94 protein-coding genes, 17 tRNA genes, 1 other RNA gene and 7 pseudogenes (2 of these 119 cut by a window edge) are annotated in these 115,343 nt (G+C 42.5%); 48 read left to right on the forward strand and 71 right to left on the reverse strand.

The window, feature by feature from the left end; all coding sequences use genetic code 11:
• From OCU56_RS10440 to OCU56_RS10520, 17 genes and pseudogenes are all read right to left on the reverse strand, one after another.
• On the reverse strand, nt 1-664 hold the 5' portion of the coding sequence (locus tag OCU56_RS10440) for a sodium ion-translocating decarboxylase subunit beta (RefSeq protein ID WP_261873172.1). 467 nt of this gene lie to the left of the window's left edge; the window shows 664 of its 1,131 coding nt (coding positions 1-664); its start codon is at nt 662-664; its stop codon lies beyond the left edge, outside the window.
• Between the two features lie 9 nt (nt 665-673).
• Nucleotides 674-2,446, reverse strand: a complete 1,773-nt coding sequence (oadA, locus tag OCU56_RS10445) for a sodium-extruding oxaloacetate decarboxylase subunit alpha (RefSeq protein ID WP_261873173.1) — start codon at nt 2,444-2,446, stop codon at nt 674-676.
• 15 nt (nt 2,447-2,461) lie between these two features.
• Complete coding sequence (locus OCU56_RS10450) at nt 2,462-2,731, reverse strand: oxaloacetate decarboxylase subunit gamma (protein WP_261873174.1); 270 nt, start codon at nt 2,729-2,731, stop codon at nt 2,462-2,464.
• Nucleotides 2,732-3,138: 407 nt separating this feature from the next.
• Nucleotides 3,139-3,215: transfer RNA gene (locus tag OCU56_RS10455), tRNA-Arg, on the reverse strand.
• A gap of 63 nt (nt 3,216-3,278) precedes the next feature.
• A tRNA-Arg gene (locus OCU56_RS10460) sits at nt 3,279-3,355 on the reverse strand.
• A gap of 63 nt (nt 3,356-3,418) precedes the next feature.
• A tRNA-Arg gene (locus tag OCU56_RS10465) sits at nt 3,419-3,495 on the reverse strand.
• Between the two features lie 63 nt (nt 3,496-3,558).
• Nucleotides 3,559-3,635 (reverse strand) — tRNA-Arg (locus OCU56_RS10470).
• Between the two features lie 65 nt (nt 3,636-3,700).
• A tRNA-Arg gene (locus tag OCU56_RS10475) sits at nt 3,701-3,777 on the reverse strand.
• An 87-nt stretch (nt 3,778-3,864) separates the two neighbouring features.
• A tRNA-Ser gene (locus OCU56_RS10480) sits at nt 3,865-3,957 on the reverse strand.
• A 42-nt stretch (nt 3,958-3,999) separates the two neighbouring features.
• Nucleotides 4,000-4,076 (reverse strand) — tRNA-Arg (locus OCU56_RS10485).
• Nucleotides 4,077-4,119: 43 nt separating this feature from the next.
• A tRNA-Ser gene (locus OCU56_RS10490) sits at nt 4,120-4,212 on the reverse strand.
• A gap of 181 nt (nt 4,213-4,393) precedes the next feature.
• On the reverse strand, nt 4,394-4,591 hold the full coding sequence (gene csrA / locus OCU56_RS10495; RefSeq protein ID WP_009847619.1) for a carbon storage regulator CsrA: 198 nt from the start codon (nt 4,589-4,591) through the stop codon (nt 4,394-4,396).
• 685 nt (nt 4,592-5,276) lie between these two features.
• Nucleotides 5,277-5,657 (reverse strand): annotated as a pseudogene (locus OCU56_RS10500) (transposase); the annotation flags it as partial.
• A gap of 90 nt (nt 5,658-5,747) precedes the next feature.
• Nucleotides 5,748-6,005 (reverse strand): annotated as a pseudogene (locus OCU56_RS10505) (integrase core domain-containing protein); the annotation flags it as partial.
• Between the two features lie 69 nt (nt 6,006-6,074).
• Nucleotides 6,075-6,487: pseudogene (tnpA, locus tag OCU56_RS10510) on the reverse strand (IS200/IS605 family transposase).
• A gap of 104 nt (nt 6,488-6,591) precedes the next feature.
• Nucleotides 6,592-7,374 (reverse strand): annotated as a pseudogene (locus OCU56_RS10515) (IS3 family transposase); the annotation flags it as partial.
• A 50-nt stretch (nt 7,375-7,424) separates the two neighbouring features.
• Nucleotides 7,425-7,700 carry a hypothetical protein gene (locus tag OCU56_RS10520; RefSeq protein WP_261873175.1) on the reverse strand — a complete coding sequence of 92 codons (276 nt, stop codon included), beginning with the start codon at nt 7,698-7,700 and terminating at the stop codon, nt 7,425-7,427.
• Nucleotides 7,701-8,183: 483 nt separating this feature from the next.
• Here OCU56_RS10520 and OCU56_RS10525 point away from each other — a divergent pair, with 483 nt between their 5' ends.
• A complete protein-coding gene (locus OCU56_RS10525; RefSeq protein ID WP_261873176.1) occupies nt 8,184-10,970 on the forward strand; it encodes a YadA-like family protein in 2,787 nt (928 codons plus the stop codon).
• A gap of 198 nt (nt 10,971-11,168) precedes the next feature.
• Here the strand turns inward: OCU56_RS10525 and OCU56_RS10530 are convergent, their stop codons facing one another.
• From OCU56_RS10530 to OCU56_RS10555, 6 genes and pseudogenes are all read right to left on the reverse strand, one after another.
• Nucleotides 11,169-12,371 carry an IS256 family transposase gene (locus OCU56_RS10530; RefSeq protein ID WP_261873177.1) on the reverse strand — a complete coding sequence of 401 codons (1,203 nt, stop codon included), beginning with the start codon at nt 12,369-12,371 and terminating at the stop codon, nt 11,169-11,171.
• 99 nt (nt 12,372-12,470) lie between these two features.
• Nucleotides 12,471-12,812, reverse strand: coding sequence for a hypothetical protein (locus OCU56_RS10535; protein WP_261873178.1), 342 nt, complete (start codon nt 12,810-12,812; stop codon nt 12,471-12,473).
• Between the two features lie 121 nt (nt 12,813-12,933).
• Nucleotides 12,934-13,371 (reverse strand): annotated as a pseudogene (locus OCU56_RS10540) (IS30 family transposase); the annotation flags it as partial.
• Between the two features lie 27 nt (nt 13,372-13,398).
• Nucleotides 13,399-13,528 (reverse strand): annotated as a pseudogene (locus OCU56_RS10545) (transposase domain-containing protein); the annotation flags it as partial.
• 22 nt (nt 13,529-13,550) lie between these two features.
• A complete protein-coding gene (locus OCU56_RS10550; protein ID WP_261873179.1) occupies nt 13,551-14,672 on the reverse strand; it encodes an ISAs1 family transposase in 1,122 nt (373 codons plus the stop codon).
• A gap of 436 nt (nt 14,673-15,108) precedes the next feature.
• The gene (locus OCU56_RS10555; protein ID WP_261873180.1) at nt 15,109-20,814 is read right to left on the reverse strand and encodes an SslE/AcfD family lipoprotein zinc metalloprotease; all 5,706 of its coding nucleotides are present in this window, start codon (nt 20,812-20,814) and stop codon (nt 15,109-15,111) included.
• 445 nt (nt 20,815-21,259) lie between these two features.
• Between OCU56_RS10555 and OCU56_RS10560 the strand changes: the two are divergent.
• Nucleotides 21,260-21,644 (forward strand): annotated as a pseudogene (locus tag OCU56_RS10560) (helix-turn-helix domain-containing protein); the annotation flags it as partial.
• 147 nt (nt 21,645-21,791) lie between these two features.
• Here the strand turns inward: OCU56_RS10560 and alaS are convergent.
• The 4 genes from alaS to pncC all read right to left on the reverse strand — a co-directional run bounded on the left by alaS (nt 21,792) and on the right by pncC (nt 26,749).
• The gene (gene alaS, locus OCU56_RS10565; RefSeq protein WP_261873181.1) at nt 21,792-24,383 is read right to left on the reverse strand and encodes an alanine--tRNA ligase; all 2,592 of its coding nucleotides are present in this window, start codon (nt 24,381-24,383) and stop codon (nt 21,792-21,794) included.
• Nucleotides 24,384-24,543: 160 nt separating this feature from the next.
• Nucleotides 24,544-25,014: a recombination regulator RecX gene (gene recX / locus OCU56_RS10570; protein WP_261873182.1), complete on the reverse strand. Its 471-nt coding sequence runs from the start codon at nt 25,012-25,014 to the stop codon at nt 24,544-24,546.
• A gap of 109 nt (nt 25,015-25,123) precedes the next feature.
• A complete protein-coding gene (gene recA, locus OCU56_RS10575; protein WP_390904838.1) occupies nt 25,124-26,161 on the reverse strand; it encodes a recombinase RecA in 1,038 nt (345 codons plus the stop codon).
• Between the two features lie 93 nt (nt 26,162-26,254).
• Entirely contained in the window at nt 26,255-26,749 is a 495-nt protein-coding gene (gene pncC, locus OCU56_RS10580) for a nicotinamide-nucleotide amidase (RefSeq protein ID WP_261873184.1), read from the reverse strand.
• An 82-nt stretch (nt 26,750-26,831) separates the two neighbouring features.
• Here pncC and mutS point away from each other — a divergent pair, with 82 nt between their 5' ends.
• Nucleotides 26,832-29,399: a DNA mismatch repair protein MutS gene (mutS, locus tag OCU56_RS10585; RefSeq protein ID WP_261873185.1), complete on the forward strand. Its 2,568-nt coding sequence runs from the start codon at nt 26,832-26,834 to the stop codon at nt 29,397-29,399.
• Nucleotides 29,400-29,458: 59 nt separating this feature from the next.
• Here the strand turns inward: mutS and rpoS are convergent, their stop codons facing one another.
• From rpoS to rlmD, 13 genes are all read right to left on the reverse strand, one after another.
• The gene (gene rpoS, locus OCU56_RS10590) at nt 29,459-30,436 is read right to left on the reverse strand and encodes an RNA polymerase sigma factor RpoS (RefSeq protein WP_261873186.1); all 978 of its coding nucleotides are present in this window, start codon (nt 30,434-30,436) and stop codon (nt 29,459-29,461) included.
• A gap of 50 nt (nt 30,437-30,486) precedes the next feature.
• Nucleotides 30,487-31,332: a peptidoglycan DD-metalloendopeptidase family protein gene (locus OCU56_RS10595; protein WP_261873187.1), complete on the reverse strand. Its 846-nt coding sequence runs from the start codon at nt 31,330-31,332 to the stop codon at nt 30,487-30,489.
• A gap of 4 nt (nt 31,333-31,336) precedes the next feature.
• A complete protein-coding gene (locus tag OCU56_RS10600; protein ID WP_261873188.1) occupies nt 31,337-31,963 on the reverse strand; it encodes a protein-L-isoaspartate(D-aspartate) O-methyltransferase in 627 nt (208 codons plus the stop codon).
• A 3-nt stretch (nt 31,964-31,966) separates the two neighbouring features.
• Nucleotides 31,967-32,707, reverse strand: a complete 741-nt coding sequence (gene surE / locus OCU56_RS10605) for a 5'/3'-nucleotidase SurE (RefSeq protein WP_261873189.1) — start codon at nt 32,705-32,707, stop codon at nt 31,967-31,969.
• A 12-nt stretch (nt 32,708-32,719) separates the two neighbouring features.
• Nucleotides 32,720-33,751, reverse strand: coding sequence for a tRNA pseudouridine(13) synthase TruD (gene truD / locus OCU56_RS10610; protein ID WP_261873190.1), 1,032 nt, complete (start codon nt 33,749-33,751; stop codon nt 32,720-32,722).
• Between the two features lie 16 nt (nt 33,752-33,767).
• On the reverse strand, nt 33,768-34,247 hold the full coding sequence (gene ispF, locus OCU56_RS10615) for a 2-C-methyl-D-erythritol 2,4-cyclodiphosphate synthase (RefSeq protein WP_261873191.1): 480 nt from the start codon (nt 34,245-34,247) through the stop codon (nt 33,768-33,770).
• Nucleotides 34,248-34,271: 24 nt separating this feature from the next.
• Nucleotides 34,272-34,964, reverse strand: a complete 693-nt coding sequence (gene ispD, locus OCU56_RS10620) for a 2-C-methyl-D-erythritol 4-phosphate cytidylyltransferase (protein WP_261873192.1) — start codon at nt 34,962-34,964, stop codon at nt 34,272-34,274.
• Between the two features lie 20 nt (nt 34,965-34,984).
• Nucleotides 34,985-35,260 (reverse strand): cell division protein FtsB, encoded by a 276-nt coding sequence (gene ftsB, locus OCU56_RS10625; RefSeq protein WP_261873193.1) that lies wholly within the window; start codon nt 35,258-35,260, stop codon nt 34,985-34,987.
• 373 nt (nt 35,261-35,633) lie between these two features.
• Nucleotides 35,634-36,932: a phosphopyruvate hydratase gene (gene eno, locus OCU56_RS10630; protein WP_261873194.1), complete on the reverse strand. Its 1,299-nt coding sequence runs from the start codon at nt 36,930-36,932 to the stop codon at nt 35,634-35,636.
• A gap of 80 nt (nt 36,933-37,012) precedes the next feature.
• Nucleotides 37,013-38,653: a CTP synthase gene (locus OCU56_RS10635; RefSeq protein ID WP_261873195.1), complete on the reverse strand. Its 1,641-nt coding sequence runs from the start codon at nt 38,651-38,653 to the stop codon at nt 37,013-37,015.
• Nucleotides 38,654-38,800: 147 nt separating this feature from the next.
• Nucleotides 38,801-39,604 (reverse strand): nucleoside triphosphate pyrophosphohydrolase, encoded by an 804-nt coding sequence (mazG, locus tag OCU56_RS10640; protein ID WP_261873196.1) that lies wholly within the window; start codon nt 39,602-39,604, stop codon nt 38,801-38,803.
• Between the two features lie 59 nt (nt 39,605-39,663).
• Entirely contained in the window at nt 39,664-41,886 is a 2,223-nt protein-coding gene (gene relA / locus OCU56_RS10645; RefSeq protein WP_261873197.1) for a GTP diphosphokinase, read from the reverse strand.
• A 98-nt stretch (nt 41,887-41,984) separates the two neighbouring features.
• A complete protein-coding gene (rlmD, locus tag OCU56_RS10650) occupies nt 41,985-43,298 on the reverse strand; it encodes a 23S rRNA (uracil(1939)-C(5))-methyltransferase RlmD (RefSeq protein ID WP_261873198.1) in 1,314 nt (437 codons plus the stop codon).
• A gap of 175 nt (nt 43,299-43,473) precedes the next feature.
• Between rlmD and barA the strand changes: the two genes are divergently transcribed.
• On the forward strand, nt 43,474-46,251 hold the full coding sequence (barA, locus tag OCU56_RS10655; RefSeq protein WP_261873199.1) for a two-component sensor histidine kinase BarA: 2,778 nt from the start codon (nt 43,474-43,476) through the stop codon (nt 46,249-46,251).
• Nucleotides 46,252-46,304: 53 nt separating this feature from the next.
• On the opposite strand, the gene acpS is transcribed toward barA, so the two are convergent.
• The 11 genes from acpS to rpoE all read right to left on the reverse strand — a co-directional run bounded on the left by acpS (nt 46,305) and on the right by rpoE (nt 55,410).
• Nucleotides 46,305-46,685 (reverse strand): holo-ACP synthase, encoded by a 381-nt coding sequence (gene acpS / locus OCU56_RS10660; protein ID WP_261873200.1) that lies wholly within the window; start codon nt 46,683-46,685, stop codon nt 46,305-46,307.
• Nucleotides 46,685-47,416: a pyridoxine 5'-phosphate synthase gene (gene pdxJ / locus OCU56_RS10665; protein ID WP_261873201.1), complete on the reverse strand. Its 732-nt coding sequence runs from the start codon at nt 47,414-47,416 to the stop codon at nt 46,685-46,687. Before pdxJ ends, acpS begins: the two co-directional genes overlap by 1 nt.
• The gene (gene recO, locus OCU56_RS10670; protein ID WP_261873202.1) at nt 47,413-48,132 is read right to left on the reverse strand and encodes a DNA repair protein RecO; all 720 of its coding nucleotides are present in this window, start codon (nt 48,130-48,132) and stop codon (nt 47,413-47,415) included. The genes pdxJ and recO overlap by 4 nt, the downstream gene beginning before the upstream one ends.
• Before the next feature lie 53 nt (nt 48,133-48,185).
• Complete coding sequence (gene era / locus OCU56_RS10675; RefSeq protein ID WP_261873203.1) at nt 48,186-49,172, reverse strand: GTPase Era; 987 nt, start codon at nt 49,170-49,172, stop codon at nt 48,186-48,188.
• Entirely contained in the window at nt 49,165-49,842 is a 678-nt protein-coding gene (gene rnc, locus OCU56_RS10680; RefSeq protein ID WP_261873204.1) for a ribonuclease III, read from the reverse strand. The genes era and rnc overlap by 8 nt, the downstream gene beginning before the upstream one ends.
• Nucleotides 49,843-49,851: 9 nt before the next feature.
• Nucleotides 49,852-50,748: a signal peptidase I gene (gene lepB, locus OCU56_RS10685; RefSeq protein WP_261873205.1), complete on the reverse strand. Its 897-nt coding sequence runs from the start codon at nt 50,746-50,748 to the stop codon at nt 49,852-49,854.
• Between the two features lie 95 nt (nt 50,749-50,843).
• Nucleotides 50,844-52,637, reverse strand: a complete 1,794-nt coding sequence (lepA, locus tag OCU56_RS10690) for a translation elongation factor 4 (protein WP_261873206.1) — start codon at nt 52,635-52,637, stop codon at nt 50,844-50,846.
• Between the two features lie 109 nt (nt 52,638-52,746).
• A complete protein-coding gene (locus OCU56_RS10695; protein ID WP_261873207.1) occupies nt 52,747-53,241 on the reverse strand; it encodes a SoxR reducing system RseC family protein in 495 nt (164 codons plus the stop codon).
• Nucleotides 53,238-54,200 carry a sigma-E factor regulatory protein RseB gene (rseB, locus tag OCU56_RS10700; RefSeq protein ID WP_261873208.1) on the reverse strand — a complete coding sequence of 321 codons (963 nt, stop codon included), beginning with the start codon at nt 54,198-54,200 and terminating at the stop codon, nt 53,238-53,240. Before rseB ends, OCU56_RS10695 begins: the two co-directional genes overlap by 4 nt.
• Nucleotides 54,197-54,808: an RseA family anti-sigma factor gene (locus tag OCU56_RS10705; protein WP_261873209.1), complete on the reverse strand. Its 612-nt coding sequence runs from the start codon at nt 54,806-54,808 to the stop codon at nt 54,197-54,199. Before OCU56_RS10705 ends, rseB begins: the two co-directional genes overlap by 4 nt.
• 23 nt (nt 54,809-54,831) lie before the next feature.
• Nucleotides 54,832-55,410: an RNA polymerase sigma factor RpoE gene (gene rpoE / locus OCU56_RS10710; RefSeq protein ID WP_261873210.1), complete on the reverse strand. Its 579-nt coding sequence runs from the start codon at nt 55,408-55,410 to the stop codon at nt 54,832-54,834.
• Nucleotides 55,411-55,830: 420 nt separating this feature from the next.
• Between rpoE and nadB the strand changes: the two genes are divergently transcribed.
• The gene (nadB, locus tag OCU56_RS10715; protein ID WP_261873211.1) at nt 55,831-57,459 is read left to right on the forward strand and encodes an L-aspartate oxidase; all 1,629 of its coding nucleotides are present in this window, start codon (nt 55,831-55,833) and stop codon (nt 57,457-57,459) included.
• Between the two features lie 53 nt (nt 57,460-57,512).
• Here nadB and OCU56_RS10720 read toward each other — a convergent pair whose 3' ends face one another.
• The gene (locus tag OCU56_RS10720) at nt 57,513-57,776 is read right to left on the reverse strand and encodes an FAD assembly factor SdhE (RefSeq protein ID WP_261874811.1); all 264 of its coding nucleotides are present in this window, start codon (nt 57,774-57,776) and stop codon (nt 57,513-57,515) included.
• 188 nt (nt 57,777-57,964) lie between these two features.
• On the opposite strand from OCU56_RS10720, the gene ygfZ reads away from it, so the two are divergent.
• The 3 genes from ygfZ to OCU56_RS10735 all read left to right on the forward strand — a co-directional run bounded on the left by ygfZ (nt 57,965) and on the right by OCU56_RS10735 (nt 60,914).
• Nucleotides 57,965-58,906, forward strand: a complete 942-nt coding sequence (ygfZ, locus tag OCU56_RS10725) for a tRNA-modifying protein YgfZ (RefSeq protein ID WP_261873212.1) — start codon at nt 57,965-57,967, stop codon at nt 58,904-58,906.
• Nucleotides 58,907-59,490: 584 nt separating this feature from the next.
• Nucleotides 59,491-59,697, forward strand: coding sequence for a DUF1107 domain-containing protein (locus OCU56_RS10730; RefSeq protein ID WP_261873213.1), 207 nt, complete (start codon nt 59,491-59,493; stop codon nt 59,695-59,697).
• 239 nt (nt 59,698-59,936) lie between these two features.
• Complete coding sequence (locus OCU56_RS10735) at nt 59,937-60,914, forward strand: transposase (protein ID WP_261873214.1); 978 nt, start codon at nt 59,937-59,939, stop codon at nt 60,912-60,914.
• Nucleotides 60,915-61,264: 350 nt separating this feature from the next.
• Here OCU56_RS10735 and OCU56_RS10740 read toward each other — a convergent pair whose 3' ends face one another.
• The 3 genes from OCU56_RS10740 to OCU56_RS10750 are packed head-to-tail and all read right to left on the reverse strand — an operon-like array spanning nt 61,265 to nt 64,267.
• Entirely contained in the window at nt 61,265-62,467 is a 1,203-nt protein-coding gene (locus tag OCU56_RS10740; RefSeq protein ID WP_261873215.1) for an FAD-dependent monooxygenase, read from the reverse strand.
• A 9-nt stretch (nt 62,468-62,476) separates the two neighbouring features.
• Complete coding sequence (ubiH, locus tag OCU56_RS10745; RefSeq protein WP_261874812.1) at nt 62,477-63,676, reverse strand: 2-octaprenyl-6-methoxyphenyl hydroxylase; 1,200 nt, start codon at nt 63,674-63,676, stop codon at nt 62,477-62,479.
• A gap of 24 nt (nt 63,677-63,700) precedes the next feature.
• The gene (locus tag OCU56_RS10750; RefSeq protein ID WP_261873216.1) at nt 63,701-64,267 is read right to left on the reverse strand and encodes a UPF0149 family protein; all 567 of its coding nucleotides are present in this window, start codon (nt 64,265-64,267) and stop codon (nt 63,701-63,703) included.
• Between the two features lie 279 nt (nt 64,268-64,546).
• Here OCU56_RS10750 and zapA point away from each other — a divergent pair, with 279 nt between their 5' ends.
• The 5 genes from zapA (at nt 64,547) to serA (ending at nt 67,832) form a co-directional block, all read left to right on the forward strand.
• On the forward strand, nt 64,547-64,837 hold the full coding sequence (zapA, locus tag OCU56_RS10755) for a cell division protein ZapA (protein ID WP_261873217.1): 291 nt from the start codon (nt 64,547-64,549) through the stop codon (nt 64,835-64,837).
• A gap of 29 nt (nt 64,838-64,866) precedes the next feature.
• A non-coding RNA gene (gene ssrS, locus OCU56_RS10760) (6S RNA) lies at nt 64,867-65,051 on the forward strand.
• Nucleotide 65,052: 1 nt separating this feature from the next.
• Nucleotides 65,053-65,643: a 5-formyltetrahydrofolate cyclo-ligase gene (locus OCU56_RS10765; protein ID WP_261873218.1), complete on the forward strand. Its 591-nt coding sequence runs from the start codon at nt 65,053-65,055 to the stop codon at nt 65,641-65,643.
• Between the two features lie 93 nt (nt 65,644-65,736).
• On the forward strand, nt 65,737-66,393 hold the full coding sequence (rpiA, locus tag OCU56_RS10770) for a ribose-5-phosphate isomerase RpiA (protein WP_261873219.1): 657 nt from the start codon (nt 65,737-65,739) through the stop codon (nt 66,391-66,393).
• A 206-nt stretch (nt 66,394-66,599) separates the two neighbouring features.
• Complete coding sequence (serA, locus tag OCU56_RS10775) at nt 66,600-67,832, forward strand: phosphoglycerate dehydrogenase (RefSeq protein WP_261873220.1); 1,233 nt, start codon at nt 66,600-66,602, stop codon at nt 67,830-67,832.
• A gap of 132 nt (nt 67,833-67,964) precedes the next feature.
• Here the strand turns inward: serA and OCU56_RS10780 are convergent, their stop codons facing one another.
• From OCU56_RS10780 to tkt, 6 genes are all read right to left on the reverse strand, one after another.
• On the reverse strand, nt 67,965-68,657 hold the full coding sequence (locus OCU56_RS10780) for an SIMPL domain-containing protein (protein ID WP_261873221.1): 693 nt from the start codon (nt 68,655-68,657) through the stop codon (nt 67,965-67,967).
• A 160-nt stretch (nt 68,658-68,817) separates the two neighbouring features.
• Nucleotides 68,818-69,639 carry a small-conductance mechanosensitive channel MscS gene (gene mscS / locus OCU56_RS10785; protein ID WP_261874813.1) on the reverse strand — a complete coding sequence of 274 codons (822 nt, stop codon included), beginning with the start codon at nt 69,637-69,639 and terminating at the stop codon, nt 68,818-68,820.
• Nucleotides 69,640-69,910: 271 nt separating this feature from the next.
• The gene (fbaA, locus tag OCU56_RS10790; protein WP_261873222.1) at nt 69,911-70,987 is read right to left on the reverse strand and encodes a class II fructose-bisphosphate aldolase; all 1,077 of its coding nucleotides are present in this window, start codon (nt 70,985-70,987) and stop codon (nt 69,911-69,913) included.
• A 127-nt stretch (nt 70,988-71,114) separates the two neighbouring features.
• Nucleotides 71,115-72,278, reverse strand: a complete 1,164-nt coding sequence (locus OCU56_RS10795; RefSeq protein ID WP_261873223.1) for a phosphoglycerate kinase — start codon at nt 72,276-72,278, stop codon at nt 71,115-71,117.
• Between the two features lie 160 nt (nt 72,279-72,438).
• The gene (epd, locus tag OCU56_RS10800; protein ID WP_261873224.1) at nt 72,439-73,464 is read right to left on the reverse strand and encodes an erythrose-4-phosphate dehydrogenase; all 1,026 of its coding nucleotides are present in this window, start codon (nt 73,462-73,464) and stop codon (nt 72,439-72,441) included.
• Nucleotides 73,465-73,598: 134 nt separating this feature from the next.
• Nucleotides 73,599-75,593 carry a transketolase gene (gene tkt / locus OCU56_RS10805; RefSeq protein ID WP_261873225.1) on the reverse strand — a complete coding sequence of 665 codons (1,995 nt, stop codon included), beginning with the start codon at nt 75,591-75,593 and terminating at the stop codon, nt 73,599-73,601.
• Between the two features lie 337 nt (nt 75,594-75,930).
• On the opposite strand from tkt, the gene metK reads away from it, so the two are divergent.
• From metK to ruvX, 8 genes are all read left to right on the forward strand, one after another.
• A complete protein-coding gene (gene metK / locus OCU56_RS10810) occupies nt 75,931-77,085 on the forward strand; it encodes a methionine adenosyltransferase (protein WP_261873226.1) in 1,155 nt (384 codons plus the stop codon).
• A 281-nt stretch (nt 77,086-77,366) separates the two neighbouring features.
• Nucleotides 77,367-78,161 carry a DUF2189 domain-containing protein gene (locus tag OCU56_RS10815; RefSeq protein WP_261873227.1) on the forward strand — a complete coding sequence of 265 codons (795 nt, stop codon included), beginning with the start codon at nt 77,367-77,369 and terminating at the stop codon, nt 78,159-78,161.
• A 108-nt stretch (nt 78,162-78,269) separates the two neighbouring features.
• Nucleotides 78,270-78,764, forward strand: coding sequence for a SprT family zinc-dependent metalloprotease (locus tag OCU56_RS10820; protein WP_261873228.1), 495 nt, complete (start codon nt 78,270-78,272; stop codon nt 78,762-78,764).
• Nucleotides 78,765-78,886: 122 nt separating this feature from the next.
• Entirely contained in the window at nt 78,887-79,582 is a 696-nt protein-coding gene (locus OCU56_RS10825; protein ID WP_261873229.1) for an endonuclease, read from the forward strand.
• A 94-nt stretch (nt 79,583-79,676) separates the two neighbouring features.
• Nucleotides 79,677-80,408, forward strand: coding sequence for a 16S rRNA (uracil(1498)-N(3))-methyltransferase (rsmE, locus tag OCU56_RS10830; RefSeq protein ID WP_261873230.1), 732 nt, complete (start codon nt 79,677-79,679; stop codon nt 80,406-80,408).
• Nucleotides 80,409-80,417: 9 nt separating this feature from the next.
• Nucleotides 80,418-81,386: a glutathione synthase gene (gene gshB, locus OCU56_RS10835; RefSeq protein ID WP_261873231.1), complete on the forward strand. Its 969-nt coding sequence runs from the start codon at nt 80,418-80,420 to the stop codon at nt 81,384-81,386.
• Nucleotides 81,387-81,526: 140 nt separating this feature from the next.
• A complete protein-coding gene (locus tag OCU56_RS10840) occupies nt 81,527-82,087 on the forward strand; it encodes a YqgE/AlgH family protein (protein ID WP_261873232.1) in 561 nt (186 codons plus the stop codon).
• The gene (gene ruvX / locus OCU56_RS10845; RefSeq protein ID WP_261873233.1) at nt 82,084-82,509 is read left to right on the forward strand and encodes a Holliday junction resolvase RuvX; all 426 of its coding nucleotides are present in this window, start codon (nt 82,084-82,086) and stop codon (nt 82,507-82,509) included. Before OCU56_RS10840 ends, ruvX begins: the two co-directional genes overlap by 4 nt.
• 8 nt (nt 82,510-82,517) lie before the next feature.
• Here ruvX and OCU56_RS10850 read toward each other — a convergent pair whose 3' ends face one another.
• Nucleotides 82,518-83,621, reverse strand: a complete 1,104-nt coding sequence (locus tag OCU56_RS10850) for a PilT/PilU family type 4a pilus ATPase (protein ID WP_261873234.1) — start codon at nt 83,619-83,621, stop codon at nt 82,518-82,520.
• A 246-nt stretch (nt 83,622-83,867) separates the two neighbouring features.
• Entirely contained in the window at nt 83,868-84,914 is a 1,047-nt protein-coding gene (locus OCU56_RS10855; protein WP_261873235.1) for a type IV pilus twitching motility protein PilT, read from the reverse strand.
• A 24-nt stretch (nt 84,915-84,938) separates the two neighbouring features.
• Here OCU56_RS10855 and OCU56_RS10860 point away from each other — a divergent pair, with 24 nt between their 5' ends.
• The 6 genes from OCU56_RS10860 to hemW are packed head-to-tail and all read left to right on the forward strand — an operon-like array spanning nt 84,939 to nt 89,350.
• The gene (locus tag OCU56_RS10860) at nt 84,939-85,649 is read left to right on the forward strand and encodes a YggS family pyridoxal phosphate-dependent enzyme (RefSeq protein WP_261873236.1); all 711 of its coding nucleotides are present in this window, start codon (nt 84,939-84,941) and stop codon (nt 85,647-85,649) included.
• Between the two features lie 23 nt (nt 85,650-85,672).
• Nucleotides 85,673-86,497, forward strand: a complete 825-nt coding sequence (gene proC / locus OCU56_RS10865; RefSeq protein WP_261873237.1) for a pyrroline-5-carboxylate reductase — start codon at nt 85,673-85,675, stop codon at nt 86,495-86,497.
• An 18-nt stretch (nt 86,498-86,515) separates the two neighbouring features.
• A complete protein-coding gene (locus OCU56_RS10870) occupies nt 86,516-87,085 on the forward strand; it encodes a YggT family protein (RefSeq protein ID WP_261873238.1) in 570 nt (189 codons plus the stop codon).
• Nucleotides 87,086-87,116: 31 nt separating this feature from the next.
• Nucleotides 87,117-87,560: a DUF4426 domain-containing protein gene (locus tag OCU56_RS10875; protein ID WP_261873239.1), complete on the forward strand. Its 444-nt coding sequence runs from the start codon at nt 87,117-87,119 to the stop codon at nt 87,558-87,560.
• Nucleotides 87,561-87,566: 6 nt separating this feature from the next.
• Entirely contained in the window at nt 87,567-88,181 is a 615-nt protein-coding gene (locus OCU56_RS10880; RefSeq protein WP_261873240.1) for an XTP/dITP diphosphatase, read from the forward strand.
• Nucleotides 88,178-89,350, forward strand: a complete 1,173-nt coding sequence (hemW, locus tag OCU56_RS10885; RefSeq protein WP_261873241.1) for a radical SAM family heme chaperone HemW — start codon at nt 88,178-88,180, stop codon at nt 89,348-89,350. The genes OCU56_RS10880 and hemW overlap by 4 nt, the downstream gene beginning before the upstream one ends.
• 135 nt (nt 89,351-89,485) lie before the next feature.
• Here hemW and OCU56_RS10890 read toward each other — a convergent pair whose 3' ends face one another.
• Complete coding sequence (locus tag OCU56_RS10890) at nt 89,486-90,517, reverse strand: TRM11 family SAM-dependent methyltransferase (RefSeq protein WP_261873242.1); 1,032 nt, start codon at nt 90,515-90,517, stop codon at nt 89,486-89,488.
• Between the two features lie 72 nt (nt 90,518-90,589).
• The gene (gene trmB, locus OCU56_RS10895; protein WP_261873243.1) at nt 90,590-91,309 is read right to left on the reverse strand and encodes a tRNA (guanosine(46)-N7)-methyltransferase TrmB; all 720 of its coding nucleotides are present in this window, start codon (nt 91,307-91,309) and stop codon (nt 90,590-90,592) included.
• 207 nt (nt 91,310-91,516) lie between these two features.
• Between trmB and mutY the strand changes: the two genes are divergently transcribed.
• The 15 genes from mutY (at nt 91,517) to OCU56_RS10970 (ending at nt 100,085) form a co-directional block, all read left to right on the forward strand.
• A complete protein-coding gene (gene mutY, locus OCU56_RS10900) occupies nt 91,517-92,569 on the forward strand; it encodes an A/G-specific adenine glycosylase (RefSeq protein WP_261873244.1) in 1,053 nt (350 codons plus the stop codon).
• A gap of 9 nt (nt 92,570-92,578) precedes the next feature.
• A complete protein-coding gene (locus OCU56_RS10905; RefSeq protein ID WP_261873245.1) occupies nt 92,579-92,851 on the forward strand; it encodes an oxidative damage protection protein in 273 nt (90 codons plus the stop codon).
• Nucleotides 92,852-92,898: 47 nt separating this feature from the next.
• Nucleotides 92,899-94,038 (forward strand): membrane-bound lytic murein transglycosylase MltC, encoded by a 1,140-nt coding sequence (gene mltC, locus OCU56_RS10910; protein WP_261873246.1) that lies wholly within the window; start codon nt 92,899-92,901, stop codon nt 94,036-94,038.
• Between the two features lie 104 nt (nt 94,039-94,142).
• Nucleotides 94,143-94,218, forward strand: a tRNA-Phe gene (locus tag OCU56_RS10915).
• A gap of 53 nt (nt 94,219-94,271) precedes the next feature.
• Nucleotides 94,272-94,347: transfer RNA gene (locus tag OCU56_RS10920), tRNA-Thr, on the forward strand.
• A 7-nt stretch (nt 94,348-94,354) separates the two neighbouring features.
• Nucleotides 94,355-94,430: transfer RNA gene (locus tag OCU56_RS10925), tRNA-Phe, on the forward strand.
• Nucleotides 94,431-94,469: 39 nt separating this feature from the next.
• Nucleotides 94,470-94,545: transfer RNA gene (locus tag OCU56_RS10930), tRNA-Asn, on the forward strand.
• Nucleotides 94,546-95,097: 552 nt separating this feature from the next.
• A tRNA-Phe gene (locus OCU56_RS10935) sits at nt 95,098-95,173 on the forward strand.
• Between the two features lie 45 nt (nt 95,174-95,218).
• Nucleotides 95,219-95,294: transfer RNA gene (locus OCU56_RS10940), tRNA-Thr, on the forward strand.
• 21 nt (nt 95,295-95,315) lie between these two features.
• Nucleotides 95,316-95,391 (forward strand) — tRNA-Asn (locus OCU56_RS10945).
• 80 nt (nt 95,392-95,471) lie between these two features.
• A tRNA-Thr gene (locus OCU56_RS10950) sits at nt 95,472-95,547 on the forward strand.
• Nucleotides 95,548-95,565: 18 nt separating this feature from the next.
• A tRNA-Asn gene (locus OCU56_RS10955) sits at nt 95,566-95,641 on the forward strand.
• Between the two features lie 711 nt (nt 95,642-96,352).
• Nucleotides 96,353-98,233, forward strand: coding sequence for a PTS mannitol transporter subunit IICBA (locus OCU56_RS10960; protein WP_261873247.1), 1,881 nt, complete (start codon nt 96,353-96,355; stop codon nt 98,231-98,233).
• Nucleotides 98,234-98,336: 103 nt separating this feature from the next.
• Nucleotides 98,337-99,485, forward strand: a complete 1,149-nt coding sequence (locus tag OCU56_RS10965) for a mannitol-1-phosphate 5-dehydrogenase (protein ID WP_261873248.1) — start codon at nt 98,337-98,339, stop codon at nt 99,483-99,485.
• Between the two features lie 63 nt (nt 99,486-99,548).
• Nucleotides 99,549-100,085: an MltR family transcriptional regulator gene (locus OCU56_RS10970; protein WP_261873249.1), complete on the forward strand. Its 537-nt coding sequence runs from the start codon at nt 99,549-99,551 to the stop codon at nt 100,083-100,085.
• 95 nt (nt 100,086-100,180) lie between these two features.
• On the opposite strand, the gene nagB is transcribed toward OCU56_RS10970, so the two are convergent.
• Nucleotides 100,181-100,981: a glucosamine-6-phosphate deaminase gene (gene nagB / locus OCU56_RS10975; RefSeq protein WP_261873250.1), complete on the reverse strand. Its 801-nt coding sequence runs from the start codon at nt 100,979-100,981 to the stop codon at nt 100,181-100,183.
• Nucleotides 100,982-101,313: 332 nt separating this feature from the next.
• Between nagB and OCU56_RS10980 the strand changes: the two genes are divergently transcribed.
• The 4 genes from OCU56_RS10980 (at nt 101,314) to OCU56_RS10995 (ending at nt 106,256) form a co-directional block, all read left to right on the forward strand.
• A complete protein-coding gene (locus OCU56_RS10980; RefSeq protein ID WP_261873251.1) occupies nt 101,314-102,081 on the forward strand; it encodes a DeoR/GlpR family DNA-binding transcription regulator in 768 nt (255 codons plus the stop codon).
• A gap of 52 nt (nt 102,082-102,133) precedes the next feature.
• A complete protein-coding gene (gene glmS, locus OCU56_RS10985; protein WP_261873252.1) occupies nt 102,134-103,966 on the forward strand; it encodes a glutamine--fructose-6-phosphate transaminase (isomerizing) in 1,833 nt (610 codons plus the stop codon).
• A gap of 463 nt (nt 103,967-104,429) precedes the next feature.
• On the forward strand, nt 104,430-105,272 hold the full coding sequence (locus OCU56_RS10990) for an alpha/beta fold hydrolase (RefSeq protein ID WP_261873253.1): 843 nt from the start codon (nt 104,430-104,432) through the stop codon (nt 105,270-105,272).
• Between the two features lie 438 nt (nt 105,273-105,710).
• Nucleotides 105,711-106,256, forward strand: coding sequence for a type II secretion system protein (locus OCU56_RS10995; protein WP_261873254.1), 546 nt, complete (start codon nt 105,711-105,713; stop codon nt 106,254-106,256).
• 33 nt (nt 106,257-106,289) lie between these two features.
• On the opposite strand, the gene OCU56_RS11000 is transcribed toward OCU56_RS10995, so the two are convergent.
• The 3 genes from OCU56_RS11000 to OCU56_RS11010 form a co-directional block, all read right to left on the reverse strand.
• The gene (locus OCU56_RS11000) at nt 106,290-106,790 is read right to left on the reverse strand and encodes a hypothetical protein (protein ID WP_261873255.1); all 501 of its coding nucleotides are present in this window, start codon (nt 106,788-106,790) and stop codon (nt 106,290-106,292) included.
• Between the two features lie 492 nt (nt 106,791-107,282).
• Entirely contained in the window at nt 107,283-108,035 is a 753-nt protein-coding gene (locus OCU56_RS11005) for an ion transporter (RefSeq protein WP_261873256.1), read from the reverse strand.
• A 33-nt stretch (nt 108,036-108,068) separates the two neighbouring features.
• Entirely contained in the window at nt 108,069-109,157 is a 1,089-nt protein-coding gene (locus OCU56_RS11010) for a type I restriction endonuclease (RefSeq protein ID WP_261873257.1), read from the reverse strand.
• 628 nt (nt 109,158-109,785) lie between these two features.
• On the opposite strand from OCU56_RS11010, the gene OCU56_RS11015 reads away from it, so the two are divergent.
• Nucleotides 109,786-110,493, forward strand: coding sequence for a DUF6933 domain-containing protein (locus OCU56_RS11015; protein ID WP_261873258.1), 708 nt, complete (start codon nt 109,786-109,788; stop codon nt 110,491-110,493).
• 70 nt (nt 110,494-110,563) lie between these two features.
• On the opposite strand, the gene OCU56_RS11020 is transcribed toward OCU56_RS11015, so the two are convergent.
• Nucleotides 110,564-111,121, reverse strand: coding sequence for a hypothetical protein (locus OCU56_RS11020; RefSeq protein ID WP_261873259.1), 558 nt, complete (start codon nt 111,119-111,121; stop codon nt 110,564-110,566).
• Between the two features lie 446 nt (nt 111,122-111,567).
• Here OCU56_RS11020 and OCU56_RS11025 point away from each other — a divergent pair, with 446 nt between their 5' ends.
• On the forward strand, nt 111,568-112,905 hold the full coding sequence (locus OCU56_RS11025) for a site-specific integrase (protein WP_261873260.1): 1,338 nt from the start codon (nt 111,568-111,570) through the stop codon (nt 112,903-112,905).
• Between the two features lie 107 nt (nt 112,906-113,012).
• Here OCU56_RS11025 and OCU56_RS11030 read toward each other — a convergent pair whose 3' ends face one another.
• On the reverse strand, nt 113,013-115,343 hold the 3' portion of the coding sequence (locus tag OCU56_RS11030) for a type III restriction-modification system endonuclease (RefSeq protein WP_261873261.1). The gene runs 849 nt beyond the window's last position; the window shows 2,331 of its 3,180 coding nt (coding positions 850-3,180); its start codon lies beyond the right edge, outside the window; it ends in the stop codon at nt 113,013-113,015.

Below are 115,343 nucleotides of genomic sequence, written 5' to 3' on the forward strand. Positions count from 1 at the left end.
TGGTCATCAGTAATACACCTAAAGGGAAAAACACCTTCTCAGCTTTACCTACATGACGCAATTGCCCCATTTTTATCTGCCGCTCCTCCGGTGTGGTTAACGCCTTCATAATAGGTGGCTGAATAATAGGAACCAGTGCCATATAGCTATAGGCCGATACCGCTATAGCGCCTAAAAGCTCAGGGGATAGTCTGCTGGCTAAAAAGATCGCCGTTGGTCCATCGGCACCACCAATGATGGCAATGGAAGACGCATCAGCCAAACTGAACTCCATCCCCGGCACATAGTTAAGTAAAATAGCGCCAAATAAGGTGGCAAAAATACCAAACTGAGCCGCCGCACCTAGCCACAGTGTTTTAGGGTTGGCAATCAAAGCACCAAAATCGGTCATTGCCCCTACACCCATAAAGATAAGCAACGGGAACACCCCTGTTGAAATCCCTATTTCATACACGTAGTACAACAGTCCGCCAGGATCGGTAAAGCCTGCATTAGGAATATTGGCTAACACAGCACCAAAGCCAATGGGCAGCAGTAGTAAAGGCTCAAATCCCTTACGAATAGCAAGAAAGAGGAGGCCACAACCGACTAAGATCATGCAGATCTGACCAAACTCAAAGTTAGCGATACCCGTCTCTTTCCAGAGAATCAATAAACCGTCCATGAGATTCCCTTACGCTAGGCTAAGTAGCGGTGAGCCAACTGAAACTGAATCACCCTCTTTTACATGCATACCTTGTATCACACCACCTCGTGCAGCGCGGACTTCGGTTTCCATTTTCATCGCTTCAAGAATGAGTAATACATCCCCTTCTTCAACGACTTCGCCACTGGCCACATTCACTTTAAAAATATTACCCGCTAATGGCGCAGGTACATCTTCACCACTGTTGCTAGCAACTGGAGTCGACTGTACCGCAGAAGAGGAGGCGACTGAGGTAAGTTGTCCTTGAGGGCCTACTTCTACGTCATACACTTGCCCATCCACTTTAACGCTATAAGACTCTATATGGTTATTCGACGTCGTACTAACCACTGCTGGAGTCGCTTCAAGTGTCGAACCAGGAACAGGCTCAAACATCTCCGGGTTATGACGATGTTTTAAGAATTTAAGACCCACTTGAGGGAAAAGCGCATAAGTGAGTACATCGTCTTCAATCTCTTCAGACAAAGAGATGTTATCGGCCTTAGCTTTCTTTTGTAACTCTAACGTCAGAGAGTCGAACTCATCTTCAATCAGATCGGCTGGGCGACACACAACAGGCTCAGCACCATCCAAAACCTGCTGTTGTAATTGACTATTCACGGAAGCCGGGGCTTTACCGTACTCCCCTTTCAATACACCCGCAGTTTCTTTAGTGATGCTCTTATAGCGTTCACCCGTCAACACATTAATGACCGCTTGTGTACCCACTATTTGCGAGGTCGGCGTCACTAAAGGAATATACCCCAGATCTTCACGTACACGAGGGATCTCTTGTAACACTTCATCTAGGCGATCCGCCGCCCCTTGCTCTTTAAGTTGCCCTTCCATATTGGTCAACATACCACCGGGGACTTGAGCAATTAAGATACGAGAGTCGACCCCTTTTAACTGACCTTCAAATTGAGCGTACTTTTTGCGAACTTCACGGAAGTAAGCAGCAATAGGTTCTATGTGGCTTAATTTCAGCTTGGTATCGCGCTCGGTGCCTTCTAACATAGCAACCACGGTTTCCGTTGGTGTATGCCCGTAAGTACAACTCATTGAAGAAATAGCCGTATCTAAGATATCGACCCCCGCTTCCACCGCTTTCACCGCGGTGGCTGTGCTCAATCCAGTGGTCGCATGACAATGCAGGGCCAATGGCACATCACATGACGCTTTAATTCGACTAATTAACTGTTCTGCTTCATATGGCTTAAGTAAACCAGACATGTCTTTAATACAAAGAGAGTGGCAACCTAAATCCTCTAGTCGCTTGGCGAGATCTACCCAAGTGTCTAAATTGTGCACCGGACTGGTGGTGTAAGAGAGCGTCCCTTGCGCGTGAGCGCCAACATCCACCACAGACTTAACCGCTTTTTCGAAATTACGAACATCATTCATCGCATCAAAAATACGGAATACATCCATACCATTCACATGGGAACGTTCGATAAATTTTTCTACAACGTCATCGGCATAATGGCGATAGCCCAGTAGGTTTTGCCCACGCAACAACATCTGCATAGGGGTATTTGGCATGGCTTTTTTAAGTTCACGCAAACGTTCCCACGGATCTTCACCCAAGAAACGAATGCATGAATCGAAAGTGGCTCCGCCCCAAGTTTCCAAAGACCAATAGCCAACTTTATCCAGTTCAGCGGCAATGGGTAACATATCTTCGGTACGCATACGAGTTGCGAACAAAGATTGATGTGCATCTCTTAGTACGACATCAGTAATTGCAAGAGGTTTAGACATGCTCATTAATTCCTTTTAAATTTTCTGTGGGGTTGCAACAGAACGGTGTCGCTGTATAGCGGCCGAAATAGCGGCCACAATTTTAGGGTCAACTTGGTCAGTTGATTTTGCTTGAGTTGGCTTTTTTATATTCTGCGAGTGTGTCTGTGCTGGCTGTTCAATGGGAAGCAACTTCGACATCAAACGAACAACAAAGACCAATAAGGTTAAAAAAAGAAAAACCATGGCCATACCAATAGCCATTATTGAAGCAGCTTCAGAGAGCAGAGCGGGGATGTTATCCATATTAATAAATTCCTTAGTTGTCATACCAATCGTAGTAATTAACTGATCATTCTAGCTTGTTAAAACACATGATAACGGCGTTGCAATTTTTGAATGTAGAACAACTACTTATCAAAAATAGCGCCTTGTTCTCAAGTGTTTTTCCTGCGCTATTTCTGACCACTTAATTACTGTGATTGGTATCATCCTGACAATTTGATGTTTTGACATCAAGCAACTGATTATCAATATCGCAAAGAACTTGTCAATTTTTTTACACAGATAAGTGCACATAAACACATTGCACACAAATACACTACATATACTGTGCGTAATGAAGGGAAAATACTGAGATCTTACTGAGGTTATAGAAATTTAAGTGGCCATAGATGTGAAAAAACCCCGCTAAAAAGCGAGGTTTTTAAAAGTGGCGCGTCCTGGAGGATTCGAACCTCCGACCGCCTGGTTCGTAGCCAGGTACTCTATCCAGCTGAGCTAAGGACGCGCGATGCTTCTTTGCAGAAGACTTTATAGAAATGTCGATAGTGAAATCAACACTTCGTTGTAGTGGCGCGTCCTGGAGGATTCGAACCTCCGACCGCCTGGTTCGTAGCCAGGTACTCTATCCAGCTGAGCTAAGGACGCGCAATGCTTCTTTGCAGAAGACTTTATAGAAACGTCGATAGTAAAATCAACACTTCGTTGTAGTGGCGCGTCCTGGAGGATTCGAACCTCCGACCGCCTGGTTCGTAGCCAGGTACTCTATCCAGCTGAGCTAAGGACGCGCAATGCTTCTTTGCAGAAGACTTTATAGAAATGTCGATAGTAAAATCAACACTTCGTTGTAGTGGCGCGTCCTGGAGGATTCGAACCTCCGACCGCCTGGTTCGTAGCCAGGTACTCTATCCAGCTGAGCTAAGGACGCGCAATGCTTCTTCACAGAAGACTTGTATAGAACCGTTAAATTATATTTAACCATTCATTGTAAAGTGGCGCGTCCTGGAGGATTCGAACCTCCGACCGCCTGGTTCGTAGCCAGGTACTCTATCCAGCTGAGCTAAGGACGCACAGGTATTCTCAATTTGAGAAGGGTGCGAAGTCTATCACACTTTTCAAATTAGGAAACAAAAAAATTGACCATTAAGGTCAATAAATGGCGGTGAGGGAGGGATTCGAACCCTCGATGCGGCTACAAACCACATACTCCCTTAGCAGGGGAGCGCCTTCGGCCACTCGGCCACCTCACCGCATTATTACTAACAAGTTAGTATTTATATCGTAAAACGATATGGCGCGTCCTGGAGGATTCGAACCTCCGACCGCCTGGTTCGTAGCCAGGTACTCTATCCAGCTGAGCTAAGGACGCACATTTATTCTAGAAGATAACTCTAAAAGAACGTTCGCAAGAATGGCGGTGAGGGAGGGATTCGAACCCTCGATGCGGCTACAAACCACATACTCCCTTAGCAGGGGAGCGCCTTCGGCCACTCGGCCACCTCACCGTCTTGCGGAGGCACATATTACGATTTACCAAAAATATGTCAAATACTTTATTGGCAAAATGATAGAAAAATCAGTTAACAGCACAACTTTCAACCAAACTGCTCAAAATTGCAGTTATTTATGTTTGCACTGAGCATAAAAACAAAAAGGCTAACCCATTTGGTTAGCCTTCATAGAAACTTAATAGTTGCCTGGTGCAACGTTCCCGTTACCCTTTTCAGCCTGAATACGCATGTAAATTTCTTCACGGTGTACAGAAACTTCTTTAGGTGCGTTAACACCGATACGTACTTGGTTTCCTTTAACACCTAGTACTGTAACGGTTACTTCATCCCCTATCATCAGGGTTTCACCAACTCGGCGAGTCAAAATTAGCATTCGATAGCTCCTTGCTGTCACTCAAATTCAATTTGAGATCTATTATTCAATAAAAATAACAATTTGGTAAAGAACTTATTACTGAATAAGTGCTTTTTTGTTTTTAGCAACATTATAAGGCTGCTCAATGTACTTAGAGTGTATCAAATTAGCAGCACGATCTAGATGTTCTGGTCATAGTAACAATTTCACTACCCTATCACACCTAAAACAATCAAGAACTATGATACCCCCCACTAACAATTGACTTTGAGCCCTAAAAAACAACTCATTTCATTCAGTGTGATGTAAGGTATGGCTAGAGCATCAATAGATTCCACAACATAAATTCTCATGATAAAAATGCGGTAATTTAGAGAGATCATTGTTTTCAATGACGATAAACGCTCAGAACATCAAAATATTGCTTGCGTAAATAATACCATATATGGCCCCTCTCTTATTGCAAGAGACAACTATGATAACCTCTAATACTCGATTGATCCCATATATTCGGCTTTGGGTATCAGGTTCACCCGCCATGATGGATATCCGAACCTAGTTATCATATCAATCGGCACGGCTTCAAAGAGCCTTTGGTATTAACTGATTTGAACTAGGTGGTTATGAGCCTTCAATCATCATATTGTTTCTTTAGCAATTTGTTGAAAAGGTTCTTCTAGTTTTTGTTACTACGCTACTATAACTAGGCTGCTTGAATTTTGTAGTCTTCTTGTTTTACGATCATTGCCCAAGCCATTCTGGCCATCTTATTCGCGAGCGCCACACAAGCTTTATTGAATCCGGCTCGAGATTCTAAATTCACCGCCCAAACACTGAGTTTGTCATCTTTATTTTTGGCATGCTTCAAAGCGCTTCTCGCTCCATTGATAAGTTGAGTTCGTAAGTAGGTATTTCCTCGCTTACTTATTCCCAATAAACGAACTTTATCACCTGTAGAGTGCTGTTTTGGCACCAGACCACACCAGGCAGAAAAATGGCGACCATTTTTGAAATTCTTACCGTCACCAAGAGCCACCCAGAGAATGCTCGAAATTAATGGCTCAACTCCTGTCATAGTTTGAAGGGTAATCCTCCCATTAATAATTGCATTTAATCGTAGAATCTATGCTGCAACTTGTAGTGGTGGGTACCCTCCATTAGCTAAATGTGGACGCTAGTGATTGTAGAACCATAACCACTGAGTTGCTTTATCTTGAACCTCTTCTAAGCTGTCGAACAGGTACTTACTCACCAAGCTAAACCTTACGGTTCGATTAAATCTTTCGATATACGCATTTTGTTGTGGATTCCCTGGCTGAATATAGTCTATTCGGATGCCATGCTTGTCTGCCCACTTTGTAAATAAGTGACTAATAAACTCGGGGCCATTATCACAACGTATCGCTATCGGCTTCTGCCGTTGTTCAGTTAAATGACCTCCGGCAAAGCCGGAGGCTTATTGGGTGACGCCCTCTAAGGGCTTAAGTAAGCGCCCTGGGCGCTAGATTCCAAACTTCAATTGAACTCTGTGCTCATCTTCTTGCTCTTGATTCCGTATATACTCAAGAACTGTTGCTTCATCTAAGCCAACCGTTGAAACAAAGTAACCTCTTGCCCAAAAATGTTCTCCATTGAAATTTCTCTGCCTGCCTCGAAACTTTTTGGCTATCGAAATTGCACTTTTTCCTTTGAGATAACCAACAACATTAAACACTGAATATTTTGGTGGGACACTGATACACATATGAACATGGTCTTTCATCAAGTGCCCCTCTTCAATCGTGATGCCTTTACGTTTAGCCAACTCCTGAAATGTAGAGCCTAGATGCTTCCTAATTGCACCATAGATCAATTTTTGTCTTTTTTTTTGGATAAATCCCATCGTGTATGAGACAGACTCTTATAGTCTCGCATAGGTTGTTTCCTCTTTACTTTTGGTCGAGCAAAGAAGTTACATATACCGTTGTCACGGTCAAACCTATGCGAGTCACCCCAGCATAGCTGGGGGTTTATCAATGTTTAATTAGGTTATCTAAAATCCTCGTGACGCGCTCTGCTGGCATCGAAAAATCGAGCTCTGCAGCTAAATCCTCACGTTTGTAGTCATCTATCACATTGAATAAGCGATATTTCCGCCCATCCGATAGCTGGTCATGCATAAAATCGACTGACCACACTTGGTTCGCTTTGATGGGCTCCTTGAGTGGCTCTGGTGCATGACGATTTAGGCGACGTTTAGGCTTGATACGTAAATTCAAGACAACTCACAGTAGATCCGATAAACCCGCTTGTGGTTCCATTTATACCCTTCCAAATGGCGAAGATGATGGAAGCACATGCCAATCCCCAGTCGGATCTTTCCTCGCTATTGCACAGTTCTAGGAGCAAGTTAGCAATGTGCTCATTCTCTGATTGCAACTTAGGCTCATAGCGATAGCACGTCTCACTAATTTGAAACCAGCGACAGGCATTTCTAATACTGACATGTTGATTCGCCACTGAATTCTGAGCCATCAAGCAACGCTCACAGGGCTTCACCACTTTTTTGCCATAGCTTCGGAGATAACTTCAGCTTTGAGACGTTCCTCAGCATACATTTTCTTGAGCCGTCGGTTCTCTTCTTCAAGCTCTTTCATTCGAGTCATAAGAGATGCATCCATACCACCGTATTTAGATCGCCATTTGTAGAATGTGGCGGTGCTCATGCCATGTTATCGACAAAGCTCTTGAATATGGGCTCCAGCCTCTGCTTGCTTTAAGATCGCTAAGATCTGACTGTCCGTGTAACACGATTTTTTCATAGTGAATCTCCTGTATAAATCATACGAGAAAATTCTACTTTTTCATGCTGTTATTTTTCGGGGGGATTACCCTCCTCAATACTTGTTAAAACAAGCATTTGCTGCTTGGTTTTGTAACTAACCATTTTTAACAGCGTAATTAAATTATCTAAGCTAGACACATCACCTACATTAGCTTCTTCTAATGCACTACGATAATAATCAATATACGCAGGTTCAAAAGATTCAAACCCAAGAGACGCTAAATAACTCACTATTATCGATGAAAACTGTTTATGTTTAATCATCTGAGCAATTTTAGAATAGTAAAAGTACATATCGATCATTTGTTGAAAATACCGTTGCTTAAGAATATGACATAGAAATGGATTTTCTAGAGTACATAGAATAAATGGTAAATATATGACAGGTTAATTATTGGGAATTAATGCGCACCTTATTTCTATGCTCACTCACAAATAACCGCGACGGACATATAGCTACTTTTAGATTAAATGTGACACTGCTCACTATGCGCTTTTGTTAAACATAACTACCACAAATCTTTTATACCCTTCATATCTGTTTAGTCAATGATTTATTTGAAAGTTATTCCCTTGCATAACAAAAACTTTAGTAAGCAATTGTTTATTAAGGATATTAATATTAGCCACCAAGGAAAACTTAGTTTTCAATTAACATCAATATGAATTATTGATTTGAGTGATAGCATTCGAATTACATATTGACTTTTTATATGGTCTGGAATTTGTTCGAGTCAATTTGTGTTTAAATCAGGAGCTGTTCCAGATCAACTGTAAGGTTAGGAAATGAAAAAAATCACAATAATCGCTTCTGCTGTTTCAGTGGCATTACTTTCTGGCACAGCGTTCGCAACTACAAAATCAGATACCACTAAATATAAAAAATCTAGAGTTAGCACATCTGTTTCTACTACATCATCACCATATAAAGATAAAAAAACCAAACCATCAGCATCTACTTTAGAACAGCAACATCAAACAGAACAATTACAAGCCGCTAATATTGCTGACCTTAAAAAATTACAGTTAGCACAGAAAGATGTGACTAAAAAAAAATCATCCAAAGCAGTCAATGCGTACAAAACAACAAGTGCAAAAAATAAAGTTTTGTTAACGCCCAAAAGCACCATTGAGCAGAATAAAAAGACAGCACAGGCACTAGCAGATAACGACGCTGACCTTAAAAAATTACAGGAAACATTGAAAGATGTGTCTACAAGTAAAATAACCAAAACTAAAACCGTAAACACAAATGCAAAATTAAAATTTTTGTCAAAGCAAGAAAGAATCAAAAAATCACAGGAAACATTGAAAGATGTACCTAAAAGTAAAATAACTAAAACTAAAACTAAAACTGTAAAATCAAATGCAAAAAATAAAGTTTTGTTAACGCCCAAAAGCACCATTGAGCAGAATAAAAAGACAGCACAGGCACTAGCAGATTACAACGCTGACCTTACAAAATCACAGAAAACATTGGAAACTGCGTCTACAAGCAAAATAACTAAAAACAAAACTAAAAGCTTAAACAAAAATGCCAAATTAAAATTTTGGCCAAAGCAAAAAAACACCATTGAGCAACATAAAACGACACAACATATACAATTAGAAAATGCACAATTGAACGTTGCACAATCGAGAGCAACTAAAGCGCTAAAAAACGCACAGAATATTGAATCTAAAAAAGCTGGAATACCGACTAGCAAAGCTGTACCTCATCTAGTAAACAGTAAATATAACAAAGCATCAATTGATGCTAATAGTTCAGCTATTGCTTCTAACCGTACTGGCGTAGATGCTAATTTTGAAACTAGTTTTAATAATAAGAATGCGATTAATGCAAACCATACGGCAATTGATGCTAACCGTACGGACATCGATATTAATCATACTATAATTGATGCTAACGCTCATTTAGCGGGCGTACTTGTCTCTGAGGTTGACATTAATAGTAATCATATTAAGGCTAATGCGGAAAGTACCATAAATAATCGTAAAGATATTAAGGGTGATGAAGCATTAATTGATGCTAATAGTTCAGCTATTGCTTCTAACCGTACTGGCGTAGATGCTAATTTTGAAACTAGTTTTAATAATAAGAATGCGATTAATGCAAACCATACGGAAATGGATGATAACCGTACGGACATCGATATTAATCATACTATAATTGATGCTAACGCTCATTTAGCGGGCGTACTTGTCTCTGAGGTTGACATTAATAGTAATAATATTAAGGGTGATGAAGCATTAATTGATGCTAATAGTTCAGCTATTGCTTCTAACCGTACTGGCGTAGATGCTAATTTTGAAACTGGTTTTAATAATAAGAATGCGATTAATGCAAACCATACGGAAATTAATGCTAACCGTACGGACATCGATATTAATCATACTATAATTGATGCTAACGCTCATTTAGCGGGCGTACTTGTCTCTGAGGTTGACATTAATAGTAATCATATTAAGGCTAATGCGGAAAGTACCATAAATAATAGCAAAGATATTAAGGCTAATGCTAAAGGTGTCAATACACTGTTTAGTAATTATGCGATGAATAAGTCAGCGATTGAAGCGAATACCAATAGCATTAAGGGTGATGAAACTGCAATTGCAAGTAATGAATCGGCCATTACAGTGGCTACAACAGACATTAACGCCAACAAAACGTCTATTTCTAGCAATAAAACAGCAATTGCTAGCAATAAAACGTCCATTACAGCGGCTACAACAGACATTAACGCCAACAAAACGTCTATTTCTAGCAATAAAACCGCTATTGCAAGCAATAAAACGTCCATTACAGCGGCTACAACAGACATTAACGCCAACAAAACGTCTATTTCTAGCAATAAAACCGCTATTGCAAGCAATAAAACGTCCATTACAGCGGCTACAACAGACATTAACGCCAACAAAACGTCTATTTCTAGCAATAAAACCGCTATTGCAAGCAATAAAACGTCCATTACAGCGGCTACAACAGACATTAACGCCAACAAAACGTCTATTTCTAGCAATAAAACCGCTATTGCAAGCAATAAAACGTCCATTACAGCGGCTACAACAGACATTAACGCCAACAAAACGTCTATTTCTAGCAATAAAACCGCTATTGCAAGCAATAGCAGTAAATTAGCAACTCATGAGGCAACAATTAAAACGGCCACTACAGAAAGACATGCTAATACTGCCTCTATTGCTAGCAACACAACCTCTATTACTAGCAACAGAACTGCCATTGCAGATAACTCCCATGCTATTGGAACAAACAGTGCAAATATTGCCAGTAACAAACTAGAGATTGATGGTTTACGTGCTGATTTAGAAAAACAATCTAAAAAGATGGACGGTTCAATGGCTCAAGCGGGTGCTTTTGCCGGTCTTGTTAATCCATACGGTGTAGGTAAGATCAATATGACGGCAGCTGTTGGGCATTCAGGTGATGCAAATGCTATTGCTATTGGTTCAGGTTACCGCGTTAATGAGAACTTAACACTTAAAGTTGGTGGGGCTTACGACTCAGCTTCTGAACAAGTTACATCTTACGCTGGTATGGGTTTCGAGTGGTAATCTAATATCCTATAAAATAGTACCTAAAAGAATATCAGTAGTAGTAAATAGCTGAACAATCATGATTTTTTGAATATTTACTTACTGTGATTGGCATAAAAGCGACCATAAGAGATTATGGTCGCTTTTTACTTACCAACACAAAATACAGGGTGAGCGCTAACCGAGGGCGTTCAATATTCTGTGTCAGGCTAATTTTTAAATTTCTAGCACGCTGTCTAAACGCCCTTCAAAATAAATGGCTAACTGGGATAAACAAAGGCTCCAATTATGGATTGGCATTGTCCATTTCTCAAACGCATTCAATATGCCAGCATAAAGTAGCTTCAACAAGCTATTTTCGTTAGGGAACGCGCCCTTTGTTTTAGTCAGCTTTCTAAATTGACGGTGGACGGCCTCAACCGCATTAGTCGTGTAAATCACCTTGCGTATATGCTCTGGATATTTAAAGTAATGCGAGAGATTATTCCACTTTCTGCGCCATGAGTTGATGACCAGTGGGTATATGTCCCCCCACTTGGCTTCTAGTTCATCAAGTGCAAGCTCAGCTGCTTCTTTACTTACCGCTCGATAAACAGGCTTCAAATCCGCCATAAAGGCTTTCTGATTTTTTGAGGCGACATACTTCATGGAATTACGGATTTGGTGGATTACGCACAGCTGGGTTTCTGTTTCTGGGAAGATAGTCGCTATCGCCTCAGGGAAACCTGTTAACCCATCGACACAAGCAATTAAGATATCCTTAACACCACGATTATGCAGGTCGGTCAGCACAGATAACCAATAGTTAGCCCCTTCATTTTCTGATAAATGAAGCCCTAATATTTCTTTCTTACCTTGCATGTTCAACGCTAAAATCGTGTAAACAGCCTTGCTGATATAACGGCCATCCTCTTTGACTTTATAGTGAATAGCATCAAGCCAAACTATTGGATAATGGCTGTCTAAGGGGCGTTGCTGCCAAGCTTTAAGCTCAGGAATAAGCTTATCTGTAACACTATTTATTGTGCCACTTGAGACGTTAATGCCGTACATATCCTCAACGTGTTTATTGATATCTCGGTAGCTCATGCCCATGCTAAACATGGAGAGAATTTTACGGTCTATCTCATCAGTTAATGTTGTTTGCCCCTTTTTAATGAGCTGTGGTTCAAAAGTGCCGTTTCTATCTCTTGGAGCATCGAGTTCAAAGCTACCTGAAGGATGTTTGATTGTTTTTGATGTTTTACCATTCTTGCGGTTAGAGATGGGATCGTTCTCAAGATGCAGCTCTAACTCAGCAGTCAGAGCAGCTTCAGTAAGTTGCTTGATAAGTGGGCCAAGTACACTGTCTTTACCCGTAAGGCTTTTTCCTGCTTGAAGTGCTTTAAGCGCTTGGTCAAAATCAAATGGTTGGGTCATGTGTCACTCATGTTTTGGATATTCTACTGAAATGACACAGAACTTTGAACGCTACCTTACGATTTAATTAATAATATTAGATCTAATACATTTAAGTAATTAACGCTTTGTTTTCTCACAAATATAGGGTTTCCCTTTTGATGTATCACAATTAAGACCACACTCATAACTACCAGAATGGGTAGCACCTATCATTCGCAATGCATCCAAAGATTTCTCTCTACACTCCTCCAGCGTAGAGAGCGTACCTACATCTCTGTCATTCCATAAATTAGCTTTATCTGGATAAACAAAACCCATCCATTCGTCGCTATTAGAGTCAGACGTATCCCAATTCCATGCAATTACGCCGATAACTAAAACAATTACTACTACAAACTTAATAAGTGCAACTATACACTTAATTATAAAATTAAAAATATTTTCAATAAAATCAAGCATAGTATCAATCTCAATAGAAACAATACTTATATGTTATACCTATCAATAATTAAAACTAGTATTAAAGGGGATTAATTTATTTATACCCGAATTCAACTCCGAAGTGCGACACTCTCCAATATCAAGCAACTAAAGTTATTTCCCTAAATACAATGGCAGGCTGCTTGAAGTCTAAACATTTTCTTGGCCGATAATTTATCCGCGATAACGCAAAATCTATATCGCTGTCTGTCACCGTCGTTAAGTCAGTTCCTTACTTTATGTACTGCCTTAAAAGACCGTTCTCATTCTCATTTGCCCCACGCTCCCAAGAGCTGTAAAGATGAGCGAAGTACACTTCAGCCTCTAGTTCTTCTGCGATAACCTCATGGCCAGCAAACTCTCGTCCATTATCTTCCGTTATGGTATGAACAAACTTTTTATAGGGCTTCAGTAGCTCAATTGTGGCTCTGCTAACGTCATCCGCTGACTTAGATAGGACTTTCTTTACCACGTAAAATCGAGTTTTACGCTCTAAGATAGTAACCATTGCACCCGTAACATGCTTACATAGAACAGTGGTAAACGCTCAATAAAGCAGTGAAGCCTATTCAACTTCACCGATTTCAACGCTCCAAGGCATTAAATGCCGACATATCATCGGTTGGTGTTCGCTTTGGCAACTCTGTAAACAGGTGCTGGAAGTAATAGTATGGATTTATATCATTGGCACAGCAGGCAGGGCAACCGCATGAGTGCCTAGTATTTAGTCAGCGATCTAAATCCAGCATTAAGTACTGCCTCTAACATTGATGTATTCATCATACAGCGCTTCTGTTTTCCAACGATACTTAACTTTGTTGGCTCTGAGCGCAACATGTTTAAACTGATATGTCTCAGGCACGATAAGTTTTCAGCACCGTGCTCTTTGTATATTTGGCATTCATCTTCTTTCATCGTGACATCGAGCACCCAGTGCATAGATTCAATACCCCAGTGTTCCCGCACAGCCGAAGCGGCTTGCTCTGCACTTAATTTCTTTGAACTGATGTAATATCGATATTCAAGGCCTACTGATTTACCTTTTTCATATCGAAAGTTCTCGATCATCACTATCGATTTAAGGTTTTTCCAGCGAGTAAAGTCTCCGTTAAGTCTCTTACTATCAAGTACATAGCATTTTCTTGATTCAACTCGACCATGATTTCTCTCTAGCTCAATGCTCTCAGGTGAACTAGAACGTTGCTCTGAAAAGGCCGTTTCAACCGCTTTTCTAAGGATGCTTTGATTGCTTTTAACCGCAAGTAAGTAATCACCGCCTTGCTGAATAATGGTCTTAGCAATCTCAGTTTGACATGCCATTGCATCGATGGTAACTAAAGCCCCTTTAATATCAAGGAGCCTGATAAGTTCAGGGATCGCTGTAATTTCGTTACTTTTCTGCTCAGTTTTAAGTTGACAAAGTACTAGGTTATTTGAAGATGAATAAGCACTGATCATATGTATTGTGCTTGCTCTATCATCACGGTTGTACGAACCTCGAAGGGTTTTGCCGTCAATGGCAACCACTTGTCCATCAGTAAGAGTATGAACTGCCGCCATCCAGTTAATAAAGCATTCATGGAATGGCTCGGGCTCGATCTTAGAAATTATGCGGGCGATGGTGTCATCAGCAGGGATCCCATTGATAAACATATCATTACGTTTAAACCAGTCATGATGTCCAAGAATATATTCACGAATATCAAACCAACCTTTAGCCCCACCAATTACGGCACACAGAGAACCAAACAGTACCTCAAATAGGCAATACGTAACCTTTGCACTTTGGCATTTGTTGGTGACTGCGTGAAAGTGTTCTTGGAATTCGTCAATATGCATGGTGATTGGGTCTCTCGTTAAAAACGAGAGTATAAGATCACAGCTAAATGTGATCGTCAAATTGATCGCTTCAAGTGATTAAAAAACGTTCGCGATATTACCCTGCCATGCGTAAAGTTTCAATGCGTTGTGGATTTTCATGTTCCTGTCATTTACTTATATCGCTATGGGGCTTAAATACCAGCAACTTAGACTTTTAAGTAATACATAGAATTGCCTATACAACACCAATCTAGAGCTGATGTATGTCATTTTCTCAACTGGCGATTCATTTTAAAGCTCGCTTAGGTTATGTCTTAGATATTTATTTGAAATTAAATGAAACTGCATTCTTAACGTACTTAAAATTCTAGCAACACAGTGCAATAAAAAAAGCCGGCTTCTAAAAGACGGCTTTTTATTCAGTGAATCTTGCTATTTATAACAAAAAAGATTTTTATCCTTTCTCACTATAAGTTAAAGAGTCAACCTTAAGAGGACTATTTTTCGGCTTTTGCAGGTTCAATTTTGACACTACATTAACGGCCTTAGAACTGATCCCACCATTATAAGTTTTAGTACCGTCTGCGTTGGTCATTGATTCCTCACCTATATTCCAAGCTTGGAAAAAGTCACTAAGATTGTATCCAGATACATAAGAACTACATACCATCATTAGATCGCCTCCTGATAAACCCGTTTCTTTTGAACTACAATAGTTAGTTCCATCACGACCTTGGAGGTTATCACCTTGGACATCACCACGCGCTTTTCTATGCATCAATTTGACCATATTCCAACCAGCATCTTTACCATAAACACTAGGTTTTTGATCGCCAGCAGCGTACCAGTTATCTATAGAGAAGTGCGTTTTGGCCCACACTTTCAATTGACCAAACATAACCAAACGCATACCAGCATCGCCATTAGACCAAGCATGTCCACTATTTGCTCCTAACCATAATGGTGCTTTTTGAATCTCAAAGATAATGCGATCCATGCGAGGGTGCTCATTACGTCCTTCCAATTCTTGCATATAAAGAGCAAGGAAGTTATTGCTCACCTCTGCACTGCCTGCTGCCACAAATGGCGCTGAAGCCAAGTTATGCCCCACTTCATGCCAAATTAGCCAATCATTTACTGCATCTGTTGGTACATCGTTTTTATTTGCATCAAAGGCTGAGTCCATAACTGGGTAACCAGAGTGCGCGGAACCAATTGAAATTTCCACATCATTAACAAATCTATGTCGGAAACCTTTAAAGTGTTCGTTCTCATAGGTATATCGACGATGTTTACCTACTTCTTCTTTTTGATCGCGACCATAAAAGTCACTTGCAGCATTGGCAAATCGATTAATACCATCGGCAAATTTCTGTACATCAATAGTGCGAACATTCTTTATAGGAGCGGTATAAATAAATGTGCCAGTATCTATTTCTGCAATAGGTGCGACAGCATCCTGTGGTTTATGTATCCAATCTCCATCTTTCCAATATGCCGCTGTTTCAACGTTATTAAAGGTAAAGGTTTGTTCACCCTCATCTTTCACATTTGGTTTGATGTAGATCAGACCGCCATATGGCGCCTCGAAACTAAGGCTAGAACCATCATAGTGATAACTTGTTCGCATACGAGGTGGGCGCTTCAAGCTTAACTCATGTGTATCCTTCCCAGTTAAGTCATCAGCCAACATCACTGTAATGGTTGCCTCAACACCGCCACTGACTGTGACTGTTTGTAATTGAGGAGCCCAGAGCCCTGTTGATTGCATATTACCCGCCGAGTAAGTAACCGCCTTACCGTTACCATCCGTTTCGATGGTTGCTTCATCTGTATGGCCAATTCCCGGAGTTTGACCAGGATACTTTGTTGTATCAACTTTAATATCATGATCCCAGTATGAACGACCTAACATAATACGTGTCAACGGTTTTTCCATGAAGTTCAATGGGTAGCTAGGATTTAACTCTCCACTTAGCTTTCCTTTATCAGAGCCATACATCATGTTATGTGCGACCAATGACGCTTTAAGATCTACAGGACATTTTGCTTCGATAGCAGCAGGCTGATATTTACCTCCGGTGTAACAATTCAAAAATTGCACTACATTTTTAAAGCCAAGTTCATCTTGCTGACCTTTTACGTAGTTATATTTATTATCATTCCACATCCATACCGAAAGGTTATCGTATGCTTGGGTGAGTTCTGAATTCGACAAGCGAATGCCTTGTTTACCCCTAGTACGGTAGTAGATTTCATGGTTATACAGTGCAGTGATGTTTGTGCCTAAGTTTGCAGCCTTCACCATACTTGTCACTACATCTTTACTCATTGGATAACGGTCAAAATCGGCACGAGCGTAATTACCGCGTACTTTAATTCCATCACCTTTGCGTGTTTCGATACAGTTAAATTCGTACTCATATTTATTGGTACAAATAGGGGTCCCTTTAAATGCATCTTGCAACTCTTTAATTGCCGCTTCTCGTTCTTCTGCTGTGGTCACAAAAATGCGTGCGTATTTGTCAACTAGGACAGGTTTACCATCGTCATCTAATTTAGCCTTACCCTCTTTATCAAGAGAAAGCACTTTGTACGTAGGGATCTCAAAGTGATTCTCACTCCCCTTTTCCCATGTTACGCTACCATCAGGGTTCACTGTGTAAGGTTGTTTGCCATCGTTGTCTGAAAATCTTTCCAGCACAACCATGTCTTTCTCACTCTTTACATGTAAATTTGGCTTTAATGGTCTCCAATTACAATAGTAAGAATTTCCACAGAAAGCTTGATTGGTTAATTTATCGGTAACGTTCTCCCCACCTAAAGAGACACCAGCCGCATCGGCCAAACGACCAATTGGCTCTGGATTTATTGGATCTCTGTCATCAATAGCATCCATAAACAGTACATTACCACCGTCGTTTATGTAGCGAATCAATGCGGTTACGTCTTCTTTTGTTAGGTTTGGATTATCTACATCTGCAACGAATCTATGATTCATACCATCATAATATGCTTCTGGCGAATAAGCCTGAAGAATTAAAATAGGCGTATCTTCAACCGACAAAAGATTAAAACTGCCCTTAGTTAGCTTTTCAACATCACCAAAGCCGTATTCTTTGTTAATAAAAAATGAATATGGCTTACCCATTTCAATATTATGTTGTGCTATATATCCTGTTTCTATATTGGTAGCAACCTTCATGCCCTTTGTGGCTTGACCGTTATTGAACCATTGAAACAGGTTAGAAAAGAATGTTTTCATGTCTCCATGGTCATCATAGAGCGCTTTATCATCTTTAAAGTTAGGTGCAATACCGCACTTGTTTTCTTTACCATTATTTTCAATTTTTATTGAACGGTCAGCCCAATAGCTATGCGGACAAGACAAAATACTCGGATATAAACTGTTGCCCATAAATACGACTTTACCTTTACCAATGCCACCGGCAGCAACAAAAGGGAAGCCATAAGTGGCATTATCTTTCGACACTAATGGAATTGCTGGCATGTCATATTTCATGCCTTTTAGGTTTGTATATTCAACAAAATAAGGATGACCTTCACGGGTCCAAATTTGTGGTTGTCCAAATGGGATATTTCGGTTTTTATCAATACGAGGCATCATAATTGGGAATGCTTTGTTCGATACATTTAATGCACGCGTTCCACGAGGATACCCTGTAGCACCAAAGAAGGACTGGTTATCATGAAATACATGAAAACTACCTACATTTGTAAACAAGTCGTTTAATGTTTTGGTAACGTATTTACCTTCTGTTGCTATTTTCGCTGTTTTAGGTTCGTTTTCAGAATCATCATAAACGTCTTCGCTAGGATTAGACGGTTTCTTAAGAGCCTCGTCAATATCAGCCGTTAAACCATCATGAAACTGAGATTCAAAATCATTAGGTAGTGATAAGGTTGACCCTTCTAGTTTTTCACCGTTCGGCAAAGATAGATTAATTAATTCATTAATCACATTCGGATATTGTTCAAAAACAGTATGAATTTTATCTGTTATTGTGAGCGTGCCATTCTGCTCAGGTACGTAACGCTCTATTAATGACTGAATGTTTTGTTTGATAATTGGGTTTTCTGTTACATCAGACAGTTTGTAATCTATTTGATTTCCTTTGACTTCACCAAATTCAAATGTATCAATACCAAAAGAAATCGTATCACCCGATTTATATTCAAACTCACCGTTCTCATCTGTTGTGCCTCTAGAACTAGCAGAGAAAAAACTCATTCCCGCTATAGGAACACCGTTCTCATCAGTTAGTTTACCCTTCATCAGAACCTGATCAGCAGGCTTTGGTTTGTATTCATAGCTAGCTTCTGCATTAGCTGATACAAAACCTGCATTTAAATCGTTCTTTGTTCCTCGACTAATAGCCGGCACTATTGAATTATCAACATGAGAACTAGGCGCAATATCGACCTTATTAGTTGACTTCTCTTCAATAAATTCATTAACCGCAGCGTCATCGCTAATATTCTTATAGACTTCTTCAATATCAAAATGGTCTAATTCTTGAAGACAAATTTCATCACTGGATTGACAATGACTAATTGATTGTAAAAGCTTAGCTGCATTATCACCATGCCGATCTTTTAAATCAAATGAAGTATTTGGGTGTATAGGTTCTGCAGGTGGTGGACTTGCAGCGGCTGTAGAATCTGACGATGTACCTCCAATTATTGGCTGTTTTGGCATTGGAGGAAAAGGGGCTGTAAACTCACCTAAAATGACGTCGCCTAAATTACACTCAAAATCTCTGCCTTGCCCCACGGCAAAAGTGCCATTAGTTAGCTTTTCACCATTACACTCCACGTCACCTTTAATTTGTTTCCCTGAAGCCAAAAGATTACCCGTATAAACTGTTTGAGGAATCACAGCTATTTGAGGTATTTTTTCTGTTGAGGGTGTCAACTTACTGGCTTTAATGTGTTCTGTTGATGGCGTCAACTTAGTGGCTGCAATGTGTTCTGTTGATGGTGTCAACTTACTGGCTGCAATGTGTTCTGTTGATGGCGTCAACTTAGTGGCTGCAATGTGTTCTGTTGATGGCGTCAACTTAGTGGCTGCAATGTGTTCTGTTGATGGCGTCAACTTAGTGGCTGCAATGTGTTCTGTTGATGGCGTCAACTTAGTGGCTGCAATGCTACGTTCTTTTGCAGGTGTCAACTTATGAGCTGGAATGTGTTCTGTTGATGGCGTCAGTAACATCGGTGTACTCGAAATTGAAGGGTACATTTTTACTGGACGTATGACTTCTGTTGATGGTGTCAATTTTTCTTGTGGAGTCACCTCTGTTGCTGGAGTTAACTTCAATTGAGGTAGCAAACTTCCCCTTGGTGAGACTACTGTGGACGGTGTCAACTTGCTGGCTGGAATGCGTTCTGTTGATGGCGTCAACTTAGTGGCTGCAATGTGTTCTGTTGATGGCGTCAGTAACATCGGTGTACTCGAAATTGAAGGGTACATTTTTACTGGACGTATGACTTCTGTTGATGGTGTCAACTTACTAGCTGCAATGTGTTCTGTTGATGGCGTCAGTAACATCGGTGTACTCGAAATTGAAGGGTACATTTTTACTGGACGTATGACTTCTGTTGATGGTTTCAATTTTTCTTGTGGAGTCACCTCTGTTGCTGGAGTTAACTTCAATTGAGGTAGCAAACTTCCCCTTGGTGAGACTACTGTGGACGGTGTCAACTTGCTGGCTGGAATGCGTTCTGTTGATGGCGTCAACTTACTAGCTGGAATGTGTTCTGTTGATGGTGTCAACTTACTGGCTGGAATGCGTTCTGTTGATGGTGTCAACTTACTAGCTGGAATGTGTTCTGTTGATGGTGTCAACTTACTGGCTGCAATGTGTTCTGTTGATGGTGTCAACTTACTAGCTGTAATGTGTTCTGTTGATGGTGTCAACTTACTAGCAGTAATGTGTTCTGTTGATGGTGTCAACTTACTAGCTGTAATGTGTTCTGTTGAAGGTGTCAACTTGCTGGCTGCAATGCGTTCTGTTGAGGGTGTCAACTTACTGGCTGCAATGCGTTCTGTTGAGGGTGTCAACTTACTGGCTGCAATGCGTTCTGTTGAAGGTGTCAACTTGCTGGCTGGAATGCGTTCTGTTTGCTGCTTTTCTTTCAAATTATTATTTGCGACTCCCCCTTCATTACACCCTGTCAGAAATGTTGAAATGATAGCTATCGCTAAAACATTTTTATTTATTAAGTTAAAATGATTCATAAACCAAATATTTACATCCAAATTCATAAATAAAATATATTTATTAATTCAATTACTGTCAATATACAACAAGTAATAATGACTTAACTTATTTATCAATCATTTAAATACCAACCACTTTCAATATGAATCTAATTTCTTTATCTATATTAAATTAATATCATAACAAAGACTCTGTGTAATTTCATTGTGCCTAGCATGATCTTAATTTCATCAATAAATTAGCATTAAGCATCTTCAATTATCATAAAGTTGTTCTGTTGCATATTTTATAAAAAATGAAGTTTATACCCGTGATCATTGAAAATGCTTGGTTTTAATTAAAGTCAGAATCATGCTTCGCACTATGAAAAATACACTGACTCCTCAACAGAAAATACAACTCGACCAAATGCACGATTCTACTCGTGATGGTCGAGTGCGTGACTGTATAAAAGCGGTATTACTTGCTTCTGAAGGTTGGAGTCAGACTATGATTTCTCAAGCTCTTCGTATCCATGAATCCACTGTAGTCCGCCATCTCAGCGACTATGTTCTTTCAGAAAAGCTGAAGCCTGAAAATGGGGACAACCAAAGCAAACTTTCTGCTACCCAGACGAAACACCTTATCGAGCATTTAACTGAGAAAACCTATTCTCACACTCATCAAATTGTCGCCTACGTTAATTAAGCGTTTGGTCTTGGTTACACAATATGGGGGTATGAACAAGTGGCTTCATCACAACGGTTTTATACCATATATGGTATAAAACCATTCTAATTACATTATTCGAATATAATTTATAGACAAAAAAACCAAGCATCTTCAACGAAAGAGTGCTTGGTTTCGATTACGCAGTATTAAGTGAGTTCAATACTCTAAGGTATAGCGAATTTAATTAAAGACGCTCTTCAAGCCATCCCTGTACAGACTTAAGGGCTTCAGGTAGTGCTTCTACATCCGTACCACCAGCTTGTGCCATATCTGGACGGCCGCCACCCTTACCACCAATTTGCTGAGCCACTAGGTTAACCAACTCACCCGCTTTTACTTTGCCAGTTAAGTCTTTGGTCACGCCAGCAATTAGGCTCACCTTATTGTTCGCAATATTTGCAATAAGGATAACACCACTGCCGACACGATTTTTAGCGTCATCAACCATAGTTCGCAAGTTCTTATTGTCCGCACCTTCCAATGCAGCCACTAACACTTTTGTGCCAGCGATTTCTTGAACTTTGCCCATGATATTGGCACTTTCAGCGGTAGCGATTTTATCTTTCAGTTGCTGAATGAGTTTATCTTGTTGCTTAGCCTTGCTCACCATATCGGAGATTTTAAGTCTAAAGTCCGTTTTCTCATGTTCGATAGCATCTAATGCAGCATCACCTGTTACCGCTTCAATACGACGAATACCTGCTGCGATACCCCCTTCAGAGGTAATGCGGAATAGACCAAGGTCACCCGTTCTTGAGGCGTGAATACCACCACATAGCTCTACCGAGAAATCCCCCATAGAAAGCACGCGTACTTCATCGTCATATTTCTCACCAAACAGCGCCATAGCGCCTTTTTGCTTGGCTGATTCAATATCCGTCACTTCTGTAACAACATCATTATTGCGTCTGATCTGTTGATTGACTAGGCGTTCTACGCTACGTAGCTCTATCGGCGTCACAGCTTCTAAGTGAGAAAAGTCAAAGCGCAAACTTTCAGGTTTAACCAATGAACCTTTCTGAGCAACATGTGTACCTAGCACTTGGCGTAGTGCTGCGTGCAATAAGTGAGTCGCGGTATGGTTAAGAGAAGAAGCTAGACGACGCTCGTCATCAACAATAGCCTCAACACTGTCACCAGTACTGAGCACTCCTTCAGCAAGCACACCGTGATGGGCAATAGCATGAGAAAGTTTTTGGGTATCTTCAACTTGGAATAAACCAAGTTCAGTTTTTAGCACACCCAGATCGCCACATTGACCACCTGATTCTGCATAAAATGGCGTTTCATCAAGAATGATGATCGCTTTATCACCGGCAGATAATGATTCACTCTGCACGCCGTCAACAAAGATTTCAGCGATTTTACTCGAGCCTTTAGTGCTGCTATAGCCACAGAATTCTGACTCGGATTCTGTTTTTATGGTCGCGTTATAATCGGTACCAAAATTACCCGCTTCACGAGCGCGTTTACGCTGTGCTTCCATGGCTTTTTCAAAGCCGGCTTCATCAATATCAAATTGACGTTCACGAGCAACATCGTTAGTTAAATCTGCTGGGAAACCATAAGTGTCATACAGTTTAAATACCGTCTCACCATCTAGGGTTGACTTATCTTCAGCTTTAAGAGCATCTAATGCGTCATTAAGGATATTCATTCCGCGCTCTAGCGTGCGGCCAAAGTTCTCTTCTTCAATGCGTAGAATTTTTTCCACTAATGGTTGTTGGTTTTTAAGTTCAACACCCGCCTCTCCCATGACTTCAGCTAATACGCCGACTAATTTATGGAAGAACACCCCTTGAGCGCCAAGTTTGTTTCCGTGGCGTACCGCACGACGAATAATACGACGCAATACATAACCACGACCTTCGTTAGAAGGCATTACGCCATCAACAATTAGGTACGAACATGAACGAATATGGTCAGCAATAACACGTAACGATTGGCTAGAAAGATCATCACAACCCACAACGTCAGCGGAGGCTTTAATCAATGTTTGGAAAACATCAATCTCATAGTTAGAGTGCACACTTTGCATAATTGCAGAGATACGCTCAATACCCATGCCTGTATCTACAGAAGGTTTCGGTAAAGGTTCCATGGTACCGTCAGACTGACGGTTAAATTGCATAAATACGTTGTTCCAAATCTCAATGAAACGATCGCCATCTTCTTCAGGCGTGCCTGGACGACCACCCCAGATATGCTCACCATGATCATAGAATATTTCTGAACAAGGACCGCAAGGACCGGTATCTCCCATTGCCCAGAAGTTATCAGACTCATACGCTTTACCGCCTTTTTTATCACCGATACGGATAATACGCTCAGCAGGAATACCAATTTCTTTATTCCATATATCAAAAGCTTCATCATCGGTTTCGTACACAGTAACCAATAACTTTTCTTTTGGCAGGCATAGAACTTCGGTTAGAAACTCCCAAGCAAAACCAATCGCGTCATGCTTAAAGTAATCCCCAAAGCTAAAGTTACCTAGCATTTCAAAAAAAGTATGGTGACGTGCAGTGAAGCCAACGTTTTCTAAATCGTTATGTTTACCACCGGCACGAACACAGCGTTGTGCTGTCGTAGCACGAGTGTAACTGCGCTTGTCAGCCCCTAAAAAACAGTCTTTAAACTGATTCATACCTGCATTAGTAAATAGCAAAGTAGGATCGTTATGAGGGACAAGAGAAGAACTCTCTACAATTTGGTGCCCTTTGCTCTCAAAGAACTTTAAAAAGGCACTACGAATTTCGGCGGTGCTCATGTACATGTGGCAATTCCTGAAACGTTCAAGTTGAAATTTTGCCATATTGTAAATCAAGCAGGAGAGAACGACTAGTTTTCTATCAAATTTGACCTAAAATGCTGGCAATTTAGTCATAATAGGCAGTTTTATTAACCTATAGTCAATGAAGGTTGATAGAAAAAAATCAGTTTGAAGTGGCAAGCAATTCTGAATTTAAAGCATAACGGATCTGTTCAACACTAAATCCTTGGTACTGCAGAAAACGAACTTGCTGAGCGTATTCAGCACTGCCTTGGGTGGCAAAGTGATGAAAACTATTTTCGGCCGACAACTTGGCTAACTGAAACCAGTCTTGAGGCTCTTCATTCAACGCTTGCTCTATAATGTCATCGAGTACTTGTTTAGCTTGTAGCTCTTGACGAATTCGTCTCTCACCATGGCCTTTTTTTACATTGTGGCGCACTTGCTCCTTACTGTAGCGTAAATCATCTAAATAATGATGCTCTCTACAAAAACGGATCGCCTCATCAATATCACTCACATCAAAGCCCTTATTGAGTAATTTTTGCTGTAACTCATATTGGCCGTGTTCATGGCAACTTAGAAAATGTAAGGCCGCTTTTTTTGCTGCTATATTGGTTGGTCGAAAATACATACACACCTCGGAACATTCAGTGCGAAAGAAAAGAGAACTTGGGGAAGGATATTTGCTGAGTCCATACAATAAGACCCAGCAAATAGGAGCATAATTAAGAGGGGGGAAATTACTCTACTTCAGTTTCTTGAGCATCTTCAGCTTTAGCTGGAGTCAGTAGCATTTCACGAAGTTTGCTATCAATAGCTTGTGCGGCTTCAGGGTTTTGACGCAGGAATTTACCCGCATTAGCTTTACCTTGACCAATTTTATCGCCATTGTAGCTATACCAAGCACCCGCTTTTTCAATCAACTTATGCTTAACACCCAAGTCAATAAGCTCACCTTCACGGTTGAAGCCTTGACCGTACATGATTTGAGTTTCTGCTTGTTTAAACGGCGCGGCAATTTTGTTTTTCACTACCTTGATGCGCGTTTCGTTACCCACCACTTCATCGCCATCTTTAATCGCGCCAGTACGACGGATATCTAAACGAACCGATGCGTAGAATTTAAGAGCATTACCACCCGTAGTGGTTTCTGGGTTGCCAAACATCACGCCAATTTTCATACGAATTTGGTTAATGAAGATCGCCATACAATTCGATTGCTTCAAGTTACCTGTTAGCTTACGCATTGCTTGGCTTAGCATACGAGCTTGAAGCCCCATATGACTGTCACCCATCTCACCTTCAATTTCCGCTTTCGGTGTCAATGCTGCAACGGAGTCAACAACCAATACATCAATCGCACCAGAACGAGCTAATGCATCACAAATTTCCAACGCTTGCTCACCAGTATCTGGTTGAGAAACGAGTAGAGCATCAATGTTTACGCCCAGTTTTTGTGCGTAAATTGGGTCTAGTGCGTGTTCCGCATCGATGAAAGCACAAGTTTTACCTTCACGTTGTGCTGATGCAATCAGCTCTAGAGTCAGCGTTGTCTTACCTGATGATTCAGGACCATAGACTTCGACTATACGACCCATAGGCAAACCACCAGCACCTAGAGCGATATCTAGAGATAGCGAGCCGGTAGAAATAGTTTCTACGTCCATGGTGCGGTTATCACCAAGGCGCATGATTGAACCTTTACCGAATTGCTTTTCTATTTGACCAAGTGCCGCCGCCAGCGCTTTTTGCTTGTTATCGTCCATTTTATGCTCCATGGAATCAGGTATTTCTATTTAATGAATCAATTATTACTGTTAATTCATACAGTGTCTAGATGAAAAAGCGTTTTTTTTGCGATTAGTACGCTTTTAGATGTTTTTCATATACTTTTCAATAAGTTGAAGAGAATGATAAACAGACTGATTTCTCACTTGAGTTCGATCCCCAACAAAAAGACAGCGTTGTACCTGTATAATGCCCCCCCCTACCGCTAAAGCAAAACACACAGTGCCCACGGGCTTATCTTCACTGCCTCCACCTGGGCCTGCAATACCAGTAATAGAAACGGCAAGCTGTGCACGAGAGTTTTGTACAGCCCCTAATGCCATCTCTGTGGCGACTTCTTCACTCACGGCACCAAAGCGCAACAATGATTGGGCTTCTACCCCGAGCATTTCCATTTTGGCTTCATTGCTATAAGTCACAAAAGAGCGATCAAACCACGCAGAGCTTCCGGCAATTTCAGTAATGGCCTGAGCAACACCGCCACCGGTGCATGATTCGGCTGTTGTCATTAGGTAACCCTGCTTTTTGAGCAATTGACCCACACGATGACTTAAATTATCCAACGAAGTTTCAGACATTTGCTTAATTCACTTTACCGCCTATTTAAGATTCATTTATCCTAAGCCCCATTAGAGCCAATGAAAAGCAGCAGAATCTATTATGTCGGTAAAATCAAAGCCAAAGCACACGCCCATGATGCAGCAATATCATAAACTTAAAGCAGAGAATCCACAGATCTTGCTTTTTTACCGCATGGGGGATTTTTATGAAATGTTTTATGATGATGCAAAAAAAGCATCTCAACTCTTAGATATTTCATTAACCAAGCGTGGCGCCTCAGCGGGAGAGCCCATTCCAATGGCAGGTGTCCCCTTTCATGCCGTTGAAGGTTACCTAGCCAAACTCGTTCAGCTAGGTGAGTCTGTTGCTATCTGTGAACAAATTGGCGATCCCGCGACGTCAAAAGGGCCCGTTGAACGAAAAGTGGTACGCATTATCACTCCCGGTACCGTAACCGATGAAGCCTTGCTCACGGAACGTATTGATAATTTGATTGCCGCCATTTATCAACAAGACGGTAAATTTGGTTACGCTACGCTCGATATTACCTCAGGACGCTTTTTAATTAGTGAGCCTGAAACCGAAGAAGCCATGTTAGCGGAACTGCAACGCACAAGCCCAAAAGAGCTGTTATTCCCTGAAGATTTTGCCCCTGTACAATTGATGGAAGGGCGCCACGGCAATCGTCGTAGGCCAGTATGGGAGTTTGAACTGCAAACGGCAAAGCAGCAGCTTAACATTCAATTTGGCACCAAAGACCTTATTGGTTTTGGCGTAGAAAACGCACAGCTAGGTTTATGTGCGGCTGGCTGTTTAATCCAATACGTAAAAGACACACAGCGCACCGCACTGCCACACATTCGCTCGGTCACCGTAGAAAGACAAGATAACTCCGTCATTCTCGATGCGGCCACACGACGTAACCTTGAAATTACTACCAATCTAGCGGGTGGCACAGATAACACACTGGCAGAAGTGTTAGATCATACCGCCACCGCGATGGGCAGTCGCATGCTCAAACGTTGGTTACATCAACCTACCCGTGATGTCTCGGTATTAAATAACCGTCTTGATGCCATTACTGAGCTGAAACAACAAGGTCTGTATCCAGAGCTTAATCAAACTTTAAAGCACATTGGTGATATAGAGCGTATCATCGCTCGCCTCGCCCTACGCTCGGCGCGTCCTAGGGATCTCGCCCGCCTTCGCTCTGCTCTACAACAACTGCCAGAACTAGAAGCCACTTTAACGTCGGTGCACAATCCGCACTTACAATCTCTCGCCAATAACGCAAAACCTATTGATAGTTTGTGTGAATTGCTAGAGAAAGCCATTAAAGAGAACCCACCCGTTGTGATTCGCGATGGTGGCGTGTTAGCCGAAGGGTACAACGAAGATCTTGACCAATGGCGGGCGCTGGCTAATGGCGCAACGGAATATTTAGAAAAATTAGAAGCCGATGAACGTGATAGGCATGGTATAGACACACTAAAAGTAGGCTATAACGCTGTACATGGCTTTTACATTCAAGTGAGTCGTGGCCAGAGTCATTTAGTACCACCTCATTATATCCGTCGCCAAACGTTAAAAAATGCCGAACGCTACATTATTCCAGAATTAAAAGAGCATGAAGATAAAGTGCTTAATTCTAAGTCTAAAGCATTGGCTGCAGAAAAAGCCCTATGGGAGGAGTTGTTCGATCTCATACTGCCTCACCTTAATACCTTACAACTGCTAGCCAGTGCCACTTCAGAAATCGATGTACTGCAAAACTTAGCGGAGCGAGCTGAAACCTTAGAGTATTGTCGCCCCACCATTAACGAGCAGATTGGTCTCTCTATTAGTAATGGTCGGCACCCGGTTGTGGAACAAGTATTACAAGACCCCTTCATCGCCAACCCTGTTGAATTGCACCCTCAACGTAAGATGTTAATCATTACAGGCCCTAATATGGGGGGTAAATCCACCTATATGCGTCAAACAGCATTAATTGCACTAATGGCACATATTGGTTGTTATGTACCCGCACAGTCCGCGCAAATTGGCCTGCTCGACCGCATTTTCACCCGTATTGGTGCCTCTGATGATTTAGCGTCAGGGCGCTCGACTTTCATGGTGGAAATGACGGAAACGGCCAATATTTTACACAATGCCACTGAGCGCAGTTTAGTATTAATGGACGAAATTGGCCGTGGTACGAGTACTTACGATGGCCTTTCCTTGGCTTGGGCAAGTGCCGAGTGGTTGGCCAAACAAATTAGCGCTCTGACCTTATTTGCCACTCACTATTTTGAGTTAACCGAGTTACCTACGCAATTAGATGGACTGGCCAACGTACATTTAGATGCAGTAGAGCACGGAGAAGATATTGCCTTTATGCATGCCGTGCAAGAAGGGGCTGCTAGTAAGTCTTACGGCTTAGCCGTAGCTGGGTTAGCCGGTGTGCCTAAACCTGTCATAAAACAAGCAAGACAAAAACTCCAGTTATTGGAACAACTCAGTCAACAGACGCCACAGAATACACCATCAAGTGTTGATGTGGTTAATCAACTCAGCTTGATTCCTGAGCCCAGCGACGTCGAGGTGGCTCTCAGTGCCATAGACCCTGACGAGTTAACCCCAAGACAGGCTCTAGATGAACTGTACCGTCTTAAAAAAATGCTATAAATGCAAAAGGTCAGCCCTATAGGCTGACCTTTTTTTAAGATTGAATGATGTTGAGTGAATTAATCGTTCTCAACGTTGAACAGGGATTCCATGTTCAAGCCTTGTTTTAGGAGGATCTCTCTAAGTCGGCGTAATCCTTCCACTTGGATCTGACGAACACGCTCTCGTGTCAGGCTTATTTCTCGTCCCACTTCTTCTAACGTGGATGGCTCATAACCTAGCAAACCAAAACGACGGGCAAGGACTTCTTTTTGTTTTGGATTGAGCTCATCTAGCCAATCAATTAGTGAGTGCTTAATATCGTCGTCTTGAGTGGATACTTCTGGGTCGGAGTTATTAATATCAGGGATAATATCCAATAGTGCTTTGTCGCCATCACCGCCGATAGGGGTATCAACCGAGCTGACTCGCTCATTTAAACGAAGCATCTTACTAACATCGTCAACCGGCTTATCCAGTTGTTGGGCAATTTCTTCCGCTGTGGGTTCGTGATCCAGTTTTTGCGACAGCTCACGAGCAGTACGCAGATAAATATTCAGCTCTTTAACCACATGAATAGGCAAGCGAATGGTGCGGGTTTGGTTCATTAAGGCGCGTTCGATAGTTTGACGAATCCACCAAGTGGCGTAAGTAGAGAAACGAAAACCACGCTCAGGATCGAATTTTTCTACCGCTCGAATGAGCCCAAGGTTACCTTCCTCAATCAGATCGAGCAGAGCCAAGCCACGGTTGCTATAACGACGGGATATTTTAACCACTAGACGCAGGTTACTTTCAATCATACGTTTGCGAGCGGCCTCATCACCACGCAGAGCTCGTCTAGCATAAAGCACTTCTTCCTCTGCGGTAAGCAAAGGGGAAAAACCAATTTCACCAAGATAGAGCTGAGTCGCATCTAAGTTTTTGGCCGATGCATCAAACTCCTCTTTTGCGGATGTTTGCTCCACTGGCTCAACAATGCCTGTTGCTTCAACGTCAGCCGTTGGTTTTTCTTCTACTAAATCTTCTACTTTTACTGCTGTGTTATCCAGACTCATAGTGCCTCCAATGGCTCAACATATCGACACTATTAAGTCAGTGCCAAAAGTTAGGGTAAATATCTCTCCGGGTTAACGGATTTTCCTTGATACCTAATTTCAAAGTGCAGCTTCACACCACTTGTACCTGAACTTCCCATAGTGGCAATTTTTTGCCCAGCAGATACTTGCTGCCCTTCATGGACTAACAACTTATCATTATGAGCATATGCACTAAGGTATTCGTCATTATGTTTCACGATAATGAGTTTGCCATAACCACGTAGTGCACTACCTGAGTAAACTACGCTTCCTTTGGCGGTAGAGATCACTGGTTGACCGCGTTGACCTGCGATGTCGATCCCTTTATTACCTTTTTCTCCAAATGAGAACTTACTGATCACTCTTCCATCTGTTGGCCATTTCCATGATGAAATGACGTTAGAGGTCAAAGATGGCGATGTTACACTCTTGTTAACAGGTTGTTTAACCCCAACATACTCTTTTGTTGATGGCTGATCAACCTTTGCGCTAGCAGTTTTTTGGGTATTTGTCGAAGTTGGCGCTGTATTTTGTTTAGAAACCCGACTCTTTGCTGGCGTTGTACCCTTGCTCGACAGGTAGTTTGGGTTGCTGTAATGGTATTCAGGATGCCATAACTTAATACGTTGACCGATACGTAAAGTGTAAGGGGATTTTAGATTGTTAAAACGAATCAGCCCATTCACATCGCGGTCCGTTACATAAGCGATGTAGTAAAGAGTATCCCCTTTTCTCACGGTATAGTAACTACCACGATAACTACCGCGATCTTTTGCTTTATAGTCACCATGATTAACGGATAACCCACTTGGGGCGCAACCCGCTATGGCAGCCACAAAAAGCGAACAAATAACAAAGCGTAAAATCTTATCCATAAACCTAAGCAAGTTCTCCCTGAACCAAAGGTACAAACCTAACATTTTCAATAACTTCAGACTGAATCCCTGACGGGAGTTTTACGATTTTTAGCAGCTGTTGGTTCGTCTCTCCTATGGGAATAATTAACCGGCCATTGATGGCTAATTGTTCCACAAGAGCGAACGGGACCTCGGCGGCGGCCGCTGTTACTATAATAGCGTCAAATGGAGCATGTGCTGCCCACCCTTTCCAACCGTCACCATATTTTGATGACACATTGTACATTTCAAGTTTAGACAGGCGTCGCTTAGCATCCCATTGCAAGGTCTTGATTCGTTCAATGGTGTAGACTCTTTCCACCAGCTGCGACAACACTGCTGTTTGATACCCCGAGCCCGTTCCCACCTCTAAAACTTTTGACGTGGCCTCGAGCTGTAAAAGCTCGGTCATCCGAGCCACAATATAAGGTTGAGAGATCGTCTGACCCTGCCCTATAGGAAGGGCATTATTATCATAAGCTTGATGGCGCATCGCTTCAGAAAGAAAGAGCTCTCTAGGTAAGTTCGCCATCGCCTTCAACACTGCGGAATCACTAATGCCTAATTGCATCAGGTGTTCAGACAATCGTTGAGCTTGATAATGTCCCATTACTTATCCTTTCAACCACTGATTCATACTAGGTAGTGATTCATGTGCGGTAAGATCCACCTGCAATGGTGTGATCGACACTTTCTTTTGCTCAAGGGCATGGAAATCTGTCCCTTCGCCAGCATCTTGCTCTTTACCTGGAGGCCCTAACCAGTACAGCTGTTTACCGCGAGGATCGAGCTGTTTGATCATATTCTCTGCATGGTGTCTTGCGCCAAGTCGTGTCACTGCAAACTCCGCCAAATCTTGCCATGCAACATCGGGAACATTAACATTCAATAAGCGATTCGTCGGAATAGGATTCACTAAATGCTGCTCAACTAATTGACGTGCAATTTTAGCGGCGGTTTTAAAATGAGTATGACCCACTAAAGACAAAGCTATGGACTGCACACCAAGAAAGTGACCTTCCATAGCCGCAGCCACAGTACCAGAATACAGCACGTCATCACCTAAATTAGCCCCATGGTTAATCCCACTGAGTACTAAATCCGGGTAGTCATCCTTCATTAATTCATTTAATGCAAAATGAACACAATCGGTTGGCGTTCCCTGTACAGAATAGACATTATTGGCAATTTCATTGACTCTAAGCGGGTTTTCTAATGTCAATGAGTTGGATGCCCCACTGCGGTTTCTATCTGGCGCAACAATCACAATTTGCGCAATGTCTTGCAGCTCTTGAGCTAGGGTTTGAATGCCTTCAGCGTGCACGCCATCGTCATTACTAATCAGAATTTTCATTAACTCGACGCCTTAATCAAAGGTGCGTTCAAAAGGGATTTCTTCAATCACTTCACGCATTATTGATGTAGCGAAACAGCCAGAGTCGAGCCAAAATTTAACGAGTACTTCATCGTTAGTGCTACTCCAGCTCAGTTGTTCTGGGATCAATTTAATGATTCGGCGATCATGACGCATACGGTTACCACGGATCAGAGCCATTAAATCGGGTTCAGCATCTACGGCCACTTGCTCAAGCTGCAATGCTTTATCCAATGTAGGAAGAGCATTATCTCCTGCTAACGCTGCGGTGATTGCGGTAAACGGGGTGCTATCGTCTAGCATCTGTTGATCTACTTTCACCTCACCATGTTCAGTTAACACTACATCACCGAGTAGCGCACAATCAAAACACTGTTGCTGTAAGCGTGCAGAAACAATTTGATTGAAAATCCATGAACGCGCAGTGGATAGATATAAGCTGCGTTTGTTTTGGTTGCGAGTACGAACATTATCTCGTCCCCAACGACGCGCTTCATCAAGATTATTGCCCTTATTGCCAAAGCGTTGTGCTCCAAAGTAATTAGGCACACCTTGATTGGCGATAGCTTGCAAGCGTTCTTCTACTGCAGCCACATCGCTTACTTCACTTAAGGTCAGTTCAAAAAAGTTACCTTTTAGATCTCCAGGGCGAAGCTTTTTGCTGTGTCTAGCAATATCAAGAATCTCAACGCTAGGGTGCTTTTTGCTAAATAGAGAAAAATCAATATCATCACTTTTTGGCAGTTGCACACTTAACCACTGCTCAGTCACTGCGTGTCGATCTTTTAAGCCGGCCCAGCTGACATCTTTTGACTTCACGCCACAAAATTTAGCTAATTCATTGGCAACAAAACTGGTGTTCTCCCCAGTTTTACGTACGCGCAACATGACGTGTTCACCGTTTCCGGAAAATTCAAATCCAAGATCTTCTTTTACAACAAAGTGTTGTGCTTTTGCCTTTAACTTTGCTTTTGCTACTGGCTTGCCGTGCAAATACGCAAGGTTTGATAATATGTCACTCATAATATGGAGTGCGCCTCTAGTTAATAGGTTGGATCAGAACCACGGCTTCTGCCGCAATTCCTTCTTTGCGCCCGGTAAAACCCAGACGCTCTGTAGTGGTGGCCTTGACGTTCACGTTACTAAGCTCGGTTTGGAGATCTTGAGCTATCGCCTCACGCATGCCTTGAATATAAGGGGCCATTTTAGGAGCTTGCGCCATGATAGTCACATCCAAGTTACCTAATACATAACCCTGCTGTTGAACACGGCGATACACATCTTTCAGAAGTTCACGGCTATTCGCTCCCTTCCATTTTTCATCCGTATCTGGAAAATGATGGCCAATATCTCCAGCGGCAATCGCCCCAAGTAAGGCATCACAAACGGCATGTAAAGCCACATCACCATCAGAGTGAGCAAGTAACCCTTGTTCATAAGGGATGGCGACACCACCAATAATCACAGGCCCTTCGCCAGCAAATTTATGTACATCAAAGCCATGTCCAATGCGGATCATAGTCACTCCTAATTAGTAATAGGGTTAAATCGTCTTAGGTGTTAAATAAAATTCAGCCACCGCTAAATCTTCAGGTTGAGTCACTTTTAGGTTGTCGGCCCGCCCTTCAACCAGTAAGGGGGATAATCCCATCAGTTCCATACAGGAGGCTTCATCGGTCACGGGTTGCTGCGCTTGTAATGCGCTAAGCAGTGCATGTTGTAATTCTTGGCAACGGAACATTTGTGGTGTGAGTGCGTGCCACAGATTGACTCTATCGACCGTACCACTTATCTCATCGTTACTTGAGGCGCGCTTCATGGTATCTCGTACCTTTGCGGCTAAAATCGCCCCCACGGGATGCTGGGAGCCACACTCAATAAGTGTACTAATATTTTGATGAGTCACATTCGGTCTTGCGGCGTCATGTACCAATACCCAGTCTTGATAACCTTGTTGGGTGAGGTGGTTTAATGCGTTTAATACCGAATCACTGCGCTCTTTACCACCAGACACTCGGGTGACTAACGGGTGATTGGCCAGAGATGTGTCAGAAAAATACCCATCATTATCGCTAATTGCCACCACCACCTCGGATATTGCAGGGTGTGACAATAATTTTTCGAGCGTATGTTCTAGGATCGTTTTGCCATGCAGCATGAGGTACTGCTTGGGTCTATCTGCCTGCATTCGACTACCGACTCCAGCGGCAGGCACAATAGCAATATATTTATTCAAATTGAAAACCAATGATAGATTTAGTCAGTGTCGATTATACGATAAAATGTCTCGTCCTTTTTCACCATTCCAAGCTCATGACGCGCTCGTTCTTCAATGGCATCCAGACCTTGTTTTAGGTCATCAATTTCAGCAAACATTTCATCATTGCGTTTACGCAGTTCTGCATTCACAGAACTTTGAATGGCAACTTCATCTTTTACATGGCGATAATCATTAATACCATTTTTGCCGATCCACAACGTTGCCTGCATAAATATCAGCAAAGCCAACAGCAATATGGAAAATACACGCACGATAATATCCTTCTTTAATCACCAAGGTTTAGGTCTTAGACCTTGAAACACAACGATACCAACCCTAGTCAGTCATAAGTCATTGTAGCGGGTAACCACATTTGATAACTGCGTTGAAATTTTTGATTGTAGGATGGCTACTTATCAAAAAATCCCTCTTGTTACCACACGTTGTACTGCGCTATAGCTGATCTTTTACTTACTGTGATTGATATTACCCTTGGATAATTCATCTTTATAACATATTCAGTTAATTGACGACACGCATCTAGCTTAATGACAGCAGAAATCCAAAAAAAAACACCTCGTATAAACGAGGTGCTTTAAGCGAATCAATCATGGTCGTTGCTGCTTTACCAGCAAATACGAATGATTATTGACCTTTAACTTCTTTTAGACCGTTGAAAGGAGCACGTTCGCCTAGTGCTTCTTCGATACGGATAAGTTGGTTGTACTTAGCAACACGGTCAGAACGGCTCATAGAACCTGTTTTGATTTGACCTGCAGCAGTACCTACCGCTAGATCAGCGATAGTTGCATCTTCAGTTTCGCCAGAACGGTGAGAGATAACTGCTGTGAAACCAGCATCTTTAGCCATCTTGATTGCAGCTAGAGTCTCTGTAAGTGAACCGATTTGGTTGAACTTGATTAGGATTGAGTTAGTGATACCTTCTTTGATACCGCGCTCAAGGATCTTAGTGTTTGTAACGAATAGATCGTCACCGACTAGTTGAAGCTTGTCACCTAGTAGTTCTGTTTGGTGCTTGAAGCCAGCCCAATCAGACTCGTCAAGACCATCTTCGATAGAAACGATTGGGTATTGGTTAGCAAGATCTTGTAGGTAGAAGTTAAATTCTTCAGAAGTGAAGATTTTGCCTTCGCCTTTCATGTTGTACTTGCCAGTTTCTTTGTCGAAGAACTCAGAAGCTGCACAGTCCATCGCAAGAGTAACGTCTTTGCCTAGCTCGTAACCTGCAAGCTCTACCGCTTCTTTGATTGCAGCGAGTGCAGCAGCGTTAGACTCAAGGTTTGGAGCAAAACCACCTTCATCACCCACTGCAGTGCTCATGCCTTTAGACTTAAGAACTTTAGCTAGGTTGTGGAATACTTCAGCACCGATACGTAGTGCTTCTTTTAGGCTTTTCGCGCCAACAGGTTGAATCATGAACTCTTGGATATCAACGTTGTTATCAGCGTGCTCACCACCGTTGATGATGTTCATCATTGGTAGAGGCATAGAGAATACGCCTGGAGTGCCGTTTAGTTCAGCAATGTGCTCGAACAAAGGCATGCCTTTAGCAGCAGCTGCCGCTTTTGCGTTAGCAAGAGATACTGCAAGGATTGCGTTAGCACCAAACTTAGACTTGTTTTCAGTACCGTCTAGGTCGATCATAACTTGGTCGATAGCAGCTTGGTCTTTTGCATCTTTACCAGTAAGAGCAGCAGCGATGTCGCCGTTTACAGCAGCAAGTGCTTTAAGTACGCCTTTACCTAGGAAACGAGACTTGTCACCGTCACGTAGCTCAAGAGCTTCACGAGAACCAGTAGATGCGCCAGATGGAGCTGCCGCCATACCTACGAAACCGCCTTCTAGGTGTACTTCAGCTTCAACAGTTGGGTTACCACGTGAGTCGATGATTTCACGACCTAGAACTTTAACGATCTTAGACATTAATATTTCCTCTTATAATCAAAAAATGTCAATTTAAAGGGGTGTAGTAATAATTCTCCGCTCAACACCCCTGCATTCTTTTACTTTTCGAATTCACCGCGCTGATATTGACCAGCAGCTTTAACGAAACCTGCAAACAATGGATGCCCATCACGAGGTGTCGATGTAAATTCTGGGTGGAACTGAGCCGCAACAAACCATGGGTGTGCTGGGTTCTCGATAACTTCCACCAATTTTTTGTCTGCTGACAAGCCTGATACTTTAAGACCAGCTTTTTCAATCAACGGACGTAAATTGTTGTTCACTTCATAACGGTGACGATGACGCTCATGAATCTTCGCGCTACCGTAAAGCTCATACGCTTTAGTACCTTTCTCTAAGTGACACAGCTGTGAACCAAGACGCATGGTACCACCTAGGTTAGATGCTTCGGTACGTTCTTCAACTTTACCTTCGCTATCAACCCACTCGGTAATCAAGCCTACCACAGGATGAGTGGTGTCTTTGTTAAATTCTGTTGAATTCGCATCCGCTAGGTTAGCTACGTTTCGAGCAAACTCAATTAACGCTACTTGCATACCTAAACAAATACCAAGGTATGGGATGTTATTCTCACGAGCGTATTGTGCCGCGCGAATCTTACCTTCAACACCTCGATCACCAAAACCACCAGGAACAAGAATAGCATCTAGGCCAACTAGAGCTTCTTCACCCTTAGTCTCAACATGCTCAGAGTCTACATATTGAATGTGGACATTTAAGCGGTTTTTCAACCCTGCATGTTTTAATGCTTCGTTCACTGACTTATAAGCATCAGGCAGTTCAATGTATTTACCAACCATACCGATGGTGACTTCACCAATAGGGTTCGCTTCTTCATAAATTACCTGTTCCCACTCTGACAAGTTGGCTTCTGGAGCTTTAATGCCAAAACGAGTACAAACAAGATCATCAAGACCTTGAGACTTAATAAGTTGAGGTATCTTGTAGATTGAATCTACGTCTTTCATAGAGATAACCGCTTGTTCTTGTACATTACAGAACAGAGCAATTTTCTTACGCTCGTTTGCAGGAACCATACGGTCACTACGGCAAACAAGAATATCTGGTTGAATACCAATCGAAAGCAATTCTTTTACTGAATGCTGAGTTGGTTTGGTTTTCACTTCACCTGCCGCCGCTAGGTAAGGAACCAATGTTAAGTGCATGAACATAGCGCGTTCACGGCCTAATTCAACCGCTAACTGACGAATCGCTTCCATAAATGGTAAAGATTCGATATCACCAACAGTACCACCCACTTCAACAATAGCCACTTCATGGCCTTTAGAACCGGCAATGACGCGGTCTTTGATTGCGTTAGTGATGTGAGGGATAACCTGAATTGTTGCCCCTAAGTAGTCGCCTCGACGCTCTGCTGCTAAAACTTCTGAGTAAACACGTCCCGCTGTAAAGTTGTTACGCTTTGTCATCTTGGTACGAATAAATCTTTCGTAGTGACCAAGGTCAAGGTCAGTTTCAGCGCCATCTTCCGTGACAAACACTTCACCATGTTGAGTTGGACTCATCGTCCCAGGGTCAATGTTGATGTAAGGGTCAAGCTTCATCATGGTCACTTTAAGGCCACGAGCTTCTAAAATAGCAGCAAGTGATGCTGCTGCAATACCTTTACCGAGTGAGGAAACAACCCCGCCAGTAACAAAAATGTAGTTTGTCGTCATGTTTAACCTGAAATTGGTTGAATGAGGGAAATGGATAGCTTCTAGACGGGATGCAAATATACCAGAAGCTTTTTAACGCCACAACGTGAAACTTATCACATGTCTTTTTTTTATTTGTTGCTTTACGTCAACTCAACATATGGAATGTCACTTCCGCTCATCTTGTTTAACTAAATCCCAAAGTGAATCCAAGTAGTCAAGGTCACACTCATCCAATGATTTTCCTTGCTGTAACACCTTTTCTTCTACCGCTCTAAAGCGGCGTTCAAATTTATTATTAGCTTTAGCCAAAGCCACTTCTGGATTGCACTTTAAGTGCCTTACTAAATTCACTGTTGCAAACAACAGATCGCCAAGCTCATCTTCAACTTTATGTTGCTCAACATTCACTTGTAATGCTTCATCAAGTACTTCTTGTACCTCTTCATGAACCTTATCAACAACAGGTCCTAGGGTATCCCAATCAAAACCATGCTGAGCACAACGCTTTTGAATTTTATTGGCGCGACTCAATGCTGGTAATGACTTAGGTACAGAGTCTAGAATACTTTTTTCAACACTGCCTAAACGAGCTTTCTCTTTTGCTTTTTCCGCCTGCCAATTGTCGTCTATTTGTTGCTCATTAGCAAAAATGGCATCGGAAAAGACATGTGGGTGACGACGAGTGAGTTTTTCATTTAAAACGGCTACAACATCATCAAACTCGAATAATTGCTGTTCTTTGGCTATCTGCGAGTAGAACACAACTTGAAACAATAAATCCCCTAACTCTTCTTTTAGGTTATGCCAATCTTTGTTGTGAATGGCATCTACCACTTCATATGTTTCTTCAATGGTATGGGGCACTATGGTGTCAAAAGTCTGCTTTTTATCCCATGGACAGCCTGTTTCAGGGTCACGTAAGGTTGCCATTATGGAGAGTAATTGTTCAATAGAATTTGGCGATGACATACATTTCCCAATATTTTGTGTAAAAAAAAGCCCCTAATCAGGGGCCTTATTTGATTAAGTTAACCGAGGCGTTTCACTGATATTACATCTTTTATCTGTTCAATTCGAGATTGTACTCTGGAGCTAATTTCCACATTAGTTACCTGAATATCTAAATCCATAACCACCATTTGACGCTTGTAGTCCATGCGAGAGCGCATACTGGCTACTTTTAGTTTTTCGTTGGTGATTAAAGTAGTAATGTCTTTCAGCAGACCAGTACGTTCCAATGCTTCAACGCGCAAGGTCAAAATAAACGAACCGACAAATCCACTTCCCCAAACCGTATCAATAATACGTTCAGCGGCGTGCAGTCTTAATTCGTTCAACTGGTCACAATCACTGCGGTGCACAGAGATACCTCGCCCTTGAGTGATGTAACCGCTAATTTGATCACCAGGAATAGGCTGACAACAACGTGCTAGGTGAGTCATCAGGTTATCCACCCCTTCTACCACTACCGCATCTTTATGAGGTTTACTGGCAAGTGGGGCAACAGAGTCCGCGCTTTTCAGCTTGGCAAGAACCTGTTTATCTTCCTCTTCAGCTGTAGGTTTATTAACTAAAGCATTAATATGATTAACCACTTGGTTAATCCGTAAATCGCCACTGCCAATCCCTGCGTACAACTCATCGGCACTGTTTACATTAAAACGCTTCAATGCATAGCGATCTGCATCTTTAAGGTGAGCGCCAATTTTAGCTAACTCCCCTTCCAGAATATCTTTACCTGCATCAATATTTTTTTCGCGACTTTGTTTCCTAAACCAAGCATTGATCTTAGCTCGAGCACGACTTGAGTGAACAAAACCAAGAGACGGGTTCAACCAATCTCGTGATGGGTTAGGCTCTTTTTGCGTGATAATCTCGACCTGATCTCCCATCTCTAACTGATGGGTAAACGGAACAATACGTCCTCCGACCTTAGTTCCAATACAACGATGCCCCACTTCAGAGTGGATGTGATAGGCAAAATCTAATGGCGTAGCCCCCATAGGGAGATCAACCACATCGCCGCGAGGAGTAAAAGCATACACGCGGTCATCAAATACTTGCGAGCGCAATTCGTCGAGCATTTCGCCAGAATCTGACATCTCTTCTTGCCAATCAAGCAGTTTACGTAGCCAAGTGATTTTCTCATCATAGCCACTGCGACCACCCGAAGCGCCCTCTTTGTATTTCCAGTGCGCGGCTACACCCAACTCCGAGTCTTCATGCATCTGCTTAGTACGAATTTGGATCTCAATGGTTTTGCCTTCCGGCCCTAGTACCACTGTATGGATAGATTGATAACCATTGGGCTTAGGGTTCGCCACATAGTCATCAAATTCGCTAGGCAGGTGTTTATATTTGGTGTGTACAATACCTAAAGAGGCATAACAGTCTTGTAACTCTTCAGCGATAATGCGCACTGCGCGCACATCGAACAGTTCATCAAACGCCAGTTTTTTCTTTTGCATTTTTCGCCAAATGCTAAAGATATGCTTAGGGCGACCACTCACTTCAGCGTTGATATTAGTGAGTTTCATTTCAGCTTTTAGATCGGCTACAAACTCATCGATATAGTGCTCGCGATCGATACGGCGTTCAGCCAGTTGTTTGGCAATTTTTTTGTAGGTCGTTGGGTTTTGATAACGGAATGCATAATCTTCTATTTCCCACTTAAGCTGGCCAATACCTAAACGGTTTGCCAAAGGTGCGTATATATTAGCGCACTCTTTGGCCACCGATTGACGCACTTCATCAGGAGCATTTTTTACTTCACGCAGGTTGCAAATACGTTCCGCAAGCTTGATGACCACGCAGCGAAAGTCATCCACCATGGCCAACAACATACGTCTTACGTTATCCACCTGAGACGAGGCACTGCTATTTTCTAGGGAGGTGTTTAGCTGACCAATGGCCGCCATCTCTTCCACTCCTTCGATCAGTTTCATCATCTCTTGACCGTAACGCTCAGCGAGCACTTCAGTATCAAACAGACCACTGGAAACTACAGGAAATAATTGAGCCGCCAGTAATGTGGCTCTATCCATAGAGAGCGTGGTTAATATTTCGATCATTTCGCGACCACGCCACAACAGTAATTCTTTCTGTTCGTGGTTAGCGAGCATCTGCTCGCAATCAAGGTATAACTTGCGTAGCTTGTTCTCGGTTTTCTGTCCTTGCTGCAGGCTTTCTATCCAACCATCGAGGTTAAATTCTTCGTCCTTTTTTATATGCGCACTGCGTACCGCAACCATATTTATTCCCTAAATAACTAATTTTTCACTCTGGTACTATTCTTATCCCAGTATACCTTTGCCAAATTAGGCTGTTCAGCAAATTTTTTAAATTTGCGCTATTTTTCAAATAACACCATAGATTCTAAATGTCCTGTATGCGGAAACATGTCCAGAACCTTCATTTTGACCACTTTATACCCTTGCGCTAACAAGATTTCACTGTCTCTTGCTAAAGTGGCTGGGTTACAAGAAACGTATACAATGCCAGTGGCAGCAAACTGTGATAGTGACTCAACTATACCGGCCGCCCCAGCCCTAGCCGGATCCAGTAAGATCTTATCAAAACGTTCTGCCGCCCACTCTTCATCCCCTGTTAATTGCGCAAGGTTAGCCTGATAAAATTTAGCATGAGTAATGGCAAGTGAGCGTGCGTTTTCATTGGCTCGAGCAACCATATCATCGACCCCTTCAATACCAATAACCGCAGACGCTTTAACGCTTAATGGGAAAGTGAAGTTACCTATACCACTAAACAAGTCCAGCACTCGCTCATTGGTTTGCACATCTAGCCAGTCTAGCGCTTGTTGCACCATTTGCTGGTTTACACTGCGGTTCACTTGAACGAAATCGGACGGTAAAAAATCCAAAGAAAATCCAGACTCATTACATACAGGAGAGTCTCCACACAGTTTTTGAGCCATTTGCTGCCCTTGATGTAGGTACAAAGTGCAATTATGCTGCTGAGCAAAATCCACCAGCGCCTGACGGTCTTTATTTCTTAATTCAGCACTGGTGCGAAGCAAGATGACACTGGTGTTATCCGCTTCCACTAACTCTAAATGCCCCAATATTTGGGGTTGTGAAAAACCTTCCAGTAACCTTTTTATAGCGGGCATCATGTGCGCTAACGGTTTTGCCATGACTGGGCAAGTCTCAACCGTGACGATATTTTTACTTTGACCTTCCCTAAAACCAAACTGCAACTGACTCTTTTTGCTATCCCACAACAAGCTAATACGGGCACGACGACGATAATGGGTCGGTTCAGCGACAATTGGCGCGGCTAATTCTTGCTCAGGAGCAACCTTAGCCATAACTTTACGAAACGCTTGTTGTTTTACTTCTAGCTGTTGCTGATATGGCATGTGCTGCAAAGAGCAACCACCACACTGGGCAAATTTTTCGCAAAAAGGGGGCACGCGGTCTTCACTGGCATTCAGCAGTTTGACCATTTTTGCGCGAATGTATTTGGACTTACTCTCTATGGGTTGGCACACCACTTGCTCGCCAATGAGCGCACCGGGAACAAATACTGGCTTTCCTTGACTAAAGGCCATTCCAGCCCCCTGGTAGTCATATTTTTCAATCAAAACACTGAGATGTTTTTGACTGTGATTACTGTTTTTTTTCGGTTTATAAAAGTTAGCCATTGCAGTGTGCCTAATCGTGTTTAACTGTCATGTATCAAGATTTTGACTTAGTTTTCAGCCCAACTTGGTTCTTGAGAAGCAATTTTAATGTCAATGCTTTAAACTTAGGTTCAAGTTTAGAAAATTCGAAAGCCTATTGAGGCTTATTTTTCCACATCCGGCATATTAATTAAACATGACAAGATATGGACTTCGCGCCCGCGTAATAACACTGACTCTAGCCCCAACGCTGATCGTTGGCATGCTATTGAGTGTATTTTTCACCTCTAATCGTTATAACGACTTAGAAGCACAGTTAATTACTGCAGGGACCAACATTGTTGAGCCATTGGCTATTGCCAGTGAATTCGCTATGTTACAACAAAATCGCGAAGCCGAGAGAAGACTGATTAGCTATAGCCACAGAAAACGGTCGGATGTGGTGCGAAGTATCGCAGTATTCGATGCTAATCACGAATTATTTGTTACTTCAAACTTCCACCCTAACTTCCAAAGCTTAATGTTTCCCAAGTCGCAACCTATCCCTTTGCACAGTGTGGCGGAGTTGGTGGATACCAAGTTAATCATTAGAACGCCCATTATTGCCGAAGCGCAATTTGTTGCCCCGCAAGCGGACTCCAAAGAAAGTGACCGTGTACTGGGTTATATCGCCATCGAATTAGATCTCTCCAGCCTGAGACTGCAACAGTATCAAGAGATCGTTGTGGCTCTTATTGTGATGTTTTTAGGGGTGGGTTTATCGGCCTTTTTTGCTTATCGGCTAATGCAAGATATTACCGCGCCAATTACTCACTTAAAAAATAGCGTGGACCGCATCCGGCGGGGACAACTGGATGTGCGGATCGAAGGTAAAATGCACGGTGAGCTTAACTCATTGAAAAATGGTATTAACGCCATGGCCATGTCGTTATCTGAATACCATATAGAAATGCAACACAGCATAGATCAAGCCACTTCCGATCTCCGTGAAACCCTAGAACAGTTAGAAATTCAAAACGTTGAATTAGACATTGCCAAAAAACGTGCCCAAGAAGCGGCCAGAGTAAAATCGGAATTTTTGGCCAATATGTCCCATGAGCTAAGAACCCCGCTCAATGGTGTCATTGGCTTTACCCGTCAAATGCTCAAAACCAATTTATCCCATAGCCAAACGGATTATCTACAAACTATTGAGCGTTCTGCAAATAATTTACTCAGCATTATTAATGACATTTTAGACTTCTCGAAACTTGAAGCGGGCAAACTGCTTCTGGAAAATATTCCATTTGATTTCCAAGAATCCCTTGAAGAGGTCGTTAACTTACAAGCACCAAGTGCCCATGAGAAAGGGTTAGAGCTCACACTAAAAATTGACCCTAAAATTCCACCAGGTGTGGTGGGCGACTCATTAAGAATTCAACAAGTTCTGACTAACTTGGTAGGTAATGCGATAAAATTTACTGACCGTGGCAATATCGATGTCAGCATTGAACTGCGCACCCAAAAAGAAGACCAAATTGAGATCCAGTTTATGGTAAAAGATACCGGCATCGGTATCTCAGAGCGTCAACAAGCACAATTATTCCAAGCCTTCAGTCAAGCTGACGCCAGCATTTCCCGTCGTTATGGAGGCACAGGTCTAGGACTGGTTATCACTCAAAAATTGGTGCGCCAAATGGGGGGAGAGATCAGCTTAACCAGTCGTTTGCATCAAGGTTCTACCTTCTGGTTTACCATTCGCTTAAATACCACTGACCTGCCATTAGAACAAATTGATCTTGCCTCTATTCGCGGTAAAGAAGTGCTATTGGTGGAGCAAAATTTACAAGCGGCTAATGTTTTACAGCAGTTGTTATCTCAAGAAGGCGTGGTCACCCAATACCGCTCGGCTCTACCAGAAAACATTACCCCTCATGACTATATAATCTACAACGTTCCGGTTAATGAGATCATGGGAGAAACCGAGTTGGTGGACTTTATCTATCAAGCTAAGGTCGTCTGCCCTAATATTATTATTGGCCTACCTAGCAATCAGCTGGCACTGTCGGAAACCTTGATCGCTCAGTATGAAGTCTCTTGCATCATCAAGCCTCTGACTCGCACTAAAATCATGCAAGCCATGTTAAGAGGTCAAGAGAGTCATGAGCCTATTTATGACAAACCTGCGCCAATACTGCTGGATAAATTGCCACTGAAAGTAATGGCGGTAGATGATAATCCTGCCAACCTAAAACTGATTGCCGCCCTACTAAATGAACATGTCGATTCCGTCGTCACATGCGTCAATGGTCAAAGTGCCGTAGATGAAGCCACTCACAATAAGTTTGATCTGATACTGATGGATATTCAAATGCCAGGAATGGACGGCGTTATGGCTTGTGAAAGCATCAAACAAACAGACATCAATAAAGACACGCCTATTATCGCAGTGACAGCACACGCCATGAGTGGCGAAAGAGACCGCTTGCTAAACGCGGGGATGGATGATTACCTTACCAAGCCAATAGAAGAGCAGGTACTGCTTAAACTGCTCAACCACTGGGGAGGAGACCCTGCACAGTCATCGCTATTACTAACGACACCCGTACCAACCCAAGACACCCCCTCAACGACAGATTCCAATAATGACGTCATCATAGATTGGCGCTCAGCTTTAGCTCAGTCGGCAAATAAAGAAGATCTCGCTAAAGAGATGCTACAGATGCTGATTGATTACATACCTGAAGTTAATCACGTCGTTGAACAAGCGATAGATGAACATCCCCTATCTAGAGATGAGTTAATTCATCACATTCATAAGTTGCATGGCAGCAGTAGCTATTGTGGTGTGCCTAAATTGAAGAAAGCCTGTGCCCAGTTAGAGCAAATGCTACGTTCGGGGGAGTCTATTGAGAATATAGAGCCGGAACTTTTAGAGTTGCAAGATGAGATGGAAAAGGTACAAACCACAGCAAGGTTATACCTGCAAGGTTAATTGTACCTTTAAGGTTAATTGTACCTTTAAGGTTGAGCGTTCTCCTGCAAAGGTTAGCGCTCAACAATTACGGTGGCGACAGCGTAGTGCCTTTCATCTGAAATAGACAAGTGCACATGGGTCACACCCAGTTGGCGAGATATTTCCAAAGCTTTGCCCGCTAACAATAACTCGGGTTTCCCACGACTGTCATTAGTGACGGTAAAATCTTGAAAAGACACACCATTAGCAATGCCCGTGCCGAGCGCTTTAGAAGCGGCCTCTTTGGCAGCAAAGCGTTTAGCCAAAAACTTAGCTTTATGCTTCATTTGCTCAAAGGTGGCCATTTCTGTCTCAGTCAAGATTCGCTCAGCAAACGCAACACCACTACGATTGAGCGCTTTTTCTATGCGCTCAATCTCGGAAATATCCGTACCTAAGCCAACAATCGGCATTATTTACGCGCCTGTTCCATGATGGCTTTCATATCAGCGACCGCTTTTTCTAAACCTTCAAACGCCGCACGACCAATAATAGAGTGACCGATATTCAGCTCATAAATCTCAGGTAGTGCCGCCACTGCTGCTACGTTGTGGTATGTAAGACCGTGACCAGCGTTGACAATAATGCCCTGCTGTGAGGCATAGGTCGCCGCTTTTGCTATCACTTGCAACTCTTTTTGTTGCTCTTCTTCTGTCGTTGCATCCGCATAGTGCCCAGTATGTAACTCAACAAATGGCGCACCTGCAGCTTTAGATGCATCTATTTGTGCTTGATTAGGATCGATAAACAAAGAGACTTTAATGCCCGCTTCACTCAACGTGTGGGTAGCCGCTTTAATTTTTTCTAGTTGGCCTACAACATCAAGCCCCCCTTCAGTGGTGAGCTCTTCACGTTTTTCAGGCACTAAACACACAAACTCTGGCTTCGTTTGTAGAGCTATCTCCACCATTTCATCGGTGACCGCCATTTCTAGGTTCATGCGGGTTTGGATGGTTTCTGCCAAGATGCGCACATCTCGATCTTTGATATGACGACGATCTTCACGCAAGTGAACTGTAATGCCCGCAGCCCCTGCTCGCTCAGCGACATCAGCCGCATGCACTGGATCTGGGTACTTAGTTCCGCGAGCGTTGCGTAGGGTAGCAATGTGGTCAATATTGACCCCAAGTAAAATTGGATTCATTTTCCGATACTCCGTGTTCGGGGCATAAATAACTCCCGACTTTTTAATGGTTTTCCGCCAAGATAAGGCTTTAATGCTATACGTGTAAAGCGCTTTGCCGCGCTCAATTGTAATTTTGAGCTAAAGCGCCTTTCACTCAATGCTATGAGCTCTTCACCCTTAAAAGTTAAGTTGTCTTTTCGTACTGATGCGATAAACCCTTGCTGCTCTCGATAGCGATATGTCATCTCAGGTTCCACGGGTTTTCCGGTACCTGTACAGTGAAGAAAGTCCACCCCATAGCCTAACGCATTCAAGAGCGCCAGTTCAAATCGGCGCAAGGCAGGCTCTGGGTTATCCGCTTGCGCGAGTTCAGTTAACGCATGCAAATAATCAATGAACAACTCTGGATAAGGAATTTCATGGCCAATAACGCGGGCGAGTATTTCATTCACATACATGGCTGAATAAAGGTTTACCCCAGTAAGTGGCAACCCCAAACTGATGGGCTCTGCTTGGCGCAGTGTTTTCATTGAGCCTCCCCCCGACCATTTTAGTAATAATGGGGTGAACGACTGCAACGCCCCCTTTAAAGGGGAACGCTTACTTCGCCCTCCCTTACTAAGAATGGTCAGGCGACCAAACTCTTCAGAGAAGACATCTAAAATCAAACTCGATTCGGTATAAGGGCGGCGGTGTAATATAAAACAACGCTGGAACCCATCAATTAATGACATATATTAGATGCGATAAAAAACTCCACTAAAAGTGGAGTTTTAAGGATGCGTTTTTACAAGTCATCCATGTAGCCTAATGAACGAAGCGCTCGCTCGTCATCAGCCCAACCGGATTTAACCTTGACCCAGGTTTCTAGGTACACTTTTCGCCCAAATAGCTCTTCCATATCTAGACGAGCTTCTCGACCTATGGTTTTGATCTTCTCGCCACCTTTACCAATGACCATTTTCTTCTGACCGCTACGTTCAACCAAAATTAACGCATTGATATGAAAACCATCGTTGTCTGGGTTGTAGTCAAAACGTTCCACTTCAACGGTAACCGAGTAAGGAAGCTCGTCACCCGTAAAGCGCATCAGTTTCTCACGGACAATTTCCGAGGCCATAAAACGCTGAGAGCGATCTGTCACGTATTCTTCAGGGAAATGGTGAGTTGCTTTAGGTAAAAATTCACGTACATGCTTACGCAAAACATCGGTGTTTTTACCAAGTTTGGCTGAAATAGGCACGACGTCAACAAAGTCCATTTTCTCAGTCATTTCTTTCATGTGGCTCATCACAAGGTTACGGTCTTGAACCTTATCAACCTTATTCACACATAAAACAACTGGGAAATTAGCGGCTTTTAACTTGTTAAGCACCATTTCATCATCAGCAGTCCAATGGGTACCATCCACCAAGAAAAACACTAGGTTTACATCACTTAAAGAACTGTTGGCAGCGCGGTTCATTAAGCGGTTAATCGCGCGCTTTTCTTCAATGTGCAATCCTGGTGTATCCACAAAAATCGCCTGGTAATCACCATCAGTATCCACACCCATAATACGGTGGCGCGTCGTTTGTGGTTTACGAGACGTTATGGAAATCTTCTGTCCCAGGATATGGTTCAGTAGTGTTGATTTACCTACGTTAGGGCGACCAACAATAGCAATAAAGCCACAGTGTTGATTTTCTACTGAGGTGGTTTTCTCTTGATTGTGCGACGCAAAGTACGCATCAAGATCGATACCTTGATCTTCAGACTGGTCATGATTAGACATTTGTTAATTTCTCCAACGCGAGCTCTGCTGCTGCTTGCTCTGCCTTACGGCGGCTTGTTCCTTTACCTGTGAAAGGTTTTTCTACGCCAGCCACAATACAGTCAACAGTAAACTCTTGGTTATGAGCTTCACCCTTAATTTTAATCACTTCGTAGGCTGGTAAAGGCTTACGACGACCTTGTAAGAACTCCTGTAAACGGGTCTTAGGATCTTTTTGTGATACGCCAGGTTGAATAGCCTCAAGACGACTCATATACCATGACAGTACGATCGCTCGTACCGACTCAGTACCACTGTCTAAATAAATAGCGCCAATAATGGCTTCTACAGCATCTGCAAGAATAGAATCTCGACGGAATCCGCCACTCTTCAACTCACCTGGACCTAATTTTAAGTAGTCTCCGAGCTCAAACTCTCGCGCTAACTCGGCCAAAGTTTTACCTCTTACCAAAGTGGCGCGCATTCGACTCATGTCACCTTCGTTCTCTTTGGGAAAACGATGGTATAAATCATCAGTGATGACAAAACTTAAAATTGAATCGCCCAGAAACTCTAGTCGTTCATTATGTTTGCCATTGGCGCTGCGGTGTGTCAGCGCCAAATGTAGGTTATTTATGTCATTAAACTTATAACCAATACTTTTTTCTAATCTAGTTAATTGAGAATTCATACTCTCTGATTACTCTATACCGCCAACGCGGTTCAAACGGATACCGGTTGGAATCCAAGATGGTAAGAAGCTATCACTGCTACGGTCAAACTCAAAACTCACCCAAATACCAACTGCTTTACCAACTAAGTTGGCTTCAGGGACAAATCCCCAATAACGGCTATCTGCGCTGTTATCGCGATTGTCACCCATCATGAAATAATGCCCTTTAGGCACAATCCACTCTCGAACACCGGCTCTAGGTTGATACGCAGATACGTTATCTTGACGTAGAGGGTTCACCAATACTTGGTGATGATGTTCACCCATAGTTTCATTTAACTGAATCAGTGGGACGTTACCTTGTGTAAATTCACTTTCTGTATAATTAGTCAAAGGCACAGGCTTACACTGCCTTTCGCCACTGGCTTTAATACACAGTTTCTTATCTTCAGTATAGCGAATGGTGTCGCCAGGCAAACCAATCACTCGTTTAATATAGTCAATGCTTGGTTGAGGCGGGTATTTAAATACCGCAACATCACCACGCTTAGGCTTACCGGTTTCCACTAGTTGAGTGCGCCATACAGGGTCTTTTAAACCGTAAGAGAATTTCTCAACTACGATAAAATCACCCACCAATAGAGTTGGCATCATAGAGCCTGATGGGATCTGAAAGGGTTCATAAATAAATGAACGTAAGATCAACACAAAGGCAATAACAGGGAAGATAGAGACACTATTTTCAACCCACCAAGGCTGATTGGCTACTTTTTCTTTAGTTTTCTCATCTAAACCGGTTGTTTGAGCTTCAACTTCAGCAACCTTAGCTTCTCTTTTCTTTGCCCAAACGAGCTTTTCCAAAGCGTAGACAATACCAGTAACCAAAGTCACTAAGACTAAGATCAGCGAAAACGTATTAGCCATTGAAATCCCTTAAATTCATTTGTTTCTAAAACACGAAAGTGAAAGAGCCATTAACCCTTTCACTTTTATCATTGTTATCTAATCATTATTAATGATTAATCTTTACCTACATGCAAAATCGCTAAGAAGGCTTCTTGCGGAAGCTCAACATTACCAATTTGTTTCATGCGTTTTTTACCTTCTTTCTGTTTCTTCAACAGTTTTTTCTTACGGCTTACATCACCACCGTAACATTTCGCGATTACGTTTTTACGTAATTGCTTAACGGTAGAGCGAGCAATAATATGGTTACCGATGGCGGCTTGAATGGCAATATCGAACATTTGACGAGGGATAAACTCCTTCATCTTCTCAACCAATAAGCGACCACGATTTTGCGAGTTATCTTTATGAGTGATAATCGCCAATGCATCTACTGTATCACCATTAAGTAATACGTCTACACGTACCATGCTTGAGGCTTCATAACGGTGGAAGTTGTAATCAAGTGATGCATAACCACGAGAGGTCGATTTTAGACGGTCGAAGAAGTCTAATACCACTTCTGCCATTGGCAAGTCATAGGTTAGAGCAACTTGGTTGCCGTGATAAACCATATCCACCTGAATACCACGCTTCTCAACACAAAGGGTAATCACATTACCCAAGTAGTCTGATGGCACTAGGATATTACAACGAGCAATTGGCTCACGTATTTCTTCTAAATCGTTAACAGCAGGTAGCTTGGCAGGGCTATCCACATACAGCACGTCACCATTGGTTTTTTCGACTTCATACACCACTGTTGGCGCGGTAGTGATCAGGTCTAAGTCGTATTCACGCTCTAAACGTTCTTGGATAACTTCCATGTGAAGCATACCCAAGAAACCACAGCGGAAACCAAAGCCGAGTGCAGCTGAGCTTTCTGGCTCATAAAATAGTGAGGCATCATTTAGGCTTAGTTTACCCAATGCATCACGGAAGTTTTCATAATCATCAGAAGATACCGGGAATAAACCCGCGTATACCTGTGGTTTTACTTTTTGGAAACCCGGCAAAGCAATATCACTACCGCCTTTAGCATGAGTTAATGTATCGCCTACCGGGGCCCCTAGGATATCTTTGATACCACACACAACCCAGCCTACTTCGCCCGTATTTAGCTCAGTCGTATCAATTTGTTTAGGAGTAAAGATACCTAAACGATCCACACCCCATACTTGGCCGGTGGTCATGACTTTGATTTTGTCATTCTTCTTGATACTGCCGTTTTTAATACGTACCAGAGACACAACACCAAGGTAGTTATCAAACCATGAGTCGATGATGAGCGCTTGTAGCGGACCATCTGGATCGCCCTCTGGAGCTGGAATTTCTTTTACAATTTCTTCAAGTACTTCATCGACACCTAAGCCCGTTTTTGCCGAGCAACGAACCGCTTCCATTGCATCAATGCCAACGATCTCTTCGATTTCTTCAGATACACGCTCAGGATCCGCAGCAGGTAGGTCAATCTTATTTAAGATTGGCACAACCTCTAAGTCCATCTCGATTGCGGTATAACAGTTAGCCAGTGTTTGTGCTTCAACCCCTTGACCGGCATCGACAACCAACAATGCACCTTCACAGGCGGCTAAAGAGCGCGATACTTCATAAGAGAAATCAACGTGTCCTGGGGTATCGATAAAGTTGAGCTGATATGTTTCCCCATCCTTTGCTTTGTAGTCTAAGGTCACACTTTGAGATTTAATCGTGATACCACGCTCTCTTTCAAGATCCATAGAATCAAGGACTTGCGCTTCCATCTCGCGATCGCTCAGGCCTCCACAAACTTGTATCAAACGATCTGATAAGGTGGATTTACCGTGGTCAATATGGGCGATTATCGAAAAGTTACGAATGTTCTTCATAGTTAGGTGTGGTTAGACTCATACAAAATTGAAAGGGAAAATGATGTTTTTATCATCATTTTTGCTCAGGTTGGGCGATTCTACCGAATTTCAGCGCTTGTCGCTATCTTCATTTTACTTCTAGTGGTTGCCCTAACGTACGAATCAAGGTGACTTGCTGCTCTGCTTGATGGTTTGTGTGGTTTAATTTGGCTTTTACTAGCATGCCACTTAGCACTGCAAATCCGATACCAAACACAATACTCACCCATTCCTGGCCATTGAATATGGCGTCCGATATTTCGGCACCAACCAAGGCACCGAGGAATAAAAACAGCAGAGGAATTAAATAGACTAACGCGGCAGCGGCAAGGAGCGCTTTTTCTGGTAGACCTATCTCTATGATATCCCCTACCTGTACTTTAACCTTGCTGGTCAGTGTCCAAGCGTGCTGTTTATTACCAATGGCCTTGCTCACTTGTCCTGTAGCACAGCTGGATTTAGACGCGCACCCCTTACAGCTGGTCTGTTGCTCACAGGTTAACTCCACTTTAAATACTGTTTCGTCTGAATCTGAGGATGGCAACTCAGTTACCCTCGTCACCAGAGCCAATGCACTCATCATTGTTTAACTACCTGATGAAAAGTAACGGATTGTAAAATACGCTGTGCGGTACTGGGAGGAATATCTCCAACAACAATGATTTCATGATGATTAACCACGGCACTTTGCAAGGTCAATCTACCCTGCCTAACCAGTTGACGTTTTAAAGATAACTCGTCTTCTGGAGCAACATAAATAGAAAACTGAAATAAACCATCTGAATAAATTTGGCTCTCAACAATACGATTAGAGCCTAACAAGGGATGACTTTGCATTTTTTGACTGACAAAGCCTTGCGGCATCCAACTTGCACTCCAGGAAATTTCATCGACACTCCCATCGGGTAATGTCACCACATCGGGTAGGTGGGCTTTTTCCAGCCCTTTCATTATAGGAATGAGATGATCGGTTATGGAGTATGAAACGGTTCGGTACTGCTCTAATATTTCGCCATTACGGTCCATTAAATCGGCACGTAGCGGCAATGCGGTTTGTTCGTCAATCCATACGATATAGGAGTAGCGTTGCCCGTCTTTTGGCACCACTCTCACCACTTCAGTGGCTGAACCGGCTTCTCGCGCTCGACCTACTTTTACAAAGTCATAATAATCTTTGATTTTTTCGGGAGACACGTCCAGCATCGGCATTAACGGAGCCACCATTTTATCTGATGCAATGGTAAATGGGTCGATTCCAGGCTCAATATAGCTGATTTCATTACCGCGACGAATCACCTCTCTTACCGGGCCACTCAAATACATGAGTTGCGCAAACTGCGTGTCATTATCACTCGCTTGACGGTACACCAGAGGTTCAATACTACTCTTACGAATAAGTACATAGGACATCTCATAATTAAGCGTGTCACTGGCTACACTCATTTTATGCAGCAGAGCTTCAGCAGGGCTGGTATCAGCTAACGCTATCGGAGAGGTCGCTAAGCTGAGCAGCGTACATACGCTGGCCAGAAATTTCTTCATTTTACGTCCGTTTCTACATCAATATTGGCTTCGCTATGGTTCAAACGAAGTTGCAACTCATAATCTTGTAAGACCGTATTAATCCGTTGACGTTGCTCTGCCATCTGCTCACTTTGCGGTGAGTTAGATAGGGACTTAGCTCGTACTGAATCACGCGTTAAGCTTACAGGTTCGACGCTACCGGCCATGGGAATTGTCTGTAGTACAGGAAGCGTTTCTGTCGCAGAAGCCCCATCACCATCGGTACTGCCACCGTATTGTTGCACACTTAAAATGACCACAAAAGATACACAAGCAGCAACCGCTACTTGGCCAAACTGGGTTAGCCATTGAGGAAGCGCTTTTTTGGCTTGTTGCTGTGAAGGTTGCGCTTGTAAAATAGGTTCTACATTAGCGCGATGAACCGGCTCATCTTCAAGAGCCAAAGCCACTCGACTTGCAATATCCCAGTCAGTATTTTCTGGGGCATCACCTCGCATGACGTCACCAATTAAATGGTAGTTTTGCCATGTTTTCTGAGCATCTTTATTACCTTCAATGTCCGAAAGTACGCTCAAGTCTACCGACTCACTATCCATCAACGCTGATATTTTCTCTTTGTTAGACATTACTTTCACCATTGTAATTGCTTCTAACGCTGAAGGAGCGGTTGCATTTTTTTCTCTACCGCTTCTCGAGCTCTAAATATTCGCGAACGAACTGTGCCCACAGGACATTCCATAACCGCTGCTATTTCTTCATAACTTAAGCCATCGAGTTCTCGCAAAGTCATCGCTGTTTTTAAATCTTCAGGTAACGCTTCAATTGCATCAAACACAACCTCTTTCAATTCATTGGACAACGTTAAGTTTTCTGGGTTCGATATTTCTTTTAACGCATTCCCAGTTTCTATATATTCAGCATCTTCTGCATCAATATCGTTGGCAGGTGGTCTACGTCCTAAAGCGACGAGATGATTTTTTGCCGTATTGACCGCAATACGATAAAGCCAAGTATAAAATGCACTCTCTCCCCTAAAGTTAGGGATAGCTCGGTACGCCTTAATAAAGGTCTCTTGAGCAACATCAGCAACATCACTGTGGTTGTTCACGTATCGAGAAATCAAGTTACACACTTTATTCTGGTACTTTACTACCAAAAGGTTAAAGGCTTGCTTATCTCCATTTTGAATGCGATCAATTAGTACCTGATCGGTCAACTGCTCGTTCATTCGAGCTTTTACTCCTATATTCAGCTCCCATCTTCTCAGATATGAGTTTTATCACTGCATAATGTATATTGACACTTGCAACTACTAGAGCACTATTGTGACTCACTCGGGATAGAAAAGTTCATTTTGTTTACAATTTTTGCAAAACTTAGTCCAAAATGTGATGTACTAGAGGGGAAGTACAGTTTTGCATAGTTAGATTTTAGGTCTCTATGTTCTCAATTAAAACGAACTTCAGTCAAAGATTACAACTCTTGATATAGCGCATAGTTTTGCACGACAACTAGTAGTCGAATAGTAGCACCCAAGCTCTTCACAGAGTTAAGAATACGTCAAAAACCATAAATATAATATGTGTTCCAATTTAGGGTTAATTGTTGCTCTTAGCGAGCAACGGACAAAATAGGATATAAGGTTCCAATGAATTCAATCTCTCAACATCAATGTGATGTACTGGTCATCGGTAGCGGGGCTGCTGGACTGTCTCTAGCCCTACGTGTTGCAGAAAAATCTAAAGTTATAGTCATAAGCAAAAGCCTAAGCCGAGAAGGGGCTACTTTTTATGCTCAAGGTGGTATTGCGGCAGTATTTGACGAATCGGACACTGTTGAGTCTCATGTGGATGACACCCTCATTGCTGGTGCCGGGTTATGTGAAAAAGATAAAGTTCAGTTTATCGCTGAAAATGCAAAAAAATGCGTGCAATGGCTTATCGATGGCGGTGTGCCATTTGATCAGGAAAAGTCGGGGGATGACAATCAACCACGCTATCACCTAACGCGTGAAGGGGGCCACAGCCACCGACGCATTTTGCATGCCGCTGATGCTACAGGCATGGCAATGCAAACCTCTCTACAAGAAAACGTACTCAACCACCCTAACATCACCGTCTTAGAGCGACATAACGCCGTTGATTTGATCACTGAAGATAAAATTGCAGGGGATGCGCAAAAAGTGGTTGGTGCATACGTTTGGAATCGCGATTCTGAACATGTGGAAACGGTAGCGGCCAAATTCGTGGTGCTGGCTACCGGTGGCGCATCCAAAGTTTATCAATATACCAGTAACCCAGACGTCTCTTCTGGTGATGGTATAGCAATGGCATGGCGTGCGGGTTGCCGAGTGGCGAACCTTGAGTTCAACCAGTTTCATCCAACCTGCTTGTTTCACCCTGAAGCAAGAAACTTTTTACTAACAGAAGCTCTTCGCGGTGAAGGTGCATTCCTTCGTAGACCGGATGGCACTCGCTTTATGCCCGATTTTGATGAAAGGGAAGAGTTGGCACCTCGCGATATTGTTGCTCGTGCTATCGACTATGAAATGAAGCGTTTAGGTGCGGACTGCATGTATTTAGACATCAGTCATAAATCGGCTGAGTTCATTACTAAGCACTTCCCGACCATTCATATGCGTCTGCAAGATCTTGGTCTCGATATGACTAAAGAGCCGATTCCTATCGTTCCTGCAGCACACTACACTTGTGGTGGTGTGATGGTAAACCCTGAGGGGCAGACGGATATTAAACAGCTATACGCTATTGGTGAGGTGAGTTACACAGGCTTACACGGTGCTAACCGTATGGCGTCCAACTCTCTACTAGAGTGTGTGGTTTATGCTTGGTCCGCAGCGAAAAGCATCTTGCAGCAGCTAGAACATGCACAAATGCCTAAAGGGCTACCCTGCTGGGATGAAAGTCAGGTTAATAACTCGGACGAAGAGGTTGTGCTACAACACAACTGGCATGAACTTCGATTATTTATGTGGGATTACATGGGGATTGTACGCACCGATAAGCGATTAGAGCGTGCATTGCACCGTATTCAACTCCTACAACAAGAAGTGAACGACTACTACAGTAACTTCCGAGTTTCAAATAACTTGCTGGAATTGCGTAACCTATTGCAAGTAGCCGATCTAATGGTTCGCTGTGCGATGGAACGTAAAGAAAGCCGTGGATTGCATTACACTCTCGATTATCCTGAGATGCTGGAAGAAGCGAAACCGACTATTTTGACACCAAAGCCATCCAATAGAACCTATCCTAATTAATCTAATAAAAAAGGCGCCAATTCAGGCGCCTTTTTATGTCTGTCCGTTTGTGGCTACGAGCGAACCTTACTCAAATTATGAGCAACAACTTTATCTATCATTGCCGCATGTGCAAGATTTTCGCTACGACCGTGTCCCATAATCCAAGTAAACAAATCGGGATCATCACACTCTAATAGTGATACAAAATCCTTTTTTTCTTGTTCACTTAATCCTTCGAAACACTCTTCAAAAAAAGGCATGATAACGACATCTAATTCTAACATACCACGACGGCACGCCCATTTGATGCGCGCTTTTTGCTCTGATGTGTACATCATCCACCCCAAAATAATTTCATTTTATTAGCATGATTGTAACAGTCTCATACCTTTGTAACTATTAGTTCAATCACAGCTTAAAGCTTATTACTTTCAAAACTAAAACCAAGTTCAAAATTCCGCCCTTAGACATCAGTGTAAATAGTGATTACCATAGGCACAACCATTTAGCTCAAGGAATGACTATGAGAGCAAAACCTTCTATTTCTATTAAACCATTTTCACTGGCATGGACAGCACTTACCGACTGGCAAGCCATCACAGCAACAGGTGAAGAGAGTAAATCTTATCTTCAAGGGCAGGTGACCTGTGATGTTGTACAACTGAACCCTTTCCACTCTACTTTAGGCGCACATTGTGATGCAAAAGGAAGAATGTGGAGTCTGTTTCGTCTATTTCATCACCATGAAGGCTATGCGCTTTGGCAGCACAAATCGGCGATTGACACGGCCCTACAAGAAATAAAAAAATACTCCGTGTTTTCAAAAGTAGATTTAGCCATCAGTACTCAAGTAAGCATTGGTATTTTTGGTGAAGATGCGCAAGATTTCATCGACTCTATTACTGATGGAGGAGGCGATGTTCGCTGCTGTTATGCACATGGTAGTGCTATCAAAATAGACGCACAGCGTTGGTTGCTACTCATCGATGCTACGGAACAAAAAGAGCTAGAAAAAGAACTGCAAAACGCACAACAAATAGAACCCGAACTATGGGACTACTTTGATCTAATTCAAGGTATACCGCGCGTTACCGCACCCCACCAAAATAGCCATATCCCGCAAACATTAAATTTGCAGGCCTTATCCGGAATTAGCTTTGAAAAAGGTTGCTATACCGGTCAAGAAACCGTAGCCCGAGCCAAGTACCGAGGCACCAATAAAAAAGTGATGCGCCTCCTACAAGGTCAAGCTATGAACAACAATACCTACACTTTTGAACGTGAAGTAGGGGAAAACTGGCGCAGCGCAGGTGAAGCAATAGCTCAATACCAAGCGCCGAATGGTGATGCCCTAGCCCTTATCGTCCTCAATAAAGACATTGAATTTGAAACCCGCTTTAAACTCTCCGGCGATTCAGACAACTACTGGACACTAGTAGACCTCCCTTACAACCTAGAAGAATAGTCACCACCAAAGGGGGGTACTCCCCCTTTATCATGACACCCATCCTTTTTATTTAGACACCCATTGTTAAACACCTTATCAAGATATCCAAACTAACGAGAACTTATGGAAACTTATCGTGAACTTATCCGAAACTTATCGCGACACCCATAAGAAATTATCGAAACTTATCGCGACACCCAGAGTTCTTATCCCACGGATAAAGCATCAAGGATAAGCATGGAAGGATAACCATAGACATCCATAAAAGATAAGCATGGACATCCATCATAAATGTTTCCATCAGATGTTTTTTTACACCTAGTTACATTCCCACTTTTGATCCGTTAGAACTTTTACTACTAAGCCACGGTCTATATAAATACTGGTGATACAGAAGATTGCAATTTAGCACTAAACCCTACACTGCCATGCACAAGCATCATTAATAACTATGTCAAATTGCAAACACAGTTAAAAACATCAAAATAAATACATGTTCTGTTTATTAATCCAGTTACATCACAATTTTATGGAAAGAAATGACCTATAGTAAGCCTGCCATGGAGGCTAGATAATAATTAGAAATGAAAAAGGTATCAGAAATGAGACTGTTCAAACGTTATATTCCTAGCATGATCGCAAAGCACGTAAGTAGACTATTCAAGGGACGAATTTATATTTATGGTGTGGGTAAGTTTGAGTTTGATAACGGGAAGCTAATCCTCCCTAATCACGCTGAAGAACGTCACTACAAAGCAGTAAACGAAGTGAACGTTGAAGTGAAAAGGCTCCGAGATTGCTACATATAGTTGGCTAAAAAAAAGGAGGCTTTGCCTCCTTTTTGTTCATTTATGAATACTTATTCTAAGCGCTATTAATGACTCTTCATTACCCTTCCCCTACTATTACAACTACCGTATAAACGACCTACCAACTAGGCAGTTATCTTACTATCTAAGCTATTGCTAACTAAGCCACCCATTTATAATGAGCAAGACTCAATATCATTGACTAAACTAATATACGTTTATTGAAGTGGAGCAAAAGTATGCCTCGCCCTCGAAGAACTCAAATTAGTATCGAAGACACTCCCTACTACCACTGCTGTAGTCGCGTAGTACGACGAGCCTATCTTTGTGGGAATGACCCTTATTCAGGGAAAAATTATGACCACAGACGTGCATGGGTAGAAGCCTTGCTCATCAAACTAGCCGGCGTTTTTGCTATCGACATAGCCGCTTTTGCCGTTATGTCGAATCACTTGCATGTGGTATTAAAAGTTGACATTGATACAGCTAATAACTGGTCGGATAAGAAGGTAATTGAACAGTGGCATAAGCTGTTTAAGGGCGATGAACTTACCCACCGATTTGTAAATGGCAATATTATTGAAGCTCATGAAATTGAACAATTAAAGCACGCTATCGCTGTCTATCGAAGCCGACTTTGTGATATTAGTTGGTTTATGCGTTGCCTCAACGAGCCTATCGCAAGACAAGCAAATCAAGAAGATAAGTGCACAGGAAGATTCTGGGAAGGTCGTTTTAAATCCCAAGCATTACTTGATGATGCAGCCCTCCTCACATGTATGGCCTACGTTGATTTAAACCCGATCAGAGCTAAAATTTCCGATACTCCAGAACATTCAGACCATACCAGTATTCAACTCCGTATTCAGGGAGTTTTAAAAGGAGAACAACCAAAAACGCTTTTACCATTCATAGGTAATGAGTTGCAAAACCAAGGAAGGGGAATTGCATTTTCACTTAGTGATTATCTTGAATTGCTTGATGAAACTGGTCGCATCATTCGCAATGATAAACGAGGTGCGATAAGTGAGCACAGCGAAAAACTGCTTTCGAGAATAAGTATCCCTCCTAAAAATTGGCTCAAACTTACCACTGAATTTGGCCAACTATTTCATGGTCCAGTAGGCACGTTGGATGAATTAACCTGCTATTGTGAGCACCTAGAAAAAAGACGGCGACACTTTTCTTCATGTTGCCAGTACCTTAAAGCTAATTAACACAGCACTATTCTTTATATAAATGAGGGGTAAATGCAACATTTCCATCTCACCGAAGATGATACCTTCTTCTCTTGCTCTTGCTCTTGCTCTTGCAAAGACACTCCTACCTAAAAAATAGAAACGCATACTCAATTTTAATGATGGGGAAGCCTTATAAAATCTTTTTATAAAGAAGGTGTCCATATAACCCTTCACTATAAAAACCGATAGGTGTCTGCTTAAAAACCATTCATTAAATATGGGTGTCTACTTAAAAACCACTCTATAAAAACCGATAGGTGTCTGCTTAAAAACCATTCATTAAATATGGGTGTCTACTTAAAAACCAAAAACCAAAAACCACAAAACTACTTAGCCAATTTAGGAAGGTCACCTTTTAAACCCAGGGCATGAGCCATCACTTGTTTTTTTATGCCTGGTAATCTTCCGGCAAGGGTCATTCCTAGACCACGAAATAGCTTCTTCAGCGGGTCACTGCCTTCGAACAGTTCTTTGAACCCTTGCATACTGGTGATCATTTTAAGCGCCTCTGTCTTCCTCCAGCGTTCAAAATGCCTAAGGTTAGAATACTCACCGATATCTTTACCTAGATTCCAATGCTTTTCTATTTCTTCCGCTAAAGTAACCGCATCCAGAAGCCCCAAGTTAACACCCTGCCCCGCTAATGGGTGAATGGTATGTGCAGCATCACCGATTAGAGCGATTCTCTCTTTAGCAAAATCTCGGGCATATCGCATTTTTAAGGGGATGGCTGTTCGTTCGGTAATATGGGTGGCCTGGCCTAAGGTCATGTTGAAGTCTACAGTGAGTTGTTTGCAGAATTCTTCATCTGAGGCTTTCATTAGTAACTCTGCTCTATCTGTATCTTGAGACCACACTATGGAGCATAGGTTTGGCTCATGCAGTGGTAAAAATGCCAGTGGACCGGTTTCCGTGAACACTTGTCTTGCTACATTGTTATGTGGTTCACACGTAGTGATATTAGCAACTATCGCTGTGTGATCGTAATCCCATTCAGTAACAGGAAAACCTTGTTGCTGACGTACCCAAGAGTTAGCACCGTCAGCGGCTACAACCAACTTAGCCGTCAGGTTTTGACCGTTATCTAAAGTCAGCCATGCTTCTCGCTCTCCAACTGCCAGGTTGGTGCAACGATTCGGGTGAAATAGGCTTACATTATCTAAAAACTCCACTTGCTCACGCAAAGCCTGCAAAATAATTTGATTCTCAACAATATGCCCCAAATCATCTGCAAAGATGTCGTCGGCGCAAAACTTTATCTGAGCAAAGGTATCTTTTTCCCACACTTCCATTGCCGTATAAGGTGCATGGCGATGGGTTAATACTTTAGGCCAAGCGCCTAAGCGCTGAAGCACTTTTTCACTAGCACGGCTTAAAGCAGAGACTCGAGAGGCAGGCTGATCCGTCACGGGTTGCGCTTCAGTACTTTCAATAATAGCTATTCGAATATCGGTATCTTTTAATGCCAAAGCTAGAGTTAGCCCAACCATACCACCACCGACAATTACTAAATCTACGTTTTTTATCATTTCTGTGTTCTACACCAATCCTAAGCTACGGTTCTTGACCGCGCCTTGTATAGCAGGGGCTATATCAAAGATAGCGAGTCCTACATTTCTGGCCACCACCATTGGCAGCCAATCATTTGAAAATATTCTGACAAAAGCTGAGGTCATGGCACAAGTGGCTTCTCTATCGGCCTCTCTGCTATCACGATACTTGGCAAGACAATGATACTCACCACAATCCTCATCATTCGATACAGCATCAACTAAAGCCGCAACATCTCGAATACTAAGATTAAAGCCCTGACCAGCAATAGGGTGCAAGGTTTGCGCCGCATTCCCAACAAACACAATGCGATGATGAATCAAGCGTTCCCGCTTATGCAATTGCAACGGGTAACTGGCTAGCGCTCCAACCTTATTAAAGCGTCCTAATCGCCAACCAAATTGACCTTGTAACTCAGTCAAAAACTGCTGTTCATCCCAAGCAAGTGCCTGCTTTAGCATAGTTTCAGACATACACCAAACCAAAGACATTCGATTATCAGTCATCGGCAATAGAGCAACTGGACCATGGGCAGTAAATCGCTCATAGGCTCGATTTCTATGAGGCTGTTCTAACTCAACATTCGCAATCAAGGCATGCTGTTCAAAGTCATCAATAGATTTAGTGTTATTGATAAGTTCAGCCACTTTCGAGTTAGCCCCATCGGCCGCAACAATAAGCTTACCCGTCAGCTGAATGCCCGATTGCAATTCAACGTCAACATGATTGGCGTGTTGGACAAGTTGAGTGATCGCATCAGGGCAAAATAGGTCAATGTTAGGATCAAGCTGTAATTGCTCTTGATACACTCTACCCACATCCGCTAACTCAACCACCGCACCTAACAGCTCTTTATCCAATTGCTGTGCATCAAATCCCGTTTGTGCAAAATGCCCTCGATCAGAGACGTCAATACTGCTAATTGGCGTAGCGTTTGCTGACAAGTCAGACCAAAGGGCATACTTGCGCAATAACTGCACACTGCCCAAAGATAAAGCAATCGCTCTTGAGTCAAAACCTGGGTGTCTCGATAAATTGTCCGATAAATTACTCGTTGAGGGGTTATGCTGTACAGGCCCAGCAAAAGCCTCTACCACCGCCACTCTTTTATTCGCCACTCGACTCAATGCCAGAGCAAGGGTTCCCCCACTCATCGCACCACCAATTACAATGACATCATATTGCAACTGCACGCTTCCTTATTAGCAAGATTAATGAAGTGTTGTAGACTCAGGTTTGCTTGGCTTTTTACCCAACTCAGCATAAATAGTAAGAACACATATTTTAGCATGCTCAAGAACCTGCTCTAAAAGAGCCAATTGCTCTTCCACGTCTTCTTCAGGGTATACTTCTACTTTTGAGATCTCTAACAAATCTTGCAAAGCTTCCTTGGTTTGCTCACTGGCTTTGTTTACCTGAGCATCAATCAAGCCTAAACCCGAAACAAAATGGCTAACCCATTCGCTCATTGCCTGTGCATACACCGCAATGTCACTCTCTGTTGGCAACAAAATACTCAACTCAAAGTTATCATCACTGAGCTCACCTCGTGCCACCTGCAGACACTGCTCTGCTAATGCCAAACTCGGCATCGGCCATCCCATACCATCGTTGGTATAATCAAATAACAACGATTGCCAAGCATCACTATCATTGGCGAGTCCCCCGCCTAACATACCAATTAGAAGGCCATGCATCTCTGCCGGTGTCACGGCTATTTGTGCCGTTTTAAATTCATCAGCAACAGAAAAATAATCAGGTAAAGAGAGCTTACTCATGAGACAAGGTTCCTATAGAGAGTTATAGCGTTATCTTATCACTTGGTGGATACTCATTACAGACACAAATCGGTACTCACCACGCTTCTTATTGGAGTACTTTGTCACTTAAAAGTGCCGAGCAATTAAACAAATTGCTCTGTTTCTAGCTAATTAAACAGACAATCTGTCACTCAAGAGCGGAAAAGCTTGAATCTTGCTGGTGGTTTTTCTATAGTTTCTTGCTTATACGGTGCACAGGACGCACAGCTTTTTGGGAGCGGTAACGAGTTGTCGAGCATGAGCAATCAAGCAGTTGAAATTGAAATTTTAGGTAAGATTACTCGAGTAAATTGCCCTGCAGGCAAAGAAGATGCTCTGCGACAAGCTGCCCAGAATCTTGATCAACGAATTAAAGAGATGGCCGATAAAACCAAAGTGGCCAATACGGAAAAATTGATCACCATAGCAGCACTGAATATCTGCTATGAGCTATTAGAAAAAGAAGCCTCTAGTGAAATCCAACAAGATATCGAGCAGCGCCTTGAACTCCTTGATGGAAAACTAGACAAAGCGCTGACTAAAGAGTAACAATAGCCAACTGGACGGCAAGAATTAAAATTACCCTGGGGTGTGCGTCAGCTGGATTTATGTCCCTGAGCCGATAAGCAACCCTTAAGGGTTAGTATTTGACGACTATTGAGCAAGCTCGACTCGTATCGAGAAGCCTACGGTCTTCATTGCTGATCCGCCTTGAACCAGCTGGTTCAAGGGCCAAAATCCGCAACGGCACTCTGGGGTTCCTCATGCAATTACTATCCACTCGTAGTGATATACGAAAACACATTCGCGCAGTTCGTGGCGCTCTATCACACACCCAACAAAACCACGCATCTTCGCAACTGGTAAAACAATTCCGTCAACTCACCGAATTAACCACAGCTAAAAATGTGGCTCTATACTTAGCCAACGATGGCGAAATAGATCCCATTTTAGCCATCCAGTGGTGCTGGGAAAATGGCATTAACACCTGCATCCCCGTTCTACACCCTTTCTCTAAAGGGCAGCTACTCTTTCTCCAGTATAACGAACACAGCCAACTGCAAAAAAACAAATACGGTATTCTAGAACCTAAGTTACGTATGCAAGATATTATTCCCGCAGCCCAGCTAGATATCATTTTCACCCCTCTAGTGGCCTTCGATACCCAAGGACAGCGCCTCGGTATGGGGGGTGGCTACTACGACAGAACCTTAGCCCCATTTACCAACATAGCAACCCCTAAACCCATTGGCATCGCCCATGACTGCCAACACCTTGAACAGCTACCCAGCAAAGAGTGGGACATACCATTAGAGAAAATAGTCACGCCTAGTAAAACATGGAACTGGCCGTAAACTTAGCGTTCCTCTTCTTGTGGCGCATTCTCTTATTCTCCAATTCGGTATATAATCGCCCCGACCCCTTTATCCTCGATCTGGAGAATTCGAATGACCCAAGATGAAATGAAAAAAGAAGCTGGTTGGGCAGCGCTAAAATACGTAGAAGCTGGCGCAATTGTTGGTGTTGGTACAGGCTCTACTGTTAACCATTTTATCGACGCTTTGGGCACTATGAGCGATAAGATCAAAGGGGCAGTGTCTAGCTCTGTAGCATCAACAGAGAAGCTAGAGCAACTGGGTATCAAAGTATTTGATTGCAATGAAGTTGCTGCCCTTGACGTTTATGTTGATGGCGCAGATGAAATCAACGCCGACAAAGATATGATTAAAGGTGGCGGTGCCGCTCTTACTCGTGAAAAAATTGTCGCGGCAATTTCTGAAAAATTTGTCTGTATTGTTGATGGTACAAAAGCTGTAGACGTACTGGGTAAATTTCCGTTACCAGTAGAAGTCATTCCAATGGCTCGCTCTTACGTGGCTCGTGAACTGGTAAAACTTGGCGGTGACCCTGTTTATCGTGAAGGTGTTATCACAGATAACGGCAACGTAATCCTTGATGTACATAGCCTTAAAATCACCAACCCGAAACAACTAGAAGACCAAATTAACGCACTGGCTGGCGTAGTCACTGTGGGTTTATTTGCGCATAGAGGTGCAGATGTGGTCATTACAGGTACACCAACAGGTGCAAAAATCGAAGAGTAATGGAATTAACTTCCAAACCACGAACTTTTTAAGATATTGATTTAAAAAGACTTTAAAGAAAGTGAGTACTATTGTTAGTGCTCACTTTTTTTTTATTGTAATTTTCTTACCCAAATTGTTCATTTTTTGATAATTTAAGGGGAGTCCGATTTAGAAAGCCATTGCTTTTCGGAATTAATTTACTCAAATGTTAAGGAATAACCGCTATGACCAGAGTCTCTCTAGACAAAGACAAAATCAAAATATTACTTCTAGAAGGGCTACACCCTTCATCGGTTGAAGTACTAGAAGCGGCGGGATATTCCAACATCCAATACCATAAAGGCTCTATTTCAGAAGAAGAACTCATCGAAGAAATTAAAGATGTACACTTTATTGGTATTCGCTCTCGCTCTAACTTAAACGAACGCGTTTTAGCAGCCGCCGATAAATTGGTTGCTATTGGTTGTTTTTGTATTGGTACCAACCAAGTTGACCTTAAAGCGGCAGCAGCTAAAGGGATTCCCGTATTTAATGCACCGTTCTCAAATACACGAAGTGTTGCGGAATTAGTTTTAGGACAAATCCTGCTACTTATGCGTGGTATTCCAGAGAAAAATGCCCTTGCTCACCGCGGAATTTGGAAAAAAAGTGCCGAACTCTCTTATGAAGCAAGAGGAAAACGCTTAGGTATTATTGGTTATGGTCATATCGGTACTCAGCTTAGCATCATCGCTGAAAACTTAGGTATGCGTGTCTACTATTATGATATTGAAAGCAAATTGTCTCTTGGTAATGCCACTCAAGTACGCACTATGGCAGAGTTGCTAAACAAATGTGATGTGATCAGTTTGCATGTTCCAGAAACGCCATCCACTAAAAACATGATGGGAGCCGAAGAGTTTGCTCTAATGAAACCAGGGGCTATCTTCATCAATGCTGCACGAGGCACAGTTGTTGATATTCCAGCTCTTTGTGACTCTCTAGAATCTCGTCATCTAGGTGGTGCTGCCGTTGATGTATTCCCAGTAGAGCCAAAAACCAACGCAGATTCATTTGAAACTCCGCTAATGCAGTTTGATAACGTGATCCTTACTCCACACGTAGGGGGGTCAACTCAAGAAGCACAAGAAAACATCGGTGTTGAAGTGGCCGGTAAGCTGGCGAAATACTCAGACAACGGTTCAACGTTATCTAGTGTCAACTTCCCTCAAGTATCGCTACCGCAAAGTGGCAATGGTACATCGCGTTTATTGCATATTCACGAAAACCGCCCAGGCATACTAACCCAAATCAACACCATCTTTGCTACCGCTTCTATTAACATCGCCGGTCAGTACCTACAAACTAATAATGATATTGGTTATGTTGTGATTGATGTTGAAGCCGATCGCTCTCAAGAAGCTCTAGCCAAACTAAAAGAAATCGACGGCACGATTCGCGCCCGTCTACTGCACTAATTTATAGAGTTAATAATAAACTCAAGCTTTGCAAGCCTAAGCTAAAACAAACAGACTCAAAAGCCCTTACTGTAGCGTTAAACATAGCAATGTCGCAGTGAGGGCTTTATTTTACTATTTAATTTTATAATTCTATTTAAGCTTAAAAATCACTTCAACACGGTCTTTAATCACTATCGTCGCATCCTGATAACTCTCTCCTCGCGCCGCAGAATCCATACTCACGCTGCGTGATAACATGGGGCGAGACTGCGCAGACTGATAGCGCACCTGCCACACACTATCCACGCTCTTATTAAAGCCTTTTGCTACCGCGCTGGCTTTTAACTGAGCATCTTTAATCGCCTCGCTACGAGCAATAGCTTGATACTTAGAAGGGTCTTTAACACTTAACTGCACTCGGTCAATACGATTAATACCAGAGGCTAAAGCGATATCTAATAGCTTAGGTAACGCCGTTAACTGTTCCACCACAACCATAACCTGCCGTGAAGCCTTATAACCTCTTTGTTCTGGATCCCCTTTTTTGGGGTAATGCATTTGAGGTAGTAACTGAATATTGCCACTTTGTATGTCCTCTCTAGACACCGCAGACTGTTGTAGCTTTTGTAGCAACTTATCTACCACTAAATCGGCGGCAACCTTTGCCTGCTCTGCACTCTCCTTGATAACCACCACTTGTACGCTAAATTCCGCCATATCAGGCTCAGCACGCACCTCTCCGAAGCCAGTGGTAATAAGATGTGCAAAGTTAAGCGATTGTCCTTGTGCTCCCAAAGCGCACACTAAGATGGCTATAGAAAAAATCAGCCTCAGTATTTTCATCACACACTCCTGTTTCGTTTGTTATTGGATCCTTCCTATCAATCATAGTCAGGAATCATAGCCAGAAACTAAACACGCATATTCTTTATTAAGAAAGTGCCGGAGCTAAAACGAAAAAACGCGCCAAAAGGCGCGTTTATGAGTCAATTCGTAAGGTGTATTACGATTCCACTTTGTTTAAATGTACATCCATTTGAGGGAATGGGATTTCAATACCATTTTCATCAAGAGCAATTTTAATCGCTTTAAGAGTATCAAAATAAACATCCCAATAATCTTCGGTACGACACCAAGGACGAACCACAAAATTCACAGATGAGTCAGCCAGCGCTAACACACCAATTTGAATGCCTTTATCTTTAAGTAGACGTTCATCCGCTTCCAATGCCTGACGAATAACCTGTTCGGCTTTTCTCAAGTCTGCTCCGTAAGAGACCCCAATAACATGGTCAATACGACGGGTAGCGTGTCGTGAATAGTTCACTATTGGGCTGCCAATGACACTGCCATTAGGCACGATAACCATTTTGTTATCAGGAGAAGTCAGTACAGTTTGGAAAATTTGAATGGAATCAACTGAACCTGCAACGCCGCCAATTTCAACGTAGTCACCTGATTTAAATGGACGAAATGCAACGATAAGCACACCAGCAGCAAAGTTAGACAGTGACCCTTGCAACGCAAGACCAACCGCTAAACCAGCAGCACCGATAATGGCAACAACAGAGGCTGTTTGCACGCCAAGACGGCCAAGAGCGGCAATCAGTACGATAACAAACAATAGATAACGCACCATGGCATGTACAAAATCAATTACGGCCTTATCTAAATCACGCTTTTTAAGCACTTTAGAGACACTGTTCGCAATCATTTTGGTAATAATATTACCAATAAACAGAATGAGAACGGCGGTAATGATATTCACTGCGTACCCTATCAATAGATCGGTATTGTTAATGAACCAGTGATGGGCACCTAACATACCTTCATGAAGGGCATCTACATTTGGGATTTGTGGAGTTTCTTGTGACATTGTAAATTTCTCTTCCGTAATAAAGTGTTACAACTTATGCTGTTACCAGCATCATACGTCCATATGTACGTTATAAGTCAGACTTCTGTAAAAAACAGAGCATGTTCAAGACTTTAAAGACTGCGCTTAAAAACTGCACTTAAAAACTATAGTACAGAAGACAAAAAAAACCCGCTATAAAAGCGGGTTTTTCTAATTTAATTAGTATGTTGCGAAGTAATTACAGCACATCAATCGCATTAAGGTCAGCAAACGCTTTTTCAAGACGCGCAACCATAGACGTTTGACCTGCACGTAGCCATACGCGAGGATCGTAGTGCTTCTTGTTTGGCGCAGCTTCACCAGTAGGGTTACCAATTTGACCTTGTAGGTAATCGCGGTTTTTAGCTTCGTATGTACGCACGCCATCCCAAGTTGCCCACTGAGTATCAGTATCGATGTTCATTTTAATCACACCGTAGCCAATAGACTCTTTGATTTCAGCTTCAGAAGAACCAGAACCACCGTGGAATACAAAGTTAAGTGCATTTGGTGCAATACCAAATTTCTCAGCACAATATGCTTGAGAATCACGTAGGATAGTTGGAGTAAGTACTACGTTACCCGCTTGATAAACACCGTGCACGTTACCGAAAGAAGCGGCAATAGTGAAACGAGGGCTAATAGCGTGTAGCTTCTCATAAGCGTAAGCAACATCTTCAGGAGAAGTGTATAGCTCAGACGCATCCATATCAGAGTTATCAACGCCGTCTTCTTCGCCACCAGTACAACCCAGTTCAATTTCTAGAGTCATACCCATCTTAGCCATACGCGCTAAGTATTTAGAACAGATCTCAATATTCTCTTCTAGAGGCTCTTCTGAAAGATCAATCATGTGTGAAGAGAAAAGAGGTTTACCTGTTTTAGCAAAATGTTCTTCACCTGCATCAAGCAGACCGTCGATCCAAGGAAGGAGTTTCTTCGCCGCATGGTCAGTATGAAGAATGACTGGAATACCGTAAGCTTCAGCAACCGAATGAACGTATTGTGCGCCAACGATGCCACCAAGAATTTGTGCGCCTTGGCCTTCTAGTTTCACGCCTTTACCAGCAAAGAAACCTGCGCCACCATTAGAAAACTGAACAATAACTGGAGCTTTAACTTTCGCTGCAGCTTCTAGTACACCATTTACTGAATCCGTGTTAACAACATTTACAGCAGGAAGAGCAAAGTTATTCTCTTTCGCTACTTCAAATACCTTCTGCACGTCATCGCCTGAGATAACACCTGGTTTTACAAAATCAAAGATCTTAGACATGGAATAAGTCCTATTTTCTGTCGTTTAGTATTAAATTGCACTTTTGCAAAAATGAAAACTTGTTACGGCAGTTTATTACCGTAATCAAGCTCAATAAAAAAGGCGAGATAAAATCTCGCCTAAAAAATTACGCTTTTGCGCGTTCTTCCAACATGGCAACCGCTGGAAGCACTTTGCCTTCTACAAACTCTAGGAAAGCGCCGCCGCCTGTAGAGATGTAAGACACATCCGCTTTGATACCGAATTTATCGATAGCGGCCAATGTGTCACCGCCACCCGCTACAGAGAAACCTGCAGACTCAGCGATAGCTTTAGAAATACCTGCAGTACCCGCTTCGAAGTTTTTAAATTCGAATACGCCAACTGGGCCATTCCAAAGAATTGTTTTTGCATTAGCAATGATGTCAGCAAGAACGGCTGTTGAGTCAGGACCAAGGTCAAAAATCATGTCATCATCTTGAACGTCAGCAACGTTTTTGATTTCAGCTTCTGCGTTTTCATCGAATGCTTTTGCACAAGCAACATCAGTTGCAACAGGAATAGCACACTCTTTCATTAGCTTTTGAGCTGTTTCAACTAGGTCTGCTTCATAAAGAGACTTACCTACATTGTGGCCTTCTGCAGCGATAAATGTGTTAGCAATACCACCACCCACAACCAGTTGGTCAGCAACTTTAGATAGAGACTCAAGAACCGTCAGTTTAGTAGAAACTTTAGAACCACCAACAATAGCAACTAGTGGGCGCTCTGGGTTATCCATCGCTTTACCTAGTGCTTCAAGTTCAGCAGCAAGAAGGGGACCGGCACAAGCTACAGGAGCGTTAGTACCAACACCGTGAGTTGACGCTTGAGCACGGTGAGCTGTACCAAATGCATCCATTACAAAGATGTCACAAAGAGCGGCATACTTCTTAGATAGCTCTTCTTCGTTTTTCTTCTCGCCTTTGTTGAAGCGAACATTCTCAAGAACAACCAATTCACCCGCATTTAGCTCAAGGCCATTTAGGTAGTCTTTTGCTAGCTTAACGTCGCAATCAAGAGCATCGTTTAGGTAGTTAACTACAGGTTGTAATGAGAACTCTTCTGCGTATTCGCCTTCAGTTGGACGACCTAGGTGAGAAGTAACCATTACTTTAGCGCCCGCTTCTAAGCAACGCTTAATAGTAGGTAGAGATGCAAGGATACGAGCATCAGAAGTTACTTTACCGTCTTTTACTGGAACATTTAGGTCAGCACGGATAAATACACGCTTACCTGCTAGATCCAGGTCAGTCATCTTAATTACAGACATTGTTAGTCCTCTAGGTTCTAATTTAAAAACTTTCCACTCACCCTAAAAAGCTCAAGCATGAGTGTTCGAAATCTATATAATTTAATACCACATGGGGCCGCAAACTCTATACTTCAAGCTCTTAAAGCAAAAAGCCAAGGATTTAATTCACGCGATGTAATTAATGTGACACGTGCATCGCTAAGGCCGTATCTAACATCCTATTTGCAAAACCCCACTCATTATCACACCACACCAGCATCTTCACTAATTGGCCATCACTGACACGAGTTTGAGACCCATCCACAATCGCACTATGGGGATCATGATTAAAGTCAATGGAGACCAGCGGCGCCTCAGTGTAGTCGACTATTGATTGTAATGTACATTGAGATGCATGCAAGATGGTTTGATTTACATCATCAACACTCACATTGGCATCTAAGGTTACACTCAAGTCCATTGCCGTTACATTTACCGTAGGCACTCGAACTGAAATGGCTTCAAATTTATTCTCAAACTTAGGGAAAATTCGCTCAATCCCCTTATGTAGCTTAGTATCTACCGGAATAATCGACTGGCTGGCACTGCGAGTTCGTCGTAAATCTGAGTGGTAGGCATCAATAACCTGCTGATCATTCATTGATGAGTGAATGGTGGTAATTGTGCCTCGCTGAATACCATAAGCCTCATCCAGCACCTTAATAATAGGAACAATACAGTTAGTGGTGCATGAGCCATTAGACACCACTTTATGCTCCGCTTTTAAGCTTTGATGGTTAATGCCATAAATAATTGTATTATCAAGATCTTGAGAGCCGGGATGAGAGAATAATACTTTACCCGCTCCTGCAGCAATATGTTGTTGACCGTCCTCCTGACTACCGAAGACACCTGTACAATCGAGTACAATATCAACCCCTAGATCTCGCCAAGGCAATAGGTCTAACTCTGCCAAATGCAAAATACGAATTTCATCTATATGGTCATCACTATCATGAATATTCAGATACTCTTGAGTGTGAGTTACTTTGTGCTGAAAACGACCGTGGCTAGTATCATATTGAAGCAAATGCGCCATTGCGTCAGGTTGGGCTATCTCATTGACCGCAACCACTTTAATCTGCTGTTGCTTGCCACTTTCATAGACGGCTCTAAGTACATTCCGTCCAATGCGACCAAAGCCATTGATTGCGACTCTTAGCATACCTAACTCCAGTAAGGCTTATTATATAATGCAGCCCGAGTTTATCAGAACATATTCTGAGGGCAAAAAAAAACCAGCAGTAAACTGCTGGTTTCAATTGATTTTAAGATCTTAAACGAAATATTCTCTCGCGATTAAGCCAAAAGATCGTTTGCTGTATTCACTACATTTTCAGTAGTGAAGCCAAACATCTTGAACAATTCGCCAGCAGGTGCAGATTCACCAAATGATCTCATGCCGATGATCTTGCCACCGAAGCCAACATACTTGTACCAGAAGTCAGCGATACCCGCTTCTACAGCGATACGTTTGGTCACAGATGAAGGCAATACTGATTCGCGGTACGCTTCGTCTTGCTTATCAAATGCATCCGTTGATGGCATAGAAACAACACGTACTGCTTTGCCAGCAGCGGTCAGTTCAGCTTGCGCTGCAACAGCAAGTTCAACTTCAGAACCTGTGGCAATGATGATGAGCTCAGGAGTAGCTGCGCAATCTTTTAGCACGTAAGCGCCTTTAGCAATATCAGCAACTTGAGTTGCGTTACGCTCTTGCTGTGCAAGGTTTTGGCGAGAGAAGATAAGCGCTGTAGGCGCATCTTTACGTTCGATAGCCAATTTCCAAGCAACGGCTGACTCAACTTGGTCACATGGACGCCATGTGCTCATGTTTGGAGTCATACGTAGAGAAGCGACTTGCTCAACCGGTTGGTGCGTTGGGCCATCTTCACCTAAACCGATAGAGTCATGTGTGTAAACTTGAATGTTCTGAACTTTCATCAGAGCAGCCATACGCATTGCGTTACGCGCGTATTCCATGAACATTAGGAATGTTGCGCCGTATGGTACGAAACCACCGTGCAGAGCAATACCGTTCATGATTGCTGTCATACCAAATTCACGTACACCGTAATGGATGTAGTTACCTGAGAAGTCATTCGCTTCAAGAGACTTAGAACCAGACCACATAGTCAAGTTAGAAGGCGCAAGGTCAGCAGAACCACCCATGAATTCAGGAAGCATTTGACCAAACGCTTCTAGTGCGTTTTGTGATGCTTTACGTGATGCAATGTTAGCTGGGTTTGCTTGAAGATCAGCAATGATTTCATTTGCTTTTTCTTCCCACTGCGCTGGAAGCTCACCGTTTACACGACGTTTTAGTTCAGCAGCTTCAGCTGGGTATGCTGCCGCGTAAGCGTCAAATTTAGCATTCCAAGCGGCTTCTTTTTCAGCGCCAGATGCTTTTGCATCCCACTGTGAATAGATATCAGCCGGTACTTCGAAAGGACCGTGTTCCCAGCCAAGAGCGGCTTTAGTGGCAACGATTTCGTCAGCACCTAGTGGAGCACCGTGACAATCGTGCGTACCCGCTTTGTTTGGAGAACCAAAACCAATCACAGTTTTAGTACAAATAAGTGTTGGGCGAGGGTCTGCTTTTGCAGCAATAATAGCGGCATTGATGGCTTCGCTATCGTGACCGTCGACAGCAGGAATTACGTGCCAACCGTAAGCTTCAAAACGCTTAGGCGTATCATCAGAGAACCAGCCTTCAACTTCGCCGTCAATTGAGATGCCGTTGTCATCCCAGAAAGCAACCAGTTTGCCAAGACCTAGAGTACCCGCAAGAGAACATGCCTCGTGTGAAATACCTTCCATCAAACAGCCATCACCCATGAATACATAAGTGAAGTGGTCAACAATGTCGTGACCTTCTTTGTTAAATTGAGCTGCCAATGCTTTCTCAGCCATAGCCATACCAACAGCGTTGGTGATGCCTTGACCTAGAGGGCCGGTAGTGGTCTCAATACCCGGTGCATAACCATATTCTGGGTGACCTGGAGTTTTAGAGTGCAACTGACGGAAGTTTTTAAGGTCATCGATTGATAACTCATAACCAGTCAAATGAAGCAGAGAGTAGATCAGCATTGAGCCGTGACCATTTGACAGAATAAAACGGTCGCGATCAGCCCACTCTGGGTTTTGCGGGTTATGGTTTAAGTGACCACGCCAAAGTACTTCAGCGATGTCAGCCATACCCATTGGTGCGCCTGGGTGACCAGAGTTAGCTTGTTGAACACCATCCATGCTAAGGGCACGAATTGCATTGGCTAGATCTTTACGAGAAGACATGTCTGCTCCTGAATGCATAAGCAATTTATAAAAAAATAAGTCCTGACCCCAACAGAGGGTGTTGGGCGTCGTTATTGTCGCAAAGCGCCTCTATTACTGCAAACAGTTTCCCGAGCAAAATGACAACTATGAGAGATATATTTGTTTAACATCTCACTATCTTTGTTAAATAGTGCTGTGACCTAACGCAAACGTTTAGTTCATTTAAATCGTAAAAAAGCTTGTATTTCACACATTCAAAATTAGAATAGACGTCTAGATGTAGATACAGCTACAAAAAAGTACCATTCAAAAGGCGCCCTGAAGCGTCTTTTCTTAACGAATAAGGGAGCCCATCATGGCTAAGCACCTGTTTACTTCTGAGTCAGTATCAGAAGGCCATCCAGATAAAATCGCAGACCAAATATCAGATGCGGTTCTAGATGCAATTATTGAGCAAGACCCAAAAGCTCGCGTTGCATGTGAAACCTACGTAAAAACTGGCATGGTTATGGTAGGTGGTGAAGTGACTACCTCTGCTTGGGTTGATATCGAAGAGATCACTCGTGAAACCGTTCGTGAAATTGGTTACGTACATTCAGATATGGGCTTTGATGCCAATTCTTGTGCGGTACTAAACACTATTGGTAAACAGTCTCCAGACATTAACCAAGGTGTTGATAAGTCAGACCCTAAAGATCAAGGGGCGGGCGACCAAGGTATCATGTTTGGTTACGCTACCAACGAAACAAAAGTATTGATGCCTGCACCCATTACTTATTCTCACCTTTTAGTAGAGAAGCAAGCAGAAGTTCGCAAGAACGGCACTCTACCTTGGTTGCGTCCAGACGCTAAATCTCAAGTAACATTCCAATACGACCAAGGCAAAATTGTCGGTATTGATGCCGTTGTTCTTTCTACTCAGCACAGTGAAGAGATCTCAACAGACGATCTTCGTGAAGCGGTAATGGAAACCATCATCAAACCGGTATTGCCATCAGAGTGGTTAAATAAAGAAACTAAATTCTTTATCAACCCAACCGGTCGTTTTGTTATCGGTGGCCCAATGGGTGACTGTGGTCTTACTGGTCGTAAAATCATCGTTGATACCTACGGCGGCGCAGCTCGTCACGGTGGCGGTGCATTCTCTGGTAAAGATCCATCAAAAGTTGACCGTAGTGCAGCATACGCAGCTCGTTATGTAGCGAAGAACATCGTAGCGGCTGGCATGGCTGACCGTTGTGAAATCCAATTGTCTTACGCTATCGGTGTTGCTGATCCAACGTCTATCATGGTAGAAACTTTTGGTACTGAAAAAGTATCTCAAGAGATCATCATTGAAGCTGTACGTCAAAACTTCGACTTACGTCCATACGGCCTACAAGAGATGCTGAACCTACTGCAGCCTATCTACAAGAAAACTGCCGCATATGGTCACTTTGGTCGTGAAGAATTCCCATGGGAAGCAACGGACAAAGCCGCAATCCTTAAAGATTTCGCTGGTATCAAATAAGCCAACCTATCTCAAGGTCTCAACATCAAACCTCAGCCTTAGTGCTGAGGTTTTTTTTCGCCCCTTCCTCTTAAGGTGTTTTGTCAGAACCACTACCCACTGTAGCCGCCATCATTTCGATTAATTTTCATACAAAATTTGTATTTCATGCCATCCATGACGATAGTTACCAAGTGAACAAAATGTTAACTAGATCAAGTTTTATCAAATAACGTGGCTCAGTTTAAGGCTAGTGTGAGGTGAACGCCTCTCTGCCCTTAGACTCAATCAGGAGGATGATTATGCCTCGTACATATAATGAAGATGGCTTTCAGCAAGCATCGAAAGTAAAAGACAGTGAGTACGCAAAAACACTGCCATGCAACAAAATCACCATCAGCGACCCATTTCAATGGCTCGCTTTAGGTTTAAATGATTTTGTACGCTCCCCTATTATCAGCCTTTTTTACGGGGCATGTTTTGCCATCGCCGCCGCCGGTATTGTGGGATTGATATATCTACAAGGAAACCACTCCCATTTAGTTATCCTACCGGCTCTTATTATTTACATGCTTATCGGGCCATTCCTTGCCTTGGGTTTATACGATACTAGCTGGGCAAGAGAGCGAGGTAAGCAACCAAGCCTACTCCATTCCATGAAAGCCATTGGCCGTAACTCAACCTCACAGTGGAGCTTTGCTGTATTACTGGTGGTCGCGATGATATTTTGGATGCGAATAGCCTCTTTACTGCACGCTTTATACCCCTCTGTAGCCGGCGCCTCTATTATTGATTTTGCACCTTTTCTTATTACCGGTTCCATTGCCGGATTCATTTTAGCCAGCGTAGTATTTAGTATTTCGGTGTTCTCCATGCCTCTTATGCTAGAAAGGCGCGTGGATATTATGACCGCGATATTTTCAAGCTTTAACGCTGTGAGAAGTAATCCTGCACCTCTTTTAGTATGGGCAGGCGTAATTTGTGGTGGTGTATTAATTGGCTTTGCCACCTATGGACTCGGCATGATCATTACCATGCCCATTTTAGGCTATGGTACTTGGCACGCCTATCACGCAACCATTCAAAAGAAGCATTAATAATGCCGCTATTGTAACGCTCACCATACAGGAGAACTTAGGTTCTCCTTTTTTAGCGCTATTGATTACGTTACAGTAGCGAGGTTATTTTTATCGATTGTTTGCTGCATGAGCCCTATTCAATACCAACTCACCAAAAAAACTGCCTCACTGATTCAAGTGGCAAACGCCCATTTTCAGCGTAGTTTTCCTATGCCACAAATAGACATAGACATGCGAGGTAAAGCAGCAGGAAAAGCCTTCTTACAACTCAATATCATCAAGTTAAATAAAGTGTTGCTGGCAGAGAATCAGCAAGCCTTTTTCGATGAAGTCTTACCCCATGAACTGGCACATTTAATTACTCACCAGGTATTTGGCCGAGTAAGGCCACACGGTAAAGAGTGGCAATATGTTATGAGCAAGGTGTTTGCTATTAAGCCAGAGCGGACGCACTCTATGGATGTCACCTCCGTTCAAGGAAAGACCTTTGAGTATCAATGCGGTTGTCGCACCTACCCTCTTACTATTCGTCGCCATAACAAAGTGATTCGTGGTGACAGTCACTATAGTTGTCGCAATTGTGGAACTGAATTGAGCTTTACCGGAAAGCAACTTAGCTAACAATATTCAGCGCCCAATCCCTCCCCAAATACCCTCTCATACTCAACCAGACGCAATCTGGTCAAGAGGGGGAATTAGCGGTATCCTCTTCGCTGTTTTTCAGCTATCACGATATATTACCCTTGAAACGTTCATTTTTTCTTATTATCAGTCTAGTACTCATCTCTGTTGCTGCGCACGCAAAGCCTCACTCTTTTTATCGTTCTAAAAAACTAGCTATCGGCATCTATAAGCAGCACCCTGAAACCTTTTACTGTGGCTGTAAAATTGACTGGCATGGTAAAAAAGGTACACCACAACTCTCTAACTGTGGTTATCAAGTACGTAAGCAACAACGTCGTGCCAATCGCATCGAATGGGAACACATTGTCCCTGCAGCGCAACTTGGTAAGCTAAGACAGTGCTGGCAAAAAGGCGGGCGCGCCAACTGCACTAAGAGCGATCCTGTATATAAAGAAATGGAAGCAGATCTGCACAATTTAGTGCCAGCCATAGGTGAAGTAAACGGCGACCGCTCTAATTACGAATTTTCACAATGGAACGGTATGCACGGTGTCAGCTATGGGCAGTGTAAAATGCAAATCAGCTTTAAAGACGATAAAGCCATGCCTCCTGTATACGCGCGTGGGGCAATTGCACGCACCTACCTATACATGAAACAACACTACCCAATCACACTGTCATCACAGCAAATCAAGCTAATGAATGCTTGGAACAAAAGCTACGCCGTGACCGATTGGGAATGCCAAAGAAACCAAATAATCAATAAAATCCAAGGAAACTCCAACCCATTTGTTGCGCAAAAATGTAAACAGTAGAAAATCGTACCAAGCAGACTGAGCCACACCTCTTGTTATTTGCTACCATAGCAACCATATTTAGTTAGTTCAGTCAGTTACAGGTACGATTTAAATGCGCATCCCTAGGATATACCATCCTGAATCTTTGTCTTCAGCCACTCACGTTCAGCTATGCGACGATGCCGCAGGGCATATCGGGCGTGTATTACGAATGCAGGTAGGCCAAGCGGTTTGCCTGTTTGATGGAAGCAACGTCGAATATTCCGCAGTCATCACTGAGGTCTCCAAAAAGAACGTTGCCGTTGAGATACAAGAATCAATACACAACAACCTTGAATCCCCATTAGATATTCACTTAGGCCAAGTGGTCTCCCGTGGCGATAAAATGGAATTCACCATTCAAAAATCAGTGGAGTTGGGAGTGAACACCATCACCCCTCTTATCTCTGAACGTTGTGGGGTAAAACTCGACCCTAAACGCTTTGAAAAGAAATTAATCCAGTGGCAAAAAATCGCCATCGCAGCGTGTGAGCAAAGCGGTCGCAATAGCGTGCCTGTTATCAGACCTATCATGCAACTTGAACAGTGGTGTAGCGAAGAATATCAAGGGCTGAAGCTCAACCTTCACCCAAGAGCGCCCTACTCCATCAACACCCTGCCCCAACCAATAACACAAGTTAAGTTATTAATTGGTCCCGAAGGTGGACTTTCTGATCCAGAAATTCACATGACCACGGACTATAACTTTGCACAAACCTTGTTAGGCCCACGTGTATTACGAACCGAAACAGCGGCACTAACAGCCATTACCGCACTGCAAGTTCGCTTCGGCGATCTTGGCTAGGAGAGATGAATGATTAAGATCGGTATAGTGATGGACCCTATTTCGTCCATCAACATTAAAAAAGATTCAAGCTTTGCCATGCTACTTGAGGCGCAAAGCCGTGGTTATGAAATCCACTATATGGAAATGAATGATCTTCACCTAGATCAAGGTGTGGCGGTGGCAGATACTAAAACACTAAAAATTGAAAAGAACCCTGACAATTGGTTCGAGTTTCTATCTGAGCAAACCATCAGACTCTCCGATCTTGATGCGGTACTGATGCGCAAAGATCCTCCATTTGATACCGAGTATATCTACGCTACTTATATTCTGGAGCGTGCGGAAGTGGAAGGAACTCTAATCGTCAACAAACCGCAAAGCCTGCGTGATTGTAACGAAAAGCTCTACACCGCATGGTTTGCCGATATGACGCCGACCACCATAGTGACTCGTAAAGCAGAAAAAATTAAAGCATTTCACGAAGAACATGGTGATGTGATACTTAAGCCTCTTGATGGCATGGGTGGCGCCTCTATTTTCCGCGTCAAGGAAGGCGATCCTAACGTATCAGTGATCATCGAAACACTGACTAACCATGGTCAAAACTACGCTATGGCGCAGGCGTTCGTACCTGATATTAGCAATGGTGATAAGCGCATTTTAATCGTTGATGGCGAACCCATGCCATACTGCCTCGCCCGTATCCCTGCTAAAGGAGAAACACGTGGTAACTTAGCCGCTGGTGGCCGTGGTGAAGCAAGACCATTAAGCGAAACAGATTTTGCAATAGCCAATGCAATCGGTCCTACACTTAAAGAGAAAGGATTGATTTTTGTTGGCTTAGACGTCATTGGCGATAAAGTGACTGAAATAAACGTAACCAGCCCAACCTGTATTGTTGAGATTGAAACTGAGTTTGGCATCTCTATTACCGGTAAATTGATGGATGCTATTGAACGACGCATCAAAAATATCAAACGCAATAAGTCAGCATAAATAGCGCTGAAAACCCTGGATAACAAAAATATCCCCCCGTTATCCAGAGTTTCCGCTAAGTTCAAAGATTATTTTCAATGCCTCGTCTAGGTAAAGTGGGTAGCGACCTAATCAAGGTAGCGAGTATAAAAGGGTAACTTATGAATCTTACTAATCACTTTTTAGTGGCTATGCCATCGATGCAAGACCCTTATTTCAAACGCTCAGTGATCTACATTTGTGAGCACAATGAAAAAGGCGCTATGGGTATCATGATTAATGCGCCTATCGATATCACCGTCGGCGGCATGTTAAAGCAAGTGGAGCTTCATTCTGCGAATGTTCAGGCAGGTGATAGCTTAAAGCAACCTGTGCACAATGGTGGCCCTGTTGCCGAAGATCGTGGATTTATTTTGCATCAACCCAAAGACAAGTATCAATCCAGTATTGAAATGACCGATGCGTTAACCGTAACCACATCCAAAGACATATTGTCAGTATTAGGCACTCAGCAAGAACCCACCCAATATTTAGTGGCACTGGGTTACTCTGGCTGGGAACCGGGACAGCTTGAAAGTGAGTTAGCGGAAAACTCTTGGCTCACCATTGAGGCCGATCCAAACATTATCTTTACCACCCCAGTGCAAGATCGCTGGGCAAGTGCGGTACAGTCTTTAGGTATCGACGCCTCTCAACTATCAACACAAGCAGGACACGCATGAGTAAAACCATAATGGCGTTTGATTATGGCACCAAAAGTATTGGTAGCGCTATAGGACAAGATATCACTGGCACAGCCACACCATTAAAGGCGTTCAAAGCCAAAGATGGCATTCCTAACTGGGATGATATTGGTACCTTACTTGCGGAGTGGAAGCCAGATCTAGTCGTAGTAGGCTTACCCACTGACTTACACGGTAAAGATTTAAAAACCATTACCCCTAGAGCCAAAAAGTTTGCCCAGCGTATACATGGTCGCTTTGGCATGCAGGTAGAACTGCACGATGAAAGGCTCTCTACCACTGAGGCTCGCGCAGATCTGTTTGCTATGGGTGGCTATAAAGCATTAAGTAAAGGCAATGTGGATTGCCAATCTGCGGTGGTTATCTTAGAAAGTTGGTTTGAGAGTCAATGGGGCGAGTAATCGTCTCATCACCCCATATCAATTTTAATCTCATCTAGTGGGCCATCACTGCTCACGCCTTTAAAGTTTTTTAACATCAAGCGCAGATCGTTGGCCGAATCTGCGCTTCTTAATGCGTCTTGTTCGCTGATCTTGCCCTGTTTAAGTAACTCAAATAAAGACTGATCAAAAGTACAAATCCCCACCTGCTTTGTCTTAGCCATGTAGTTCTTGATCTCGGTGATCTCTCCTTGGCGAATAAGATCCGCCGCCCTTGGCGTCACCTGCAAAATCTCTAACGCTACATGTCGGCCCGTACCTTGTGTTGCTTTAAGCAATTGCTGACCCACTATTCCTCTTAAATTAAGGGAAAGATCCAACAAAAAGTGCTCTCTTTGTTCTCTTGGCACTAAATGTAAAATTCGCTCTAGAGCCTGATTGGCATTGTTGGCGTGCAAAGTGGCCACACACAAGTGCCCCGTTTCAGCAAACGTCATAGCATAGCGCATGGTTTCCGCTGAACGTATCTCACCAATCACTATCATATCAGGGGCTTGGCGAAGAGAGTTTTTTAGCGCCACTTCATAACTTTCAGTGTCCAAACCAACTTCACGCTGAGTCACTATGCTTTGTTGATGCTGATGAACAAACTCTATCGGATCTTCCACGGTCAAAATATGGCCACGTTGGGTGTTATTTCGATGCCCCACCATAGCGGCAAGAGTCGTAGACTTGCCAGAACCCGTCGCCCCAACCACCAGCACTAAACCTCGTTTCACCATCGCCAAATCTTTTAAGGTATCCGGTAAACCAAGCTCAGCAAAAGAAGGAATTTTTGTTTCGATATGACGAATCACTGCACCCGGTAAATCACGCTGGAAAAAAGCACTGACCCGAAAACGCCCCGACTCACTTTCAATAGCAAAATTTGCTTCCCTATGGGCGCGATACTCTTTACGCCTATCGTTATCCATTATGCTATCAAGCAGTGCGGTAACACCGGACTGATGGAGTTTATCCGCGAAAGGTTGCAGCTCACCATCAATGCGAAACATACAAGGAGAATCTACCGTAATATAAAGATCAGACGCTCTATGTTGCGTCATCGCTTCTAACAACTCTTTTAGTTCCATCGTTTTCTCCTTGTTATGCCCTGCATGTTTAAAGCTTGTATTTGAAAGCCCGTAGTTATACCAATCGTACTAAATAACTGGTCATCCTAGCTTGTTAAAATACTCTATGACTGCGTTAGAATTTTTGATTGTAGAATAACTGCTTATCAAAAATTCTGCCTTGTCCTCGAGCATTTTTCCTACGCTATTTCTGATCACTTACTTAGTGTGATTGATATTAAACCTTTACCGCTAAATAACGGGTTGCTAAAAACTTGAACCAAAACTGCTTTGCAATTCTATTTTCGCTTCCGCCTCTTCTCTTGTTACCACATTTTGTTGCATTAACTGATTCACCGACTGTTCCATGGTTCGCATACCTTGAGCGGCACCCGTTTGAATAATCGAATACATCTGCGCCACTTTATCTTCTCGAATCAAGTTACGAATGGCAGGGTTGGCTAACATAATTTCGTGGCACGCCACTCGGCCACCACCAATACGCTTCAATAATTTCTGGGCAATTACCGCACGTAAAGATTCGGAAAGCATAGAGCGCACCATGTTTTTATCTCCAGCCGGAAACACATCAATGATTCGGTCTATGCTCTTTGCCGCAGAACTGGTATGCAAAGTAGCAAACACTAGATGCCCTGTTTCCGCGGCGGTAAGCGCCAAACTTATGGTTTCTTGATCCCGTAACTCCCCCACCAAGATCACATCGGGATCTTCACGTAAAGCAGAGCGCAGTGCCGCTTTAAAACTATGAGTATCACGATGCACTTCACGCTGATTAATCAAAGATTTAGCGCTGTTATGTACAAACTCAATAGGGTCTTCAATGGTTAATATATGCTTATTGTGGTTACGGTTAATATAATCCACCATTGCCGCCAAAGTGGTGGACTTACCTGAGCCTGTCGGTCCGGTGACTAGCACTAAGCCTTTTTCATAATTAACAATCTGTTCAAAGGTCGGCGGGCAATCTAATTGTTCTAAGGTTGGAATAATAGTAGGGATGGTACGAAATACCGCCGAAGCACCACGGCTTTGATTAAAAGCGTTAACCCTAAAACGCCCTACACCTGTGAGCTCGATAGAAAAATCAATCTCTAACTTTGACTCAAACTCACTTCGCTGCGCATCATCCATTATGTCAAAAATGAGATCATGCACCTCTGATTCACTAAATTCCGCCATCTCTAAGCGACGCACATCACCATCAATTCTCACCATAGGTGGCAAACCCGATGAAAGATGTAGATCTGATGCATTATGCTTTACACTAAAGCGAAGCAATTCGGTGATATCCATAAAAATCCTTGTTAAGTCAAAACTATGCAGACAATCCAATCAAATTTAGAACACATTCATCAGCAGATTAACGATTCTGAACGTAAGTTTGGGCGTCCAACTCATTCAGTGCAACTTCTTGCGGTAAGTAAAACCAAACCCAATCAAGCGGTACTGGATGCTTGTGAAGCTGGTCAACGCCAATTTGGCGAAAACTATGTTCAAGAAGGCGTTGAAAAAATTCAATACTTTCAAGAGCATCATAACGATTTCGATATAAAATGGCACTTTATTGGACCTATACAATCTAATAAAACTCGCCCTATTAGTGAGAACTTCGACTGGGTTCACTCTATTGATCGCGCCAAAATAGCCCAGCGCTTAAATGATCAAAGACCCGCAGACAAAGGCGCTCTACAAGTACTGATACAGGTTAATACTAGTGGAGAAGCCAGCAAGTCGGGGATTTCTACACAACAAGCTGTGGAATTAGCGGCCGTAATAGACGGTTTACCTAACCTCACCTTGCGCGGTTTGATGTCCATTCCTGCTAATGTGTCGAGCTATGAACAGCAGTTACATGCCTTTAATCAACTTAAAGACTTGTTTGAACAAATTAAATCCCAATATCCACAAGTAGATACTCTGTCTATGGGCATGAGTGGTGATATGCAAGCGGCTATCGAAGCGGGCAGTACCATGGTGCGCATTGGTACCGCTATTTTTGGTGCCCGAGATTATTCAAACAGTAAATAACACAAACAGTAAAGGATACCGTTTTGGCTAATTCAGTACGCAACATCGCCTTTATCGGCTCAGGGAACATGGCAAGCTCTATCATTTCAGGGTTGCTTGAGAGTGGCTATCCAGCACAAGCCATCACGGCAACAGCTCCTTCACAGAGCAGTCGTAGCAAGATTGCACAGCGCTTCTCTGTGTCAACCACAGCAGATAACCACCACGCAGCTTCCGTGGCGGATGTGATTGTTTTGTCGGTGAAACCGCAGATTATGAGTGACGTTTTAGCAAAACTTAGCGATATAGATTTTAGCAATAAGCTGCTTATCTCTATTGCCGCGGGTATCACCATACCACGCCTGCAAGCCATGCTAGGTAAACCGGCCAACTTTGTACGCGTCATGCCCAACACACCTTCGTTAGTTGGGCTAGGCATGAGTGGCTTATTCGCACCTGAACAAATTAGCCAACAAGATAAAGACTTTTCTGGCGAGCTTATGCAAGCCGTAGGTAAGGTGTGTTGGGTAGAAGAAGAATCGCAAATCAACGCTATTATTGCCGCAGCAGGAAGCGCTCCTGCTTATTTTTTCCTATTTATGGAAGCCATGCAAAAAGAAGCTATAGCGCAAGGCTTTGATGAACAAACCGCGCGCCTACTGGTTGAGCAATCAGCGGCAGGGGCGGCGCAAATGGTGGTAGAAAATTCCGAACTGGAACTCTCTACTCTGCGCCAACAAGTGACCTCTAAGGGTGGTACGACAGCCGAGGCTATCGCCACATTTAATCAGCATCAACTCTCCGATACCGTCGCTAAAGCCATGCAGGCTGCAGTGAAACGTGCCGAAGAGATGGAATCCCTTTTTTAACATCATCAAGGATTTGTAATGAATTCAATGCAATTTTTAGTGACTACCGTTTTTGACCTCTACATTATGGTCGTCATTCTTAGAATTTGGTTGCAAGCAGCACGCGCTGACTTCTACAACCCATTTTCTCAATCTATAGTGAAAGCGACTCAACCGGTGTTAAAGCCGCTGCGTCGCATCATCCCGTCAGTGGGTAATCTCGATCTTGCCACATTAACTTTTGCCTATGTACTGTGTGTACTGAAATTTGTCATTTTAATGTTAATCGCATCCAATGGTGCGGTAGCCTTTAGCCCTGATCTACTGATCATCGGTCTTCTAGCGCTGATCAAAGCGGCGGGTAAGTTACTATTTTGGATACTACTACTGCGTGCCATCCTAAGCTGGGTAAGCCAAGGTCGTAGCCCTATCGAGTATGTTTTTCATCAACTCACCGAGCCTATGCTAGCGCCAATTCGTCGTATTCTTCCTGCCATGGGTGGCTTAGATCTCAGTGTATTAGTGCTCTTTATTGCATTGCAGTTTGCTAACTACCTAATGGGCGATATTACAAGCAGTCTATTTGGACCTATTTGGTTTGGGCTGTAACACCTAATCTTAACGACTTTAGAGGCTATCAATGAAAAAACGACTCACTGCAACACTGTGTGTCCTGTTAATAGCAGGCTTTGCAATGCCAAGTTGGGCCGAACAATTTGTACGAATGAAGGATATTGAATTGCACTACTCTGCTTTCAATTCCACATTTTTAGCCCCTAAGGTTGCTCGAGAGCTCAAACTCAAAAGAAACCCTTATGTGGCTCTGATCAACATCAGTGCCTTAGATCTGTACAGCGTAGGCAAAAAGCCAACCAAAACTCAGCTGACAGGCACAGCAAAGAATTTAATCGGCAACAGTAAAACCTTAACCTTTAGAGAAATCACTCAAGGTGATGCCATCTACTATTTAGCCGAACTGCCCATTACCGAAAATGAAACATTCCGCTTTGAAATCAAAGCGGACTCTGGCACTAAAGGCAGTGGTATTCTTCGCTTTAACCAAACCTTCCATATTCAGGAGTGATTCCTTTTGTCGTCAAATAAGCCAGCACATAAATTAGTTCTCGCCACCGGTAACCAAGGCAAAGTCCGTGAAATGGCAACTCTGTTGTCTGATTTCGGTTTCCAAGTACAAGCGCAAAGTGAGTATAACGTTTCTGAAGTTGCAGAAACGGGCACCACCTTTATTGAGAATGCCATCATCAAAGCCCGTCATGCGGCTCAAGAAACGGGCCTGCCCGCTATTGCCGATGACTCAGGACTCGAAGTGGATTACTTGCAAGGTGCTCCTGGTATTTATTCGGCACGCTTTGCGGGAGAAAACGCCAGCGACCAGCAAAACCTCACTAAACTATTGCAAGAGTTGCAAGGGGTAGAGCAGGCACAACGTAGCGCGCGTTTTCATTGTGTATTGGTGTATATGCGCCATCACTTAGATCCAACACCCATTGTTTGCCACGGAGTATGGGAGGGAGAAATTCTCACCCAAGCAGAAGGGGAAAATGGCTTTGGTTATGACCCTATTTTTTATGTTCCAGAAGATAAATGCGCCTCAGCACTGCTCTCTCCTGAGCGCAAAAAACAGCTTTCCCATCGAGGAAAAGCCCTAACTCAGCTATTCCAAGAACTAAAACAATCCTTATGAGCAAGCTCATTCCGCCCCCCCTAGGGCTATATATTCACATTCCGTGGTGTGTGCAAAAATGCCCGTACTGCGACTTCAACTCTCATGCTGTTAAAGAAGACATTCCACAACAGCAGTATATTGATGCCCTATTGGAAGATTTAGAGACGGATCTTGCCAAATATTCAGCCTCTATTGAGGGGCGAAAAATCACCTCTATATTTATTGGTGGCGGTACTCCTAGCCTGATCTCTGCCGAGCACATTTCCCGACTATTGAGCGGGATTGAGCTGCGCATTCCTTTCATGGAAAATATTGAAATCACCATGGAAGCCAACCCTGGCACCATAGAAGCAGAACGCTTTGCTCGATATGTACAGGCAGGCGTCACGCGCATTTCTATTGGTGTGCAAAGCTTTGAACAACAAAAACTAGAACGTTTGGGGCGGATTCACGGCAAGGAAGAGGCCATTAATGCCGCCAAACTGGCGCACAATATTGGCTTAAATAGCTTCAATTTAGATTTGATGCATGGCTTGCCCGATCAAAGTATTGAACAAGCTATTGGTGACTTAGACAAAGCCATTCAACTTGCCCCTCCTCATCTCTCTTGGTATCAGCTCACTATCGAGCCCAATACTCTGTTTTATTACAAAAAACCGACTCTGCCAGACGATGATGACCTGTGGGATATTTTTGAACAAGGTCATGCCAAACTCACCACCGCTGGCTATGTGCAATATGAAATATCTGGCTATAGCAAACCGGGGTATCAATGTCAGCACAACCTCAATTACTGGCGTTTTGGGGACTACCTTGGCATTGGCTGTGGCTCTCATGGCAAGCTCAGTTTTAGCGATGGTCGCATTATTCGCACCACAAAGGTGAAGCACCCTCGCGGTTACCTCAGTGCCTATCAAAATCTAGTGAAACCTTATTTAGATAGCGAACAACAAGTGACTGACGAAGACCGTCCTTTTGAGTTCTTTATGAACCGTTTTCGACTTATTGAAGCCTGTCCAAAACAAGACTTTATTGATACAACAGGGTTGGCTCTAAGCTCCATTAAACCCACAATGGATTGGGCGTTAGATATGGGGTATCTCACAGAAAGTGATACTCACTGGCAAATCACAGAAAAGGGCAAATTGTTCCTAAATGATCTGCTAGAGGCTTTTGTTCCTGACTAATAACCCTTCTATTTTAGCCGTTATCAGATCAGAGCAATCCTAGTTTTCTCTCAAAAATAAAGCCTCAAAACTTAATGTTTATGAGGCTTTATTTTTTAGCTATTGCTGTCTTTGTTTATCAAAGAGACGTCATGCTTATGGTTTTACCGCGATAAAGATATTGCGGTTAATGGATTGATCCACTCTGTGTAGATAACCAATATACGGTTCCGCATCTTGTACTTCAAAGCCTTGCTCGGCAAACAGCTTGGCCAGTTCACTCCACTTTAAAGTAAACTCATTAAACGACAGTACTACCGCCCCTTTAGGCTTTAATGCGCTCTTCCAAGCAGGTAGTGCCTCTTCAATCAACCCTAGAGGGCTACGAGCCATCTTAGTATCTTTCGCGCTCTTACTGCCGTGCTGAACGCCGTAAGGGAGATCAGAGACCATCACATCACAGCTATTTTTCTTGATAATTTGATTGATGATGCGAGTATCAGAAGCATACAGCTTCATGGATTGCCCTAAACCGTTGGCAAAATCCTCTTTGCTTACTGCCGCACTTATTGCAAAACCATCCGCAATTTTTTTGCCCCCTTCACCGGTGCGCTTCTCTTTGGTCACTTTATGTTTATAACGACCGTTTTTCATATACTTAACGATGAAAGTTTGGATCTCTTGCACCCACTTAGCATTGATTTCAACCCCAATCACATCTAGACCTTGGATCAAGCCTTCATACAAGGTGGTGCCTTTACCACACATTGGGTCCATCAAACATTTTCGTTCGCTGTTCGTCTTGGCTGCGCTCAAACCAAGGTTGACCATTAAGCGAGTAAACTGCTCATTGGTTTTACCGGTATAACGCAAGATCTGACTCATGCTCTCAGGAAAAGTATTAAACGCTTGAGGTTGCAATGGCTTTAATAACCCACAATCCAACACTTGAAAAATAGCGTAGTAAATAGAAGACGATGATAGTCTTTTTAACTGAAGAGCATCTAGCTCTTGCTCGGTTTCAAACACTAAAGCGGCTGGCAAGCCAATATCTTTTTCTAGCACTTCATCGACACGAATATCCATAGAAGCAAGCATCGCTTTCAGCTCAGAACAGGCAATTTTAACTGCGGTGTCAAAATAGATGCGATTGTGACCGGGGTTTGCCAAAATAGCGTATTGAAACATACCAAAACCTTAATCTAATAGGTACAAACAAAAAGGAGCTACATAGTAGCCCCTGTATAACTTAGTGTGAAATTAAACAGTGCGCTTATATTTAATATCCCAAACACCATGACCTAAACGATGACCACGAGCTTCAAACTTAGTCAGTGGGCGTTCATCAGGGCGAGGAATATAATCACCATCGGTGGCGATATTAGCAAAGCCTGGGGCTTGGTTCATGATTTCAATCATATGCTCAGCGTAGTTTTCCCAATCTGTTGCCATATGGAAAACGCCCGTGTCTAGCTGCAGTTTTTCACGCACCATTTCGGCAAATTCAAGCTGTACGATACGACGCTTATGGTGACGCTTTTTATGCCAAGGGTCAGGGAAGAACAATTGCAAGGTATGCAAACTAGCGTTAGGAATCATGTGCGCAAACACTTCAACCGCATCGTGGCACATAACACGCAAATTCGTTACGCCAGCATCACGCGCTAAGCCAAGGCAAGCACCCACACCTGGGCGGTGAACTTCAATACCAATAAAGTTTTTCTCAGGAGCGGCTTTTGCCATCTCAACCAGAGAAGTCCCCATACCAAAGCCAATCTCTAACACTACAGGATTGTTATTACCGAATACTTGTGCCCAATCTAGCAGTTGATTTTGGTAATCGATGCCCATTTTTGGCCAGCATTCATTCAAAGCGGCTTCCTGACCTTTAGTCAATCGACCTTCTCGACGCACAAAGCTGCGGATTTTTCTCACCAGCTTGCCATCTTCGGTGTATTCGTTAGTCGTTACTTCGCTCATTCTGTTGCCTGTTCATCGATTAATCAAAGCGGGAATTATCCAAAGAAATCTTCATTACGCAAGTGCATAAGCCATTTCATAGCTAAATTATTCTAATTTCTCAGCATAATCGCCAAAGTTAGGCTTATTCAGTGCAACTCGATTTTACTTCTCCCCACTATTATGGTGCAATTTCTAACCTTTTATGACTTAATTTCTGGGTTCTAAGTGACGCCATTCGCAAATAAAATACTTAATTGGTATCAACAATACGGTCGCAAACACCTTCCCTGGCAACAACAAAAAACCGCCTATAAAGTATGGCTGTCTGAAATCATGTTGCAACAAACTCAGGTTGCCACTGTTATCCCCTATTTTGAGCGTTTTATTACTCAATTCCCAGACGTTGACTCTTTAGCTAACGCGCACATAGATGAGGTATTGCACCTGTGGACAGGGCTTGGCTACTATGCGCGAGCGCGTAATTTACATAAAACCGCGCACATTATTGCAAACCAATATCACGGTGAGTTTCCCTTAGAGATTACAGAGCTTAATGCCCTACCCGGCATTGGACGCTCCACCGCAGCGGCCATTTTATCCTCGGTATTTAAACAGCCCCACGCCATTCTTGATGGCAATGTAAAACGCGTTCTGGCGCGATGTAATGCCATTGCAGGTTGGCCGGGGAAAAAAAGCGTCGAAAACCAACTATGGTCAGTGGCTACCGAACATACGCCCCAACAAAATGTCGATGATTACAATCAAGCCATGATGGATATGGGAGCGATGGTGTGCACTCGCAGTAAACCTAAGTGCTCATTATGCCCAGTAGCAGAACACTGCATCGCGTTAAAGCAGCAAGCGCAAACGGATTACCCAACCAAAAAACCTCGCAAAGAGAAGCCCACTAAAGAAACTTGGTTGGTGATTTTGCATTATCAAGGTGAGGTGTGGCTAGAGCAAAGACCTGCGGTGGGTATTTGGGGTGGACTGCACTGCTTCCCAGAACAGCCTAGCGCCGATATTGCCCCTTTTCTACAACAGTACCAGTGTAGTGAAACGGAAATTCGCCAAGGGAAAACATTAATTAGCTTCAAACATACTTTTAGTCATTACCATTTACACATCACACCTGTTTTAATAAACCTAACTCAGCGACCTAGCCTTATAATGGAACAAAGCCAAGGTCTTTGGTATAACTTGTCACAACCACAAAAACTTGGGCTGGCTGCACCGGTTAAGAACCTGTTAGCAAACCTTAAGTATGATCTAACATAAGGAACACTCATGAGCCGCACAGTATTTTGCGAGCATCTTAAAAAAGATGCAGATGGTCTGGATTTTCAACTTTACCCCGGTGAACTTGGCAAACGCATCTTTAATGGTATTTCCAAAGAAGCGTGGGCCATGTGGCAAAGTAAGCAAACCATGCTAATTAACGAGAAAAAGCTTAATATGATGGACCCAGAACATCGAAAACTGCTTGAAACAGAAATGGTTAATTTTTTGTTTGAAGGTAAAGATGTCGTCATTGATGGTTACACACCACCAAGTCAGTAATAGTATAGAGTGGCGTTTTAGCCACTCTTTTTTGTTTGTGGATACCAATGAAAAAGCTGCTTTATTTATTCCTTCCCTTAATACTAAGTGGTTGCAGTCGTGAATTTGTCGAAAAGATATACGATGTCAATTACGAACCAACCAGTCGATTTGCCGCTCATAACCTAGCTCCAAAGCCCGGACAATTTGAAAAAGACACCGCGGCCCTAGACTCTTTAATCAACAGTTTTACTGGTGATATTGAGAAAAAATGGGGTAAAGATCAGGTCAAAGTGGCGGGTAAAAGTAACTATGTTAAGTACATAGATAACTACGATAGTCGCGCCGAAGTGAACTTTTCTACAGGTAAAATCACCATAGAAACCGTTGCCACTAGTGAGGCGAAAGCGCATTTAAAGACCGCCATTATCACCACATTATTAACCCCAGATGATCCTGCTCATGTGGATCTATTTTCATCTTCCAATATAAAGCTGGAAGGTGAACCCTTTTTATATCAACAAGTTGTGGATCAAGACGGCAAGCCCATCCAATGGAATTGGCGAGCAAGTCGCTTTGCTGACTACTTAATTGCCCATAAAATGAAAACTAGGAAAGTAGACTATAAAATAGCCCACTATGTAGAAATACCTATGGTGTCTACGCACTCGGATGTACGCTCATATAAATACGCCAATATTGTACGTAAAGCCTCCCAGCGTTACGGGATCCCAGAAGATCTTATCTATGCCATTATAAAAACAGAAAGCAGTTTCAACCCTTATGCCGTTAGTTGGGCTAACGCCTATGGACTGATGCAAGTGGTTCCTAAAACCGCTGGGGCAGATGTATTTAAACTGGTGAAGAAAAAATCCGGTATGCCCTCTCCTGAGTATCTGTTCAATCCAGAAAATAATATCGATGTGGGCACCGCTTACTTCTATATTCTGAAAACCCGATACCTGAAAAACATTCATAATTTCGTGTCTTTAGAGTATGCCATGATCTCAGCCTACAACGGCGGAACGGGTGGCGTGCTGAATACCTTTGATAGAAATAGTCGAAATAATGCGCTAAAACACATCAATGCTTTGCAACCTAATCAAGTTTTTTGGGCCTTAACCCATAAACATCGCAATATGGAATCGCGTCGCTATTTAGAGAAGGTGACAAAATTCAAACGTGAATTTAACCAAGGGAAGGGATAATTTAACCAATATGGTTAAATTAAAAGCAAACAACACGTTTTTTTGAAAAAAATAAAAAAAGCAGTTGACGGATTTACGAAAAATGCGTTTAATAGCGCTCCGTTGCCCGGATAGCTCAGTCGGTAGAGCAGAGGATTGAAAATCCTCGTGTCGGTGGTTCGATTCCGCCTCCGGGCACCACAATTTGTTGTTGGTGTTCATAGAACGTCAGTGAAGCAAAAAGAATATAGTGTGCCGACTTAGCTCAGTAGGTAGAGCAACTGACTTGTAATCAGTAGGTCACCAGTTCGACTCCGGTAGTCGGCACCATTCTTTTGCCTCGATAGCTCAGTCGGTAGAGCAGAGGATTGAAAATCCTCGTGTCGGTGGTTCGATTCCGCCTCGAGGCACCATTATTTGGTGCGTAACACAATAAGTGTTGCTCAAATAATTCCCCTTTAGTTCAGTTGGTAGAACGGCGGACTGTTAATCCGTATGTCGCAAGTTCAAGTCTTGCAAGGGGAGCCACATTATAAGCCCTAGTCTTCGGACTGGGGCTTTTTTTTATCTGTCTATTTTCTCGAACTCACCCTCATAGACCCAGCCGCTTAACCCAACTTGCTCAATCCCCCCTCAATTCCCCTTTCTATTCTCTGTTGCTGTTTTCATACCAATCACCCAAGAATAAGCCTATAAATCGCACTGCATCATATTTCCCTTTTCTTGATTGCCCTATGTAAAGTGACCGACTCAAATACTAACTCTGAGTAAATAACTCAAATTGTGCCACTACATTCATGATGAGAGTCCAAGCCGACCTCTTAGCACAACTGTTTTTGCAGCACTATTTGCCCTCAATGACCTCTAGTGATCCGTAAAAGCATAAAATTAGTCTCTTTCCCCTTTAACTGTAACACGCCATTCTCCCCTAAAATAAATACGCAACTCGTTTGTAACTGGTGAAAAAACGACTCTTTTATACATAAAACATACTACTCGGCCTAGAATTTCGCCAAGTGGAACTTTTTTTGCATTTTTTTGTTGACGTGAAAAGGGAAAAACCGTTTAATACCCCCCGTCGCCCGGATAGCTCAGTCGGTAGAGCAGAGGATTGAAAATCCTCGTGTCGGTGGTTCGATTCCGCCTCCGGGCACCACAATTTAATTGTTGGTGTCTTAGACATCAGTAAAGAATATAGTGTGCCGACTTAGCTCAGTAGGTAGAGCAACTGACTTGTAATCAGTAGGTCACCAGTTCGACTCCGGTAGTCGGCACCATTTATTTACTTTAAAAGTAATTCCCCTTTAGTTCAGTTGGTAGAACGGCGGACTGTTAATCCGTATGTCGCAAGTTCAAGTCTTGCAAGGGGAGCCATATTTAAACTAGAGTTTAATGCTAACTGTATAGCAGACAGCAATGAAGTTTAGTTAGGTGTAGTGCCACGAATATAGTGTGCCGACTTAGCTCAGTAGGTAGAGCAACTGACTTGTAATCAGTAGGTCACCAGTTCGATTCCGGTAGTCGGCACCATTAATACTTAAAAGTAATTCCCCTTTAGTTCAGTTGGTAGAACGGCGGACTGTTAATCCGTATGTCGCAAGTTCAAGTCTTGCAAGGGGAGCCACATTATAAGCCCTAGTCTTCGGACTGGGGCTTTTTTGTATCCAAAAAGGCACCGATACCAATCGTACTAAATAACGGGTCATTCTAGCTTGTTAAAATACTCGATAACGGCGTTAGAGTTTTTGATTGTAGAAGCTTATCGAAAAATTCTGCCTTGTTTTCGAGCATTTTTCCTACGCTATTTCTGATCACTTACTTAATGTCATTGGTATAACCCGTCATCCGTCCTATCACAATGCCTGCTAACGATCTTAACCATTCCCCCTACAGCTATTCACTCCTCATTCCCTGTTTACCTTCATTATCTTCCAGCTGATTTCATGTAATTTAATTACATATCATGCGGCAAGTAATTATTTTTGCCAATTTCAATATGCAAAACTTGCCAAATGTACCTTTATCGTCAAAAACTTCTTATTAAATATTAATTTAGTGATCGCGATCACAGCAAGAGTTGCACTGCGCAACTATTTTCTGTGACATACATCACCAATAGATGGTAATCATTATCACTTAGCTGTGCTTGTAATTTTTTGACAGGTGATTTCCGTGATAAGGATCACTAGAAAATAAATACACTTCATTTTAGAAGGTGATCGAGATCGCATTTTTTGGCTAACACATACCTTATTTCAATTATGTGTTAGATTTTTCTTAACGTTAAACATAACAGCAAAGCCATTTGGCTCTAATAATAAACGAGGTCCCCCTTATGCTATCTCCCGAAGCGAAGATAAAAGTACAAAACTTTGGTCGTTTCCTCTCCAACATGGTTATGCCTAACATAGGTGCATTCATTGCTTGGGGTTTTATTACCGCGCTCTTTATCCCTACAGGTTGGATACCTAACGAAAAGTTAGCCGCCATGGTGGGACCAATGATTACCTACCTATTACCACTATTGATTGGTTATACCGGCGGTAAAATGGTGGGTGGTGAACGCGGAGCTGTTGTGGGCGCTATCACTACCATGGGTGTTATCGTTGGTACTGATATTCCAATGTTCATGGGGGCGATGATTGTTGGCCCTCTTGGTGGCCTTGCCATTAAGAAATTTGATAACGCTGTTCACGGTAAAGTGAAGAGCGGCTTTGAAATGCTAGTGAATAACTTCTCTGCCGGTATCGTCGGTATGATTTGTGCCATTCTAGCCTTCTTAATTGTGGGTCCTGCAGTAAAAATGCTCTCCTCAGCTCTAGCAGCTGGTGTCGATGTCATGGTCAATGCAGGCTTGCTTCCTTTAGCCTCTATTTTTGTTGAACCTGCAAAAATCCTATTCCTTAACAATGCCATCAACCACGGTATTTTCACTCCGCTAGGCGTACAACAATCGGAAGAGCTAGGTCGTTCCATCTTCTTCTTAATTGAAGCAAACCCAGGCCCAGGTCTTGGTCTACTACTTGCTTACATGGTCTTTGGTAAAGGTAACGCTAAACAATCTGCGGCAGGCGCTTCTATTATCCACTTCTTCGGTGGTATCCATGAAATTTACTTCCCATATGTTCTAATGAATCCACGCCTAATCCTTGCTGTTATTGCAGGTGGTATGACAGGCGTATTCACCAATGTCATGTTTAGCTCAGGTCTTATCTCTCCAGCATCTCCAGGCTCTATCTTTGCTGTACTGATTATGACACCTAAAGGTTCTTATGTTGGGGTAATCCTTTCGGTTATTGCTGCCACCTTAGTCTCTTTCATTGTTGCTTCACTGCTAATGAAAACTCAGTCTCAAACAGATGACGAGGAAGACCTACTAGAAAAAGCGGCTAACCAAATGAAAGACATGAAAGCCTCTTCTAAAGGTCAAAGCACTGGTGAAGTAAACATGTCTGCGGTTCGCAACATCATCGTCGCCTGTGATGCGGGTATGGGTTCAAGTGCTATGGGTGCAGGACTGCTACGTAAAAAAGTAGAAGCTGCGGGTCTTGATATTTCTGTTACTAACCTTGCTATCAACAATCTGCCACAAGATGTTGATATTGTAGTGACTCATAAAGATCTCACGGACCGCGCACGCTCAGTGGTAGAAAATGCTTATCATATTTCTCTATCAAACTTCCTAGACGGCGGCATCTACGACAACCTAGTTGCGCAGCTTGTTAATGCTCAACAAACTACAGAAACAGCCACGCAATCTGCCGCACCTAAGCAATCGGCAACGTTAAGTTTATCTCAGGATAATATCTTTTTAGGCATGCAAGCTAACAGCAAAGAAGAAGTGATTAAATTTGCTGGAGAACAACTGGTTAAGCTTGGCAATGTTAGCCCTGAATACATTGATGGCATGTTAGCTCGTGAAGAGTTAGTTACCACCTATCTAGGTGAGTCCATAGCCGTTCCTCACGGCACTATCGAAGCGAAGAAGTACGTGCAAAGCACGGGTATCGTATTTTGCCAATTCCCTGAGGGTATTCAGTGGGGCGAAGACGAAGATGATATTGCGAAGATGGTTATAGGCATCGCCGCTCAAGGTGATGAGCACATCCAAGTTATCACCGCTATCACAAATTCACTTGATGACGAACAAGCCATTGAACTGTTGAAAACAACATCTGATCCACAAGATGTTCTTAATATTCTCAACGGTAAGTAACATTGCTGTGAGTCATGCTCCTAAGTAAGTGACGAGGCCAGTTCCCCTAGTATTGCACTGGCCTCCTTTTTTATTTTTATTCATTTTATTGTTAGGTATTGTTATGAAAGCTCTACATTTTGGTGCAGGCAACATAGGTCGCGGGTTTATTGGTAAATTGCTGTCAGATGCGGGTGTCGATGTAACATTTGCTGATGTCAATGAAACCGTTGTGAACGCGTTAATCGAACGCAATGCATACCCAGTGAAAGTTGTTGGCGCAGATTGCGTTGTCGAAACCGTTTCCAATGTTACCGCCGTCAACTCCACCAGCCCTGAAGTGATCGCTTGCATTGCCGAATCCGACCTGTTGACGACAGCAGTAGGCCCTACCGTTCTAAAAATCATCGCTAAAACCGTCGCACAAGGCATTGAATTACGTTTCAGCCAAGGCAATGAAACACCTCTTAACATCATCGCCTGTGAAAACATGGTTCGTGGTACTAGCCAGCTTAAAGAAGCGGTATACCAGCACCTCAACGACGCTGTAAAAGCCAAGACAGATCAATTAGTAGGCTTTGTCGACTCAGCCGTTGATCGCATTGTGCCACCAGCAGAGGCGGGTGAAACCGATCCTCTTGCCGTTACCGTTGAAACCTTCAGTGAATGGATTGTGGATCAGACACAATTTAAGGGCGAGATTCCCAACATTCCTGGCATGGAATGTACGGATAACCTAATGGCCTTTGTGGAACGCAAGTTATTCACCTTAAACACAGGTCACTTAATTACCGCATACCTTGGGGTACTTGCAGGCCATGAGACCATTAAAGACTCAATTGAAGATGACGCCATTCGCGCTGATGTAAAAGCGGCAATGGAAGAAAGTGGCGCGGTGCTTATTCGTCGTTACGGTTTTGATGCCAAAGCACATGCAGCTTATATTGAAAAAATTCTCGGTCGATTTGCCAATCCATACCTAAGAGATGAAGTGGATCGCGTGGGTCGTCAGCCAATTCGTAAGCTAAGTCCGCAAGATCGCCTAGTCAAACCTTTGAATGGTACGCTAGAATACAGCCTCGCTAACGAGCACTTGCTAAAAGGTATTGCTGCGGCATTCCATTATAAAAATGACGATGACCCGCAAGCCGTCGAACTGCAAGCCATGTTCGCAGAAAAAGGCTTTGCCGATACTCTCGCTCATTACTCTGAACTCGATGCTAACGCCGACGTCGTAGTACGAGCACAACAGGCTTACCTAGCGCTAAAATAACATCCGTTAAGGTGCCTATTACTGGGCACCTTTATTCATTTTTATCATCCTATAAGTAGTTGTATGCCCATAAACCCTGAGCACGAAACAGAACTCCTAGAAGCCCTTTCTGAGGCAGACAGTGCTTATGAATGTTTGCTTACGGCATACGATGCTTTAGACGATACTGTGGATGCATTACTGAAAAGTATTTTCTTCAAAGACGACCATGCGGTTAAGTATGTGGTAGACCCGCTTCTTACGAACGACGGGCCACTTGGCGAAATCCAAGTAAGAACCAAGCTATTACTTGGCCTTGGCAGTATTTCTAAACAAATTTATGACGACATTGATATTTTCGTGACTTTACGAGAGTGGGCGAAAATCCAAGGCTCAAAAGTCAGTTTCACAGAAGTCGACGTTTTATTTGAGCTCAATAAGATCAATGCCATCAAAGGCATTATGCCTATCGAATTTGACGCTGATCTTCTGCAAGGCATGAGTGGCGCGACACTAGAGATGTTCTTAAGTCGACATTTCAAACGAGTACGCTCAACACTGGTATTGGCCGTCACCGACATCATTACTCAGCTATGCCGTGAAAACGATCTGACCTCTTAACTTCCCTACTGTTAAACCTCAAAGCTAGAACCAAAAAAAACCATCTTTCGATGGCTTTTCTATCGTCAATTCAGGTTCATCTCAGGCACTAACCGCTATAGCCCTTTAATGTTCTCAGCTTCCAACTCATTAAAATATTTAACGGTTTTCACTTTTAGTTCTTGCTGAGCGGGTTCGTCAGCCACAATGATCGCCTTGTTATGCAGTTGCAGTGCGGTCACTGTCCACATGTGATTCACACAACCTTCAACAGCCATCTGCAATGCTTGTGCCTTATTGTGCCCTAAAGATAACACCATCACTTCTTCAGCATCTAATAACGTTGCCACACCAATAGTCAGAGCGTATTTAGGCACTTGGTTAATGTCGCCATCAAAAAAGCGTGAGTTCGCAATACGAGTATCTTCGGTTAACGTCTTAATGCGAGTGCGTGAAGAGAGTGACGACCCGGGCTCATTAAATGCAATATGCCCATCAATACCCACACCGCCCATAAACAAGTTAATTTTGCCATAAGACTTAATTTTGGCTTCATACGCAGCACAGTGAGCATCAATGTCATCCGCTAAACCGTCCAGCAAATTAATGTTTTGCTCTTGTACATCCACATGATTGAAAAAGGTGTTATACATAAAAGAGCGATAAGACTCAGGATGCTCAGGATCAATCCCGACATACTCATCCATATTAAAGGTAACGACATGCTTAAAGCTCACTTCGCCGGCTCTATATAAGTCAATAAGTGCTTGATATGTTGTTAGTGGCGTCCCCCCTGTCGGCAAACCAAGTACAAACGGTTTTTCTGCGGTTGGCTGAAACTTATTAATACTTTCCGCAATATGACGCGCCGCCCACTTACCTACTTTTTCAGCATTACTTAAGGGAATTAATCTCATAACAGTACCTTTTTCAATTAAGGGTTAATTGTTTTTTTGTAGTGTAAAATAAGTATTAAGATTATCCAATCCTTAATCATCAAATTTAGACATTGATCGGCTAATTATCGGTTAATTCGTGGCTTTAATAGGCATATAGTTCCCTTTCAAATCGAAAGGAAACGGTAAAACACCCTCGTATAATTCATGTCGAGAATTATCTTGTCACATTGACGAACCCATACTCAACTTAGGTAAATACAGGAAAAAAGCGTTTTTTAAGCCTTACGAAGTGTAGATTTTATCCTTTCGTTGTGAAAGAATATGCAAAGTAAAACGAAACATAGACGGTTATGACCAAAAGAAATACACAAATTCGACGTAGTGCCATTGCCTCCCTTGTTGAAGAACAAGGGGAAGTGACTGTAGAGGAACTAGCGAAACACTATCAAACGTCAGAAGTGACTATTCGTAAAGACCTAGCCTCACTTGAACAAAGTGGGCAATTGCTACGTCGCTACGGTGGTGCGGTGTCTCTACCAAAAGAGACCCCTTCTGAAGAGCTCGAATTAACGGTATCGGAGCAAAAGCTTTCTCTGGCTACCGTTGCCGCTTCTTTAATTCACGACCATAACCGTATTTTAATTGATAGCGGAAGCACCACTGGCGCACTGATTTCTCAGTTAGGCAGTAAAAAAGGCTTGTTGGTTATGACCAACTCCTTAACCGCAGCCAATGCACTCAACGAACTAGAAAGTGAACCCACCTTATTAATGACAGGTGGCACATGGGATGCCCACTCCGATTCATTTCAAGGACAAGTCGCAGAAGTGGCTTTACGCTCCTATGATTTTGATCAGTTGTTTATCGGTGCCGATGGCATCGACCTTGAACGAGGCACAACAACCTTTAACGAACTCATCGGTTTAAGCCGAGTAATGGCCGAAGTCTCTCGCCAAGTTATCGTTATGATTGAATCGGATAAAATTGGTCGCCGCATCCCGAACCTAGAGCTTGCTTGGGAGTGCATTGATATCGTCGTCACTGATAAGCACCTATCTGACGAATATAAACAGATCATCGAATCGAAATCTGTTCGCGTTATACGAGCAGAACGCTAAATTTAACTTATGGTCCTCTATGATAATAGAAGGACAAACTGGAGAATAAAACATGTGTGGAATAGTTGGCGCTGTAGCGCAACGTGATGTAGCAGAAATCCTAGTAGAGGGCTTACGCCGTCTTGAATACCGTGGTTATGATTCCGCAGGTGTTGCTGTAGTCGATAGTGAATCGAACCTAACTCGCGTTCGTCGCTTGGGTAAAGTTCAAGAATTGGCTGATGCAGTAAACGAGCAACACGTTGTAGGTGGCACTGGTATCGCACACACTCGTTGGGCTACTCATGGCGAACCTAGTGAAGCAAATGCTCACCCACACGTTTCAGGCAACATTGCTGTAGTACATAACGGTATCATCGAAAACCACGAAGAGTTACGTGAACTGCTGACTGAACGCGGTTACGTATTTACTTCTCAAACTGACACCGAAGTTATCGCTCACCTAGTGGAATGGGAACTAAGAACATCAGCATCATTAGTAGAAGCGCTACAAAAAACGACTAAGCAACTTGAAGGCGCTTACGGCACAGTAGCTGTAGATCGCCAAGATCCTAGCCGCATTGTTGTCGCTCGCTCTGGTAGCCCTATCGTAATTGGCCGTGGCGTGGGTGAAAACTTCCTAGCTTCTGACCAATTAGCACTGCTAAACGTCACTCGTCGCTTCATCTACCTAGAAGAAGGTGACATTGCTGAAATCACACGTCGTGACGTCACTATCTTTGACGCGCAAGGCAATACAGTTGAGCGTGAAGAGCACGAATCAAACGCTGAACACGATGCAGGTGACAAAGGTAAATACCGTCACTTCATGCAAAAAGAAATCTTTGAGCAACCTGGCGCTCTTATCAACACAATGGAAGGCCGTGTCTCTGCAGACTCAGTGATCACAAACGCTATCGGTGTTCACGCCGAAGAGATCCTAAGCAAAGTTGAGCACGTTCAAATCATCGCTTGTGGTACTTCATACAACTCAGGTATGGCCGCTCGTTACTGGTTTGAATCTATTGCTGGCGTTAGCTGTGACGTAGAAATCGCTTCTGAATTCCGTTACCGCAAATTCGTCACTCGTCCAAACAGCCTACTTGTCACCCTTTCTCAATCTGGTGAAACGGCCGATACCCTTGCTGCACTGCGTCTTGCAAAAGAAAAAGGCTACATGGCGGCAATGACTATCTGTAACGTAGCTGGCTCTTCACTGGTTCGTGAATCAGACTTTGCCTTCATGACTCGTGCAGGAACAGAGATTGGTGTGGCATCAACCAAAGCATTCACCACTCAACTAGCCGCAATGCTAATGATGGTTGTTTCTATTGGTCGTCTACAAGGTCGCGTTGATGGCGCTCGTGAAGCGGAAATCGTAAAAGCACTGCATGATCTTCCAGCCGATATCGAAAAAGCACTGGCCTTTGATAAAGAAATCGAAGCTCTAGCACCAGACTTTGCTGACAAGCATCACACTCTATTCCTTGGTCGTGGTGAGTTCTACCCAATTGCAATGGAAGCCTCTCTTAAACTTAAAGAGATCTCTTACATTCACGCAGAAGCCTACGCCGCTGGCGAACTAAAACACGGCCCTCTAGCACTTATTGACGCAGACATGCCTGTCGTCGTGGTTGCACCAAACAATGACCTACTAGAAAAACTAAAATCAAACGTTGAAGAAGTGAGGGCTCGTGGCGGCCAACTGTATGTATTTGCAGACGAAGACACCGGCTTTGAAGGCGATGAGAACATGAAAATCATCAAGATGCCTAAAGTCAGCGAAATCACCGCACCAATCTTCTACACAGTGCCAATGCAATTGCTTTCTTACCACGTTGCCATCATCAAAGGTACGGATGTTGACCAACCTCGTAACCTAGCAAAAGCGGTAACGGTTGAATAATAAGACTGAGTTTGTCGCAAGACATTAAAGCTTAACCAACAACAAAAGCCTCCTACATCATTTCATTGAGTAGGAGGCTTTTTTATGTATTGGTGAAAGAGGGGTGTTTCTAGCTTATGTTTAATACCAATCGAACTAAATAACTGATCATTCTAGCTTGTTTAATTATAGAGGTGGCCATATTTCTTGGTAAGCATCTATTTTGGCTAATACAAAGGTTACTAGCGAAGGTAAAAGGTATATTATTACGGCTAACAATATTCTGGTTATAAGCATTAAAGATACCATTAATTGCAAATAAATGAATATTGTTGCTTATATAAAATTAGTTACCCTAGTGTAATTCAATAATGGCATTGACGGGTAATACAATCCGTAAAAATATTATTTAGCACTGTAGCAACAGCTTATTTAATTGCAGTAGAGACTATTTTCATTAATAACCAGAGTTTTAAGGATTTATATGTTAGTCACTTTATCCAATCAAGGGATTACCAATATTCACCTAGAAGTACTTGGCAAAGGCGAGCCTGTTTTATTTTTGCATGGTGGACCTGGGTGTTGCCATGATTCGTTCGCACCGTTCTTCCAACCACTTGCTGAAAATCATCAAGTTATTTACTTTGATCAAATAGGTTGCGGTAAATCTGACTGGGATATCAATTTTAATTATGAAATTAACCACGATGTTGAAGTCATTGAAGCCATACGAAAAGAACTAGGGCATGAATCTCTAACCATTGTTGGTGAATCATGGGGCACTTACCTAGGTTTGCAGTATGCTTCACTTCATCCCGATAAAGTAAAAAATCTTATCCTTTTATCCAGTGTGGGCTATAACTACCAGCACTTGACACACTTTGGAGAACTTCTGCAAAGCAAGATCACACAGAGTGACCAAAAAAGGCTAGAACAACTCTGGGGCGAACATAAAGAAAACAAGATTGATACGCAACAATATAATAAGCAATGTCAGGATATCTATAATAGATACTATCTTTACGACATAAATAATGCATCATTATTAATAGACCACCCTATTAATTTTGAGCAAAACCAGCGCGTCACCCATTTGTTTAATGAACAACTGGATTTCATTAAAAGAAAGGACATTCTAAAAAAGGGGAATATTCATATGTATCAAGGTGAGCATGATATTATAACCCCTAAAGAGATTACGAAAACACTGGTTCCTCAAATAGAGCCCACCTCATTTACTCGTGTTCCTAATTGTGGGCATTGGATTTACCTTGAAAAGCAAGATTATATTAATGCAGAGATTGCCAAAATTATTGCTGAAATTTAACCCCCGCCCTCTGACTGACATTCGCTTTCTTGTTGAGGGAACGCCTCAGTGGCAAATAACGCCACTGGGTCTGCGTGCTTTGTTTTATGACTGAATATTTAGACATTGTGCCCAAAAAAGCACGGTCAGCGTAACTTAACCTCCCCTTTTGCATCACTCCACTCACTGAAAGACAGTCGTATCTCCTACTCATGCAACCTAACTCGCACTACTTTTTAAGTGAGGCTGCCGCTATTTCGTCAACAATTAATTATGTTCCTGCTTTGTGAAATAGTTTGCATAATTGCGATTTGTATTTGATAAACTGTTAACAAATATAAATAGCGGTACCGCCCTTTCCGTTGAGTGCTATGACCAAATTCTAGTAGTTCAACCACTGACAATAAAACGGCGGCGCAATCGTTAAAGCTTATGATGTCACGATAACAAGGAAGTATTGTGGTAAAAAAAACCAAAGGCTTTACATTAATAGAGTTACTGTGTGTCATTGTGCTAATGGCGGTGTTAGCGGTGGTAGCCATACCCAAGTATTTTAGTTTTGCCAGCGACGCTCGCAGTAACAGCATGAAAATGGTCGCCTCCGCTATGCGTGACAGTGCCAACCAAGTGGCCTTTAAAGCTCAGATTCAAGGCGTGAAAAACGGTGACGTCTACCTAGAAAGCATAGGACGAAGTGTCTCTGTATATAACGGATACGTTAGAGGGCACTGGAGAGAAGCATGGCAACACATTCTCGATATTGGAAAGGTCATTGAGTGGACCAACGCCCGAACCACTTGTGTTAAACACGATATTTGTGGTGTAGGCAACCAAGTTGGGGCGAATATCCCCGGCTTCCCAATACCCGACAATTACAGCGGAGAAAGAGGTTTAGTTCTCATTTGGCCGCAAGGTTACCTACTTGAAGACCTGTGCTACTCCTACTACTACAACCCGCAAAATGGTGGAGAGCCCACGGTAGGCACAGTGCTTGATGGCTGTTAACTATCCATCCATGTCACTATTTTTAAGTTTTATTTATAGCAGTTCACTATCAGGAGCAGACAGTATCACCTTCTTTTTCGCCTCTTTATCCAGTGTGTTTATGCTATAAGCCGAACCTGACATGCTAAATCTAGAGACTTTAAAATGGCCACTTTCCATTGGCACCGCAATGCCAATTTTTTTGCTTTCTTTGGCCGCAGTTTCAATCACATCAAAATTGTCGAACACTAACACACTCTGCTCACCAATTTTTTCGCCACAATGAAGAAAGGTATTAAATGCCCCAGAATCAGCATTCACTAAAACAGGATACTTGTTACCTGTAGTGCAGTTAGTATCGATTCCCGTAAGGTACAAACACTGCCCCGAGTCTAGGTAGCAATACTTACCAAAAATGTTGCCACTGTTATTTAGCGTTATGGCATAAAGGTAATCCGCTCTATCGGTATTGACGAACCAATCTTTATACATTTTTTCTTCAGCCAATACATTTGCCGAAACCAAACACAAAAATAAACATATCATTTTTTTCATAACGAAAACCTACTTCTAATAAAACCCACAGACAAATGTCTCAGCAAACTTGATGCCATCTTCAACCAGCAGTTCATCATAATAATAGTTCAGCTTATCTGACAGATCTTTTTAAAAGATAAGCCAATAATATAGTCAAGGAAGTTATCCTCTGACATGTTACTTCTTAACATATTGGGTATATTCCACAACTGTTTTCTTAATGCCTGTTGATGTTCGCGAACCATGCTGTACCGGTTGCCAGAATAGAAAAAGGCGAAGTAACTACAGTCATACTTTGCAAAAAAGAAAAAGCTACTCACAGACTCAATCAGAATTAATGACCAAGCCTACTTTTGATGTAGATGTGCTATGGCAACAAATCAACGTTAAAAACCTACTCATCTTAAAATCCTACGATGTAGAGAGTAGCTACCGTTGAGAAACAACATCATCCATTTTTATTTGCTTCTCAACTAACATCAAAATTATGGCACAAACCTGATTTTAGGCTCATTTATCACCATTTTTTAACAGTCCTTTTATCTCACTAATCTCACTTTTTAAAGATTTGATTTCGGCCATTAAATCATCATTATTATCACTAGCCATCTCATCAACAAAAATAGCATTAGCTAAAGATAAAGCAATAAATCCTCCGAGCACTAAAACCATTATGACAAACGCATTTACAGAGTAATATATATATGGTTGATTAAGCGCCTTTGCTGCCTCTGGAACTGCCCCCCAATTCTCGATGGTAAATATACCGAAAATAGTATTCATTGATCGCAATGGATCTCCAAAATACTCAGGTATAATATTTGAAAACAGAGTAAACCCTAGCAATGAAAAAAATGTTAACTGTATACCTAATAAAATCAATACAGCTTTCGAGGCTTTTATACCACGAATAAGACCATTCACAATATGTTCTGTATTTGGCATTAATCTTATTATTTTTATAAGAGACACCATCCTAAATATCCTAAGATACACTACACTTCCAAGTGATTCCGACGGGGAAAACAGAAAAGCCAAACTTATAATAACTATTAATAAATCAAATTTATTGCCTAATAAAGATATGTATCCGCAAAAGGTATTCTCATTAATTTTAAAAATAACCTCAAAAACAAAATAGGTAATTACAAGCCAGTTTAAAGCATGTATTACAATAGAGTTACTATAACTACTAATGAAAGCTAGAATTACAGATAAAACGATGACAATTGAATTGTATTTTGGTTTAGTAAAATATTTCATATTAAAAAAGGGAGGGGTTACCTCCCTAACTCTTTACTCTTCATACTTAGATGCTTGTGCAAGCAACAGATCAGAAAGGTTATATATATCATCTAACGTTTCTATTGGATGACGAACTTCTTTTTTATCTTCACCTATAACACCAACATATTTTTGCTTGGAGTTAAAATGCAGTCTGCATAAAGGCTTACGATTATTATCATCAAGTAATATACCAAAATAACTCTGAGTGTCTCTTGATGTTATACGAGAAACATCTAATTTCGCTCGAAGAATAGCCTTAACAATATTAAATCCGTCTATTTCTTCCTCAGTAGTTACTACTTTTGATTTATTATTTTCTAATACTTCCTCTTTTATTTCAGCTTCTAATTCTGGTGGTTTTACATTAACTGAAACATCTTCATTACGACCAATCGCTGATTTTAATCTATCATTAATACTATCATTTAAAAATTGTTTTAATGCTTTAGATGTTATATCTAAAAACTGAGCTTTCACCTTTGCCGTTTGAACACCATCATATACTTTTGAAGTGAAAAACTTAACAAAGTCTTCTTCTGGACTTTTAAATTGTTCTTGAAGTACTTTTTTAATTTGATTCAAATACTTTAACTCACCAGCCGCATCTACAACAGAGTCAACGTCAAAAGATGATTTAGTTAGCTTCTTAACTTCTGGAACGATATGTTCATCAATCTCCGTCATATTAAGAGTCAAGAAAGGTTTATCATCCATCTTATTTGGAGCATCTAAATCTGTATAAAATTCGTATATTTCACCATTTGTCAGGATTGCAATTCGAGCATTAGTTACTGAAAAATATCGAAATAATTGACTTGCATGCTTGGTAGATAACTTTTCACCAAATTTTTTACATTCAATTAGTATTTGTACTTCTCCATCTTTAAGAAGTGCATAATCTACCTTTTCACCCTTTTTAGTTCCTGTATCTGCATTAAACTCTGGAACAACTTCTGTTGGGTCAAAAACATCATAGCCAAGAACTGTATGTAAGAAAGGCATTATCAAAGCATTCTTTGTAGCCTCTTCTGTTTCTAATCTTGAACCAGTTTGTGCTATTTTTTTAGATAGTCCCTGTAAACGTTCAATAAAATCCATAGTATTACCTTTTAAATTTAGACAGCAATTAGCACATAATACCAAATGGATATTAATCGTCTAGGAACAGTTTGAAAATTTTATTAAATACATACTCTGTAGAAGTTACTGGCAGAACAACCACATTAGTACTTATAAGACGGTCACTATCTCACCCAACTTCTTTATGCAGTTATTATATTTTAAGATTCTTTAATCCAAGCTCACACGGCTCAAGCGCAAAGAGAAATATATCAGGCTGGAGTTTCGCACGAATCATCCCTAATTTCAGATAGAAGTCTTCTTTCCCTGCTCTGGATTGCAAAAATAATGCATAAACACCAACATCACCAGAGGATAAATAAGCCAGTCTATTGCATGCCCTAAACGGCACTTCCCTCCCCCTAGTCCTTGACCTTGAACGCTTGTACAAACAGCAAGTTTCATACCTTTACGTTTCTCTATCAAACCATTTTGTACGGCATTTTAACGTTGAAATGGCATTGCTCACTCACAGACTTTGTTGCAGGCTCTTTCATTAACATCGTAAAGAACTCCCTTAACAACAATAAGCTTGATTTTGTATGCTACAAATGTCATATAGATATCAAACACCATGTATTAAACGACACTTAACATAGAGTAATAAATGACTATTAAATTGCTTGTCTTTAACTGCACTAAAGCCGCGGCTGAGTTTTTTACCGTTACCCGTCATGGCCAGAAAGAGTCGCCCCTAGTGCCTGCACCCCATAAGACCATACAAGAGTCGGTGCAAAACCCTATTTTTCCGAGCGAACTTGGGATGATAGCAAGTGATAGTTCTCAGTGGCACTGGGTACTTCACTGTGTATCCATTAAACGCAAAAAGTACCTAATGGTGATGGATTATGAGAGTCGTTTTTGTATCACTTTGTTAGCGGGAGCAAAAGGTGATATTTATCAATTTCTAAATACATTTGAACCACTTCTAAAGACGAGCTTTCACTCTCTAGCCATAGAAAGTGGTGTTGATAATACAGAAATTGAGCTGTGTATTGAGTATTACGATAGAGAAGTGGATGAGTGTGTATTTCACCCTAGAGGTGATCGTAGCGTACAAGCACACTTAAATGACGTTTATTGGCATCTTGAGCGTCAATGCCATGACGATGGAATGTTAATTAAAGATATTGACCTACTTGGCTTTAGCTTTTTTACAGGCCAGTTTCCCCGTAATAGCAAACACAAAAAGTCGCACTTTTTCCCTTCTAAAGAGTTCGTTGATCAATGGCGACAGTGGCCACTGAAAAGTAGCCCATTTGATATGAGTAATGTCGTCGATTTAAGTACTTACAAGCGCAACCTCAATAAATAACCAACCCCACCTTAAATTAAGTGGTGTGTGCTAAGGCTTGTTAATTGCTTCGCCGCCAAACTCCCCCCTCTTAACAGGAAATCCATTTTTTCTTACTATTTGCCGTGCGTTTAATTTGGTTCGTGCTACATAACTCATTCACCGCTTTAGTGAACTCAGATTTAGAAAGGCCAAGACGACTTTGCAGAGATGGATCAAGCGAGTGCGGTGACTTTAAAGCCTTTAGTAACATCTCTTGTGCCGTTGCAGGTTCAACCTTTGGGGAGACGATTGGAACAACGGTATTATCTCTAGAGCGAATACACGCAAACTTTGCACCGAGTACATCACATTGAAACTCGAAAGCTGAGATCAAGCTTTCATCGTTACTGTATAACTCAAAATGCGTAGAACCTAATTGCTTCTTATCCACTGCGAGCAACACTCTTGATAGATAAGCAATGATATAAAAGTCAGCCTGATTCTGACCTGTAGGGTAATCGCTCAAGAAATGATATAACGACTTTTCGCAGACCAACCTTACTGCATCAGATTTTGAAAATACAAACACCTTATCGACAATCGTAGCATTGATCTTCTCAAGCTGTTTTACCCCAATATTTTCAGCATCGACAAATATTACCTTCATAGAAAACAAACTCCATTTGCTCATATCAGATAGGTATCTTGCACAGTCACATATAAAACTTCAATCATATAAAGAGGCACGTATGATCTAATGCGATGAGGATCTTTCTTTTTACACAATTGATAGCAAACGTCGTAAACCTCTGCTCAGTCTAGGTAGTTAAAACACTTGATAACCGCGTTGAAATTTTTGACCATATCAGGGTAAACACGTCGAGATTCATGTTGCCGGAGAGCAGGAAGTGATTAAGGATGAACTTTTGCTTATGCCAGATACAACAAAGCCCCGACATAAGTCGAGGCTTTATCATTAAATATGGTACCGGTGGGCGGACTTGAACCGCCACGCCTTTCGGCAACGGATTTTGAAGGTACCGCCTACAAGTTGACACCTTATAAAACAATAGCTTAAAATCAATTAATAATACTATGAAAGAAACTATAAAAATGAGTGATGAATTAAAAAATTATATCAAACTTGCTCGAGGGCTTGCGATCTACAAACAAAAGCAAAGTAATAACTACTATATCTACATCAGAGGTGAATACAAGAATCAAAAGATCGAGAAGCGGTTCAGCCTAAAAACAGACGACGTTAATGAGGCAAAGAAACAAGCATATGCTCATCAATTTATGCTCGAAAAAAATATGGACGGAAGCATATTCTCCAACATAAAAAAGTCAAATTTATTAAGGATTTGCAACGATATACTAAAAAAGCTAGATAAGGAGACTAAAGAAAGTACTCAAAAAAACCCTCAGTCAAAGACACACGCTTCATGCATTCGAAACGATATTTTGCCAAAGTATGGGCAACTCTCGATCCATCAATTCAAAAGTAAGCAAATTAAAGAAATTTTAGGGTTGGCCACCAATCAAACTAAATACAATAATCTAGCAAAAATTATTAAAGATATTTTTGAACTCGCATACGACGAGGAACTCATTAAGAAGTCTGATATCCCTGAAGTTAAGGCACCAAAAAAATTTAATGAGAGTGAATCTAGATCTCCTTTCTCTGATGACCACCTCAGATTGATTCGATCTGGCTTCTCTAATTTTATCAATGCAAGTAACAGTCAGGTTACTAAAACAAATAGACAGCTTCTTGAGCTAGCATTCGATTTCCTGTTGGAAGTTGGTTGCCGACCAGGAGCTGAGATAGATAACCTTACTTATGGGTCTATTAGTAAAGTTATTAGCGAAGACGACATAATATATCGTCTGGAGTTTCCTCATACTAAGACCGATAACCACCGTAAGCCCCGTATGATACAGCTCTCAACAGAGGCTCTGAAGATAATAATCAGGGTGCATATGCTTTTTAATCCTGACTTATACCCAAAGACAGAGTACTCTAAAGTAACCTGTCAAAGTCTGGATTTAAGTGTTAGTAAAAAAATGAGCTGGAGTGACTATGAAGATATTTTTTTTCAGCACTTACAAAATGATGCTTTTATTTTTCGTCGCCCAGAAAAAATAGAACTAAAACTTGACTGGAGTAAATTTTTTAAGCAGTACATGACAGTGTGTAAATTAGATTACACACTATATTCATGTCGCCACTACTTCATCACAACACAATTACTCAATGCGACGAACCATATTGACCTTGCTAGTCACTGTGGGACATCAGTTCATATGATTGAGAAGTACTACTCTGATATCAAGCCTTACGAAGTTGGAAAGCGTGTCTTGGAAAACATGCCTAAACCCAAAATATACCTAACAAAAATTCAGCATGGGAAAAAGCCAGAAACCATAGTCAGAACCCTTGATAAGTAATTTATATTAATTATTTTGAAGAGGGGACTCTGTATCACTGCCATACAGAATATTTCATAATTGTTAGCTAAAGGCGGGAAAACCCGCCTTGCTTTACTTTACTTCTTTTAAATATGCGTCGAGAAAGTATCGAACGAATCAGCTTTAACGAACTTGGCTGGATTGTCGAGAACGTTCCCTGCTTTGTCTTTAGATAGGGCTTCAAAGTGTGCGATACCGCAATCTATTTTTGCTTTTTCAGCTGCTCTCAAGTCATCTGAGAAGATGCTTGATTTGGTTTCTACCACAAAGTATAGCTGTTCACCCAAGCCATCTTCTTTGTCTATTAGGACAGCCCAGTCTGGGTTGTAACTGCCCAGCGGTGTATCTATCTTGAACCAGGCAGGCAACTTGGCATACAACTTCACATCCGCTGAGATTTCAAGCTTTTCTGCAAATTCAAACTCAGTGTCAGAATCACAGATGATATAGTCATAAACCGACTTGTTCGCCTCAACCATATTCTTGAGATAACCTGTTAACTCTTCCTCCTGGAACAGCTCCTGCGCGTAGTAGTCATCATCACCGATACGGTGATAAGAAATACCATCAACAATAGCCAAGCGCATTTGCTTGCGGATCACCTCACCCGTCAGTTCAATAAAGCGCTGTGGGTTGTTCTTGAACGCCTCGAGCTTATCGCCTAGACCAAGTAAAATCTGAACCACCGTCTTTCGCGTTAAGTTGGTGTGGGATTCTAAGTAAGTCACTACATCTGGCAGTTGGTAGTTTCTATTCTTATAGGTGTGAGTTTTTGACTCTTCATTATGAGTTTCAAGTGCAGCTTCAGTAACGGCAACTTTGGCTTTTTTATACTCAAACTTTGCACTTGCAACCGCTACTGAGGCTTGGATCTCTTTGATGCAATTTTCAACTAACTCTCCGACACTAAAATCCACTCGGTAGGTTGTTTTGTACTTAATGCGATCCCAAAGTGCTTTGAAGTCCTCACCCAAGACAATTTGCTTACCATTGTCTTCACGTAGTGACGCTGTTTTCTTCTCTTCGTATTTCTTAATGCTAAGGCCTTTAGATACCTTGGCTAACGTCGCCAAAATCGCCTCTGAATGCTGTTGTACACTCTCTGGAAGACTGACCGAGTTATCCGCTAAATCAGTCTTCAATGCATCGAGAATCTTACCGTTTTTATCAATATATCCTTTATCTAGCAGATGCGTAAAAATCTCTTCCGATTTCAGAGAGCCAAGAAACTCCTTTTTACCCATAGTGGTGTAATTGTCAGAGCTAATCACAATGTTGGCAAACTGATGTTTCTCTACCGCGCCAAACTTGATGCCCTCTTCTTTCTCAATCTCTTTTTGCAATTCTGATACAAATTGCTCGTAAGATTCGTTCGCCATAACCGTCAACGTATTCACTTCAAACCCATAAGGTACACGCTCACCCGACTGATCGACGGCTAAACGTAAACCACGACCAATCTCCTGACGCTTCTTCATCACAGAGTTAGTTTCGTTTAGGGTACAAATTTGGAATACGTTCGGGTTATCCCAACCTTCTTTAAGCGCAGAGTGACTAAAGATAAAGCGAAGCTTTTCATCAATAGAAAGTAGCTTCTCTTTGTCTTTCATAATCAAGTTGTAAGCAGATTCATCCGCAGCTGTTTTACCACCCTCACCTTTGGCTGAGAGCTTTGACTCGGCAAAGAGCGGGTTACCAGACGCATCCTTCTTCTTATCCTGTGCGAAGTAACCGTTGTGCACTGAACTTGCTAGTTCCTTCATCGCTTGATCATTTGGCACAAACTTACCTGTACTACTATCTTTGTCCCAAACCGACGGGTACAAAACACGGTACTTAGGTTTGCGAAGCTGCGCAGCAAACTCCTCTTCAAACCACAGAGCAAACTTACCTTGTGTCGGCACTCCTTCTTTGGTGTAACCTCGGTAGTTAGCCACTTTATCAATAAAGAACAGACTCAATACTTTGATCCCTTTTTGGCTCATCACTTTTGAATGTTCCATTGGGTCAACGCCTGTTGTGACCTTTTTGAAGAACTTAAGCTCTTTCTCTAGGTGCTCTTCAACTGTTTTAGCGACTTGTAAGCGCTTGTATATGTCTAAATCAACTTCACCGATGGATTGCCCTAATTCGATAATCTCATCACGACTAGTGAAGTCGATGTACTCATTCCCTTCTCTGCAATATATGTCGTTAACTATATAACCTTCGTAAACACTTCGCCCATTAGTCGCTTCAAACAAGTCTGTGCCACTTTTAATGGTAATCGTCTTGCGGGGCTGCAACTTGCCTGTCTTAGTTTGTGCGTCGACTTCAACTTTTGCAGTGATAGGTGACTTTTTGTTATCGACACTAATCAGCTTGATATACGCTTGGTTATGGTTGTCTTGCACTTCAAGCGAAGCCACTTCAATTTG

Source organism: Vibrio rarus (genome assembly GCF_024347075.1).
Taxonomy (GTDB): domain Bacteria; phylum Pseudomonadota; class Gammaproteobacteria; order Enterobacterales; family Vibrionaceae; genus Vibrio; species Vibrio rarus.

Excerpts from the sequence above, each read along its gene's own strand:
- oadA (WP_261873173.1), bottom strand. The coding sequence starts at position 2,446 with ATGTCTAAACCTCTTGCAATTACTGATGTCGTACTAAGAGATGCACAT.
- OCU56_RS10450 (WP_261873174.1), bottom strand. The coding sequence starts at position 2,731 with ATGGATAACATCCCCGCTCTGCTCTCTGAAGCTGCTTCAATAATGGCT.
- csrA (WP_009847619.1), bottom strand. The coding sequence starts at position 4,591 with ATGCTAATTTTGACTCGCCGAGTTGGTGAAACCCTGATGATAGGGGAT.
- OCU56_RS10520 (WP_261873175.1), bottom strand. The coding sequence starts at position 7,700 with ATGATCGATATGTACTTTTACTATTCTAAAATTGCTCAGATGATTAAA.
- OCU56_RS10525 (WP_261873176.1), top strand. The coding sequence starts at position 8,184 with ATGAAAAAAATCACAATAATCGCTTCTGCTGTTTCAGTGGCATTACTT.
- OCU56_RS10530 (WP_261873177.1), bottom strand. The coding sequence starts at position 12,371 with ATGACCCAACCATTTGATTTTGACCAAGCGCTTAAAGCACTTCAAGCA.
- OCU56_RS10535 (WP_261873178.1), bottom strand. The coding sequence starts at position 12,812 with ATGCTTGATTTTATTGAAAATATTTTTAATTTTATAATTAAGTGTATA.
- OCU56_RS10550 (WP_261873179.1), bottom strand. The coding sequence starts at position 14,672 with ATGCATATTGACGAATTCCAAGAACACTTTCACGCAGTCACCAACAAA.
- alaS (WP_261873181.1), bottom strand. The coding sequence starts at position 24,383 with ATGTACATGAGCACCGCCGAAATTCGTAGTGCCTTTTTAAAGTTCTTT.
- recX (WP_261873182.1), bottom strand. The coding sequence starts at position 25,014 with ATGTATTTTCGACCAACCAATATAGCAGCAAAAAAAGCGGCCTTACAT.
- recA (WP_390904838.1), bottom strand. The coding sequence starts at position 26,161 with ATGGAGCATAAAATGGACGATAACAAGCAAAAAGCGCTGGCGGCGGCA.
- pncC (WP_261873184.1), bottom strand. The coding sequence starts at position 26,749 with ATGTCTGAAACTTCGTTGGATAATTTAAGTCATCGTGTGGGTCAATTG.
- mutS (WP_261873185.1), top strand. The coding sequence starts at position 26,832 with ATGTCGGTAAAATCAAAGCCAAAGCACACGCCCATGATGCAGCAATAT.
- rpoS (WP_261873186.1), bottom strand. The coding sequence starts at position 30,436 with ATGAGTCTGGATAACACAGCAGTAAAAGTAGAAGATTTAGTAGAAGAA.
- OCU56_RS10595 (WP_261873187.1), bottom strand. The coding sequence starts at position 31,332 with ATGGATAAGATTTTACGCTTTGTTATTTGTTCGCTTTTTGTGGCTGCC.
- OCU56_RS10600 (WP_261873188.1), bottom strand. The coding sequence starts at position 31,963 with ATGGGACATTATCAAGCTCAACGATTGTCTGAACACCTGATGCAATTA.
- surE (WP_261873189.1), bottom strand. The coding sequence starts at position 32,707 with ATGAAAATTCTGATTAGTAATGACGATGGCGTGCACGCTGAAGGCATT.
- truD (WP_261873190.1), bottom strand. The coding sequence starts at position 33,751 with ATGAGTGACATATTATCAAACCTTGCGTATTTGCACGGCAAGCCAGTA.
- ispF (WP_261873191.1), bottom strand. The coding sequence starts at position 34,247 with ATGATCCGCATTGGACATGGCTTTGATGTACATAAATTTGCTGGCGAA.
- eno (WP_261873194.1), bottom strand. The coding sequence starts at position 36,932 with ATGTCTAAGATCGTTAAAGTTCTAGGTCGTGAAATCATCGACTCACGT.
- OCU56_RS10635 (WP_261873195.1), bottom strand. The coding sequence starts at position 38,653 with ATGACGACAAACTACATTTTTGTTACTGGCGGGGTTGTTTCCTCACTC.
- mazG (WP_261873196.1), bottom strand. The coding sequence starts at position 39,604 with ATGTCATCGCCAAATTCTATTGAACAATTACTCTCCATAATGGCAACC.
- relA (WP_261873197.1), bottom strand. The coding sequence starts at position 41,886 with ATGGTTGCGGTACGCAGTGCGCATATAAAAAAGGACGAAGAATTTAAC.
- rlmD (WP_261873198.1), bottom strand. The coding sequence starts at position 43,298 with ATGGCTAACTTTTATAAACCGAAAAAAAACAGTAATCACAGTCAAAAA.
- barA (WP_261873199.1), top strand. The coding sequence starts at position 43,474 with ATGACAAGATATGGACTTCGCGCCCGCGTAATAACACTGACTCTAGCC.
- acpS (WP_261873200.1), bottom strand. The coding sequence starts at position 46,685 with ATGCCGATTGTTGGCTTAGGTACGGATATTTCCGAGATTGAGCGCATA.
- pdxJ (WP_261873201.1), bottom strand. The coding sequence starts at position 47,416 with ATGAATCCAATTTTACTTGGGGTCAATATTGACCACATTGCTACCCTA.
- recO (WP_261873202.1), bottom strand. The coding sequence starts at position 48,132 with ATGTCATTAATTGATGGGTTCCAGCGTTGTTTTATATTACACCGCCGC.
- era (WP_261873203.1), bottom strand. The coding sequence starts at position 49,172 with ATGTCTAATCATGACCAGTCTGAAGATCAAGGTATCGATCTTGATGCG.
- rnc (WP_261873204.1), bottom strand. The coding sequence starts at position 49,842 with ATGAATTCTCAATTAACTAGATTAGAAAAAAGTATTGGTTATAAGTTT.
- lepB (WP_261873205.1), bottom strand. The coding sequence starts at position 50,748 with ATGGCTAATACGTTTTCGCTGATCTTAGTCTTAGTGACTTTGGTTACT.
- lepA (WP_261873206.1), bottom strand. The coding sequence starts at position 52,637 with ATGAAGAACATTCGTAACTTTTCGATAATCGCCCATATTGACCACGGT.
- OCU56_RS10695 (WP_261873207.1), bottom strand. The coding sequence starts at position 53,241 with ATGATGAGTGCATTGGCTCTGGTGACGAGGGTAACTGAGTTGCCATCC.
- rseB (WP_261873208.1), bottom strand. The coding sequence starts at position 54,200 with ATGAAGAAATTTCTGGCCAGCGTATGTACGCTGCTCAGCTTAGCGACC.
- OCU56_RS10705 (WP_261873209.1), bottom strand. The coding sequence starts at position 54,808 with ATGTCTAACAAAGAGAAAATATCAGCGTTGATGGATAGTGAGTCGGTA.
- rpoE (WP_261873210.1), bottom strand. The coding sequence starts at position 55,410 with ATGAACGAGCAGTTGACCGATCAGGTACTAATTGATCGCATTCAAAAT.
- nadB (WP_261873211.1), top strand. The coding sequence starts at position 55,831 with ATGAATTCAATCTCTCAACATCAATGTGATGTACTGGTCATCGGTAGC.
- OCU56_RS10720 (WP_261874811.1), bottom strand. The coding sequence starts at position 57,776 with ATGTACACATCAGAGCAAAAAGCGCGCATCAAATGGGCGTGCCGTCGT.
- ygfZ (WP_261873212.1), top strand. The coding sequence starts at position 57,965 with ATGAGAGCAAAACCTTCTATTTCTATTAAACCATTTTCACTGGCATGG.
- OCU56_RS10730 (WP_261873213.1), top strand. The coding sequence starts at position 59,491 with ATGAGACTGTTCAAACGTTATATTCCTAGCATGATCGCAAAGCACGTA.
- OCU56_RS10735 (WP_261873214.1), top strand. The coding sequence starts at position 59,937 with ATGCCTCGCCCTCGAAGAACTCAAATTAGTATCGAAGACACTCCCTAC.
- OCU56_RS10740 (WP_261873215.1), bottom strand. The coding sequence starts at position 62,467 with ATGATAAAAAACGTAGATTTAGTAATTGTCGGTGGTGGTATGGTTGGG.
- OCU56_RS10750 (WP_261873216.1), bottom strand. The coding sequence starts at position 64,267 with ATGAGTAAGCTCTCTTTACCTGATTATTTTTCTGTTGCTGATGAATTT.
- zapA (WP_261873217.1), top strand. The coding sequence starts at position 64,547 with ATGAGCAATCAAGCAGTTGAAATTGAAATTTTAGGTAAGATTACTCGA.
- OCU56_RS10765 (WP_261873218.1), top strand. The coding sequence starts at position 65,053 with ATGCAATTACTATCCACTCGTAGTGATATACGAAAACACATTCGCGCA.
- rpiA (WP_261873219.1), top strand. The coding sequence starts at position 65,737 with ATGACCCAAGATGAAATGAAAAAAGAAGCTGGTTGGGCAGCGCTAAAA.
- serA (WP_261873220.1), top strand. The coding sequence starts at position 66,600 with ATGACCAGAGTCTCTCTAGACAAAGACAAAATCAAAATATTACTTCTA.
- OCU56_RS10780 (WP_261873221.1), bottom strand. The coding sequence starts at position 68,657 with ATGAAAATACTGAGGCTGATTTTTTCTATAGCCATCTTAGTGTGCGCT.
- mscS (WP_261874813.1), bottom strand. The coding sequence starts at position 69,639 with ATGTTAGGTGCCCATCACTGGTTCATTAACAATACCGATCTATTGATA.
- fbaA (WP_261873222.1), bottom strand. The coding sequence starts at position 70,987 with ATGTCTAAGATCTTTGATTTTGTAAAACCAGGTGTTATCTCAGGCGAT.
- OCU56_RS10795 (WP_261873223.1), bottom strand. The coding sequence starts at position 72,278 with ATGTCTGTAATTAAGATGACTGACCTGGATCTAGCAGGTAAGCGTGTA.
- epd (WP_261873224.1), bottom strand. The coding sequence starts at position 73,464 with ATGCTAAGAGTCGCAATCAATGGCTTTGGTCGCATTGGACGGAATGTA.
- tkt (WP_261873225.1), bottom strand. The coding sequence starts at position 75,593 with ATGTCTTCTCGTAAAGATCTAGCCAATGCAATTCGTGCCCTTAGCATG.
- metK (WP_261873226.1), top strand. The coding sequence starts at position 75,931 with ATGGCTAAGCACCTGTTTACTTCTGAGTCAGTATCAGAAGGCCATCCA.
- OCU56_RS10815 (WP_261873227.1), top strand. The coding sequence starts at position 77,367 with ATGCCTCGTACATATAATGAAGATGGCTTTCAGCAAGCATCGAAAGTA.
- OCU56_RS10820 (WP_261873228.1), top strand. The coding sequence starts at position 78,270 with ATGAGCCCTATTCAATACCAACTCACCAAAAAAACTGCCTCACTGATT.
- rsmE (WP_261873230.1), top strand. The coding sequence starts at position 79,677 with ATGCGCATCCCTAGGATATACCATCCTGAATCTTTGTCTTCAGCCACT.
- gshB (WP_261873231.1), top strand. The coding sequence starts at position 80,418 with ATGATTAAGATCGGTATAGTGATGGACCCTATTTCGTCCATCAACATT.
- OCU56_RS10840 (WP_261873232.1), top strand. The coding sequence starts at position 81,527 with ATGAATCTTACTAATCACTTTTTAGTGGCTATGCCATCGATGCAAGAC.
- ruvX (WP_261873233.1), top strand. The coding sequence starts at position 82,084 with ATGAGTAAAACCATAATGGCGTTTGATTATGGCACCAAAAGTATTGGT.
- OCU56_RS10850 (WP_261873234.1), bottom strand. The coding sequence starts at position 83,621 with ATGGAACTAAAAGAGTTGTTAGAAGCGATGACGCAACATAGAGCGTCT.
- OCU56_RS10855 (WP_261873235.1), bottom strand. The coding sequence starts at position 84,914 with ATGGATATCACCGAATTGCTTCGCTTTAGTGTAAAGCATAATGCATCA.
- OCU56_RS10860 (WP_261873236.1), top strand. The coding sequence starts at position 84,939 with ATGCAGACAATCCAATCAAATTTAGAACACATTCATCAGCAGATTAAC.
- OCU56_RS10870 (WP_261873238.1), top strand. The coding sequence starts at position 86,516 with ATGAATTCAATGCAATTTTTAGTGACTACCGTTTTTGACCTCTACATT.
- OCU56_RS10875 (WP_261873239.1), top strand. The coding sequence starts at position 87,117 with ATGAAAAAACGACTCACTGCAACACTGTGTGTCCTGTTAATAGCAGGC.
- hemW (WP_261873241.1), top strand. The coding sequence starts at position 88,178 with ATGAGCAAGCTCATTCCGCCCCCCCTAGGGCTATATATTCACATTCCG.
- OCU56_RS10890 (WP_261873242.1), bottom strand. The coding sequence starts at position 90,517 with ATGTTTCAATACGCTATTTTGGCAAACCCCGGTCACAATCGCATCTAT.
- trmB (WP_261873243.1), bottom strand. The coding sequence starts at position 91,309 with ATGAGCGAAGTAACGACTAACGAATACACCGAAGATGGCAAGCTGGTG.
- OCU56_RS10905 (WP_261873245.1), top strand. The coding sequence starts at position 92,579 with ATGAGCCGCACAGTATTTTGCGAGCATCTTAAAAAAGATGCAGATGGT.
- mltC (WP_261873246.1), top strand. The coding sequence starts at position 92,899 with ATGAAAAAGCTGCTTTATTTATTCCTTCCCTTAATACTAAGTGGTTGC.
- OCU56_RS10960 (WP_261873247.1), top strand. The coding sequence starts at position 96,353 with ATGCTATCTCCCGAAGCGAAGATAAAAGTACAAAACTTTGGTCGTTTC.
- OCU56_RS10965 (WP_261873248.1), top strand. The coding sequence starts at position 98,337 with ATGAAAGCTCTACATTTTGGTGCAGGCAACATAGGTCGCGGGTTTATT.
- OCU56_RS10970 (WP_261873249.1), top strand. The coding sequence starts at position 99,549 with ATGCCCATAAACCCTGAGCACGAAACAGAACTCCTAGAAGCCCTTTCT.
- nagB (WP_261873250.1), bottom strand. The coding sequence starts at position 100,981 with ATGAGATTAATTCCCTTAAGTAATGCTGAAAAAGTAGGTAAGTGGGCG.
- OCU56_RS10980 (WP_261873251.1), top strand. The coding sequence starts at position 101,314 with ATGACCAAAAGAAATACACAAATTCGACGTAGTGCCATTGCCTCCCTT.
- glmS (WP_261873252.1), top strand. The coding sequence starts at position 102,134 with ATGTGTGGAATAGTTGGCGCTGTAGCGCAACGTGATGTAGCAGAAATC.
- OCU56_RS10990 (WP_261873253.1), top strand. The coding sequence starts at position 104,430 with ATGTTAGTCACTTTATCCAATCAAGGGATTACCAATATTCACCTAGAA.
- OCU56_RS11000 (WP_261873255.1), bottom strand. The coding sequence starts at position 106,790 with ATGAAAAAAATGATATGTTTATTTTTGTGTTTGGTTTCGGCAAATGTA.
- OCU56_RS11005 (WP_261873256.1), bottom strand. The coding sequence starts at position 108,035 with ATGAAATATTTTACTAAACCAAAATACAATTCAATTGTCATCGTTTTA.
- OCU56_RS11010 (WP_261873257.1), bottom strand. The coding sequence starts at position 109,157 with ATGGATTTTATTGAACGTTTACAGGGACTATCTAAAAAAATAGCACAA.
- OCU56_RS11015 (WP_261873258.1), top strand. The coding sequence starts at position 109,786 with ATGACTATTAAATTGCTTGTCTTTAACTGCACTAAAGCCGCGGCTGAG.
- OCU56_RS11020 (WP_261873259.1), bottom strand. The coding sequence starts at position 111,121 with ATGAAGGTAATATTTGTCGATGCTGAAAATATTGGGGTAAAACAGCTT.
- OCU56_RS11025 (WP_261873260.1), top strand. The coding sequence starts at position 111,568 with ATGAGTGATGAATTAAAAAATTATATCAAACTTGCTCGAGGGCTTGCG.